The sequence below is a fragment of the Pseudarthrobacter sp. rb genome (assembly GCF_056389225.1).
This window is the reverse complement of the sequence record NZ_JBWJAR010000006.1, coordinates 168123-276840: the sequence shown is the minus strand read 5'-3', so window position 1 is coordinate 276840 and position 108718 is coordinate 168123. Positions and strand designations below refer to the sequence as shown.

Sequence of the window (108718 nt, the reverse complement as noted above, 5' to 3'; positions counted from 1 at the left end):
TGGCAGGTGGTTCAAACACGCAGAAGTCCCCGTCCCACTTGGGACGGGGACTTCTGCGAACAGCCGATAGCTGGCCGCTAAAGTGGATACATCGCATTTGCGAGTCCAACTTTCGGGGACCAGTTCAGTGGGGCGGCCTTTTCTGTATGGTCCTAGCGGGAGCGCTGGCGGAGGCGCTGCATGTCCAGGATCACCACGGCGCGGGCCTCGAGCCGGAGCCAGCCACGCTGGACAAACTCGGCCAGGGCCTTGTTGACGGTTTCGCGGGAGGCGCCCACCAGCTGCGCCAGTTCTTCCTGCGTGAGCTCGTGCGCCACCAGGACGCCGTCGGTGGCCGGCCGGCCGAAGCGGTCGGCAAGGTCCAGCAGGGCCTTGGCCACGCGGCCCGGGACGTCCGAGAAGACGAGGTCCGAGAGGGAGTCGTTGGTGCGGCGCAGGCGGCGGGCCAGGGCCTGCAGCAGCTGGGCCGAGACCTCGGGGCGGGTGCGCAGCAGGGCGTTCAGGCTCTCGTTCTTGAGCCCGGCCAGCCGGGTTTCGGACACCGCGGTGGCTGTGGCGGTGCGGGGGCTGGGATCAAACAGTGCCATCTCGCCGAAGAGCTCGCCGGGGCCGAGGATGGCCAAGAGCGACTCGCGGCCGTCCGGGGACGTGCGGCCGAGCTTCACCTTGCCGGAGACGATGAAGTACAGCTGGTCACCCTGGTCACCTTCACGGAACACTGATGCGCCGCGGGAAAGGTCCACCTCGGTGAGTTCGTCCGTCAGCAGCCGGAATGCGTCGTCGTCGAGCGTGGCGAAAAGGGGTGCTCGGCGCAGTACCTCGATGTCCATGAAATCTCCTGAGTAAAAGTATCGGCTGTGGGCGCTTTTGCCATTGTTTCAGAATTTTCAAGGTTCTGTGACGAACTTGGCATGGGAAACGCCCGCAGGCGGCCCGCTGACGGTCCGCCGGAGGCCGCTGCACCCCACAGAAGATTGTCAGCGTCCGCCACTAGAATGGGGGTTCAACTGTAAATAAGGAGCCTTTGTGGTCGGCCTGACTGTCCTGGACGTTGTCCTGATCCTGGCGTTGCTGTCATACCTCGTCTACGGCCTCCGCAATGGGTTCCTGGTCACTGTCGGTGGCCTCGCAGGCTTTGCCGCCGGTGCCATCGCCGCTTTCTTTGCCGTCCCGCTGGTCAGCACCTTCGTTGAGGACTCCGGGTGGAGGCTCACCGCCATCATCGCTGCCGCCGTCGTCCTGATGGCACTGGGGCACGGCCTGGGAACCATGGTGGGGCGCCAACTCCGCGGCGTGGTGCGGATCAGGCCGCTCCGGGCGGTGGACCGGCTGGTGGGCGGGGCGCTGAACCTTGTAGTCTCCGCCCTGGTGATGTCCATGCTGGCATTCAGCGTCAGCTCCCTCGGCGTGCCCGTGGTGTCCCAGCAGCTGGCTGAATCCAAGGTGATCCGCTTCATCGACGGGCTGACGCCTACCCCGGTCAAGGCCACCATGGCGGAGCTGCGGTCCACGGTGATCGGCAACGGCATCCCGACGCTGCTCGAAGGGCTGGACCAGGGCCAGGCCGTCCAGGTGCCCAACACCAGCACCAATACACCCGCACTCAACAGGGCTGCCCAGTCCGTCCTGAGGATCGCGGGCACGGCCTATGAATGCGGCCAGAACCAGACCGGCAGTGGCTTCGTGGTCTCGGAAGACCGCGTGGTAACCAACGCGCACGTGGTTGCGGGTGTGTCGCAGCCGGTGGTGGAAATGCCCGACGGCGGCGCTATGCCCGGACGGGTGGTCTACTTCGATACCCGGCGCGACCTTGCAGTCCTGGCCGTGGACAACCTGCCGTCCCAGCCGCTGCAACTGAGCCGCGACCTGCCCGGGGGCAGCCAGGCTGCGTTCGCCGGGTACCCGCACGGCGGCCCGTTCCAGTCCAAGCCCGCCACCGTCCAGGACATCGCCACCGTCCTGGTCCCGGACATCTACGGCAACAATCCCGCGCCGGAGGACATCTACCGCCTTGCCGGGGACGTCCAGCCGGGCAATTCCGGCGGCCCGCTGCTCACCACCGACGGCCAGGTGGCAGGCGTAATCTTCGCCAAGGCAACCTCGGACGCCGAGGTGGGGTTCGCCATCACCATGAATGACCTGGACCCCGTCGCGGAGCAGGCGACGTCGCTGTCCTCGCCCGTCTCCTCCGGGCAGTGCATCCAAAAATAGGGCACTGCATCCAGACGTGAGGGCACCGCGTCGCTCCGGCTACAGGACCTCGGCCAGGTAGTCGATGGCGAGCTTGTAGCCGAATACTCCAGCGCCCACGATTACTGCCGCGCAGACCGGCGACAGGTAGGAGTGGTGCCGGAATTCCTCCCGCTGGTGCACGTTGGTGATGTGAACCTCGACGGCGGGAAGCTGCACGGCTGCCAGGGCGTCCCGAAGTGCCACGGAGGTGTGCGTGAAGGCGCCCGCGTTGAGGACGATTCCCACGGCGGCGCCCCGGGCTGCGTGGATGGCGTCCAGCAGGACGCCTTCATGGTTGGACTGGACGCACTCCACGGCGAATCCGTGGTTCTTCCCGGCGGCCGCAGCCAGCTGTTCGACGTCGGCAAGGGTGGAGGTGCCGTACTTTTCCGGCTCCCGCGTACCCAGCATGTTCAGATTGGGGCCATTGATGACGAGGATGGTGCCGCGGCCGGCTTCGACAGTGGAGGAGGCTTCAGTCATGCTTGCAAATCTATCGGTTGGCCCTCCCCGCCGCGCATTCTTACGAAGAATGCGCGGCGGGAACCGGCTGGAGCGCCGTGACCTTCAGCAGTACTGCGTGCTCCGGGTTGAGGATGGGCATGGGCAGCCCCACTTCTGCCAGGAACCTGCCGCTGGCTTCTGCGCCGCCGGCCACCCAGGCCGGCGGCTCCGCCTGCGTGTACGTGTGGGCGTAGTCGGCGTCATCCTGGGTGGGGAAGAGCACTTCCACCCGGTAGCTGCGGCCGGCGTCGAGCCCCGGGATGCCGATCCTGCCGGGGGCCTCGGCGGCCGAGGTGCGCGTGCTGACCAGGGCGAACAGCGCCGCCGTCGTTCCTTTCTGCACTTCAATGCCGTCCCCGGCAGGGCCGGCCGCCACGCCGTGCAGGAGCAATGCGTCGTCGGCGAGGTCGGCGTGGACCCGGCGGCCGCTGTGGATCAGGTCCCGGTGCTCCTTGTACAGCCCCACGATGCGCCGCAGCTCTTCGCGATCCTTGCCCTGGACGCCCCGGATGTCCCATTCCATGCCGAAATGTCCGAACAGTGCCGTGATGGCCCGGAAGGACAGGTCGTGGGTGCGGGCCGTGGTGTGCGAGGTGGTGGGGCCGATGTGGCTGCCCACCAGTTCGGGCGGAACCACCGCACCGGTCCAGCGCTGGATGGTCTGCCGCTCCAGCGCGTCGTTGCAGTCGGAAGCCCAGACGCGGTCCGTCCGCTCCAGGATGCCCAGGTCGACACGTCCGCCGCCGGAAGAGCAGCTCTCAATTTCGACGCCGGGGTGGGCCTTCCGGAGTTCGTCAAACAACCGGTACGCGGCCAGGGTCTGTGCGTGGACCGACGGCCGGCCGGCGTGGCCGTGTTCGGCCAGGTCACGGTTCTGGTCCCACTTCAGGTAGCTGATGTTGTTCCCGGCCAGGAGCGCATCGATCCGGTCGAAGACGTACTGCCACGCCTCCGGGTTCACCAGGTCGATGACGTGCTGGTTGCGCCACTCCAGGGGCAGCCGGCCGCCGTCCCTGTGCGCGGCGGGGGAGGGGCCCACGATCCAGTCCGGGTGCGCCCTGGCGACGTCCGAGTCCAGGTTCACCATTTCCGGCTCGACCCACAGCCCGAACTCCATGCCACGCGAGGTGACCGCGTTGATCAGCGGGGCCAGCCCGTCCGGCCAGACGGTCCCGTCGACATACCAGTCTCCCAGGCCGGCGTGGTCGTCACGGCGGCCACGGAACCAGCCGTCATCAAGCACGAAACGCTCCACGCCGAGGTCGGCCGCGGACTCCGCCAGTTCAATCAGCGTGTCCAGGTTGTGGTCGAAGTACACGGCCTCCCACGTGTTGAGCACCACGGGGCGCGGTTTGCCTGCGGGCAGGCCGGTGGACGCGGCGGGCAGCACGTGGTGGGGGCGGGAACGGAACCAGCTGTAGAAGGCTTCGGTGATGCCGTCCAGGCCGCGGTCCGAGTAGGCGGCGAACAGTGTCGGGGTGGTGTAGCTGCCACCCGGTTCCAGGGTGGCTTCCGACGGGCCCAGCAGTTCCGAGCCGCCGATCATGGTCCGGCCGTCGCCGATGGTGTCCGCGAACTGTTCGTGGTTGCCGCTCCAGGCCAGGTGCGTCGCCCAGACTTTGCCATGCCGGTTGCCGAAGCCCTGGGTGCCGGCGGCGAACAGCAGGGAGGAATCGTGGCCGGTGCGGCCGTGCCGCCCGGTCCGGACCCAGGTGCCTTGCTGGATCCGGTGCCGCTGCGGGTGGCGTTCCCGGCACCAGCGCCCGGTCAGGTCCAGGAGCTCGACGGCGTCCGGTGCCACCGGGAGGACGGTGGCCAGCTCGTCCACCTGGAACGGGGTGGTTCCATCATTGGTGACGGTGTGGCGCAGTTCCAGCAGGCCGCCGTCGTGAAGCTTAAGGGAGGACGAGACGCTGAGCCCGGCGTCGGCGTCGGCCTGGACGATGGTGGCGGCGGCACCCTCAGTGTTCACGGACGTAACGCGGAGGCGGGACGAGAAATCGAAGCCGGCGGCGTCGGCGGTGATCCGATGGCCGCGCAGGGCCGGCCGGCCCCGCCAGGCGGAAGCGGCCGAAGGGAGGAGGCCGGCGGGGACGTGGGCGTCAATGGAGGAATGCCCCACGGGAGCGCCCAGGATGCCGAGGTCCGGCACGTGTGCTCCCAGGTCGGCGCCCCAGTGGATGACCTCGGCCTCCCCGCTGTCGAAGATGACCAGCAGGCTGGTGCCGGCGGAACGGAGGTACAGGGGGTCCATCACTTCTCCTACTGGGATGTCGAATGTGCCGGCGGTTTACCGGAACAAGGCCACCATCCCCGCCGGCGGCGGGGATGGTGACCTTTACTGTGAGGGAATCTTCCCTCATGGAGAGCCTTGCAGTTACTCCTTGACGGGGATGGACTGCGACTTCAGGGCTTCGATGGTTTTCGCCTGACCGTTCTTGAGGGCATCCAGAAGGGTACCGTTGCCGCCCGTTGCCTTGCCGAAACCGTCGGAAACGTCAGTGTACGTCTTGGTCATGGTGGGCCCCCAGGTGAAGTTGGGGTTCACGTTGGAGGACGCTTCGGCGAAGACGTCGTAGATCTTCTGGCCGCCGAAGTAGTCCACGCCGCCGGAGAAGGCGCCGAGTTCCTTGGCAGACTTCGCGGCGGGGTAGAGGCCGCCGAGCTTATTGGCCAGCGCCAGCGCTTCAGGATCGGTGTTCAACCACAGGGCGACCTTGGAGGCTTCATAGGGGTGCTTTGAGCCCTTCAGGACTGCGGTGGAGGAACCTCCCCAGTTGCCTGCGGCCTTTCCGCCGGCTTCCCACTGCGGCATGGGGGCAACCGCCCACTTCCCGGCCGTATCCGGCGCTCCGCTCTGCAGGGTTGAGGCACCCCATACGGCAGAAACCCAGGTCCACTGCTGGCCCTTGTTGAAGGAGGCATTCCACTCGTCGGAGAAGGAGGGCAGGGTGGATACTTCGCCCTTCTCCAGGAGCTTCTGCCAGTAGTTGGCCACCTTCTCGGACTCCTTGCCGGTCAGGTTGACCTCCCACTTGTCGTTGGCGTTGGAGAACCACTGCCCGCCTGCCTGCCACACATTGCCGGCGAACCAGTTGACGTCGCTGCGGGGGAAGTTGGTGATGTAGGAGCCGCGGGCCTTGATCTGCTCAGCTGCTGCAGCGTATTCGTCCCATGTGGTGGGGACCTTGATGCCCGCCTCCTTGAAGAGGTCGGCCCGGTAGAACATCGCCATCGGACCGCTGTCCTGCGGGATCGCGTAGACGGCCTTGTCCTCCCCGAACGTGACCTGGCCCCAGGTCCAGTCGACGAACTTGTCCTTTGCGCCTGCGACTCCCTCACAGGCCGCGATGTTCTCCAGCCCGTCCTGGACCCGGAAGTTGGGCAGCGCATCGTATTCGATCTGGCCCAGGTCCGGGGCGTTGCCGGCCTGCAGTTGGTTGAAGAAGTTCTGGTATGTGCCCGAGTTGCCGTTGGGGCCTGTCTGGACCTTTACCTTGATGTCCGGGTGGTCCTTGTTCCAGAGGTCCACCACCTTGTCCATGCCGGGTACCCAGGTGGTGAATGACAGTTCGACCGGTCCGGAGGAGGGCTTGCAGGACGTGTCCTGGGACGCGGAGGTGCTTCCGCCGCTGGAGCAGCCCGCAAGGGACAGCGCCGAGACTATGGCAAAGGCGGCAGTGGCTTTTCCGTAACGCACGCGCATTTCTATTCCTTATTAGTGGGGTGGGGTGTACCGGGGCGGGGCGCCGCGGGACGTGTAGTGGGGAGAATCTACAGGGGTTATTTGACGCTTCCGGCGCCCAGGCCGCTGCTCCAGAAGCGCTGCAGCGCCAGGAACGTCGCGATGAGCGGAAGGATCGACACCAGGGCGCCGACGATGACCAGGACCCGCAGCTCCGGAATCTGGCTGATTTGGCTGTTCCATGCGTAGAGTCCCAGCGTGACCGGGAACAGGGCCTGGTCCCGCAGCATGATCAGGGGCAGGAAGAAGTTGTTCCAGATGGCGACGAACTGGAACAGGAAGATGGTGACCAGGGCGGGCGCCATCAGGCGGGTGGACACGGTAAAGAACGTCCTGGCTTCCGAGGAACCGTCGAGGCGTGCAGCCTCCAGCAGTTCCGTGGGAACACTGGCAGCGGCATAGATCCGCGCGAGATAGACGCCGAACGGGCTGACGAGGCTGGGCAGGAAGACGGCCCAGAGGGTGTTGGTCAGTTTCACCTGGCTGAAGATCAGGAACAGGGGGAGGGCCAGGGCTGTGGCGGGAACCAGCACGCCGCTGAGTACGACATTGAAGATGGCTTCCCGGCCGCGGAATTCGTACTTGGCCAAGGCATAGCCGCACATGGCGGCGATGACGGTACCCAGCAGGGCGCCGAGGCCGGCGTAGAGCGCACTGTTCAAAAGCCACCGGCCAAAGACCCCGTCGCTGTAGGTGAAGAGGTTGCCAAGGTTGGCAAAGAACGTGGAGATGGAGTCCGCGGTGAACCAGAGCGGCGCCGTTCCGGTGATGTCACCTCCCGTTTTCGAAGAGGAGACCAGCAGCCACCAGATGGGGGTCAGGAAGTAGAGCGTGAAGACACCCATGATGAGCATCGCCGCACCGCGGGACATGATGCTGTGCCGTGGGCCCCGGGGGCTGCCGGATACGGGGGCCGTCTTCTTGGTTGTGGTCACGGCTGTTGCTGCGCTCACTGGGAAACCTTCCGCTGGGTCGCCTTGAGGAAGACGAAGGAAAGAACGAATGTGGCCAGCGCCAGCACCACGGAGAACGCTGCTGCCAGGCTGTAGTTCGGCACCGACGCTGTTGTGTAGACGGCGAGGTTCGGAGTGAACGTGCTGCTGATGGCGGAACTGAAGCTGCGAAGGGTCTGCGGCTCGGCAAGGAGCTGGAGGGTTCCGATGATGGAAAACACTCCGGTAAGGATGATGGCCGGGACTACGAGCGGTATCTTGATCCGCCAGGCGATCTGCAGGTTGCTTGCGCCGTCCAGTTTTGCTGCCTCGTAGATCTCCGTGGGGATGGCCAGCAGCGACGAGTAGATGATCAGCATGTTGTAGCCGACGTAGACCCAGGTCACGATGTTTGCGATGGCCCAGAGGACCAGGTCTGCCGAGAGGAAGTTCACCTGTGACGTAACGGCGCCAAAGGGGGAAAGCGAGGGCGAGTAGAGGAAGCCCCACATGATCGCGGCGATAACGCCCGGTACTGCGTAGGGGGCGAAAAACGCCAGCCGGAAGAACTTCTTGCCCTTCAGCAGGGGTGAATCGAGCAGCAAGGCAAACAGGAGGGCAAGACCCAGCATGATGGGCACCTGGACCACTCCGAAGAGCAGGACGCGGCCCACGGATTCCCAGAATTCAGTGTTCTGGAACACCTGCTGGTATTGGACGAGTCCGCCGAAGACCTGTTGGGGAGGACCGAAGGTGCCCTTGCGTTCCACTGTGAGGAGGGATTGCACCACGGCGAAGACGATCGGCACCGCATAGAAGGCCAGGAAGAGCAGGCCGAACGGCGCAACGAACAGGAGGACGGCGCGGCGCTGGGCGGCCGATGTCCTGGGTTTCCGGGCTGGCGGTGCCCCCGCGGCCATTGCCGGAGCAGTTTGGTGTCTAGTCACTTTCATCATCCTTAAGGCCGGTGATGCGGCCAGTGGTTGGGGGTGCTGAGCTGTTGCTGCGGACGACGCGTACGGTGCCGGCAGGAATGACGACGGCGGTGGAGACTTCTTCCCCCGCGATCAGTTCGTATCCGTGTGCGGGGTATTTGTGCTCATCGTCCGAGTGGTTGATAAGGAAGGTGTACGTGTGTTCCGCGTCTGACCTGGCAATGACTTCCAGGCCTGCCGCGGTTGCCTGCACAGCGACACCGGCTTCGGCGGCGGCTCCGGCCACAACCTCGCGGAGGGCTTGGGAGTCGAGCACTGTGCCGATGTACCAGGCGTTCCCGGCGCCGTACCGGTTGCGGGTCACTGCCGGGGTGCCGGCGAGGTGGCCCTCGGTGAAGGATGCTTTTGCTTCCGCGCCCTCCAGGCGCAGGGCCTCGGCCCACAGGGCGGCCGTGGCTCCGGTATCCAGCGGCAGGAGCTGTCCGGGCGGCATGGGCAGGAATTCCTCCGAGCGGACGCCGAGGAGGTCCCGGAACGCGCCCGGGTAGCCGCCCGTCAGTACTGTGTCGTTTTCGTCGACAATGCCGCTGAAGTAGGTGACCACAGCGTGGCCTCCGTTGTTGACGAAGTCTGCCAGGGCCGCCGATTCCTGTTCCCGGACGAGGTAGAGCCCGGGAACCAGTGCCAGCTTGTAGCCTGAGAGATCGGAGCCGGGGGCCACGATGTCCACCGTGATGCCGTTTTCCCAGAGCGCTTTGTAGAGGGAGTGCACCTGGTCCAGGTAGCGTACGTCCGAAGAAGGGTGCGACTCCTGGTCGTAGGCCCACCACGCTTCCCAGCTGAACACCATTGCAGCTTCGGCCTTCACCGTGGTGTCGGCCACCCCGGCGAGCCTTTCGAGGATGTGGCCGAGCTCTTTGACTTCCCGCCAGACCCGCGAGTCTGTTCCGGCGTGGGGGAGCATGGCCGAATGGAATTTCTCGCTGCCCTGGACGGAGGCCCGCCATTGGAAGAAGCAGAGTCCGTCCGCTCCGCGCGCCAGGTGGGTGAGCGAGTTGCGGAGCATTTGGCCGGGGGCCTTGGCGATGTTGCGGGGCTGCCAGTTCACAGCAGAGGTTGAATGTTCCATCAACAGCCAGGGCTGGCCCTGGGCAAGTCCGCGGGTGGCGTCTGCGGCGAAGGCGAGCTCCACCGTGGGGTCCTCGAGCCGGTGGTCGAGGTAATGGTCGTTGGCGATGATGTCCATGTGGGGCGCCCACGCCCAGTAGTCCTGGTTGCGGATGTGCGCGGCAACCATGAAGTTGGTGGAGACCGGGATGCTGCTGTTCTTCCTCAGCACGTCCGCCTCCGCCCGGTAGTAGCCAAGCAGTTCGTCGGAGCTGAAGCGGTGGAAGTCGAGCAGCTGGGTGGGGTTGTTGGTGGAGACCGTGATTCGCGGGGGCAGGATTTGCTCCCAGGCCGAGTAGCGCTGGGACCAGAACGTGGTGCCCCAGGCGCTGTTGAGTGCCTCCAGGGTGCCGTAACGCGCGGCAAGCCAGGTGCGGAAAGCGGCGGCGGAGACATCGCAGTAGCAGAGGGCGTTGTGGCATCCCAGCTCGTTTGAAACATGCCACAGCCGCACTCCAGGGTGCGTGCCGTACCGTCGTGCTACTTCGTCCACCAGCCGAAGGGCATACTCCCGGTAGCGCGGGGAACTCGGGCACCATGCCTGACGGCCGCCCGGCCATGCCCGGACCCCTGCTGCGGACTCCGGGAGGATTTCCGGATGCAGGGTTGTCAGCCATGCAGGGGTGGATGAGGTCCCGGTGCCGAGGTTTGCCCCGATACCGTTGGCGTGCAGCAAATCCAACACCTGGTCAAGACGTTCAAAGGAGTAGGTCCCCGGGGAGGACTCCAGTTCGGCCCAGCCAAAAATGTTGACCGCGACGAGATTGACCCCCGCCTCTTTCATGAGCCGGACGTCTTCCTGCCAGACGGCGGGATCCCACTGCTCCGGGTTGTAGTCGCAGCCGTAAACGAGCTGTCCGTTCCCGGAAAGCTCGGCAACTGACGTTTTGGTGGGGCTCAACCCTGCTCCTTCGGCTTGCGGCAACGTGCAAGACGGGGAAGCCCCTACTCTTGGACGCTGTTGTCTCAACGATCTCTGTGAACGTTCCCAGAGACGCGTCGAGATGGTGATGCAGATCATCTGGGAACGTTCACAGAGTACGGTGGCGGTGAGGGCCGTGTCAATGCCTGCGGGAAGACGTACCCCGTCCAGACTCCGCTACAGTACAAATATGTCGCTGACACGCACCCGTGCCCGCCGCGCCACCATCAACGATGTCGCGGACGCTGCCGGGCTTTCCAGGGGGACCGTTTCACGCGTCATGAACGGGGAAAAATACGTCTCCGACGAGGCCAAGCAAGCCGTGGAAGAAGCCATCGCCCGGGTGGGATACGTCCGCAACAACGCTGCCCGCAACCTGGTCACCCAGGAATCCCGGGCCATCGGGCTGATCATTCACGAACCCCACTCGCTGTTGTTCGAAGACCCCAATATTGGCTCCATCCTGCTGGGCGCCAACGAGGTGCTGTCGAAGGCTGACTACCAACTGGTTTCGCTGATCATTGATTCGGACCGCGACAGCCGCAGGGTGGCGGACTACCTCCGGGGCGGCCTGGTTGACGGCGCCGTCATCATCTCAGCGCGCGCCTCCGACCCCATCGCGGCAGCCATAGCGGACATTGGCTTGCCCGCGGCCTTTGTAGGCCACCCGGAAGGGACCCCCGCGCTGCCGTATGCCGCCATTGACAATGTTGAGGCCGCCCGCAGCATCACCAAAAGGCTGCTGGAAACAGGGCGGGAACAGGTAGGCATGATCGCCAGTGCCTTGGACCGCGACTCGGGAAAGGACCGGCTTGCCGGCTTCCGGGCCGCGATGGGCGACCGCTTTGACCCGAACCTGGTGGTGGAGTACCCCTTGTACACCTACGCTGCCGGGCTGGAGGGAATGCAGGAACTGCTCCGGCGCGCTCCCCACCTGGACGGAGTTTTCGCGGCCTCGGATGCTGTGGCGGCCGGGGCCATGACGGCATTGCAGGAGGCCGGCCGTCGGGTCCCGGAGGATGTGGGAATTGTGGGTTTCGACGACAGCAGCTGGGCCCTTCGCTGCAGGCCCCAGCTGTCCACCGTCCGCCAGCCGGCTGACCTTTTGGGGAGCACCGCCGCTGAACTCGTCCTGGCGCAGCTTCAGGGGCTTCCGGGTACGCCGCGGGTCCTCGAGACCACCATCATGTGGCGCGGGTCAGCCTGACCGCGCTTACACGGGCACTACGCGCAGCTTGGCGCGTTCGCCAAGGACGCGCTGGGCCTCGGCGCTGAGCCCGGCATCACTGATGACCTCATCCACGTCATCGAGTGCTGCGATGGAGCTGATGCCCAACATGCCCCACTTGGTGTGGTCGGCAAGGACCACGGTCTTCCGTGCGGCTGCCACGAACGCACGGTCCGTCTCGGCTTCGAGCAGGTTTGGAGTGGTGAACCCGGCGTCTGCATCCATTCCGTGGACGCCCAGGAACAGGACGTCCAGGTGCAGTTGCTTGAGGGCTCCGGTGGCGATCGGGCCAACCAGGGCGTCCGACGGCGTGCGTTCGCCGCCTATCAGGATCACGGTGGACCCGCCGGGGTGGAAGAGATCGGCAATCCGCATCGAATTGGTCACCACGGTGATGCGCGGGCCGCCGGTTAATTCCCGGGCCAGCGCCCACGTGGTGGTGCCTGCGCTCAAGCCGACCGCCATGCCTTCCTGCACCAGCCCCGCAGCGGCCACGGCAATGGCACGCTTCTCCGCCGTCAGCTGTGTGGATTTCAGCTCGAAACCGGGCTCATGGGCACTGGCATCCCCGGGAAGTTTCGCCCCGCCGTGGATGCGCTCCAGTTTCCCGCCCTCTTCAAGCTGCTCAATGTCCCGCCGCACCGTCATCAGCGACACACCCAGCTGCGCGGCCAGGTCCGACACCCGCACCACCCGCTCCCGCTGGACAGCATCCACAATGGCCTGGTGGCGGGCAGCTGCAAGCATGTGAGCGGATTCCTTCATCGAGGGTTGCGGGGTTTGCTCCCAGCATACGGCGACGGCGCCACCCAGGCCGGGCGGCGCCGTCGTCAAACCATGCCTACTTCCGCAGGGACGCTGCGATCTGCTGCATGATGGTGGGGTCCGAGAGCGTGGTGGCGTCGCCCGGATCGCGGCCCTCGGCCACGTCCTTGAGGAGCCGGCGCATGATCTTGCCGGAACGGGTCTTGGGCAGTTCGGGCACCACCAGGATGTTCTTGGGCTTGGCGATGGGCCCGATTTCCTTGCCCACGTGGTTGCGCAGTTCCTGGACAGTGGCGTCACCGTTGTTCGCGGCGTCGCCGCGCAGGATGACGAACGCCACCACGGCCTGGCCGGTGGTTTCGTCCGTGGCACCCACGACGGCGGCCTCCGCCACGGCCGGATGGCTCACCAGGGCGGACTCGATCTCGGTGGTGGAGAGCCGGTGCCCCGAGACGTTCATGACGTCATCCACCCGGCCCAGCAGCCAGATGTCGCCGTCCTCGTCCCTCTTGGCCCCGTCCCCGGCGAAGTACATGTTCTCGAAGCGCGACCAGTAGGTGTCCTTGAACCGCTCGGGATCGCCCCAGATGCCGCGCAGCATGGACGGCCAGGGCTCGCGGATGACCAGGAACCCGCCGTGGCCGTTGGGGACCGATTCGCCCATTTCGTCCACCACGTCCACGGCGATCCCGGGCAGCGGGACCTGGGCGGAGCCGGGCTTCGTGGCGGTGACCCCGGGCAGCGGGGCGATCATCTGCGCGCCGGTCTCGGTCTGCCACCAGGTGTCGACGATGGGTGCCTTGTCGCCGCCGATGACCTTCCGGTACCACATCCAGGCTTCGGGGTTGATGGGTTCACCGACTGAGCCCAGGACGCGGAGCGACGAGAGGTCGTACTTCGCCGGGATCTCCGAACCCCACTTCATGAAGGTCCGGATGGCGGTGGGCGCGGTGTAGAGGATGGAGACCTTGTACTTTTCCACGATCTCCCACCAGCGGCCCTGGTGCGGGGAGTCCGGGGTGCCTTCGTACATCACCTGGGTGGCGCCGTTGATGAGCGGCGCGTAGGCGACGTAGGAGTGTCCGGTGACCCAGCCGACGTCGGCCGTGCACCAGTAGACGTCCGTTTCCGGATGGAGGTCGAAGACCGCCCGGTGCGTGTAGGCCGTCTGGGTGAGGTAGCCGCCGGTGGTGTGCAGGATGCCTTTCGGCTTTCCGGTGGTGCCCGAGGTGTAGAGGATGTACAGCGGGTGTTCCGAATCGTGGCCCACGGCGGTGTGCTCGGCGGAGGCGGCTTCCACCGTGTCCGCCCACCAGTGGTCTCGGCCTTCCTGCCAGTCCACGTCCTGGCCGTTGCGCTTGACCACCACCACGTTCTGCACGGTGTGGCCGTCTCCATCTCCCTTGTGCGCCAGCGCGTCGTCGACGGCCGGCTTCAGGGGGCTTGGCTTGCCGCGGCGGTAGGTGCCGTCGGCAGTGACCACCAGCTTGGCCTCCGCATCATCGATGCGGGAACGCAGGGCTTCGGCGGAGAAGCCGCCGAACACCACGGAGTGGATGGCCCCGATCCGCGCACAGGCCAGCATGGTGATGACGGCCTCCGGGATCATGGGCAGGTACACGGCCACGCGGTCACCCTTGGCCACGCCCAGGGACTCGAAGGCGTTGGCCGCCTTTTTCACCTCTTCGGTCAGCTGTGCGTAGGTGTAGGTACGGGTGTCGCCGGGTTCGCCCTCAAAGTAGATGGCAACGCGGTCCCCGTTGCCGGCCTCGACGTGCCGGTCCAGGGCGTTATAGGCGGCGTTGAGTTCACCGCCCACAAACCACTTGGCGAAGGGCGGATTGGACCAGTCCAGCGCCTGGGTGAAGTCCTTGCTCCAGGTCAGCAGTTCCCGGGCCTTCTTGGCCCAGAACGCCGGCCGGTCGGCATCCGCTTCCCCGTACTCGGCGGCGGTGACAACGGCGTCGGCCGCAAATTCCGGGGAAGGCGGGAAGGCCCGGGTCTCATGCAGCAGGTTCGCAAAGGCATCGCCCTGGTGGCCTTGCTGACCTGCCGGCTGGGCGGAAGCGGAGGGAACGGTGGCCGTGGAGCTGGGAGTGTCCTGGGACATGTGAACCTCATCATTCATCGATCTTTGCCGCGCGGGACACCCGCACCGCAGGGCCCTCCGTTTGGCACGGCATTGGGCTCCAGCCGGGCGGGCGTACCGCAAAGAGCTGTTCCGCAACCTAGCCTAATGCTTGCCGCGCATCCTCTGTGCTCCCCGTCACACGTGCGACCATGAGCGGCATTTTTTAAGCGGTGAATGGTGTCTTCATTACTCCTCCCAGGGCCACGGAGGCCTGCTCCAGCTAGTGATCAGCCAGGCTGTTGACTAGGCTGAGATGGAATTGTGACTTCATTTCGGACCGCTCCGGCCAGGTGCAAACATTGCCTGGACGGGCGCGGTCCGCATGTCAAGACGGCACGGTTTTCGGGTCCGGACCGGGCCCGGTGCCGCCACGCTAAGGAGAGCAGAATGAACCAGCAGAGCTTCGGCCAGCGAACGGCCCCGGACACCGAGGCGGGGTCCGGAGGCTCAGGATCCGCCGCTGTGGGACCAGGACACCCGACGGCCGCCGGCGACGCCGCCAAGGGACAGGCTGCAGGGCGTAACGCTGCCTCCGGAAAGATCGACCCCAACGCCAACCATGCGGTCCTCGGTCCGTTCACTGTGCGGGACCTGGCCGTTTTCGCCGGTACGTTGATTCTGTTCGTCGCGTCCCTGCTTCCCCTTTTCGGTGCCCGGTACAACCTGTGGAACCTGAACAACCTGTTCTTCCTGGGACTGGGAATCATCCTGCCGCTGATCGCCAGTGCCTTGTTAGCCGCCCGCCGGCTGGCCCCTGCCACCCGGATCCGGGTGGGCTCGCTCTCCATCGACCAGTTCGCCTCAGTGGTGGCTTCCTTTGCCGTCGCCTTTTTCTTCCTGTCAGTGGCCTCCGGATACGGGACCACACTGCTGGTGGGCCTGATCGGCTCGCTGGTCCTGTTCGCTGCCACGGTGCTGGGCCGTTTCCTGCCCTATCTGTCCGGTGACTTCAAGGACCGGCCCGAGATGCCGGCGCATGTCGTGGCCCGCGAAGCCGCGGTCCCGGCCCGGAAGCCGCGGGCCCCTAAAGCGCCCAAACCGGAGAGCAGCGCCAACCAGTCAAAGGGCGGCTTCAAGGGCGCCGGCATCTTCGGGGGTGCCGGTGCCGGCTCCTCCGCCGTCCAGCCGGGATCTGCCGGCCACAGCCCTGAGTCAGTCCGTTCCGCGCAGCCGCCCGCTACCGCTGCTGTACCCGTTGCCCCTGCAGGGGCTTCGAACGCAGGGGCCGCAAGCCCGGCAGCTGCGACTGCAGGAACCGGCAGTGCGGCAGCCGCCACCCCAGGAGCCGCCACCGCAGGATCCGGCGACACCCAAGGATCCGCGGGTGCCGCAGCTGCCGGTGCCGGGACCGGTGCTGCCGGGCCGGCGGCGTCCGCGCCCGTGTCGACCGCGCCCGAAGCTTCCGACCGTACCCCCGCCGCCGTCGACGCCGGCCCGCCCACCCAGGCAGCCGACGTCGTCCGCCCTGCCTCTGCTCCCGTTGCGGAGGAGACCCAGTACGGGGATGTCCCCGCAGCTCACGCCCCCCAGGCGGCGTGGGAGCCGCCGGCTGCCACCGCCGTTCACCAGCAGGTCCGCGCCGACCAGCCCATCGGGGCAACGGTGGACCCGGCAAGCCGCCACGACGAGATGGACGGGCAGCCGATCCACGAGGCCTTTTGGTTTGCCGTTGCCCAGCACCGCACCGCCTTCGACCCCCGCACCGGTGCCCCCGCGTTCGTGATCGAACCCGGCGGATGGGTGCTGGCACTTGAGGACCGCGGCCACGAATTCCTGGTCCAGCACACCGATGGACGGCTGGGCGTGCTGCGCGACCTCAGCAACATCGAGCGCGGCTGACGCCGGTGGCCGGGGCCCGCACCAAGACCGGCCAGGCCGCAGGGATGCCCGTGGTCTCGTCCGAATCCGTCCTGGCGTTGAAGCGGAGGGCGCGGCGCATCCACAAGGCCCTGGCCGAGAAGTACCCGTACGCCCATGCGGAACTGGATTTCCGCAACCCGTTCGAACTGCTCGTGGCCACCGTCCTGTCCGCCCAGACCACCGACGTGACGGTCAACCAGGTCACCAAAGTGCTGTTCGCGCGGTGGCCCAATGCCCGGGCCCTGGCCGAGGCGGACCCCACGGAGCTCGAGGCCATCCTCAAGCCCACCGGGTTCTTCCGCGCCAAGTCGAAGAACGTCCTCGCCCTGTGCACCCGCCTCGTGGACGACTTTGATGGCGAGGTTCCGGGCCGGATGGAGGAACTGGTCACGTTGCCCGGCGTGGGCCGCAAAACAGCCAACGTGGTGCTCGCCAACGCTTTCGGCATTCCGGGCATCTCCGTTGACACGCACTTCGCCCGGCTGGCCAAGCGGTTCGGCTGGACGCAGTCAGAGGATCCCGTCCAGATTGAGCAGGACGTGGCGGAGCTGTTCGAGCGCAGGGACTGGACCATGCTGTCCCACCGGGTGATCTTCCATGGCCGCCGGGTCTGCCACGCCAGGAAACCCGCCTGCGGCGCCTGTCCGGTGGCCAACTGGTGCCCCAGCTACGGGCTGGGCGAGACCGACCCCGTCAAGGCGGCCAAGCTCCTCAAATACGAACTTGCCCCCGGCAGCGAGGCATTGCTGGAGCAGTACCTGGCAGAACAGCACCGGGCCGCAGAGATCCGGATGGCTTCCCAGAAGAGGACCCCGTGAGCGCACGCGAAGACCTCGCCGGGCTGGTCCGGCGGGCCAAATCCGGAACGGCCGGCCCTCCTGATCCGCGCTGGGCCGCCCTGACCGTCGATGCGGCACGCGCCCGCAGGGCCGCAGTGCTGATGCTCTTTGGCATCCTTGACGACGTCCCGGCCGCGTCCGGCAAGCCACTTGCGCCGGCCGACCTCGACGTCCTGCTCCTGGAACGCGCCCACACCCTGGGCTCCCATCCGGGCCAGGTGGCCTTTCCCGGCGGCGGCATCGACAGGGACGAAACCCCGGTGGCGGCCGCGCTCCGGGAAGCCGAAGAGGAAACTGGACTGGATTCCAGCGGAGTGGAAGTGCTGGGCACGCTCCAGGAGCTGGGGTTGGCGCACAGCAACTTCCTGGTGACGCCGGTGCTCGGGTGGTGGCAGGCACCCTCACCGATCCGGGTGGTGGACTATGGTGAATCCGCCCAAGTGTTCCGCGTCCCGGTGCGGGACCTGCTCGACCCGGACAACCGGGTGATGGCCACCGTACATCGGGCAGGGCGGACCTTCGACAGCCCCGCGTTCACGGTGAACGGCGTGGTGGTGTGGGGCTTCACCGGCATTGTGCTCAGTGGCCTCTTCGACCAGCTCGGCTGGTCGGTTCCGTGGGACCGGAACCGGCTGCATCCAATCGGAGTCTAGGCTTCAGGCCTGCTGGCGCAAATCCACCACGATGCCGGTGGCCGCGTTCTCGCGCATGGCCTTGATGCCGTCACGGAGCATGGTCAGGGACTTGAAGGTTGGCGAAACCGCAACGGTGTTGCCCTCGGAGTCGGTGAGCCGCAGCCGGTATGACTCGTCGCCTGTGCGGTGTATTTCAAATCTTCCCGCCATGGACGGGGACCTCCCTGGTATGCGTCGTTGCATCAGCGTGTGGACCGGTCTGTTTCAGTCACCGCCTCCGACTGTAACCTCCGCCACCGTACCCGTCGAGCTACTGCCGGGTAGGTTACCTTGCATCTCAAGGGCAGTTATCCGGCGCCCGCCAGCACCGCTATTTGGCGAGGTTGTAGGAGTCGACAACGGCGAGGCTGACCGGGAACTCCACCGGGATCCGCCCGAACAACAGCTCCTTTGCCGCCAAGGCCGATTCCTCGATGGCGGCGATGCAGGCGTCAACCCCGTCCGCGGGCGCATGCACCATCACCTCATCGTGCAGGAAGAAGACCAACTCGGCCCGGACCGCGCCGCCGCTGCCTCCGGTGCCCGCTGTCCGCAGGGTGCGCAGCCGCCGTCGTAATTCCGCGAGCCAGCATGCTGCCCAGTCCGCCGCGGAGCCCTGGACCACGAAGTTCCGGGTGAAACGCCCCCGGGACCGGGCTATGGACTCTGCCCGCCGCTGCTCTTCGGCGGTGGTGGAGCGCTGGCTCAGGAACCACCGCTCCGAGGGCGGCGGGCTGCTGCGGCCCAGCCGGGTGGTCACCGTACCGCCGGCTTCACCCGCCCGCGCCGCACGCTCCACAAAGTCGACGGCGCGCGGATAGGTACGCGCCAACTGCGGCATCAGTCTCCCTGCTTCGCCGGAGGTGGCGCCGTACATCGCGCCCAGCAACGCCATCTTCGCTTTGGCCCGGTCCCCGCCGAAACCCTTGGCGGCGATGCCCGCATACAGGTCCTGGTCCCGGGCGGCCTCAGCCATGGAGGAGTCCTGTGCGAGGGCCACCAGGACACGCGGTTCCAGCTGCGAGGCATCGGCCACGATCAGTTTGTGGCCCGGGTCTGCATGCACCGCTCCGCGGACCTGGCGCGGGATCTGCAGTGCGCCACCGCCCCGGGACGCCCAGCGCCCGGAAACCACTCCACCCACCACATACTCGGGGCGGAACCTGCCACCGTCCACCCAGGCGTCGAGCCATGACCAGCCGTTGGCGGTGTGGAGGCGGGAGAGCTTCTTGTATTCCAGCAGCGGCTCGATGACGGGATGGCTGGACTCCCTGAGCTCCCACTTCCGGGTGCTCTTCACCTCGATGCCGCTGCGGTGCAGGGCCCGCATCAGGTCCTGCGGCGAGTCCGGGTTTAGCCCTGGGGTGTTGAGCAGGGTGCGCAGTTCCGCAGCAAGCGCCTCGAGTTTTTGCGGACGGTGTCCGACGGGAGGGCGGGGCCCCAGGTGGTCAACCAGGATTTGTTCGTGCAGGTCCTCCCGCCACGGAACGCCCGCGTGCTGCATCTCGGCAGCCACCATGGCGGCTGCCGACTCCGCCGCGAGCAGCAGCTGGAGGCGGTGCCGGCGGTTTTCCTCCATCTCCACGCCGGCCAGGGCGGCCTGCTGGGCGGCGTACTCGGCGCGGAGGTCCTCAAGGCCCCACCCCGGGGCCGGTCCGGCACCCAGATCGTCGAACAGTGCTCCCTGGTCTGCCGGGGGACGGGGCGGCAGCAGAGCCTTCGGCGGAAGCATCGGATCCTCCACCGGGACCCTGTCGGTATTCCTGGCGTAGTCGGTATGGGCGCTGAACTGCGAAAAGGCCAGGATGTTGCCGCAGAGAGTGACGTCGTAGCAGCGCTCCACCTCCACGCCGGAGGCGAGCAGCGCAGGGTACCAGTCCTGCGTCCGGTGCCAGATCCACCGGGGCGGCTGCCCTCCGGGGCGCCGGGCTTCCAGTTCACCGACGACGGCGGCAAGCTCGCCGGGTGCCACCAGCCGGGGCCCGGGGTTGGCCGGGTGGGGGTCGCCTGCCTGTGTCAGTTCCTGCAGTGCAGCACCGCGGGGGTGGGCGGCAAGCAGCAGGTACATGTTCCCATTGTGCCCTGTCGGGGGTGGTGGTCTGGTTGTGCACATGGGGCCTGGTTGTCCACCTGCGGCCTGTTTGTCCACATAGGGAAAGTGCCCCCTTATTTGTGTCTTACTGCCGCAGCAGAGTGGCCCCATGAGCAGGCACCAGCTGAATGCACCGCACCCCGCGCCGGGGCAGGCCACGGATTCCTTCCGGCGGCCACCAGACCGGAGGTCACCCTCCCGTGCTGCGTTGCCGGACAACCCGGCGTCCGGCGGCGCCTGGCTGCCGGACGGTTTACCGGCGGGCGGTTCAGTGCCGGACAGTTCAGCGCCGGACGGTTCGGGCGGGGTGCTGCTGGTTACCTCCTCGGGGGTCCTCCGCGCCGAAGTGGAGCGCATCGTGGCAGCCGCCGGAGCCCAGCTGCGCGTCGTTCCGGATGCAGTGGAGGGCGGACGGTACTGGGACGCCGCATCGGCCGTCCTGGTGGGCAGCGATGTGCGGGAGCTGCCACCGCGGCGGCGCACCCCTGCCGTCATGGTGGGCCTCGACGGCGAAGGGGACAGCCTCTGGCACCTCGCAGCCGCCCTGGGCGCCGAACGTGTTGCCGTGCTGCCCGATGCCGCTGCCTGGCTGGCGGACCATCTGAGCCGGTCACGCTCGCCGGGCCCCGGCGGCCTGGTCCTTGGAATCACGGGCGGTTGCGGCGGGGCGGGTGCAACCACCGCCGCCATATGGATAGCCCAGGCCGCGGCAGGGCTGGGGGCACGCGTCCTGCTGGTTGACGGGGACCCTTGGGGTGGTGGCCTGGAGCTGGCGCTCGCTGCCGAGGACAACCCCGGACTGCGCTGGCCGGACCTCGCGGAGGCAAGGGGCAGCATTGATCCCCTGCAGCTCTCCGACTCCCTGCCCGTGGCCGGAGGTTTTTCCTTCCTGTCCTGGCCTGCTACCCGGGAGCAGCCGGTCCCTGTCCCTGCTGCCGCTGCAACGGGTGTGCTCGATGCTGCCCGCCGTGGTTTTGAGCTTGTCATTGTGGATGTGGGAAGGGGTGCGGAGCCCCTGCACACTGTGGCCTGGGACTGTGACCGGATCATGGTGGTGGTGCCGGCGCAGCTGAAAGCAGCGGTCGCGGCGGTGCGCCTGCTGCAGGAACTTCCGCCCGTGGAGGCTGCCTTGCTGGTGCGGGGCCGGCCAGGTGCTGCGCTGGAGAGTTCCCTGATCGCTGACGCCGTAGGGCTGCCCGTGCAGGGCCGCATCCCCGAACTGCGGGCCGTCCCAGTGGCCATGGAAGCGGGCCGCCTGCTGGACTTTGGGAAGCGGCGGACCATCCGGCATTTCGGCGCCACGGTGCTCGATTGGCTTGGAGAGGACCTGCAGGCGGGGGATATCGCATGAGGCGGCCGTCCGGTACACCCGCTGCTCTGCCTCCAGCTCCGGATACGGCCAGCACAGCAGGGTCCGGGGGCTTGGGTGCACGGCGCAGTGCCCGGATCCTCGAAGCTGGCCAGGCCGTCCGCCGGGCGCGGGCCAGCGAGGCCGCCGGTACTGGCCGGACCGTTGATTCCGGGCTGCTGGAATCCGTCCGTGAGTCGATGATGGCCGAGGCTGGAGCGGTAACACCTTCCCGCGTCGCTGCAGCCGTACAGGCCACGGGCAAGCTGTTGGGCACCGCCGGGGCGCTTGCCGCGGTGGAACGGATCAGTGCCGAACTCAATGGACTGGGACCGCTGCAGGAGCTCACCAGGGATCCTGCCGTCACAGACATTTTCGTCAACGCCCCCGATTCCGTGTGGGTGGACCGTGGCCGGGGCATCGAGCGCGTACCCGTCGTGTTTGATGGCGAGGCCCAACTGCGCGCGCTGGCCTGCCGGCTGGTGGCCGCAGGCGGGCGGCGCCTGGACGACGGGTCACCCTGTGTCGATGTCAGGCTAGCCGGCGGCTACCGTGTCCACGCCGTGTTGCCGCCGGTTTCCACGTCCGGGACGCTGCTGAGCGTCCGGATCCGCAGGGAGAGGGTCTTCAGCATGGCGGAGCTGCGCACGGGCGGCATGTTCGACCATCGGGTGCAAACGGTGCTGGAGAGGATAGTGGACAGGAGGTTGAGTTTCCTGGTCAGCGGTGCCACGGGTTCCGGGAAGACAACGCTGCTGTCCACCCTGCTGGGCCTTTGTTCCGCGGAAGAGCGGCTGGTCCTGATCGAGGATGCAGCCGAACTCAACCCCGTCCACCCCCATGTGGTGGCCCTCGAATCACGCCACGGGAACCTTGAAGGTGGCGGCGCTGTGGACTTGGGGGAGCTGGTCCGCCAGGCGCTGCGCATGCGGCCGGACAGGCTGGTGGTGGGGGAGTGCCGGGGTGCTGAAGTCCGTGAGCTCCTGACCGCGATGAATACCGGGCACAGCGGCGGTGGCGGAACCATCCACGCGAACACGGCAGCCGCGGTCCCGGCCAGGCTCAATGCCCTCGGCGCGCTCGCCGGGCTCGGCCCGGAGGCCGTGCGGCTTCAGGCCGCCAGCGCCCTCGACGTTGTCATCCATGTCGGCAGGACCCCGAAGGGCCGGGAAGTCCTGTGCGTTGGACTCATCGCCGATGGTCCCGCAGGGTTGACCGTGGTGCCGGCCATTGAGGAGCCAGGTGTCCCGGGTCCGGCGTGGCCGGCGCTCGCGGCCCGGTTGGGGATGGATCCCGGGGCAACCCTGTGACGGTCCTTTTCACCGTGCTTCTATGCAGCGCCATGCTGCTGCTCCTCAAACCGCCCCTGGACGCCGCTTCCCGGCTGCGCACGGCAACCGGCAAGAGGAAGAACGCGCCGGGTGTCAGGCGAGGCCTGGTACTGCCGTGGGGCAAGGCGGCCGGCAGGAGCGCGGCACTGACGCGGGGACCGGGCCTGACCCTGGTGGTGCAGCAACTTGCGGCACTGCTTCGGGGCGGACGGACTCCGGGGCGGTTGTGGGACGAGCTGTGGACGGTTTACGGGGATGGCGGAAACGGGCGGTTTCAAGAGCGTGCACCCGTGTCCGGGGCGATGCTGTCAGAGGGGTCAGCTGCAGTCCTGTCATCCGCGCGTGCCGCCGCCGCGACCGGAGCTCCCGTTTCGGAATCCATCCGGCGCGCGGTTTCCACAGCGTTCCAGCCCCGGGACAGGGAGGCCAGGACCTGGCTGGAGCTGGCCGCCTGCTTTGACATTGCGGAAGCCAGCGGGTGTCCGCTCGCCGACGTGCTGACCCGGTTCGCGGCCCAGCTGGAAGCGGAGGATGACGCAGACGCGGCCCGGCAGACGGCTCTCGCAGGCCCCAAAGCCACCGTCCGGCTCCTCACCTGGCTTCCCTTGATGGGTCTTGGACTCGGTGCCGCCCTCGGCGTGGATCCCCTCGCTACCCTCTTGGGAACACCCTTGGGACTGGCCGCCTTGTTCGGCGGGGTGGTCCTCACTGTGACGGGAAGGGCATGGTCTGCCCGGCTGGTTTCGGCGGCGGCAGGGGCATGAGTGCCATGACCCAGGGTTTGGCTCCCGGCCTGACATTGTTCCTGCTGCTCGCGGCCAGCACCTGGCTTGCCTGTTCCAGCCACGCTAGGCCGCGCCAACGGCTGCGCCACCTGCTGGCTCCCGCTGCAGGGGCACAACCGACGGCAGCCACCAAAGGGGCGTCAGCGAGTTCCGGCAGCGGGCTGAAGGATCCGGCGATGATGCTGGAACTGGTGGGGGCCATGCTGGATGCCGGCGCCGGCATTGGCCGGGCGCTTGACCTGGTGGCTGCTTCGGCTGCGCCACAGTACCGGGACTCCCTGCGGCCCGTGGTCTCGGCGCTGGCCATCGGCGCCGATTGGGAAACAGCATGGCGGAGCTCCGCTATACGGCTGCCCGAAGTCCTGGAGCTGCGGGACGCGCTGGGTTTCGCCGCACTCACAGGCGCGCCGTCATCAGCGATCCTGTACGCCCAGGCTGCAAGGCTCCGCCGGGAGCGGTTTCGGGCTGCGGAGAAGCGGGCCGCTTCGCTCGGCGTGAAGCTTGTGGTTCCCCTGGGCCTGTGCTCACTCCCGGCCTTCATCTGCCTTGGCGTCGTCCCGGTGCTGTTGGCCCTGGTGCCATCCGGTTCCTAGCAATCCGGCGGCCAGCTTGTCCCGGCGCCCCGGCACTCCCGGTTGCCAGCTTGGCCCGGCGTTTCCGGCTCCCGGTTGTCAGCTTGTCCCGGCGTTTCCGGCTCCCGGTTGCCAGCCTGTCGCGCTCCGCGGGCCCCGCCGTCCGTCCCCTCCTCCACAGCGCTGGAGCGGCGCAGCTTTTCCACTTAGCCCACACTCTCCCTTACCGGCAACAACTCCGCCGGGAAGAGTCAAGACAGCCGGGAAAACCACCGGCACCCATGGAAAGGAAATCAGATGTCCACCAACCACTACCGCCGCAATCACTCCGCCGGGATGTCCGCGCCCGCTGCTTCCAGGCAGATGGCAACCGCTTCCAGGCAGATGGTCACCGCGTCCCGGCCGATGGCCATGGGGCCAGCCGGCAGCCGTGGCAACGCGGGCGGGACGCAGTACACATCCCCTGCCGTCGCCGCGAACACACCAGTCAACCGCGCATTCGTTCCGCAGACACCGGCCTCAGGTGCGTCCTTTCCAGGGGCATCCTTCCCGCCGCCCGGCAACGTGGTGGAGCTGTATCCGGCTGCGGTCCGCACCCACAGGACCCGGCGCAGCGTAGGTTTGCTGGGGTCGGAAGCCGGCATGGCAACGGCCGAATACGCCATTGCCACCCTGGCCTCGGTGGGTTTTGCCGGCCTGCTCGTGTTCATCCTCCGCAGCGATGAAGTGCGTGGTTTCCTGCTGAACCTCATCCGCACCGCCCTGGCGCTGCCGTGACGCGTCCGGCAGGACTGCTGACGTTCTGGAAACCTCTTGAATCGGTGACCGGCGGTGTGGCCTCCAGCTACGGTCACCCGGAACCGGCGGGCAAGACTGCGGATGCCCGTGGCACCGTAACGGCAGAGTTCGCCGTGGCATTGCCGGCCGTGCTGGCACTGCTGGCCATGTTGCTCGCCGGAGCCGCCGCCGGCATGACGCAGCTGCGTATTGAAGAGGGAGCCCGGGCTGGCGCCAGGGCCCTGGCCAGGGGCGATGACCCCGCAGCCGTGAAACGGACCGTCAGGATGCTCGCCGGCACGTCGGCGTCCGCGTCCGTTACCGTCGACGGCGGCTGGTTCAGGGTCACGGTCACTGACCGGGTGCCCGGACCCCTGGGCAGCTCCATCCCCTGGACTCTCACCGCCCGCGCCTCAACGCGCAGCGAGACTGCGGGATCCGGCGCCGGCAGCGGCGACGGATCGGGCGATGCCGGGGGCGTCAGGTGATGGGTGATCACGGGCGCTGGCACCCCACAATTGGGAGCGGCCATCCCGGTGCTGGGCCCGGGCGTGCTGCCGCGGGGCGCCGGCACCCCACAAGACGCTGGCACTCAACGATTGGGAGCGGCCGTTCGGGTGCTGGGTCCGGTCATGCTGCCGCCGGGCGCTGGCACGCCCGGGGAGGGCGGCGTAATCCTGGTCCCGGTCAGGGTCCACAAGGCGCCGCAGATGGCCGCGAACGCGGGTCGGGAACGGTCCTTGCCGCGGGGCTGGCGCTGGCGGTCATGACGGCCATGGCCGTCATGCTGCTGCTGGCCCAGTCAGCAGTGCTCGCGAGCAGGGCGGCGGCAGCAGCGGACCTGGCAGCTCTCGCCGCGGCGGATGCCCTCCGCGGCATCACCACGGGGGAGCCCTGCGCGGTGGCCGCTGAAGTGGCGGCGCGGCATGCGGCCACGGTCCTTAGCTGCTCAGCGGGCCCGGGACAGACGATTGAGGTGCGCACTGAGCTCGGTGAGCGCGCACTGCTGGGTGCCGCGACGGGACGCGCCCGGGCAGGTCCTCCACCGTAGGGCCAGGGCATCGGGGGAGAGGGGCCATCGAAGGGCGCGGCTCCGCGCGGGGTATCAGCTCCTGGCTTCCAGATCCACCGGCGTGGCTTCCGTGGCGTCCTTGAGCAGCATGTCCAGGAGGGTTACGGCGGCGCCCTTGTCCAGCGGGTTGTTCTTGTTCCCGCATTTGGGGGACTGCACGCAGGACGGGCAGCCGGCATCGCATTCGCAGGCCTTGATGGCATCGCGGGTCGCTGCCAGCCAGACCATGGCTTTGTCGAATCCGCGTTCGGCAAAGCCGGCTCCGCCGGGGTGCCCGTCGTACACGAAAATGGTGGGCATCCCGGTATCGGCATGCAGGGCAGTGGAGACACCGCCGATGTCCCACCGGTCGCTGGAAGCCACCAGCGGCAGAAGTCCTATCGCGGCGTGCTCCGCGGCATGCAGGGCGCCGGGGAACTGCGCTTCGATGAGGCCGGCCCCGGTCAACGAACGGTTATCCACCACGAACCACACCGCCTTGGTGAAGAGCTCCCGTGCACCGAGTTCCAGCGGCTCCTCGCCCAGGACCTCATTGGAGATCAGGGCCTTGCGCTGGAAGGAGACAACCTGGGTGGTGACCTTCACGTCGCCGAAGTGGACGGTAACGTCGCCCCACTGCATGGTCCGCAGGGTATCCAGGACCTCGATCTGGGTTACGTCGCGTGCTGTCGTGTAGTAGTCGGGGTTGGCCCGGCGGACCATGACGCAGTGGTCGTCTTCATTCAGGTCCTCCACCACATAGGTGTCACCCTGATGGACATATACGGCTCCGGTGTGTGCCTGGTAGTGCGTCTGCGGCGAGTCCATGGTCCCCAGGAGGGAACCCGTCTCGGCGTCGACGATGCTGACCGGGCCCCCACCGTCTGCCCGCAGGTTGACCATCGCCGCCGCGCTTTGCGAGTGGGTCCAGAACCAGCCCGCGGGCCGCCGCCGGAGGTAGCCCTGGGCAACCAGCCGGTCCAGGAGCATTTCGGCGGTGGGCCCAAAGAGGTCCAGCTCGGCCGGCCCCAGGGGAAGCTCAGCCGCTGCCGCACACAGGTGCGGTCCCAGAACGTAGGGGTTTGAAGGGTCGAAGACCGTCGCTTCCACCGACACGTCGAAGATGGCCTCGGGATGGTTTACCAGGAAAGTGTCCAGCGGGTCATCGCTGGCCACAAAGGCCGCGATGGCATCCTGGCCCGCCCGGCCGGCCCTGCCGATCTGCTGGAACAGCGATGCCCGCGTACCGGGCCAGCCGGCCACCAGGACGGCATCCAGGCCAGAGATGTCGATCCCGAGTTCCAACGCAGACGTGCTGGAAACCCCCAGCAGCTGGCCCGAACGCAGGGATTTCTCCACCGCCCGGCGTTCCTCCGGCAGGTACCCCGACCGGTAGGCGGCCACCCGCTGCGGGAGGCTGGGATCCACCTCGTCGAGGAGCCGCTTGGTAATTGCGGAGATGGTTTCGGCACCGCGGCGGGATTTGATGAAGGCGATGGTGCGGACCCGGGCGGATACCAGGTTGGCCAGCAGGTCGGAGGTTTCGGCCACGGCGGTCCGCCGCTCCTTCGCGCCGTTCTCACCCCTGACCTCGGTCAGCGCCGGTTCCCACAGTGCCACGGTGGTGGCCCCGTGCGGCGAGCAGTCACGGGACACCGCCTTGACGGGCGCCCCGATGAGGCGGGAGAACGAGACATCGGGCTCGGACGCGGTGGCGGAGGCAGCGATGAACACGGGCTCGGGGAACGCGGTTCCCGCACCGTAATAGGCGCAGATCCGGCGCAGCCGCCGCATCAAGTTGGCCACGTGTGATCCAAATACGCCCCGGTAGCTGTGCGCTTCGTCCACGATGACGTAGCGGAGCCGGCGGAAGAAACCGGCCCACCACGCGTGGTTGGGAAGGATGCCAAAGTGCAGCATGTCGGGATTGGCCAGGATGAAGTTGGCATGGTCCCTGATCCACCGGCGGGCGGAGGGGTCGGTGTCGCCGTCGTAGGTTTCCGCCCGCACCGTGGGCAGCTTCAGGGCGCGGATGGCGTTCAGCTGGTCCGCCGCCAACGCCTTGGTGGGGGAGAGGTAAAGGGTGACGGCGCCGTCGTCGTGAATCTTGCCCGGGTCCGCGAGCACGCGGAGCTCGGACCGGTGGATCGCATCCAGCGCCGGCAACTGGTACGCCAGGGACTTTCCGGACGCAGTGCCGGTGGCCACCACAACGTGCTGGCCCGAGTGCGCTGCATCGGCCGCGTCAACCTGGTGCCGGTACGGCTCGCGGATGCCCAGCATCCCGTACGCCGCCGCAATGTCCGGGTGAACCCATTCAGGCCAGGGCGCGTGGACTGCCTCCCGCGCCGGTATGGTGCGGACATGACGCAGCTGTTCCGGCTCCGGGCCGCGGCCCAGCAAAGGAATCAGGGAGTCATGGGGGTTCACCCCACCATTCTTCCACCCGTAACTGTGCCGCCCGCCCGAGGTTCGCCACAGGGAAAACAAACGGCAGGCCCAGCTGGGATTCGTTCAGCTCAGGGAGAGGTCCGCGCCGTCATGGGACGCCGAGAGCATCAGGACCCGGGCTACCGTGGTCCAGCCAAGATGGGAGTAGAGCTTCTGCCCGTCCAGGGAAGCCAGCAGCAAACCGGCGCGGACATCGTGCCCGAAGGCCTGGGCCGCCAGCGCACGCATGATGAAACTGCCCAGGCCCCTGCGCTGGAACGCCGGCTCGGTGATGATCTTGTCGAACACTGCGGTATCACCCACCACGAACACCCTGCCACTGGCCGCGAGGGCGTCTCCGGAGCGGACCTCCGCATAGTGCACGCCGTCCTGCTCGTATGTGGACAGGCTCAGCTCGTCGTCGGACAGCCAAGGGTCCTCCGCGTCCTGCGTCTCCATGTCCACAATCATCATCGTCTGCGAATCAGACGTGACGTTCAGCCCCTGACGGGCTGCCAGGGCGGCGTACCGTGAGGGGTCGTTGGTGAGAATGGTCAGTACCCGCGCCGGGGATTCCGCAGTCCTGGCCGCGAGGGCGGCGAACTCGTCATCGGTGGGTTCGGATGCGAAAACTTCCCACTCACCGCTGGTGTCAGAGCGGAGAGCAGCGGGAAAACGGCCCTCCGTGGAGGTCCGGTAGCCGCGACATCCGGCCCAGCCGGCAACCCACACTTCGAGCAGGCCAGTGATGTCTTCAACCAGGGTTTCCGGGCTCATGGCAAGAACACTATTCCAGCCCGATCGTAAGCAACAGGGGGTGCGGAAGTGCTTATGCAATTGTGATACGCCCCGCCCTGGCCTGCCGTGCGGACCCGCGCCTGCCGCTGTGGACCGGGGCCGGGCTGCCGCACGCGGACCGGGCCGGCCCGGCAGCGCAGCCGCTGCCCTTAAAGCAGCCGGTACCCTTAAATACGTGGCTTTGAACAAGATTGTGCTCTTTTACGGCTTTACCCCCATCGCTGACCCGGACGCCGTCCGCCTCTGGCAGCGTGCCCTGTGCGAAAAGCTGGGACTGACCGGCCGCATCCTCATTTCCAAGGACGGGATCAATGCCACGGTGGGCGGGGAAATCGGCGCCGTCAAACAGTACGTTAAGACCACCCGCGAGTACTCCGGGTTCCGGGGAATTGACGTCAAGTGGTCCGACGGCGGCGCGGAGGACTTCCCGCGGCTCAGCGTGAAGGTCCGGGACGAGATTGTTTCCTTCGGCGCGCCCGGAGAACTCAAGGTTGACGCCGGTGGTGTGGTTGGCGGCGGGAAGCACCTCAAGCCGGAGGAGCTCCATGAGCTCGTGGAGGCCAGGAAGCAGGAGGGCGGGGACGTGGTTTTCTTCGACGGCCGGAACGCCTTCGAAGCGCAGATTGGCCGGTTCAAGGACGCGGTGGTGCCGGATGTCGCCACGACCCATGACTTCATCAAGGAGCTGGAGTCCGGCAAGTACGACTCTTTGAAGGACAAGCCGGTGGTGACCTACTGCACCGGAGGCATCCGCTGCGAGGTGCTCTCCAGCCTGATGGTGAACCGTGGCTTCAAGGAGGTGTACCAGCTCGACGGCGGGATCGTCCGGTACGGCGAAGCCTTCAAGGACCAGGGGCTCTGGGAGGGATCGCTGTACGTCTTTGACAAGCGCATGCACCTGGAGTTCAGCGAGGACGCCAAGACCATCGGCCAGTGCGCCCGCTGCTCGGCGCCCACCAGTAAATTCGAGAACTGCTCCAACCCGAGCTGCCGCACCCTCACGTTGTACTGCGCCGATTGCGCCGCCAGTCCGGAGACGCTCCGCTGCCCGGAAGGCTGCGCGGCGGCCTGAGCCCCATCGCAAGGCAACCAGGCAGAGGAGAGTGATGCCCGCCCGTCATCCTGGTTTAGAGCCTGTGCACCCGGAACGCGTAGTTCGCCGCGGTCCTGGCTTCCACCCGGACCGTGAGGACGCTGTCCGTTGACATGTAGATGACGTTCTCGCGGTTGATGCCGCACCGGAGGGCCAGGTCCACCAGGGTGAGGGTCTCGGTGCGGACAGTGAAGGTCACCCGGCGCTGGCTGCGGCAGGCGATGGACAAGATATAGGTCCCGGTGTCCAGCACCGGCGACGAGACCAGCCGGTCCTCCCCGGCAGCCAGAAGCCCGGCGTCGGCCTGGACCACGGGGCCGGTGGTGCCCGGAAGGGCCCGGGACACCCAGTCACCCAGCTCAGCCTCGCTCACCGGATCCTGTTGCAGCGGGTCGCGGGTGAATGCCGGCGCCGGCGCAACGGTCCCGGTGCCCTGCGCGCTGCCGGCCCTGCCGTCGTCGTACGTATATTCACAGCCAGCCAGTGCACCTGCCGCAAGCACCAGTCCAAGGGCGACGAAGGCTCCCGGCTTCGGTGCCAGGGGCGCCCGTGCTGTCCCTTCGGGAGGGGGCGCGGAGATTTCCCGCACGCTGGGCATAGTCAGACTCTAAGCCCGCGGCGGGCGGCGGGCCAGAGCCGGAAGAGGGCTTATTTCGCCGGCGCCAGCTGGTAGGCGTAGAGCAGCGGTGCGTCCACGCTGGAGCTGCTGATTTCGACCCGCCCGGTGGCGGGCAGCGTGATTTTGGTGGTTTCCTGCCGTCCGTTGCAGGCTGCTCCTGCTTCCGTAACGGCTTTGCCGTCCAGGGAAACGGCGAAGAAGGCCTTGCCGGTCCCTTCGCACACCGCCGTGAGCACATAGCTGCCGGCCGGCACCCTGGCGGCCTCCTGCACAATGCGGTCCCGGTTGAGGATCTTCCCCGAATCCTGGAGCACAACACCCGCCGGCTTCGAGGGCAGGGCGGTGGCCCGCCACTTGGGAACATCCGCGTTCTCCACTGAGTTCACAGGTGAACACCCCGCCACGGCCAGGCAGAGAGCCGCGGCCACTACCGTCCCCGGCAGCGAACGGCGGACCACAGCGGCTGCCGTGCGGGCGCGCGGAAGGAGGGGAAGGCGGGAAGGCATGTGACCACCGTACCCCGCAGCCACGCCGGACTAAACTTGAGCGATGCCTGGATCCCCTTATGAGTTCACCGCCGGAAATACCCCCGACGCTCCCCGCAGCGATGTCCCCGCCCTGCTATCAACCCTCGCCGCGGACCTGCGCGGGCTGGACTACACGCTTGACGGCGTGGCGCGGCTGCTGGGCCCGGCGGCCTCGGCCGCGCTGAACCGGGACCAGATCATCCCCGCGCTGCTCGCCGTCGAGCATGCTGTGCAGGCCGACAACGGCACGGCGCCGCTCGCCGCCGTCGTCCGCTTGTGGCTGCTCGCCGAGCCGCAGGAACGCCAAACCCTCGACGCCGCACTGCCGGGCACCGGCGCCGACGGACTCCTTGAACTGGGGCTGGTGCAGCCTGTCCCCGGCTCCGGGCTCCTTACGGCGAAGGCTGACCTGCGGCCGTACGGCTGGGACGAGAATGAGGACGGCAGCGGCGGCGCGGAGCTGTGGGTGGCCAGCGACCTCGCCGCCCACCAGCAGGCTGGGGTGCTCCGGCACGACCACGTCCTGGGCATCGGGCAGGCATCCACCACCCTGGTGCAGACCACCATCCGCCGCCACACCGAGCGCGCGCTGGACCTGGGGACAGGGTGCGGCATCCAGGCCTTCCACCTGCTGCACCACTGCCAGCACGTGACCGCCACCGACATCTCCGAACGTGCGCTGGCCTACGCGCGGTTCAACATCCTGCTCAATGCGGAGGCGCTGTCCGTCGACCCGGACCGCCTCGAAGACCGGGTCAGCCTCCGTCTGGGGTCGCTCCTGGAGCCGGTGGCCGGGGAAGAGTTCGGCCTGGTGGTGTCCAACCCGCCGTTCGTCATCACCCCGCGCAGTCCCGGCGAGGACGCGGCGGACCAGTTCACCTACCGCGACGGCGGCCTCCCGGGCGACGGGATCGTGGCGTCCCTGGTGGCAGGCCTGCCCGGCGTTTTGGACCCCGGCGGTTGGGCCCAGATGCTGGGCAACTGGGAGGTCGCCGCCTGCAGCAGCTGGGATGAGCGGCCAAAGTCCTGGGTGCGGCAGGGCACGGACGCCTGGTTCATCCAGCGTGAAGAGGTCAGCCCGGAACAATACGCCGAAACCTGGCTTCGTGACGCCTCGGAGTCCCGGGACCGGCAGCACTACCGGGAGGCGTATGCCCAGTACCTCGCCGATTTCGGGTCGCGGGATGTGGCCGGCATCGGCTTCGGCATGGTCTGGCTGCGCCGTCCCGCTGACGGCCGCGCTGCCGCCATCAGCCGCTTCGAGGAAATCACGTACCCCATCGAGCAGCCCATCGGCCCCCACCTGGGTGCCGCCGTCGAACGCGCCGAGTGGCTTGCTGGGCATGACCTTGCGGCCACGCACCTGCTCGTGGCGGAGGACGTCACCGAGGAGCGCCACCAGCGCCCGGGCGCCGAACACCCCGGCGTGATCCTGCTCCGGCAGGGTGCCGGGCTGCGCCGTACCAATTTGATGAGCACGGAGCTGGCCGGCTTCGTGTCCGCGTGCGACGGCGACCTCACCGCCGGGCAGATCGCCGGGGCTTTGGAGGCCCTCCTCGGCGGCGGGGAGGGGTTCGACGCCGGGACTTTCCAGGGTGCGCTGCTCGCCGACGTGGCCAACCTGGTCCGTGACGGCTTCCTGGTCCCGGCCGGAAATCCCGCCGTCGAGTAAGCCCCCTCAAGCCCTCAACAGAGCCCCGTCTTTTCCACATGAATGCGCACGATTCCCCAAAATATGGTGAACTAGGCGAACATGGGCTCATCTGCCCCAGCAACCTTTTTCTGTAGGAGCACCGTGCCAAGCAAGGCCAAAACCGGCAAGAAACTCGTGATTGTGGAGTCTCCGGCCAAGAGCAAGACCATCGCCAAGTACCTCGGCGAGGGCTTCATCGTAGAGGCCTCCATTGGTCACATCCGGGACCTGCCGCAGCCGTCCGAACTCCCTGCCGAGCTGAAGAAAACCTCAGTCGGCAAGTTCGCCGTCGACATTGAACACGACTTCAAGCCCTACTACGTGGTGTCTCCGGACAAGAAGAAAAAGGTCACCGAGCTCAAAGCCGCGCTGAAGGACGCCGACGAACTCTATCTCGCAACCGATGGGGACCGCGAGGGCGAGGCCATCGCGTGGCACCTGCTGGAAGTACTCAAGCCCAAGGTCCCGGTGTACCGGATGACGTTCGGCGAAATCACCAAGGAAGCCATCCAGCGCGCCATGGGCAACCTGCGCGACGTGGACCAGGACCTGGTGGACGCCCAGGAAACCCGCCGCGTCCTGGACCGCCTCTACGGCTACGAAATCTCACCCGTGCTGTGGCGCAAGGTAGCCCGCGGCCTGTCCGCCGGACGCGTGCAGTCCGTGGTCACCCGCATGGTGGTGGACCGCGAACGCGAACGCATGGCCTTCAAGGCTGCCTCCTACTGGGACCTGACCGGCCAGTTCGGCGCCGAATCAGGCTCGTTCAAGGCCAAGCTGGCCGCCGTCGACGGCGCCAAGGTAGCCACGGGCCGCGACTTCAACGACAACGGCGAGCTCACGTCCCGGAACGTGGCCCACCTCAACGAGGAACTGGCAACGTCCCTGGCGGCCGGCCTGCAGAACGCTGACTTCCGCGTCCGCTCGGTGGACACCAAGCCGTACACCCGCCGTCCCGCCGCGCCGTTCACCACCTCCACGCTGCAGCAGGAGGCCGGCCGCAAGCTGCGCTTCTCCTCCAAGAGCACCATGCAGATCGCCCAGCGGCTGTACGAAAACGGCTACATCACCTATATGCGTACGGACTCCTCCGCGTTGAGCGATGAGGCCATCACGGCAGCCCGCCGCCAGGCCTCCGAACTGTACGGCCCCGAATACATTCCGCAGTCGCCGCGCGTCTACTCCAACAAGGCCGCCAACGCCCAGGAAGCACACGAGGCCATCCGCCCCGCCGGTGACTCCTTCCGCACGCCTGCCCAGGTCGCCAAGCAGCTCTCCGGCGACGAGTTCCGCCTGTACGAACTCATCTGGAAGCGCACGGTCGCCTCCCAGATGGGCGACGCCAAGGGGTCAACGGCCACCATCCGCCTGGGTGCGGTTTCCAGCGACGGGCGCGACGCCGAGTTCTCCGCCTCCGGCACCGTGATCACCTTCCCCGGCTTCCTTGCCGCCTACGAGGAAGGCAAGGACGAGACCCGCGGCGACGACGACTCCGACGAAGCACGCCGGCTGCCCAATGTGGCCAAGGATGACTCCCTGACGGCTGCGGACATCCAGGCTGTGGGCCACGAGACCTCCCCGCCGCCGCGCTACACGGAAGCCTCGCTGACCGCGGAGCTGGAGAAGAAGGGCATCGGCCGTCCGTCCACGTACGCCTCCACCATCTCCACCATCCAGGACCGCGGCTACGTCCGGAAGCAGGGCTCGGCCCTGGTGCCCAGCTGGATCGCCTTCTCCGTCATCCGGCTCCTGGAGCAGCATTTCTCCGACTACGTGGACTACGAGTTCACCGCCGACATGGAAGGCGACCTGGACAAGATCGCCAACGGCCAGGAAGCCGGTGCCTCGTGGCTGCGGCACTTCTACTTCGGCGAGGATTCCGATCCGGGCCTGCTGAGCATCGTCAACAACCTGGGCGAGATCGATGCCCGGGAAATCAACTCGATCCCGATCACCGACGAGATCACGCTCCGGGTGGGCAAGTTCGGCCCCTACCTGGAAAGCTCCGCCGCCGTGGTGGACCCGAAGACGGGCGAGATCGTGGAATCGGCGCGCGCCAACGTGCCCGAGGACCTGGCTCCCGATGAGCTGACCGCGGCCAAGGCCATCGAACTGATGGAGACGGCGGCCCCGGAGGAACGCGTGCTCGGCGCCGATCCGCACACGGGACACACCGTGGTGGCCAAGAACGGCCGTTACGGCGCCTACGTCACCGAGATCATTCCTGAGATGACCGACGAGGAACTGGCCAACCAGCCGGTGGAGTACTACAAGAACGGCAAGCCCAAGCCGCCGAAGAAGCCCGTCAAGGCAAAGCCGCGCACGGGATCGCTCTTCAAGTCGATGACCGTTGAGTCCGTCACCCTGGACGAGGCACTCCAGCTCATGAGCCTGCCCCGGGCACTGGGGGAGGACGCCGAAGGCAACCTCATCACGGTGCAGAACGGCCGGTTCGGGCCCTACCTGAAGAAGGGGACTGACTCCCGCTCCATCGGTTCCGAAGAGGAAATCTTCACCATCACCCTGGAGCAGGCCCTGGAGATCTACTCGCAGCCCAAGCAGCGCGGGGCCCGTTCCGCGGTGCCCCCGCTGGCGGAGTTCGGCCCGGACCCGGTATCCGAGAAGAACATCGTGGTGAAGGAGGGCCGGTTTGGGCCCTACATCACCGACGGCATCACCAACATCACGGTCCCCCGTGCCACCTCGCTGGAGGAACTCACCCGGGAACAGGCCGTGGAGTTGCTGGCGGAGAAGCGCGCCAAGGGCCCGGTCAAGCGGACCGCCACCCGCAAGGCGCCCGCCAAGAAGAAGGCAACGGCCAAGAAGTAGGCGCGTGGCCGGCGCGTTTGCGCCGGCCACCGTATCGTGATCGGCTAGGGGAATGACTGAACAGCCCGCGCACAAGGATCTCCAGCCGCTCAACGACCTCGAGGAGAAGCTCGCCACCGGCGGGCAGCCTGACGCCGACCCGGTGGACGTCATCCTGTCCTTCCTCAACAGCGAGGTTTACATCATCAGCTCGGACACGGTTGAGGGCATCGACTCCCAGGTGGAGCCCCTGGTCCTTGCCAACGCCGACGGCGACCCCGTCCTTGCCGTCTTTTCGCACCCCAGCAGGGTGGACCAGCAGTACCTGGAAGCCGCGCCCAATGTGCTGGGCACGCAGGGCGCTGCCATCATCGCCAACATCGGCGATGAGCTGGGCATGGTGATCAACCCCGGTGCAGCCTACGGTTTCGAGATCAATCCCGAGGGCGTTGCCAACATCAGGCGCGACTTCAAGCGCGCCGACGAGCAATAATGTCCCCATGCGTCTAGGCGTCCTCGACATTGGTTCCAATACTGTCCATCTGCTCCTGGTGGATGCCCACCCGGGCGCGCAGCCGGTCCCGTTCGCGTCCCATAAACGGCCGCTGTCCCTGGTGCAGTACCTTGAACCGGATGGCAGCATCAGCGACGAGGGCCAGCACGAGCTGACCGAGTTTGTGCTGGAAGCCTGGGAGTTCGCGGCGCGGCACAAGGCCGAGGACCTGCTGGCGTTCTGTACCTCGGCCATCCGCGAGGCCACCAACGGCCCAGCCGTCCTGGCCCGGGTCAAGCACGAAACCACAGTGACCCTCCAGGAACTCACCGGCAGCGAAGAGGCGTCCATGACCTTCTTCGCTGTACGGCGCTGGCATGGATGGGGAGCGGGTCCCATCCTGAACCTGGACATTGGCGGCGGCTCCTTTGAAATGGCCTTCGGCCAGGATGAACTTCCGGAAGTAGCCACCTCGGTGCCCCTGGGCGCCAGCCGGCTCACCAGGGACTGGCTCGCCGAGGATCCGCCGTCGGCCAAAAGCGTCAAGGAACTGCGGCGGTACATCAGGGCCACGCTCAAACCTGCCGTCCGCGAATTCGACGGCCTGGGCCGGGCAAACGTGGTCGCCGGAACCTCCAAGACCTTCCGCTCCCTGGCCCGCATCGCCGGTGCTGCCCCCAGCGCGGAAGGGCCGTACGTCAAGAGGGAGCTGCACGCCTCGGACCTGGGCATTTGGACCCAGCGGATCTCGGCCATGAGTTCGGAGGACAGGCTGCACCTTCCCGGTGTCTCCGAGGCGCGCGCCCATCAGCTCCTCGCCGGCGCTTTGGTGGCCGAGGCAGCCCTGGAGATGTTCAAGTTCAAGAAGCTTCGTATCTGCCCCTGGGCGCTCCGTGAAGGTCTCATCCTGCGGCGCCTGGACCAGCTGGTGTTTGCCGGGCCCCTGGAGCCAGCCCCCCATGTTGCGGCCGCCCGGCCGGTGGACGCGGCGGTCTAGTCACAGGCGCCTTGCCTGCTTCGCAGCGGGTTCTTTAAATGCGGAAGCACCGGGGCCGGCAACAGGAAAATGGGGGAAAACCTGCTGCCGTGCCACCGGTGCCCTTGGCAGGCATCCCCATGCCTGCCGCATCACTCGCACCCTCAATGAGGTAATAACTACGTTAGGACCCGAAGTTGTGTGCTGCCTGCGCTGAAGATGGGAGTTGCCTGTGAATGCCTCCCAACTGCAATGATGGAGGCATGAGCAACCGAATCGCATTCCTTGGCTGTGGATCCATGAACGAAGCCATTCTTGGCGGCCTGCTGGAGGCCGGGAAGGACCCGGGGGATGTGGTGGCCACCGTCCGGCGCGCTGGGCGCGCCGCGGAACTGGCCGAGCGGTACCACGGGATCACCGCCATCGCCGGCGAGGAAGAGCCTGACAACAACAGGCAGGCCGCCAAGGGATCCGCCGTGGTCATCCTCGGCGTCAAGCCGGTGGGTATCGCGGACCTGGCAAGGGAAATAAGCCCGGCCCTTTCGCCCGACACCGTGGTGGTCAGTGTGGCTGCGGCCGTGTCCATCGCCCAGCTGGAGGCTGCACTCCCCGCGGGGCAGCCGGTAATCCGGACCATGCCCAACACCCCCGCAAAGCTGGGCCGAGGCGTCGTCTCGGTCTCGCCCGGCACGCACTGCACCCCGAAGCAGCTCCAGATGGTCAAAGACATGCTGCAGGGCGCAGGAACTGTGGTTGAGGTCCCCGAGGAGAAGGTGGATGCGCTCTCGGCCATCAGCGGCTCCGGCCCCGCCTACGCGTTCTACCTTGCCGAGGCCATGGCATCGGCAGGGGAAGAGCTGGGCCTGGACCGGGAGCTGTCCCTGCTGCTGGCGCGCGAAACCGTGGCCGGCGCCGGCCTCATGCTGGCCGAGCCCGGGGCAGATCCCGCAGCCCTGCGCAAGGCCGTCACCAGCCCCAACGGCACCACCGAACGCGCCATTGCCACCTTTGACGAACAGGGCATCCCCGCCATCATCGCCGCCGGCGCCCGCGCGGCCGCTGACCGGGCAGCGGAGATCACCAGGCAGCTCGGCTGATCGGCGCCGCATTCTGCCCTCGCAGGCCCGGGCAGGGGCCTGCGAGGCGTCGCCCCGCGGGCGTGGCTCCGGCTACGGCCGGGCCGCGAACCTCTCCAGCAGGTCCACGTGGCCGGAGACTATGAGCATGTCCCGGGATGACACCTTGGTCTCGGGCCGGGCGTAGGTAAAGTCCTCACCCGGGGACTTCACGCCCACGATGGTCACGCCGTACTTGGAGCGGACCTTTGACTCGTCCAGGGTGAAGCCCACGGTTTCGCGCGGCGGGTACATCTTCACGATGGCAAAGTCGTCGTCGAACTCGATGAAGTCCAGCATGCGCCCGGAGACCAGGTGTGCGGCGCGGACACCGGCGTCGGCCTCGGGGTAGATGACGTGGTTCGCGCCGATACGGGTCAGGATCTTGCCGTGCGACGGGGTGATGGCCTTGACCCAGAGGTGCTCGATGCCCAGGTCCACCAGGTTCACGGTGATCAGTACCGAGGACTCAATGGAGGTGCCCACGCCCACGACGGCGGAGCTGAACTCCTGGGCACCCAGCTGGCGGAGTGCGTCAATATTGGTGGCGTCGGCCTCCACGACGTGGGTCAGGAGGGGCGCCCATTTCTGCACCAGGTTCCGGTCCCGTTCAATGGCGAGTACTTCCCGGCCCTGCTTGACCAGCTGCTCGGCGGTGGATGATCCGAAGCGGCCCAGCCCGATCACCAGTACCGGAGCATTGTGGGCGGGGCGCCGGGGGGCATCTGTGGAACTAGCCAATGATCGGCCTCTCTTCGGGGTAGTGGTACAGCTGGCTGCGCTGGCGCAGGGCCAGTGCAGCGGCGAGGGTCACGGTGCCCACACGGCCGGCGAACATGAGGGCTGTCAGTACGTAGACGCCCTCGGGCGGAACCTCCGCGCTGAGGCCGGTGCTCAGGCCCACCGTGGCGAAGGCCGAAATCGTCTCAAACAGTACCCGGTCCAGTGATGCGCCGCTGAACTGCAGGAGCAGGAAGGCGGAGACGGAAACAAGCGTGGCGCCGGCAACGATGACGGAAATGGCCACCCGCATGGTGCCCTGCGGGATGGTCCGGCCGTACACCTTCACGTCGGCATCGCCGCGGGCTTCGGCAACGATGGCCAGGAACATCACGGCGATGGTGGTCACCTTGATGCCGCCCGCCGTCGACGCCGACCCGCCGCCTGCGAACATCAGCGCGTCAGTCAGCAGCTTGGTGGTGGATTCCATGTGATTCTGGTCCACCAGGTTGAATCCACCCGAACGCGTCATGACCGAGGCAAAAAGGGAATGGGTGATCTTGTCGCCGATGGCCATCGGCCCGATTGTCCGGGCGTTGTCCCACTCCATCAGGGCCCACAGGAACGTGCCCGCGGCGAGCAGGATGAGCGACACCTGGATGGTGAGCTTGGTGTGGAGGTTCCATTTCTTCCAGTTCAGGCCGTTCTGCTGCAGGACCATCACCACCGGGAACCCCAGGCTGCCCAGGAAGACCCCCACCATGAGTGGGATCAGAATCCACAGGTCCGTCTCGTAGGGCACGATGCCGTCCGAGTGCGGCGTGAAGCCAGCGTTGTTGAACGACGAAATGGAATAGAAGACGCCGTGCCAGACAGACTGCCAGAACGGTTCGCCCAGGGTGAGGAACCTCGGGACCAGGGCGAGCGCCAGGATGCCCTCGATGACCACGGAAGTGGTGATGACGATCCGCAGCAGCGTGCCCACTTCGCCCAGGCGGCCGGCGTTGTTCATGGACTCCGCAGCAATGATCTTGCCCCGGACACCCAGCCGCTTGCTCACCATGAGCGCCAGCAGCGACGCCAGCGTCAACGTGCCCAAACCGCCGATGAAGATGCCCACCAGGATCACCAACTGGCCAAAGAAGGACCAGTGGACCGCCGTCGAAACCACCGTGAGTCCCGTGACGCACACCGCGGAGACAGCCGTGAACAGGGCCTGGTGGACGGGGGTGGGTGTTCCGTCAGCCGATGATACGGGCAGGGACAGCAGGAAGGTGAATACCGTGCACACGGCGGCGAACGCGGTCAGCGCCAGCCGTGCGGGGGAGGTGTTGGCGATGTCGTCGATGAAGTCGCGCAGCCGCGTGAAGATCCAGAGGCCCTCCCGCTCCTGCGCCGGGGGGTGCCAGGGGGCCGGAGTCCGGGGCCTCGACTGGCTTTGCGTCATGTGTGGGTTTTCCTCGGTTGAAACGGCTTCCTTCAGTAGTAAACCACTAAAGCCCGCGTCATGGCCGGGCCGGCGGCAGCGTGGGCTCGGGTAGCCTGTGATTGATGACATACCTGCCCGGACTCAGCCAGCCCGCGCCGCCAACGATGGTGGCGTGGAGTCCTGACATGACAGCTTACAACTTTGGGCCGGGCCACCCCATGGCGCCGGAGCGTATGGACCTGACCGCGCGCCTGTCCCGCAGCCTGGGGCTCTTCGACCTGGACCACGTTGACCTGGCGGCCCCGGAGGTCGCGTCGGACGCGGAACTGGAGTCCGTCCACTCTGCTGATTATGTTGCAGCAGTCCGCCGGGTCAGTGCGGACCCTTCCCGGCCGGACGAGTCGCGCGGGCTGGGAACCGAGGATGATCCGGCATTCGCGGGCATGCACGAGGCCGCGGCGCGCCTGGCCGGCGGCTCGCTGCTGGCGGCCCAGCGCGTGCTGGATGGTTCGGCCGTCCACGCGGTGAACTTCGGCGGCGGCATGCACCACGCCGCCCGGGAACGCGCCAGCGGATTCTGCATCTACAACGACGCCGCCCTTGCCGTGCAGAAACTGCTCGACGGCGGCGTGGGCAAGGTGGCCTATATCGACGTCGACGCGCACCACGGCGACGGCACGCAGAACATCTTCTGGGACGATCCCCGGGTCCTCACGCTCTCGCTGCACGAGACGGGGCTGACTCTCTTTCCCGGCACGGGCTTCGCCAACGAGGTGGGTGGCCCCGCGGCGGAGGGGACGGCCGTGAACGTCGCCCTGCCTGCGGGCACTTCCGACGCCGGCTGGCTGCGCGCCTTCTACGCCGTGGTGCCGCAACTGGTGGGTGCCTTCGAACCCGGGGTGATCGTGAGCCAGCACGGCTGTGACTCGCACCGCAGCGACCCCCTCACGCACCTCAACCTCAGCGTGGACGGACAGCGCGAGGCAGCGAACGCCGTCGGGCACCTTGCCGAAAGGTATTGCGGCGGCCGCTGGATTGCCACCGGCGGCGGAGGCTACAACGTGCTGGATGTGGTGCCACGGGCCTGGAGCCACTTGGTGGCCATCGCCGCGGGACGCCCGGTACCGCTGCGGGCACCCGTGCCGGCGGACTGGCGGCAGTACGTAATGGAGAAGTTCGGCAGGGAGGCGCCCGCCCTCATGGGGGACGACGTGGAGCTCTGGTGGCGCTCCTGGGAAGTGGGCTTCGACCCCAATGACGCCGTGGACCGCACCGTCATGGCCACCCGCAAGGCAGTATTCCCGCTGCACGGGCTGGATCCCTGGTTCGACTAGTCCAGCCGGAACTTCGCGCCGCCGAAATAGTTGATGCCTTTAGACGTATATGTCGCTAGGGTGGGAGGCATGGTGACAGACGACGTATTTGCCGTCATAGCGGAATCCACCCGGCGGGACATCCTGGTGGCCCTTCGGGCAGGAGACAAAGCCGTGGGGGAACTGGTGGAGGAACTGGCGGCGAGCCAGCCCACCATTTCCAAGCACCTGAAAGTCCTCCGTGAAGCGCAGCTGGTCAGCATGCGGGCGCAGGGCCAGAAGCGCTACTACGCCTTGAACCGGGGCCCGCTGGAAGGCATCGCCAGCTGGCTGGAAACGTTCGACGTCGGCACCGGCGGCAATGCCGCCGCCGCACCTGCCGGCGCGGATCAGTCAGCAGCGGCCCAGTCAGCAGCAGCTCAGTCAGCACCGGCCCAGGCAGCGACCGCCCCGGACGTCCCAGCCCACCTGCAGGAGGGCGTTGCCGCTGCGGCCGCTTCGCTGCCGCCGGCCCCCAGGACGGTGCAACCGGCGGCGTCGCAGAAACCCCGGGAAGAGGTCCCGGCGCCCCTGCTGGTGCGGGAAGGCGCCGAGCTAAGCCCCGCCGTCGTGATTCCCGGCGGGACGGCCGCCCCGCTGAGCGACGATACCGTTCCGCAGCAGATCGGACGCACCGTTGGCCGGGCGGCCACGAGGGCGGCCGACCTGCTGGCCAGCCTCCCCAACCTGCCCAAGTTCGGACGCAAGAAGTAGGGTTCGGCCGGAAGAGGCAGGACCTATTTGGCCAGCAGCCGCACGTGGTCCGGGGTGAGCTCGGAAACGCGGCTGACACCCAGCAGGGCCATGGTGCGGGCCATGTCCTTTTCCAGGATCTGCAGGGTCCGGTCCACGCCTGCGCGGCCTCCGGCCATCAGTCCGTAGAGGTAGGCGCGGCCGATCAGCGTGAAGTCGGCGCCCAGGGCCAGTGCCGCCACGATGTCCGCGCCGCTCATGATGCCGGTGTCCAGCATGATGGCGGCCTTGCTGTTGTCAGCGGTGAAGGCCTGCTTGACCTCGGGGAGCAGGTGGAACGGGATAGGGGCCCGGTCCAGCTGGCGGCCGCCGTGGTTGGACAGGACCACGCCGTCGGCCCCGTGGTCCACCACGCGGCGGGCGTCCTCCACGGTCTGGATGCCCTTGACCACGAGCTTGCCCTTCCAGGTTTCCCGCAGCCAATCCAGGTCCCCGAACGTCAGGGTGGGATCGAACATTGAGTTGATCAGGTCCGCCACGGTGCCGGTGTAGCGGGAGAGCGAGGCGAACGTCAGGGGCTCATGGGTGAGGAAGTTGAACCACCAGGCCGGCCGGTAGGAGGCATCCAGGACGGTCTTGAGCGTCAGCGCCGGCGGGATGGTCATGCCGTTGCGGACGTCCCGGAGCCGGGCGCCGGCCACGGCGGTGTCAACCGTGACCATGAGGGTGTCGTTGCCTGCCCTGGCGGCGCGTTCGATCAGTTCCAGGGAGCGGTCCCGGTCCGTCCACAGGTACAGCTGGAACCAGTTGCGCCCGTTCGGGGCGGCGGCGGCCACGTCCTCGATGGAGGCGGTGCCCATGGTGGACAGCGTGTAGGGGATACCGGCGGCTTCCGCGGCCTGGGAGCCGGCGTACTCGCCCTCGGACTGCATCATCCGGGTGAAGCCGGTGGGGGCGATGCCGACCGGCAGCCGCGACGGCTTGCCGAGGATCCCGGTGCTGAGGTCGATGCTGGAGACGTTCCGCAGGATGCCCGGACGGAACTCGATGTCCAGGAAAGCCTGGCGGGCGCGCCGGAGGGTGATTTCCTCTTCGGCGGCGCCGTCCGTGTAGTCGAAGGGCGCCTTCGGGGTGCGGCGTTTGGCGATGTCGCGGAGTTCCCAAATGGTGCTGGCCCGCTGCAGTCGGGCAGCCTTGCTGAACCCAGGCTTCTTGAACTGCATCAGGGGTGCCAGGTCTGAGTACTTGGGGACGCGGCGCTTCAGGGCTGCGGGAAGGGCGGCCGACGACGGAGCCTTGGCAGGTGCCGGGGCTGCGGGGACGTCCGTGGCGTCCGGAGCCGGGGTAGCCTCCGGGTTGTTGGGCTGGATGGTGTGGGTCATGGCTCCTCCTATGGTCCAGCCACACTCTAGGTGATGTGGTCCAACCACATCAACTACTATTTTGCTATGCGCACCCACCAGCTGGTTCTGCACTGGATCGAGGATCGTCTGTCAGCCGGCGACCTGGCCGTAGGCGGCAGGCTCCCGGCGGAGCGCGCGCTGGCAGAACAGCTCCAGGTTTCCCGGACCTCCGTGCGCGAGGCCATCCGGATTCTTGAAGCCATGGGCGTGGTGCGGTCCGGCGTTGGCTCCGGCCCGGATGCCGGGACAGTGGTGATTTCGGATCCCACCGCCGCCCTCGGCTCAGCCCTTCGGTTGCACGTGGCCACCCAGCACCTGCCCGTGGCGGACATTGTGGAAACCCGGGTCCTGCTGGAGTCCTGGGCCGCTGCGAGGGCCCGCCGGGACGCGCCGCAGCTTGACGATGCGGCCACGCTCCTGGCGGCGATGGATGCTCCGGAAGGCCTGCCCGTGGGGGAATTCCTGGCCCTCGATGTCCAGTTCCATCTGGCCCTGGCCAACGCCGCAGGCAATGCAGTGGTCAGCGCCATGATGGGCTCGCTCCGCGAATCCATCCAGGGGTACGCCGCGGAACTGACGGGGAACCTGCCGGACTGGAAGGCAACTGCCTCGCGCCTGCATGCCGAGCACCACGCCATCCTGGCTGCGGTCAGGAACGGCGACGGCGGCCGGGCGGCGGAGCTGGTGGCAGGCCATATCAAAGGGTTCTACAAAGAAGCCGGGCTGGGCAGGGATAACCCCGCCCAGCCCGGCGCAGTGGGCTAGCGGACCTCGATTTCCAGTTCCTGGAAGTCGTCCTCCGCGTGACGGCCCACGAGGATCCGGAAGGTGCCGCGCTCAAACTGCCAGCCGCCGTCGTAATGCGCGAAGGAGCGGGCCGGAATCCGGACCTCGACGCTCTCGGTGCCGCCGGGCGCCAGGTGCGTGCCCGCGTAGCCCGCCAGCCAGCGGACGGGCCGTTCCACAGCGGATTCGGTCCGGTCCAGGTACACCTGCACTACTTCACGGCCGGACCGGCTGCCGGTGTTGCGGACCGGAACGTGGACGACGACGTCGGAGCCGGCCGGGACTGACTCCCGTGCATGCGGGGCGCCGAGCTCGAACGTGGTGTAGCCCAGGCCGTAGCCGAAGGGAAGAGCCGGTGCGGCACCCCCGGCAGCCTGTTGCCTGAGCCACGCACGGTAGCCGATGTGAATGCCCTCGGAGTACACCACCTTGCCGTCCACCGGGGTGGTGTCCAGGACCGGGACGTCAGCCAGGGCTGCAGGCCAGGTGGTGGGAAGGCGGCCGCCCGGTTCTTCTGCACCCAGCAGGATGTCGGCGATGGCACGGCCGAATTCCTGGCCGCCAAACCAGCCCAGCAGGACGGCGCCCACCTTGTCCAGCCAGGGCATGAGGACGGGTGAGCCGGAGTTCACCACCACCACGGTGCGCGGGTTCACCGCCGCCACCGCTTCCACCAGCTGGTTCTGCCGGCCCGGAAGGTCCAGGTCCTTGCGGTCAAAGCCCTCGGATTCGATGGCCGCGCTGGTTCCCACCACCACCACCGCCACATCGGCGGTCCGGGCGGCCTCGACTGCGGCGTCGATCTCTGCCTGCGGGTCATCCACCACCGTTTCCTCGCCCAGGAGGATGGCCGTGAAGGGGATGGCCTGGTCCGCAGGGAGGTCGTACACGGCCTCGACGCGGACCGTGTCCCCGGCGGCGGTGGTGATGGGGTGGACGGTCTTGGGCGGGTCGAACAGGGCCGCGCCGAGCACGTCGGTGTCGTCCTCAAGCCCGCCATTGAACACCTCGTCACCATTCAGGGACAGCCGGACCCGGCCCACGGTGCCGATGCCCAGGTGGTGGATGCCGGCCGACGGCGCGGTCCACTCCGTTTCCATCCGGATGGCCGCTGCGCCCTCGGGGATGCCGATGCCAAACCAGATCAGGTGCGACGCCAGCCGGTCCTCCCCCGAGATGACGGACCCGTCGCCGGCCAGGAAGGTCACCCGCAGGCCGGGCACACCGGACACCGGATTATGCAGCGAGGTGCGGGGGAAAGCCTGCAGGCCCTCCGCCACCTTGGCGCCGCGCGCATAACTGACGCGGACACCTTCCGGAAGCGCCGCACGCAGGCCCTCAAGCGGTGAGATGTTCTGCTTGGGCATGACGGTGGCGCTGCCGCCGCCCTGGGTGCGGGCCTCCTCCGCGTTGTGGCCACTGATGGCGACGCTTGCCAGTGCCTGCGGATCCAGCGGCAGCAGGCCGTCCCTGTTGCGCACCAGGACAGCACCACGCACTGCCACTTCGCGGGCGACGGCGGCGGCATTCAAAGGTGCTGGCTGTTCCGTGGCGGCGGGGGAGACTCCGTCGAGCGACCCGACGCGGGCGGCGAGCCGCAGGATGCGGACCACCTTTTCAAGGATGGCGGACCTGCTCACGCGGCCGACATTCACGGCCGCCAGCAGCTTGGGGCCCCAGTGGCCTGCCGGTCCCGGCATCTCCAGGTCCTGGTTGGCGTTGGCGGCTTCCACCGAGCGGACGCCGGTCCAGTCGGAGACGACGACGCCGTCAAAGCCCCATTCGGTGGACAGCGGCGTCTTCAGGAGCTCGTTTTCGCTGGCCGTGGTGCCATTAATGGAGTTGTAGGAGCTCATCACCAGCCAGGCGCGCGCCTCGGTGATGGCGTCCTCGAAGGCTGCAAGGTAGAGCTCGCGCAGGGGGCGCTCGTCCACCACAGAGTTGGACGTGAAACGCTCGGTTTCAGCCTCATTGGCAATGTAGTGCTTGGGTGTTGCCCCTACGCCCATGGACTGGACGCCGGCAACGTACCCGGCCGCCATCGTGGCGGTCAGGCGCGGGTCCTCGCTCATGCATTCGAAGTGCCGGCCGCCCAACGGCGAACGGTGCAGATTAATGGTGGGGCCCAGGACTGCGTGGACGCCCTTGCGGCGGGCCTCCTGGCCCAGGACCTGGCCATAGCGGCGCGCTGTTTCCACGCTCCAGGTTGCGGACAGTGCGGACGACGACGGCAGGGAAACAGAGTCGTGGCGCTCGTCGAAGTCCTCACCCCGGACGCCGGAGGGGCCGTCGGACATGACAACACGGGACAGGCCGATGGAGGGCAGGGCGTGGGTTGCCCAGACATCAGCGCCGGTCAGCAGCTGGATCTGTTCTTCGAGGGAGAGGCTTTCGGCCAGTTCAAGGATGCGTGCTTCTGCATCCGGCGAATCGGCGGCGGGAGCCGTGACGGCGGGGGAGAGTGTGGGATTCATTTACTTGACTCCTTTGATGCGGGTGACGAGGACGGCGCCGATGATGCCGACGACGGCTCCGCCGATGAAGAGGGCGGGGTAGCCGCCAAGGGTGATGACGGGGAAGGCGATGGCGGGTACCAGGGACTGGGGCAGGGCCTGGGCGATGTTGAAGACGCCGAAGGTCTTGGCGTTCTCGCTTTGGCTCCCGGGCAGGAGGTCCGCGATGAGGGCCACATCGACCGCTCCGAAGCAGCCAAGGCCCAGGCCCGCCAGGGCCTGTCCCACCAGGACCTGGTCCGTGGTGCTGCTGGTGGCGATGACAATCAGGCCGGCCATCATGATGATGGCGGAGGCGATGACCATGGCCTTGCGCTTGCCGATCCGGTCGCTGATCCAACCGCCGGCGAGGCTGGTGACCACGGTGCCCGCGGAACTGACCAGGGTCGCCTGGAAAACGAGCCCTGGAACTGCGGTTTCTGCAACGTGGAGGTGGTCGGCGAAAAAGTACGGCAGGTACAGCAGCCCGGCGCAGTAGCCGACGTACACCAGGAACTTGGTGAACCAGGCCCAACCGAGGCCGGGGTAGGTGCGCGGGTTGAAGTAGAAGGAACCGGCAATCTCCTTCAGGTTGAGCGGGGCGGGCTTCTCCGTCAGCACGCGGTCCTTGAAGGTGAAGGCGAAGGCGAGGGTCACGGCGGTCCCTACCACGCCGGGGACTACCGCCATCTGGAAGGCGTTGTCGAACAGTTGGGCGAAGTACGCGGCGGCGACCAGGCCCACCGGCAGGGTCATCCCGATCAGTCCTGAGAGGCGGCCGCGCTCGGCGGGTGCCGTCTGGTCCGGAAGGGTGGCCACCAGGGCCGCCAGCGCTGCGTTGAAGCTGAGCTGCGCGATGACCCAGGCAACCATGACGCCGGTGACGTTGGTGGCGGACCCCAGCAGGACCAGGGATGCCAAGCCGATCAGGGAGCCGCCCACGATCCATGGCTTGCGCATGCCGAAGCGGGACGTTGTGCGGTCACTCAACCGGCCGAAGAAGGGGTTGGCCAGGAGCGCAATGAGGGCTCCGACGCCGGCCACCAGGCTGAGCGCACCTGCACGCGTTTCCGGCGTGGTGATTTCTGAAACTTTGATGGCCAGCACCACCAGGGCCGGGGCCAGGACGGCCATCCAAAGCCCGGCGCTGGCGATCGGCATGCCGATGACGTAGGCGCGGGGTGTGCGGGTCGGCGCTCCAGCAGGAGCGGTTGTAACAGTGCTGGATGAGGTTCCGCCGGCAGGCAGTCCTGCGGAATCCTCGGTGATGGTCTTGATGGCCACGGTGCCTCCTGACAAAAAGCGACCCTCCGTTGGGCCGTGGGATTGATCGTAGCGATAAAAACCGAGTCTGACTAGATTTTCTGGAAAGTTGGTGAAATACACTGGCCTGATGCCTTCATCAAAGCCGCGCGGCCAGTACGCCAAGGGAGCGGAACGCCGCGAACAGATCATCCAGACGGCCACGGACGTTTTTGCTACTGAAGGTTTTGAAGGAACCGCCCTGAAGCGCGTGGCAGAGCTGGTGGGGGTCAGGGAAGCGACCCTCTTCCACTACTTCCGCGGCAAGCAGGAACTGCTGACGGCGGTCCTGGCCGAGCGGGACCGCCGTAGCCTCGCGGCAATGGATGCCGAGGAGGCGGGGCTGGCGCTGATGGTGCGCTCCGCGGAGCGGAACCGCCGTGAGCCCGGGCTTACCACCTTGTATGCCGTGGCATCAGCCACCGCCAATGACCCCGGGCACGATTCGCATGCCTACTTCAAGGAGCGCTACGCCGAGGTGGTTGACGTGCTGGCGGCAGACATTGAACGCCGCCAGTCTGCCGGGCAGGCGCGCTCGGACCTGCCCGCCGGCGACCTGGCCAAGCTGGTGGTGGCAGTCTCCGACGGCCTGCAGCTGCAGTGGCTCTACGACAAGGATGTGGATGTGGCCGACGGGCTGCGCGAGTTCATCGATGTGCTCCTGAAGCCGCCGCCTGCCTAGGTATCAGCCGTGGACCGTGCTGCGCGGCGCCTTTGCCGGGCCCGTGCTGGCCCGGACTTCCAGGCGCGGCTGGTAGCGGCCGCCGGGGGTGTCGTTCCCTTCCTTGCGGATCAGCGCCCGGAGCTGGTGCCATGCCTGCTCGCCCAGCTCGGTGATGGGGACGGCGCCGGTGGTCAGTGCCGGCGTCGTATATCTGGCAAAGGGGATGTCATCGAAGCCCGTCACCGAAATATCGCCGGGGACGTCCAGGCCCCGCTCATGGAGGCCGCTCATCAGGCCCATGGCCACCAGGTCATTAAACGCCAGGATTCCGGTGGCCCCGCTGGCCAGCACGGCATCCACGGCCCCATGCCCGGTGTCGAAGTCCGATCCGCCCTCCAGCATGGTGACGTCCACTTCGGGATGGGCTGCCTTGAATTTCTCCAGGCCTTTGAGCCGCATCTCATTGGAGGCGCTGCGGGGCGGCCCGGCCAGGAAGGCCAGACGGGTGTGGCCGAGTTCCACCAGGTGTTCGGCGATGTCCTGGACGCCCTGGCCGTAGTCCACCACCAGGCTGGGGACGTCCGGTGCCGTGGTGGTGCGGTTGATCAGCACCAGCGGGTGGAGCGAGGGTGCAATCTCTTCGAGTTCCGCGTCAGTCATGCGCGGGGCGCAGAGGACCAGTCCGTCGCAGCGCCGCCGCGCTTCACCCGCCAGGATGGATTCCTCGCTGGACACTTCGAATGAGTCCGCAATGAGGACCCGGTAGCCGTCCTGCGCCGCGGCCCGGCTCAGGCCGCGGAGGATCGCCTGGAAGGTGGGGTTGGCCAGGTCGGGGACCACGATGCCGATGGTGTCCGTCTTGCCCAGTGCCAGGCTGCGGCCCACCGGGTTGGGCTGGTACTTCAGCTCTGCGGCTGCCGCCCGGACCCTGGCCGCGATGTCCGGGTCCACGGTGAAGTTGCCGTTCATGACACGCGAAACGGTGGCGTGGGAAACTCCCGCCTTGACGGCGACATCCGCGATGCCGATCCGGCCGCTTGCCGATTTCCTGGCCATAGGGAACCCTTCATTTGCGCCGTCGGCCGGCGCCCCCGGGAACGCTTGGCGTCCGATGGGCCCGGCCTTCATGGCAGGTGCTTTGAAAGACAGCATATACGGGAGTGGGAAACCGATTTCTATCCTTTTCCCGACCGTTTTCCCGGCGGAGGCGCCGGAGCCGCAGGCGGCAGGCCTGGAAACCGCTTTCTTCCTTTTCTGGAAGTGGTTGACGGATCTGCCGACAGGTTGATAAAACTCTAATAGAGCAATGAGAAAACGCTTTCTCAGCCCTCCGCCACGGTGCAGCACAGTACCGCCGCCGGAACACCGCCGCCCCACCGCGGGACATGAGCTTTTTCGAAAGGGACCCCAATGGTCAACACAGCCGAGACCACGCCGGCCGCCGCTGCTTCAGAGGCCGGCAGTGCCGCCGGCGCTGAGACCGCTACCGCTGCAGGCACCGCCACCCGGAAAGGCGGGAAAGCCCGGATTGCCCTGATCGGCACCGGCGGCCGTTCCGAGATGTACATCCGTGCCATCTACGGCAAGCACGCTGACACCGCTGAGCTGGTGGCCTTCTCGGACGTGAACCCGGGACGCGTGGAGTTCTACCAGAAGCTCATCCAGGAACTGGGCGCGCCCGGGCCAGTGGCGTCGTTCGATCCCGCCCAGCTCACCGGTTTCGTCCAGGCGAACAACATCGACCGCATCATCGTCACCACGCCGGACTACACGCACGCCGACTACATCGTGGAGGGGCTCCGGGCCGGCGCGGACGTCGTCGTCGAAAAGCCCCTGACCATCGACGCCGAAAGCTGCCGCCGCATCGTCCAGGCCGTCCACGAGACCGGCCGCAACGTGGTGGTCACCTTCAACTACCGCTACTCGCCACGCAACAGCGCGCTCAAGGAAATCATCCAGAGCGGCGTGATCGGCAAGATCACCTCCATCGACTTCAGCTGGGTCCTGGACACCGTGCACGGCGCGGACTACTTCCGCCGCTGGCACCGCGAAAAGAAGAACTCCGGCGGCCTCCTCATCCACAAGGCGTCCCACCACTTCGACCTGGTCAACTGGTGGATCGACGACGTGCCCGAGCGGGTCTTCGCCTCCGGCGGCCTTAAGTTTTACGGCGACAAGAACGCCGCCGAGCGCGGCCTTGGCCCACGCCCGGAACGTGGAACGCCCGACGCCGATGCCCCCGCCGGCGCCAAGGACCCCTTCGCGCTTGACCTGAGGGAGGACGAGCGGCTCAAGGCCCTGTTCCTGGATAACGAACACTACGACGGCTACCGCCGCGACCAGGATGTCTTCACCGGCGGCATCACCATCGAGGACAACCTGGCCCTGGTGGTGGAATACCAGGGCGGACCGCGCCTGAGCTACTCACTGAATGCCCACAGCCCGTGGGAAGGCTACCGGGTGGCGGTCAACGGCACCGAAGGCCGCGCAGAACTTGAAGTGGTGGAACGTGCCGCCGTCCTGCACAGCACGGACAAGAAAACCGTGGTGGACCCGTCCGCAACCCCGGTTGAGGAAGAGGACGCCGTCCGCCGCAACGGCGAGCGCCTGGTGGTCCAGCGCCACTGGGAGGCCGCTTACGAGGTCCCGATCATCAACGGTGAGGGCGGCCATGGCGGCGGTGACGAGCTGCTCCTGTCGGATCTCTTCAACGGACCGGGCGAGGACCCCCTGGGCCGTCCGTCCGGCTACCTGGACGGGCTGCGTTCGGTGTCGGTGGGGATCGCCGGCAACCGCTCGCTTGAAACGTCCCTGCCCGTCCGGGTCGAGGACCTGGACCTCGGCGTCGACCTCCGCCGCGGCAAGTAAGGGAAAGACCATGAGGATTTTAGTCACCGGCGGTTCCGGCCGCCTGGGCCGCAGCGTGGTGGCCGGGCTGGCCCAGGCCGGCCATCACGTCATCTCGGTGGACCGCGAGGCCGTGCCCGCGGAACTGCTGCCGTCCGGCGTCGTGCAGGAAACCGCCGACCTGCTTGCCCCGGGTGAGGCGTTGCGGCTGATAGGGGCCTCAACGCCCGACGCCGTCATCCACCTTGCGGCGATCGCCGTACCGTTCAGTGCGCCCGAGGACGTCATCTTCGCCACCAACACCCGGCTAGCCTTCGCCGTCATCAGTGCGGCGACGGAGCTGGGCGTCCCCAAGGTGGTTACCGCCAGCAGCCCCACCGTCCTTGGTTACGGCTGCCCGGCCGGTTGGCTGCCGCCGTCACTCCCGCTGGACGAGCGCACGCCGCCAAAGCCCTGGAACGCGTACGCGCTGTCCAAGCACATTGCCGAACAAACCGTGCAGATGTTCGCCGCCGCCCAGGGGGAGAAGATCCGCTATGCAGCGTTCCGGCCCTGCTTTGTGATCTCGCCGGAAGAATGGGAAGGGGCCCCGACGCAGCAGGGGCACACCCTGGCCGAACGCCTCGCCGACCCCGCCCTCTCCGCGCCGGCCCTGTTCAACTATGTGGATGCGCGGGACGTGGCGGACTTCCTGGACGTGCTGCTGCAGAAGATGGAAGACATTCCCAACGGGGAAACCTTCTTCGTGGGGGCAGCCGACGCGCTCGCAACGGCGCCGCTCGCGGAGCTGATGCCCACCTTCCTCCCGGGAAGTGAGGCGTTGAGCTCCGGCCTGACCGGCACCAGCCCCGCTTTTTCCATAGCCAAGGCCCAGGAACTGCTGGGCTGGCAACCCAGGCGCAGCTGGCGCACCGAACTGAAGTCCACCCTCAACGACGAGGCCACTGCCCTGGTTACCGCCGGCGGCGGAGGCAAGGAGACACCATGAAATTCGACGGCGTACTGTTCTTCCCTGTCACCCCGTTCACGGCCGAAGGCGCCGTTGACGTGGAACCGCTCAAGGACCACATCGGCTCCCGGCTGCCCTTCGGCCCCGGCGGCGTGTTCCCCGCCTGCGGAACTGGCGAATTCCATGCCCTCAGCATCGAAGAGCTCCGCACCGTGGTGGCGGCCGCCGTGGAGGTTGTCGCCGGAAAAGTTCCCGTAGTGGCCGGTGCCGGCGGACCCTTGGGCCACGCGCTCGCCGCTGCCCGCGCCGCCGAGGAGGCCGGCGCGGACGCCCTCCTGGTACTCCCGCCGTACCTGGTGACCGGACCCACTGACGGGCTGGTGGCCTACATCGAGGCCGTGGCCAATGCCAGCAGCCTCCCGGTCATCGTCTACCACCGCGGCAACGCCAAATTCACGGCCGCATCCATGGCCAAGCTCGCTGCCAATCCGAAGGTCATCGGCTTCAAGGACGGCCTGGGCGATGTGGGCCTGGCCCAGGAGATCGTCTCCGCGGTAAGGGCCTCCGGTCGGGAAGACTTCGCGTTCTTCAACGGCCTGCTCACCGCCGAGCTGACGCAGGGCGCCTACCGGGGACTGGGCATCCCGCTCTACTCCTCGGCAGCGTTCGCCATGGCCCCGGAAATCGCCAAGGCCTACTACGACGCCTACGTATCCGGGGACGAGGACCGCCGCAACGCCCTGCTCGAGGGCTTTTACGCACCCCTCGTACGCCTCCGCGACCAGACCCCCGGGTTCGGCGTTTCCCTGATCAAGGCCGGCCTGCGCCTGGCCGGACTGCCGGTTGGATCCGTCCGGCCGCCGCTGGTGGATCCCAGCGAGGAGCAACTGGTTGAACTGAAAGCTATCCTCGCCAGGGGCCACGAGCTGGCCGGCCGCTGATGAGCGCCCCGGCGGCGGAAACCGTCCGCACCGTTCCCCGCATCACCGGGCTGACCACCCGGCTCCTCACCGTTCCGCTGCGCCGCAGCTGGGGCGTCGAGGCGCCGGAAAACCACGTGATCGCCACCGAGCTTTACACGGACGACGGCGGCACGGGCTTTGGCTTCTCCTGGACACCTACCATCGGCCCCCAGGCGGTCAAGGCGCTGCTGGACTGCGACATCGCCCCCTTTGTAACCGGCCTTCCGGCGAATCCGGAGACGGTGTGGGACGCGTTGTGGAAGCGGCTGCACGAGGCCGGCGGGGGCGGTCTCACCACGATCGCCATGGCGGGCGTGGATCTTGCCCTCTGGGATGTGCAGGCCCGCAGTGCCGGCACCTCGGTGACCGGCTTCATCGGCCAGCGGCAGGACTCGGTGGAGGTGTACGGCTCCGGGGTGAACCTGCACTACACCCTGGAGGAGCTCGTGGCGCAGACCGAACGCTGGGTCGCCGCAGGCCACCGCGCCGTGAAAATCAAGGTGGGCAAGCCGGACCTCCGCGAGGACGCAGAACGGGTCGCCGCCGTCCGCACCGTGCTGGGCCCTGACCGCCGGCTCATGATAGATGCGAACCAGAGGTGGGACCTGCCCACCACGCTCCGCGCCCTGGAGGTCCTCGCCGGGTACGGGCTGGACTGGCTGGAGGAACCCCTCCGCGCGGACGACCTCTGGGCCTACCGGAGGCTGCGGAAACACTCGCCGGTGCCCATAGCCTTGGGCGAAAACCTGCACACCATTTACCGGTTCCGCGATTTCATTGAGGCCGAGGCGGTGGACATTATCCAGCCCAACATCATCAGGGTGGGTGGCATCACCCCGTTCCGGCGGATCGTGGAGCTGGCACGGACCCACAGCATCAAGGTCATGCCGCACCTGCTGCCGGAACTGTCCGGGCAGCTGGCCCTGACCCTGGCGGAGCCCACCATGGTGGAGGACGTCGAGGAGGCATCCTTCGAGCAGCTTGGCCTCCTGGCTGGCCCGTCACCGGTCCGGTTCACCAACAGCAGGCTGGCGACGGTGGACCGGCAGGGGCTGGGGCTCCGCTTCCGGGACGCTCTGTAACCACTATTTTCCGTACGACGACGAACAGGTACCTGACGTGACAACTGCAACCCTTTCCCTGTCCGAGCTCACCGCTGCCGCCACGGAAGCCGCCAGGACCTCCGCCGCGGCGACCGACGCCGAACGCGCCGGCTGGCTGAAGGCGGTAGCGGACGCCCTGGATGCCAACGCCGCCGAGCTGGTGGACATCGCTGACGCCGAGACCAGCCTGGGGGCGCCGCGCCTCACGGGGGAGGTGGCCCGGACCACGGGGCAGCTGCGCCTGTTCGCCCGCGTGATTACCGAGGGCTCCTACCTGGAGGCCATCATCGACCACGCGGATCCGTCAGCCACCCCGCCAAAGCCGGACCTCCGCCGGATCCTCAAGCCCATCGGCCCGGTTGCCGTCTTCTCTGCATCAAACTTCCCGTTCGCCTTCTCCGTGGCCGGCGGAGACACCGCCTCAGCCCTCGCCGTCGGCTGCTCCGTGATCGTCAAGGCGCACTCCGGCCACCTGCGCCTGTCGGAGCGCACCGCTGAAATCGTGGCCGGGGCCCTGCGCGGCGCGGGCGCACCCGAGGGCCTGTTCGCGCTGGTCAGCGGCCGCGAGGTGGGCAGCGCCCTGGTTCAGGACCCTGCCATCAAGGCCGTGGGCTTCACCGGGTCCATTCCCGGCGGCCGTGCCCTGTTCGACCTTGCCACCTCACGCCCGGACCCCATCCCGTTCTACGGCGAGCTGGGCAGCCTGAACCCCGTGGTCATCACGGCGGCGGCACTTCAGGCGCGCTCCGCGGAACTTGCCGCGGGGCTGGCCGGCTCCTTCACCCTCGGAGCGGGCCAGTTCTGCACCAAGCCCGGCCTCGTGTTCATACCCGCCGGGACGGGGTTCGCGGCACAAGTGGCGGAGGCCGCCAAGGACAAACCGGCGCACGGCATGCTGACCAGCAGGATCGCGGAAGCCTACCCCGAGGGGCTGCGCAGCTTCGCATCGGTGGAGGGCGTGGACGTGGTCAGCGGCAGCGTCGACCAGGACGCGGCCGCAAACGGCGCCGCGCCGGTGGTCTTTGCCACCAATGCTGCCAGGGTCCTGGAACGTCCGGACCAGCTGCTGGAAGAATGCTTCGGACCCACCACCATCCTCATCGAGTACGCGGACCAGGAGGAACTGTCCGCCGTCCTGGCGAAGGTCCCGGGCAGCCTGACGGCCACCCTCCACAGTGAACGGGGCGAGGACATCGCTGCCCTGGTGGAGCAGCTCTCCGGACTCGCCGGACGTGTCCTGTTCGAAGGCTGGCCCACCGGGGTCGCCGTCAACTGGGCCCAGCAGCACGGCGGACCATACCCGGCCACCACCTCGCTGTTCACGTCCGTGGGTGCCACGGCGGTCCGCAGGTTCCAGCGCCCTGTGGCCTACCAGGACGCCCCGGAAGAAGTGCTGCACCCGGCACTGCGCGAGGACAACCCGCTGCGCATCCCGCGCCGGGTGGACGGGGAACTGCAGCTTCCTTAGCTAACGAAGAAAACCCCGGAGCCTTTCGGCTCCGGGGTTTTCTGCTGCCCGGGAAACTCGTTTACTACAGCTGCAGCGTCACCGGCCGCTCCAGCCCGTTGACGGTGCTTACGGGCCAGCGCGGGTCCACCGTCAGGACGCGGAGGCCGGACTCTGTCAGCTGGACGGTGTCTTCGATCTTGACGCCGGGGCCTGACGGGTTCCAGGTGAAGGCCTGGTCCAGCACCACAGTGTCGGTCACCGCAGACGTCACCCTGGGATCACGCCCCGCGTACCCGGCCGGTCCGCCCTGGTGATGCTGCTCCCACTGGTCCGCCCCGAAGCCGTGCCGGGCGTACGCTGCCTGGATTTCGGCAAAGATTCTGTCCAGGCGCGCCCCGGGGACCGTGGCATCGAAGATGTCCGCTTCCACGGCCGCGATACGGGCCTCGGCGTCGCGCTCTTTCGGGGTGCCGGCGTCGAACCTGATCCAGCGGGTGATGTTGGCCACCAGGCCGTCCCGGCGGGCGCACACCACGGCCATGGCACGACGGCCCAGCGGGGCGTGGGTGGCCAAAGGGTGCCGGAAATCGCTGCGGGAGCTGCCGTTGCACAGGAGTACCAGCGGCTCCGCGCCGGCCGCCACCACGCGGGCGGCCAGCGCCGAGACGAGTTCGAACTCGGTGGTCTCCGGGCGCGCTGCGGAAAGAACGTCCGTCATCATGGCAGCCAGCTCGGCGCTGAGCTGGGAGTACCGCGCGCTCTCGGCCGGGAGGAGCTGCTGGCGGGCAGCGCGCAGTTGCGCTGTGACGTCCGCTTCCGCGAGCGGCGGCCGGGAACTGCTTCCGAGGGCCGCGGCGGTCTGGTGCAGGTTGCCGTACCAGGGCACGGTGTGCAGGTTGACCTGGGCTGGAAGCTCTTCGGCCGCGATCCGCCCGGCCTCATTGTTGAACGTCACCAGGTGGTCGCCGTCGCGGTCCACCAGGAGGGCTGCGATGGGGTCGCCGGCCAGGCTGACGTGCACGCGGCTGCCGTCCAGGTACCACGTCAGGGCAGTGTTGGAGGTCAGGAGCAGGGAGTCCCGCCCGGCCGCGTCCAGGATGTCCAGGACGCGGCGGCGCTTGATGGTGCGGTCCGTCCTTGAGCCCGGCGGCCGCCGTGCCTCCTTCGGGGGAGCGGCTGTGGTTGTTGTTTGCGTCATGACGGGTCCCCCTGTTGGTTAATTAGCGCTTCTACGTCGGCGGTGGCCAGGATTCCGTCGGCCACGAAAACGGTGATGTGCCGCCGTACCGGGTTTCCCGGCCGGGCCAAGACGGGACTGTCCCAGGCGAGCGACTGTCCCACGCCGGGGTAGCCCTCCACACGGACAAACCACGGGTCCGTGCAGCCTTCCGGGGCGACGAACACCAAGGTGGCCGGCCCGCCGTCGAACCTTCCGGACCAAGCGAGCCAGCGCGTGACGCTGCCGTGGGTCTTTGACTCGCCGCTGCCGGCCTGCGTCCACACCGCCGCTTCCCCGCACGCCGGGAGGCGCCAGAAGAAGCCGCCGTAGCCGCCCTCGAAGCGGCCGTTGGAGCCCGGGCTGCCCAGGCTGACAGGCATATTGCCGGCAGGGGACAGCGCGAAGTCAAGGGAAAGCCGCCAGATGGAGGGCGCGACGCCGGACCACGCCCAGGAGCGTTCCTCCAGGAGGATGGGGGTGCCGTCCGGCCCGTTCCAGCTCAGGGTTTCCTGGAGCGTGCCCCCGTGCCCGTTGGCGGCATCGGTTTGCTGTACGGCTGTGGCGCTGATGGTGCCGTGGTCCGGGCGCCAGACGTACGCTCCGGCCTCCCGGGTATAGGTGCGGCCGCCCCAGAAGTTGACGCCGTCCACGTCCTGCAGGGCCACGCCGGCACCAAGATGCCATACGTGGTCCAGCGGCTGGTGGTCCGTCACCACGGTGCCGCCCAGGGTCCTGACGGGGTGCAGGTAGGGCCGCGGGGAGGAGACCGCGCGGATGTGGCTGCCGTCCTGGTAGTCCGCCACCGGCCGTCCGTCCACGGTCAGCGCGCGGACGGGCGGAACGGGCCGCGCCCATGGGACACCGAGCTCGGCGAATGTTGCCTGCGCTTTGACGGCCCGTCCGAGGAGGTCGCTGACGCCCCGGACCACCGGATGTGCGTCGTCGCCCGCGCCTTCCCAGACCACGGATGCGGCGTCGATCGGGGCCGGCGCGGGGGAGGTGCGGATGGCTTCGAGGACGGCGGTGAAGGCGCCGGTGTCCTGCAGCGCGGACAGGAGCGGCGCCCCGGTGGCGCGGGCGTCCAGCAGGTTCTCCAGGAGGTCGGCGCGGCCATAGGTTTCGCGGCGTTCGCCATCGGCGGTGGTGATGACCACCTCGTCTTTTGTGTAGGAAAGCGTGATGTCGCCCAGGGTTCCGTGGACAGTCACGGTGGGGTCCTGCTGTTCGGGGGCGCAGAGGGTGAGGGCGCACAGCACCGTGGTTCCGTTGGCCGTGCGGATGCGGAGTACGGACGTGTCGTCGCTTTCGGTCCCGTGGGCCCGGTACAGGTCTGTTTCCACGGATGCCACATCTGCAAGGGTGTGGGCGCCGGCGACATGGAGTGCAGTGGCAACGGCGTGGGCCAGCGCATTGGTTGCCACACCGTCCACCACATCGGTGCCGTCCAGGCTGCGCTTCCCGGCCCAGCGCGAGCGCTTGAAATAGGCCTTGGTCCGCAGCCACTGGCCGGTGGCGCTGATGCCCAGGACAGTGCCGATGTCCCCGGCAGCCACCATCTCCGTGATGGCAGGCAACGCGTGGGACCCCAGGCTCTGGAAGCCCACCTGGACCAGCCGCCCATTCTCCCCGGCGGCGGCAAGGACCTCTTCAAACTGTGCCAGGGACGCCACCGGCGGCTTCTCGACGTAGACATCCATCCCGGCTTCCAGCGCGGCACAAGCCAGCGGGGCGTGGGTCTGGATGGGCGTGGCAATGATGACGACGTCGACACCCGGCTCGGCGGCAAGCAGTCCATCCAGGTCGGGGAACACAGCCACCGGGGCGGCCAGGGTGCCCGCCTGCGGCGGGTTGGGATCGGCGACGGCCGCCAGTTCCAGGGCGCCGGCCTGTTCGAGCCGGGACAGGTTGGCAAGGTGGCGCTCGCCGAAGCCGTGCACGCCCACCAGGGCCACCCGCGGGACGGCTGTGGAAGCGGCCTGCTGGTGCGGCTGGTCCGCGGCGGCGGAGTGCTGTGTGGTCATGAGGGTCCTTGGGATGGGTTGTGGACGGGCCGGACGGCCAGGGTGTGGGCCAGGAAATCGAGTGCTTCGTCCTGCATGGGCCCGGTGAAGACATGCCCTCCGGGCCAGAGGGTGCCCGTGTACTTGTCTGTACCGGCGTGCAGGGATTCCAGCAGGTGGTGCGCCTGGCGCATCCCGTCCTCCGGGAAGAGTTCATCCGCCAGGGCGTATTGCACAAGGAACCGGGCGGCCGCTGATCTGCCGGTGAGTTCCGGCCAGTCACCAAGCTTCCACAGGCCCGGAGTCTGCAGCAGCCAGGAGTGTGCGTCCAGGTAGGCGGGGAAGAGGGACTCGAAGGTGGTCATCATGCAGGTCACCACTGCGGCCCGGATACGGGGACTGAGGGCTGCCAGGGCCAGCGACCTGCCACCTCCGCCGGAGAACCCGATGCAGCCCAGGTTCTCGGGGTCGACCCCGGGCAGGGCTGCCAGGACCTCCAGAGCGGCGAGGTCGTCGTACGCCACCATGCCGGCCAGGCTGGTGCCCAGCAGGCCTGCGGCCTTGGCCACGGTGTCCTCATGGAAGCCGGCGGCGGAATTGTATTGGTCCGCGTCAGTGGGTACGACGCCGTCCTCCCGCCACTGCGCGTGCCTTGCCGCCGCTGCGGAGGCGGTCCGCCACGGCGGCGTTGAGAGGTCAAACCTGCGGCTGCCCCAGGCGAAGGAGTCGTGGGCCAGCACTGCGAAACCGCGGCGGGCGATGTCCGTGGCCAGGGCGCGGCCGTCATAAAGCCCGGCACGGGCGGCGGCCGCAGACGGGTGGCTTTCCGGGAGGTCAACCAGCCGGTCGGCGCCGCCGAACTTGTTGCCGCCATGGCAGTGCAGTGCCAGGACGCCCGGCAGGGGACCGGGACGTCCAGCCGGCCGCACCAGCCAGCCCGTAGTCCGTGGCCCGAAACCCAACTGCCAGCTGAGCTGGGAGGTGGTGGCGCCGTCGTACGTTTCCTCCCAATGCACCCTGACCTCCGGCAGTGCACCCGCACCGGGTACGCCCAGCGCGTCCGAAAGCTCCTGCGCCGCGGCGGTTGAGGCCTGGTGGCGGGGGTTGCTTCTCACGTAGGCCGGCCAGTCGTCGTAGCCGGCGATGGCGCTGGGCCGTGCTGGAGTCATGTGGCCCGGCTCCTTTCGGTAATGGTCCTGCCTGCTGCCGCGCTGGGCGTTACGGTCAGGCGAGGTTCTGGTTTACCTCGGAGATCATGCCCTTGGCCGCGTCGCGCGGAGAGATCTTCCCGAAGAGTACATCCGTGTTGTAACGGTTCAAAACTTCCATGGTTGCCGATGATCCCGCCGGGAACGGCTTGGGGGCCTGGACTTTAAGGGCGGCAATGCGGTCCAGGTAGGCGGCTTCCTTTTGCTGGGTTTCCTTCAGCAGGGGAGTGATGCCGGCCTTGAGTTCGGTGTTGGCCGGCATGCCGCGGTCGCTTTTGATCTTGGACGCTGCGTCCATGTTGTTGACCAGGTAGTTGATGAAGAGGGCGGCTTCCTTGGGCTGCGACGACTTGGACGAGACGGCGTACTCCATGGAGGAGCGGAGCCAGGCACCCGGCCTGCTGCTCTCGCCCGGCAGCTTTGCCATGACCAGGGGCGCGCCGGAGTAGGACGTCATCTGGTTGCTCCAGGAGATTTTCATGCCCTGCTTTCCCTGTCCCATCAGGGTCATCTCCGGCTGCGCGGACCCGTCCTCCACCGTCTGTGATGCGGAAGGGGCGCCGCCGGTATCCATCAGCTTCTTGTTGAGCTCGAACCAGCGGGCAAGAGTGTCCTCGCTGATGCCCATTTTCTTCCCGTCGTCGGTGTAGAGGTCCTCGCCGTTTTGGCGGGCCCAGACCGCAAGGAAAGAGTCGTTCGCCATGGGGGTGGTGCCAAAGGTGCCGGCGGGCGATTTCCGGGTGATCTCGGCGGCGATCCTTGCGTAGTCGTCCCAGGTCCACTTCTCGTCATCGGGCATGGGGACGCCTGCCGCTTCAAACACCTTGGGGTCCAGGACCATTGACATGGAATTGACGCCTGCCGTGATGGTGTACTGCCTGCCATCGATCTTGCCCAGGTCCACGGTGCCTTCCGCGAACTTCGACGTATCGATCTGGCCTTTGACCTTGTCCAGGTCCAGCAGGACGCCGCGGCTGGCGTATTCGCTGGGATAAGCGCCGCTCATGGCGATGACATCCGGCGTAGTTCCACCTGCGATCTGTGTCGCCATTTTGTCCCAATAGGAGCTGTATTCCGTGTTTTCGCCCTGGACCTTGATGGTGGGGTTGGCGGCTTCGAAGGCTTTGATGACCTCCATGGTGGTTTTAGCCCTGGAGTCATTTCCCCACCAAGCGAACCGGATGGTCACCGGATCTTCCGCCGTCCCCACCTTTCCTGCCTGCGGACTGTTGCCGCAGCCGGTCAGGACAATGGCCAGGGCGGCAATGGCGCCGGTGACTCCCACGGCGGATTTTCTGAGACCAAACTTCATTGTTGTGCCCCTCGGCTTCTCATTTAGGGTGGAGTGACGCATCCAGCAGAAAACGGTTTCTGAAAAACTAACAAAGGGCTATGCAGGAGTCAAGAAACCGTTTACTTTGGTACGGAGCCGCATTTTCGAAGGCACCCGCGGCGCCGGAATCCTGCAGCCTTTTGCGGCAGCAGCCGACCGTGCCGGAGGTGCCGCACTCCCATCGCCTGGCGATGACCGCAACGTGGAGGCCACGATGACCAAAGGAGACCACATGGCCGCAAAACACATCCCCGGGACGCTGCGTCCGGCCCTGGTGCCGTACGCAGTGTTCCCGGCGTCCCCGACGGAGCAGCTCCTGTGAGCGCCATCAGCGAGCTCAGCTCCTTTACCCGGCGCAAGGGCAAAGCCACCGCCGAGGAGAAGAAGGCCAACAGGCGGGACAACAAGGCCGCCTACATCTTCCTGCTGCCATGGCTGGTGGGCCTGGTGGCCATCACCATCGGCCCGATGCTGATGTCGCTATACCTGTCCTTCACCGACTACAACCTGCTCCAGCCGCCGGAATGGACTGGGCTGGACAACTTCACCCGGATGCTCAGCGACGCCCGGCTGCACAACTCGCTGCGGGTCACCTTCACCTATGTCTTCGTCGGCGTCCCCCTGCAGCTCGCCGTTGCACTGCTCATTGCCCTCGTGCTGGACAAGGGCCTCCGCGGCCTCCCGTTCTACCGTTCGGTGTTCTACTTGCCATCCCTCCTGGGCGGATCCGTTGCCGTGGCCATCCTGTGGAAGCAGATCTTTGGCACCACGGGCCTGGTCAACCAGGTCCTGGCCATGTTCGGGATCCAGGGGCCGGGCTGGATCTCGGATCCCAGCACCGCTTTGGGATCGATCATCCTGCTGCACGTCTGGACGTTTGGTGCACCCATGATTATCTTCCTGGCGGGCCTGCGGCAGATCCCCGCCATGTACTACGAAGCCGCCAAGGTGGACGGCGCCAGCACGCTCCAGCAGTTCTGGCGGATCACCATGCCGATGCTGAGCCCGATCATCTTCTTCAACCTGGTGCTGCAGATCATCGGTTCCTTCCAGTCCTTCACCCAGGCGTTCATCGTCTCCGGCGGCAACGGCGGGCCCTCAGACTCCACCATGTTCTTCACCCTGTACCTGTACCAAAAGGGCTTCGGCCAGTTCGACATGGGCTACGCGTCCGCCATGGCGTGGGTGCTGCTGCTCATCATCGGCGTCTTTACCGCCATCAACTTCATCGCTTCTAAGTATTGGGTTTTCTATGACGACTAACCTGGAGACGCTGCCCGCCGCGGACAAGAAGACCGCCGGCGCCGGCAAGCCTAACAACCGCAAGCCGCGGGCCCGCGAGTCCCGGGGAACCCTGGCCTTCAGCCGGGCCCAGCGGGGCAAATCCCTCATGAAGCACGGCATCCTGATCCTGGCCGGCGCGCTGATGATCTATCCACTCCTGTGGATGGTGGTGTCGTCGCTGCGGCCGAACGAGATGATCTTCCGGGAGCCGGGCCTCTGGCTCAACAGCCTGGAAATGAGCAACTACACGTCCGGCTGGTCAGCCCTGACCCACCCCTTTGGCCACTACATGCTGAACTCGGCCATCGTGGTGATCGGCTCCATCCTGGGAAACCTCGTTTCCTGCTCCATGGCCGCCTACGCCTTTGCCCGGCTCCAGTTCACGGGGAAGAAACTGTTCTTTGGCATCATGCTTCTCACCATCATGCTGCCGTTCCACGTGGTGATCGTCCCGCAGTACATCCTGTTCTCGCAGATCGGCTGGGTGAACACCTTCTGGCCCCTGCTGGTGCCCAAACTGCTGGCCACGGACGCGTTCTTCGTCTTCCTCATGGTCCAGTTCATCCGCGGTATTCCGCGTGAACTCGATGAAGCTGCACGAATCGACGGTGCCGGCCATCCGCGCATCTTCCTGCGGGTCATCCTGCCGCTGATGGTGCCGGCGCTGGCCACCACCACCATCTTCACCTTCATCTGGACGTGGAACGACTTCTTTGGTGCCCTGATCTACCTCACGGATCCGGACATGTTCACCGTTCCGGTGGCCCTCCGGGCCTTCGTGGATTCCCAGTCGGCCACGAGCTGGGGTTCCCTGTTCGCCATGTCCATTGTGTCGCTGCTGCCGGTCTTCCTGGTCTTCCTCTTTGGCCAGCGGTTCCTCATCAAGGGCATCGCCACCACGGGCATCAAGTAGCCCTCAGAGACAATGCCGGTCCGAACGGCCCGCCCTGGTGGCGGGCCGTTTGCCATTGGCCGCAACATTCCCGGCCTCAGCAAAGAAACATCTTGTATTACAAGTAGCGAACTTATAGTATCTGTAGCAGAAAGCGCTTTCAGGGACTTGCGCACAGCCGGTAGGCCTCTGTCCCGCCGCCGAGTTCCCCTCCTCAACCACACAGCTGAGACCCATCACCCGCACCTGGATCAACGAAGATCGGAGTACACAGTGCCGCTTTTTCCCCGTCCTGCGTCTGCTGCGAAGCAGACAGCAGGGGCACCAGCTTCAGGCCCAAACCCCCAACGCCGCAGTGTCCAAGCCCGCAGTGTCCGGACCCGCAAGGCCGGCGCGATTGCCGCCGTCGTCGCCGCCGTTATGGCCCTCAGTGCCTGCGGTGGAGGAGCCGCCCCGCAGAGTGCGGACGGCACCGTAGAGCTCCGCTTCTCGTGGTGGGGCGGCGATAAGCGCGCGCAGCTGACGCAGGAAGCAATCAAGCAGTTCGAGGCCGAAAACCCCAAGATCAAGATCAAGCCGGAGTTTGGGGACTGGAGCGGCTACTGGGACAAACTGGCCACGCAGGTGGCGGCCAATGATGCCCCCGACATCATCCAGATGGACGAAAAGTACATCACGGAGTACTCAAGCCGGGGTGCCCTTCTGGACCTGTCCAAGTACGACATCGACACGTCCAAGCTGGATGAGGCAGCACTGAACGCAGGCAAGGGCGAAAAGGGGCTGACCGGCATCGCCGCCGGCATCAATGCTGCCACCATCCTGGCCAACCCCGCCGTCTTCCAGGCTGCCGGAGTGCCGCTTCCGGACGACACAAAGTGGACCTGGGAGGACTTTGGCCGCATCGCAGCCGAGATCACTGCAAAGTCGCCGAAGGGTACTTATGGCGCGGCGGCCTACGGAACGGACGAGGCCTCCCTGGGAGTCTGGCTCCGGCAGGACGGCAAGTCGCTGTATACGTCCGACGGCAAGCTGGGCTTCGAGCCCGGTGACATCGCCGAGTGGTGGGCCTTCCTGAAGAAGCTCAGCAGGGACAAGGCAGTGCCGTCCGCATCCGAGGTGGTGGAGGCCGAGGCTGCCCCGCTTGACCAGAGCGGACTGGCAACAGGCAAGAACGGCATGGCCTTCTGGTGGTCCAACCAGGCCCCGGCCCTGGAAAAGGCGAGCGGCGGGGACTTGAAGATCCTGCGGTTCCCCACCAAGACCGGATCGTCCGCGGATACCGAGCTTTGGTACAAGGCCTCACAGTTCTGGTCAGCATCATCGCGCACCAAGCACCCGCAGGAAACCGCCAAGTTCATCAACTTCCTCACCAATAACGTCAAGGCCGGCGAAGCCCTGCTTGCAGACCGCGGCGTCTACCCCAACTCCGAGGTCCGGGCAGCCATCCAGCCGAAACTGACCCCGGCCGACGTCAAGGTGGTCAACTTCATCGACCAGATCAAGGACGAACTCGGCGAGGCTCCGGCGCCCCCGCCGAAGGGTGCGGGCGCCATCCAGGAAATCATCAAGCGCTACACCTCCGAAGTCCTCTTCGAGCGGCTGTCCCCGGAGGATGCCGGCAAGAAGGCGACAGATGAGATGAAGTCCGCCATCAGCAGCTAGTCCTCACGCCGCCACACGGCTCCGGACCGTCTGTATGGTGCCTCCTCATCACAGACGTCCGACGGCGGGTGGCAGCTCTGCCCCGGAAGGAACCCATGGTTCCTTCCGGGGCAGGGCTGTTTAAGCGGATGGTCATGTTAAGCGACTGGTCCAGCAGGGATCCTGCGCGTCATCACCGTGCGGGGCCACGCAGCCAACGCCCGGTCCGCTTCGCGTTCGACAATGCCGCGGAGTTGTACTGACCACTCGGATTCCGGCAGGCGACTGAACCCGAGGCGTTCGTAATAGGGGCCGTTCCAGGGCACATCGCTGAAGGTCGTCAGGGACAGACCGATGTGGCCGTGGTCCCGGGCCCAATCCTCCACGTGGTCGATCAGGGCGGCGCCGACGCCGCGCCGTGAATGTTGGGGATGGACCGTGACCTGTTCGATGTGAGCCCAATCGGCATGACCATCGATGAGGATGTATCCGATCGCTTTGACTGCCGGGTTGGTTGCCACCCAGGCGGTCCCGGCAGCAAAATAGGCGTTCAATTGTTCCGCGGTGGGTGGCGGGTCGTCCGCGACCGCATCCATGCCTATGGTGCGGAAGAGTTCGGCGGCCGCAATCTCGATCTCTTGGATACGCCCTAGGTCTGCTGTAGTTGCCGCTCGAATCACCGGTCCATTATCTGCCGCCCTGCCCTTCGGTCCACAGGCCTGCTTGTCGGGCCGTCCCATCAGGGAGTTCGCCGTCATGTCATACCGGACTGGATGATACGGCCCAACACTTGGACGGTTGGTCGCGGTGGCCCCTCCGGTGGCCGTGCGGAACCTCCGATTGGCCTTCCCCGTAAGGGAGTGCGACGCAGTTGCCTGCTGTCTTTCCTCGACGTGTTGTTTCTGTCCCTGTCCCACGCCAGAGGTGGGGTGCCGGGGGGTGGTGGTGCTGTGGAGTGGTAGGTGTGGCCGGTTGGGGTGGTGGTTGCCACGGTGTGGCGTGGGCCGGGGATGGTTTGTGCGGCCCATCCTGGGGTTTCTTTGGTGTGGTTGCAGGCTTCGCAGAGGCCTTGGCCGTTTCCGGCGGTGGTGGGTCCGCGGTGGTGCCAGGCGGTGACATGGTCGTGGTGCCTGATGGGGGCGTCGCAGTAGGGGGTCCGGCAGGTGTCATCCCGGATTTGAAGGAAGCGTTTCAGTGCTGCCGGGAAGAGCCGGGCTGTGGAGTCCATCGCCACCAGCTCACCGGCGCCGGGGGCGGTGTAGAGCCGGCGCACCCAGAGGTTGAGGTCGTTGTCACCGGGAGCTGTGAGGGCGATGTTTCGTGCCTGTTCGGCGGGGATGGTGCCGTAGCCGGGCAGCCGTGCGGGTTCGGTGTCGGCGTGGAGGAGGGTGCGGTCGGTCATGACGAGCTGGATCTGAACCCCGCTGATTCCGCCGGGGGTGCCGGTGACGCGTTCGACGAGGGTGTCCGCCATGACCTGCCCCCGGGACCGATCATCCCCGCCGCTTCGGGCGGTGTCGGCGTCCCGGCATAATGCGGCGTAGGCGGCGACGCCCTGGGCGGCGGGGAGCAGCGCGGTCAGGTAGGTCATGGTGTCCGGGGCCGGGCGCAGGCTCACGCACCGCTCGGCCACGGCCCGGCTGGTGAGCTTCGCGACCGAGGCGGGGTCCCGCCGGTACGCGGCGGCGCGGACCGCGGCGGTAATGGCCTTGTCTCCCAGGCCGTCCAGGGCTCCGGTGTCGGCGGCGAGTTCTTCATCCACCGCGGCCCGGTCCTGGGCCGACAGGCAGATGGTGTCCTTCACGATCAGGGTGGCCCGCCACTCATTCAAGAGGCCGGCCCGGAACGCCTCGAACGTGTGCGGCATGCCGGTCAGGGCCTTGGCCAGGCCCAGCAGCCGGGAACCCCTCGCCGGTGGTTCACGCCGGGCCAACGCGATCTGCGCCGCGACCCCGGCGCCCTGCCCGTCGGCCGGGACCCCGGCATCGTCCTGCTCCCGCCGCTGGGATAAATCAAACGCAACAGCGGTATCAGCCTGCCGGGAACCCGCCAGCGACTTCAGGTCCTCCAACCCACGGATCTGATCGATCTTCCCGGCGTCATCGCCCGCCATGGGAACAGACTCCAAGAGCCTCAGGACATCAGTGATGGAAGGCACCCGAGGCTCCGCCTCCATTACTGTTGCCGCCCCCACAACCGCTTCCATAGCCAGAGTCTTCCAGCACCCTCCGACAATTCAGGCCGCCCAAAACCGCTATGTGGAAAACGTCACCACTGGCCGCCCTGGGCCCGCCCCCGAAACGGAGGCGGCGGCACCCAAGGGAGGGTGCCGCCGTCGAACGTTCCGGAACGTGCGTATCTAGCCCTCGGCAACCACCGCCACGCCGCCTGCCGGCACTGTGCCCACAAACGACTCACCCGTCAGCAGATTGGTGCCCGTGGCGGAAACCGAGGCAGCCGAACGCGTGTGGTTGATGGCGAACAGGAAGCTTTGTCCGTCGGCGGACATCCGGCGGACCAGCTCCACCCCGGGATCGGCGTCGGCAGCCGGCGTAACCCCTGACTCGGCGAGCAGCCGGTCGAGGACGGCCTCGATGCCATCGGGGTCGGGGAAGGTGGCCAGGTACCAGGCTGCCCCGGAACCCACGGCCCGGCGGGTGAGGGAAGGGACGCCTTCCAGCGGGTACCCGGTAAAGGTCTGCACCGCCTCCGCGCCGGCCAGATGGACATGCTCGCTCCACACCGAGGAGACCGTCCCGTCACTGAGCTTCAGCTGCGACCCGGCAAGCAGGGGGTGGAACTCCTCCACGCGCACCCCCAAAAGGTCGCGGAACGCCCCGGGATAACCGCCCAGCCGCACGTGGTCCTGCATGTCCACGATCCCGCTGAAGTAGCTCGCCAGCACCGTGGCACCGGCAGCGGCGGCAGCAGCGATGTTGGCGGCGTTCCCATCCGAAACCGCATACAGCGTGCACACCAGCACCAGGTCATACCCATCCAGCGAAGCAGACGGATGCACCATGTCCACGGAAATCCCGCGGAGGAACAGGGCGCGGTGGAACGCCCGCAGCAGGTCCAGGTACTTCACGTCGATACTGGGCTTCGAATCGATCTCGCCGGCCCACCACGCCTCGTAGTCGAAAACAATGGCGGCGCGGGCCTGCACCCTGGAACCGCGCACCGGTTCCAGCCGCTTCAGCGCGGCGCCGAGGTCCACCACCTCGCGCCACACGCGGGTGTCCCGTCCGCCGTGCGGCACCATGGCGGAGTGGAACTTCTCCGAGCCCGCGAAGCTTTGGCGCCACTGGAAGAACATCACGGCGTCGGCCCCGCGGGCCACGTGCGCCAGGGAGTTGCGCAGCATCTCACCGGGCATCTTGGGCTGGTTGCGGGGCTGCCAGTTCACGGCCGACGTCGAATGTTCCATCAGGATCCACGGGTCGCCGCCCGCAATGCCGCGGGTAAGGTCCGCGCTGAACGCGAGTTCCACGTGCCGTTCGGGGTCCGCCGCCACCAGGTAGTGGTCATTGGCGATGACGTCCAGGTCCTTGGCCCAGTCGAAGTAGTCCATGGACTTGGTGGCGCTGGAGGCCATTAGGTTGGTGGTGCACGGAATGCCGGGTGTCACTTCCCGCAGCACCGCCACGAGTTCGCGGTAGTAGTCCATCAGCGCCCAGGAATTGAAGCGCTGGAAGTCCAGCTGCTGGCCCGGATTCAGCGTGGACGGCGCCACCGACGGCGGCAGGATTTCATCGAACGAACCGTAGTTCTGGGACCAGAACGCCGTGCCCCAGGAGGCGTTGAGAGCATCGACACTCCCGTACCGGCGCTCCAGCCAGGCACGGAAGGCGGCGGCGTCCTCCTCCCCGTAGAACTCCGAGACGTGGCAGCCCAGTTCGTTGTCCACGTGCCATAAAGCCAGCGCGGGGTGGTCCTTGTACCGTTCGGCCAAAACGCGCGTGATGCCCGCGGCGTAGCGGCGGTACACGGACGACGACGGCGTGTAGTGCCGCCGCGAGCCCGGTCCCAGCACGGTCCCGTCAGCCGTGACGGGCAGGATCTCCGGGTGCTTGCGGACCAGCCAGGCGGGGGGAGCAGCGGTGGCGGTGGCCAGGGCCACCTTCACGCCGATCCCTGCGAGGTTGTCCATCACTTCGTCCAGCCACCCGAAGTCATACCGTCCCTCGGAGGGTTCCAGCAGCGCCCAGGAGAAAATCCCCACGCTGAGGAAGTTCACGCCCGCTTCCCGCATGAGGTCCAGATCTTCCAGCCGGACGCTCACCGGCCACTGCTCGGGGTTGTAATCACCACCGAAGGCCAGGCCCTCAACCCTGTTCCAAACGCTCGAAGGGGAGCTGGTTTCCTGCTGTGTCATGTGACTCCTTTGTCTGCTCGCAAGGCGGAACGGGGCCATTGGTCAGACGTTTGGAAAACGCTTGCCCAATTCCGGGAATGCCGATATTGTATCGTTTCAGAAGCCGTGTAAGCCAGCTCACTACTCGCGTTGTAGGCAGAGCGGAAGGGCAACACACATCGAGCAAGGAGGCTCCCGTGATCAATAGAAGGCATTTCCTCACAACCGTGGCCATCGGCACCGCATCTGCCGCAGCCCTGTCGGCCTGTGGGAACGGATCCAGCTCTTCCGGACAGACCGGATCCGCCGACAAACCCGTCACCATCAACTACACCTGGTGGGGCAACGACGACCGCGCCGAGCGCACCCGCAAGGCCATTGCCCTCTTCGAGTCGAAGAACCCGGACATCAAGGTCAACGGCAACTTCACGGACTTCGCCGGCTACTGGCAGAAGCGCGCCACCGAGGCCGCCGGCGGCGGTCTTCCCGACGTCATGCAGTGGGACCTGTCCTACCTGCGGGACTACGGCCAGCGCAACCAGCTCCTGGACCTGGGCACGGTCAAGATCAACACTGACGCCTTCGAAAAATCGCTCCTGCCTTCGGGCCAGATCAAGGGCAAGACTTACGGTATCCCCACCAGCACCAACGCCTTCGCGGTCTACTACGACCCCGCCAAGCTGGCATCCCTGGGTATTGCCGAGCCGGACGGCAGCTGGACCTGGTCGGAATACCAGGCATTCCTGAAGGAAGTCGGGGACAAGGGCAACGGGACCCTGTTCGGCTCCACGGATTTCACGGGCGTGTGGTGGCAGTTCAACATCTGGCTCCGCCAGAAGAACATCCAGGCCTTCAACGGCGATGGGAAGCTTGGTTTCAGCAAGGACGACCTGAAGACCTGGTGGAACCTCAACTCGAAGCTTCGCGGCACGCAGGCCCTCGTCCCGGAAGACAGGGTAACCCAGCTCAAGCCCAAGTCCCCTTTCGGTTCCAACGTCACAGCCTCTGAGGTTACCTGGGACAATTTCATGGCGGGCTACCTGGCCGACAGCGGGGCCAAATCACTCAAGCTTGTTCCGGTGCCGTCGGACGACCCGAACAACCTGGGCCTGTTCCTGAAGCCCTCCATGCTGATGGTGGCCAGTGCCAAGACCAAGTTCAAGGACGCCGCCGCCCGCTTCATCGACTTCATGGTCAACGACCCCGAAGTAGGCCAGATCTTCAAGACCTCCCGCGGCGTTCCGGCTTCCAAGACCCAGCGGGATGGCACCACGTTCGAAGGCGCCGACAAGCTCGTGGTGGACTACGAGAAATCAATTGCGCAGTACCTCAAGGACGCTCCGGAGCCGCCCATCGTTGGCTTCGGCACGCTGGAAGCGTCGTTCGGCCGGATCGCCTCCGACCTCAACTACGGCAAGGTCACGGTTGACGGGGCCGTCGACGCGTGGTTCAAGGAAGCCGAAGACCTCATCAAGCAGAACGCCTGATCCGGCGCCATGCCCTTCCACCCTGGTTTTACCACTGACGGAATGATCTCGTGACTCAAACCCCAACCCTGAGCAGGCGCCCGGCGTCGTCCGGTTCCCCGCTGCCGCGCAAGTCGCGGCAGCGGGGCTCGGATGCCCGCGCCGGCTATACCTTCCTGCTGCCCTGGCTGCTGGGATTCATTGCCCTCACGGTGGGGCCGATGATTTCCTCGCTGTACCTGTCCTTCACCAATTACAACCTGTTCGAGCCGCCCAAGTGGATCGGACTGGACAACTACACCACCCTGTTCCAGGACGAACGCTTCCTGCAGTCCGTGGGCGTGACCGTGGGCTACGTGGTGTTCGGTACGCCCTTGAAGCTCGCGGCGGCGCTGGCGGTGGCCATGCTGCTGAACAGCAAGCGCCGCGGCCAGGGCTTCTACCGCTCTGCCTTCTACGCCCCGTCCCTGATCGGTGCGTCCGTCTCCATCGCCATCGTCTGGAAGGCCATGTTCGGCGATTCCGGCCCGGTGGACCAGGGCCTGTCCTTCTTCGGGATCAACCTTGGCGGCTGGGTGGGCAACCCCTCGATGACCATGCCGATGTTCATTCTCCTGACCGTGTGGCAGTTCGGCGCCCCGATGGTGATCTTCCTGGCCGGCCTCAAGCAGATCCCCGGTGAGCTGTACGAGGCAGCGTCGATGGACGGTGCCGGCCCGGTGCGCAAGTTCTTCAACATCACCTGGCCCATGCTCTCCCCGGTGATCTTCTTCAACCTCCTCATGGAAACCATCCACGCGTTCCAGATCTTCGCGTCGGCCTACATCATCTCCAACGGTGACGGCGGCCCCGCCGGATCCACCCTCTTCTACACCCTCTACCTGTACCTGCGGGGCTTCAGCGATTTCCGGATGGGCTACGCCTCTGCCATGGCGTGGCTGCTGGTGATCGTGGTGGGCATCATCACGCTGATCTTCTTCCGCACGTCCAAGTCCTGGGTCCACTACAGCGGTGATTCAAAATGACAACCACGGCAACGCCAACACAGTCCACACCGGACGCCGCCGCCCCGGCCTACAATCCGAAATCCGAGTCGATGGGGGCCAAACGGGCCAAGAGCGCCATCTTCCACCTGGTGGCCCTTGTCCTCACTGCCATCGTGCTCTATCCCGGCCTGTGGATGATCGCCTCCTCCTTCAAGCCCAACTCGGAGATCGGCGGCCAGAACACGTCGCTGTGGTCAAACAACTTCAGCTTTGATAACTTCGTGACCGCCATGGAGGGGATCGGCGGGGTGTCCACCCTGCAGTTCTTCACCAACTCGCTGATCCTGGCCCTCGGCGCCGTCGTCGGGACCATCCTGTCCGCGAGCGTGTCGGCGTACGCGTTCGCCCGGATCAACTTCCCCGGCCGCAGCCTGTTCTTCGGCATGATGATCGCCACCCTGCTGCTGCCCTTCCACGTGGTGATCATCCCGCAGTACATCATCTTCCAGCAGCTGGGCCTGGTGGATACCTACGTCCCGCTGCTGATCGGCAAGTTCCTGGCCGGGGACGCGTTCTTCGTCTTCCTGATGGTCCAGTTCATGCGCGGCCTGCCCGCGGAACTGGATGAAGCCGCCAGGATCGACGGTGCGGGGCATGCGCGGATCTTCGGATCCATCATGCTGCCGCTGATGAAGCCGGCCCTCATCTCCACCTCCATCTTCTCCTTCATCTGGAGCTGGAACGATTTCCTGGGCCCGCTGCTGTACCTGAACACCCCGGACAAGTACCCGCTGCCGCTGGCCCTGCGGCTGTTCGTGGACCAGACCCAGTCCTCCGACTACGGCGCCATGATCGCCATGTCCGTCCTGGCCCTGCTGCCCGTGCTGATCTTCTTCCTGATCTTCCAGCGCTACATCGTCGAAGGCGTCTCCACCCAGGGACTGAAGGGCTAGGAAAAGGAAGATGAGCGTCATGGACAGCACCACATCCGCCCCAGGCCACGAGCCAATCCCGGTGAACCGGTTTGCACTGTTCTCCGAAACCCTCCTGACGGGGGTGCTGGTGCTGGTGCTGTCCATACCGCTGGCCACCATCCCGGCCGCCTACGCGGCCGGGACCGCCCACCTTGAACGTCACCTCAATGGCAGGGACGATTCCGTCAGGGGGTTGTGGGGCCTGTTCAGGGCTGCCCTGCCGGGCAGCTGGAAGCTGGGAATCACGACGACGGGAGCCGGCGTCGTGATTGTCCTCAACCTCCTGCTCGCATGGGTGGGGCAGCTGCCGGGCCGCGAAGTGGTCCTCCCGGCCACGCTGATACTCGCCGGCTGCGGCGCCGTCCTGCTGCTGCGCAGCGCGTCCGCCTGGTCCGACGCCACGGCTTCAGGCGCCATGGGCAAGGACACCTGGCACCAGGCCTTCCAGGTGGGCAAGGACATCTCCCTGCGTGATTGGACGGGGTCGCTGCTGCTGGCGGCCGCCCTGTTCTGCGCCGTGGTGTTTGTCTGGATGCTCGCCGCGCTGTTCGTCGTGGTCCCCGGTACCCTGATCCTTGCCGCCGCCGCAGTGAAACTGCGCTCCAGCCGCGCCCGACGCTGACCGTGCCGTCCCGCCGCACCCGTCCCGCACCGTCTGCGCGCCCGGGTATCAGCCAGCCGCGCTGGTACCACCCCCTTAAGCAACACAACTACCGGCTCTTTCTGGGCATGCAGCTCGCCGGCAGCCTTGGCGTCTGGATGCAGCGGCTGGCGCAGGACTGGCTGGTGCTGCAACTGACGGGGAGCCCGGCCGCGGTGGGGGCCGCCGTCGCCCTTCAGTTCCTGCCCATGCTCGTGGTGGGGCCGCTTGCCGGACTGATGGTGGACATCTTCCCCAAGCGCAGGATCATGATGGTGTGCCAGTCCGTCATTGTGCTGCTCGGCCTTGGACTGGCGGCCTGGGCTGCAAGCGGCACCATTACTGTCTGGGTTGTTTACGCCAGCTGCATGGCGCTGGGCATCACCGCGGCGGTGGACCAGCCCACCCGCCAGGTCTTCGTCAATGAAGTAGTGGGCGACGCCGCCCTGCGTCCCGCCATCGGACTGAACAACGCCCTCGCCCAGCTGGGTGCCATGGCCGGCCCCGCGGTGGGCGGCGTGCTGATCGCACAGGCAGGGCCGGCCGCCGCCTTCGCCTCAAACGCACTGATTGGATTGGTGGTGCTGGTCCTGATCGCCGCCATCCGGCCGCACGAACTGCATCCTGGCACACCCGCCGAGCGGGGCCGCGGGCAGGTGCTTGCCGGCTTCCGCTACGTCCGTGAACGCCCGCGCCTGCTGCTACTCATCCTGCTGGCCGGCCTGCTGGGCGCCTTCGGCATGAACGGGCCGGTGGTCCTCGCGGCCTTCGCCCAGGAAGTGTGGCACAACGGCGTGGAGGGCTTTGGCCTCTTCAACATGGTCAGCGCCGGCGGCGCCCTGGCCGGTGCCCTCCTGGCAGCCCGGCTGGGGACCATGGGGCGCAGGGGCATTGTGGCCGCCGCGGGCCTTTTTGGCCTGTCCCAGCTGGTGGCCGCCCTGATGCCCACCCTGGTGTTGTTTGTGGCGATGCTGGCGGTGGTGGGCATCATGACGTTGCTGTTCCTCACCAGCGCAGCCACGGCCGTCCAGCTCGAGGCCGGGCCTGCCATCCGCGGCCGGGTGATGGCCCTGTACCTTCCGCTCCTGCTGGGCGGCCACGCCTGCGGCGGCCTCCTGGCGGGCTGGTTGACCGAACAATTCGGCGTCCGGACCGGGCTGGTGGCCACCGGTGGACTGGGCATGCTCTCCGCGGCCGTGGTGGGCCTGCTCCTGTGGCGCCATGGACGGCGCCGGAGGGTTGCTGCGCGGGAGTGAAAGACCCGGCGGCTGGCTGCGCCGCCGGGTCCTGAAGCGCATCAGGACGCAGGGATGTCGAAGACCACCGGCGCGGCCACAGCCCAGGGGAGCCCAATCTCGCTGAACGTGGCATGCTGCCGGCCCGCGCGCTCCAGGGCTTCCTCGATGCCCACCACCACGGCATGCGCAGCGTCTCCTTCGCCTTCCCAGTGGACGCAGGCGGGATCGATGGGGGCGGGCGGCGGTGCGGTCCGGATGGCTTCCAGCACCAGCATGAAGGCTCCGCTGTCCGCCAGGCTGCTGGTAAGCGGAACGCCGTGGCCGCGGTGGGCCAGGAGATTCTCCGTCAGGTCGTCCCGGGCGAAGGTTTCCTCCGTGCGGCCGGCCGCCGACTCCACCGTCAGGCGGTCCTCGGTGTAGTGGAACACAGCCGTGCCGGCCGAACCCTGCAGGGTGACGTACGGTTCAACGGATTCCGGGGCACAGATGGTCAGGGCGCAGGTGATGGGCAGGCCCGCTGCGGTGCGGATCCGGATCACGGAGGTGTCATCGGACTCGATGTCATTGGCCCGGTAAAGCTCGGTTTCCACGGACGCGAGGTCTGCTGTGGTGCGCGCCCCCGCAATCCGGAGGGCGGTTGCCACCGCGTGCGCCAACGGGTTGGTGGCCACGCCATCCACCACATCCACGCCGTTGATGCTGCGTTTTCCTGCCCAGCGCGAGCGCGTGTAGTAGGCCCTGTCCCGGACCCACCGGCCGGTGGCGGAGATGCCCTCCAGTGTTCCGATGGTCCCGGCGGCGAGCAGTTCTTCGATGGCTCCAAGCGCGTGCGAGCCGAGGCTCTGGAAGCCGATCTGCACCCCGCGGCCTGACCCGGCGGCTGCCGTGCGCAACCGGTTGAAGTCGGCCAGGGAGGCGACAGGTGGCTTTTCAAGGTACAGCTCAGCGTCAGTGGCCAGGGCGGCCAGGGCCAGCGGGGCATGCGTCTGGATGGGGGTGGCCACGATGACCAGGTCCAGGTCCCGGGTAGCGGTGAGGAGCTCCCCGAGCCCCGGGTAGACGGCGGCCGACGGCGGGAGGGTGCCGGGTGCCGGCGGCTGCGGGTCCGCCACGGCGACCAGGCTGACACTGCCTGCAGCCTGCAGGCGCTGGAGGTTCCGCAGATGGTGGGTGCCGAAGCCGTGCACTCCCACCAGTGCAACCCGTGCCGGGGCTGTTGCTGAAGCTGCGGCGGCGCTGCCGGCGGCTTCCGTTGCCGTTTTCATGGATCTCCGTTCTGGCCACTGGCACCTGCCTTGGGGGCGCCGGCATCATGTGCGCGAGCGTCGAGGCAGCAAGCGCTTTCCACCTTTTAGTGTGCGGCAAAGAGGCGGCCCCAGTCCAGCTATGTAACGATTCAAAATTCGGCTTGACCGAGGACGGGCGGCGGGTCTACATTTTCGAGAAACCGATTACCAGCGTGATGCGGGGCACTTTCCGCTTCGCCTCTGCAACGATGGAGAACAGAAGGGAGCCGTGCCATGCTGTCCGGGACCTTCAGTGCGCGCGCCTACTCATTTTTTGACACGGTCGTATGGATTGCCGGCCTGAACCTGCTGTGGATTGCCTTTACCCTGCTGGGTTTTGGCATCTTTGGTGCGGGCCCGGCCACCGCCGCGGCACAGATTGCGGTGCGCAAGCGGGCTGCAGGCAATGCTGTTCCGCTGCTGCGGGAGTTTGCCTCCGCATACTTCCGCAACTTTGTCCGGGCCAACGCCCTGGCCCTCCCGGTCATGGCCATTGCGGCGGCCCTTGTCCTGAACTGGAACTATTTTTCCGGAGGCAGGGGAGTCCTGGCGCAGTTCATGGCCGTCGGCATCCTTGTTGCCGCAGTCTTCCTGGCGGGGGCCGTTTGCTACGTGTTCCCGATGTATGCCCGGTACGAGCTGACCTTGCCCCAGTACCTGCTGATGTCGTCCCGGTTCGCTGTGCGGCACCTGGCGGGAACGGTCATCCTGCTCTTTGTCTCCGCCGCGGTACTTTATGCCAGCAGTTGCCTTCCGGGCCTGGTTCCATTCTTCAGCATCGGGGCCTGGCTCTACCTCACCGGCTGGTTGTGTGACCGCTTCTTCGCGGCCAATGACCAGTCGGTGGCCGCGGCGGGGGGAGCCTGCCGCGCGCACCGCCCTCCAAGGGGCTCCCGCCGCCTGACATCCTTCGCCGCCCTGGTTGCTTCCGGTAGGCGCAACCTTGTGCGGACGCAGGAATGAAACGTATCAAAACCGTGGGCCAGCCAGCCCAACAAACCCCAAAGAAGTGGAAAAGGACGAAATATGATCCATCGCAAACTCTCCCTGGCCGCCGCCGTCGTAACTGCCACGGCGCTGTCCCTCACGGCCTGCAGTGGCGGGGACGCCCCGGCCGCGGACCTCACTTCGGTGTCCATCATGGCCCCGTTCCTGGAGGCCCAGCCGCCCGCAGCGGACGGTGCAGTCCAGAAGAAGCTGGAGGAGCTCACGGGCAAGCAGGTCAAGATCAACTGGGCGCCGAACGCCTCCTACGAGGACAAGACCAACATCACGCTGGCGGGATCCGACATCCCGCAGGTCATGGTGATCCAGGGCAAAACACCCGGCTTCGTCAAGAACGCCCAGGCGGGCGCGTTCTGGGACCTCACCGACAAACTGGACAAGTACCCCAACCTCAAGACCACTTTCCCGGACATCCAGAAGAACGCCAGCGTCAACGGCAAGGTGTACGGCGTTTTCCGGGGCCGCTCCCCGATGCGCGCGGCCGTCATGTTCCGGCAGGACTGGCTGGACAAGCTGGGCCTGCAGCCGCCTAAGACCACGGAGGACCTGTACAAGGTGGCAAAGGCCTTCACCGAGCAGGATCCGGACGGCAACGGCGTCAATGACACCTACGGCATCACCATCCCCAAGTGGGGTGCGCTGGGCACCAACAGCCCTTACGACCTGATCGAGGAATGGTACGGCGCCGGGAACCGCTGGACGGAGCGGGACGGGAAGCTCATTCCCAGCTTCGAGACCGACGAGTTCCTCGAGGCAGACCGGTTCATCAAGAAGATGGTTGACGAAAAGCTCATCAACCCGGACTTCGCCACCTTTGACAGCACGAAGTGGAACGAGCCGTTCTTCAATGGCAAGGGCGGCATCATCGTCGACGTCGATTCCCGCGTGAGCGTGCTCATCAACCTTTTCAAGCAGGCAGACCCCGCCAACTTCCAGGACAAGGTGGGCTTCGTGGGCAACCTCGAAGGCCCGGACGGCAAACTGCGCGCCCACCCCACCGACGGCTACTCAGGCTTCCTTGCCATCCCCAAGGCCAGCGTCAAGAGCGAGGCTGAACTGGACAAGGTCCTGGCCTTCCTCAACACCATGAACGGCAAGGATGTTGCGGTCCTGCTGAACAACGGCATCGAGGGCGTGAACTTCACGGTGGAGGCCGGCAAGGCGGCCACCATCAAGCCGGAGACGCCGGAGGGCAAGGCCGTCACCACCGACATTAAGAGCTACGCCCAGCTGGGCATGAACGTTGCCGGCAACCAGTTCTACCCCGTGAAGCAGGCCTCCGACTACGAACAGCGGGTCTTCGACAAGCGCACCGACGTCATGGCCGAAGACCTCAAGAGCGCCGTCTACAACCCGGCAGCGCCCTACGTTTCAGCCACCTACGTGGCCAAGGGTGCCCAGTTGGACAACATCGTGGCCGACGCGCGGATCAAGTACCTGGCCGGACAGATCGACGAACAGGGCCTCAAGGATGCCATCAAGCTGTGGGACACCAGCGGCGGCAACAAGGTCAAGGAAGAAATCAACAAGCTCTGGCAGGACAACAAGTAAATGGCAGCCCCTGTCATCGACACCCTCGCCGGGGAGCGGACGCGCAGGACCGCGCCCGCTCCCCGGAACGGGGGCAGGTTCTCCGTCCATTTCGCCCACTACAAATGGCTGTACCTGTTGCTGCTGCCCGGCGTGGTGTACTTCGCGGTGTTCCGCTACGCCCCCATGTACGGGGTCACCATCGCCTTCAAGGACTACGTGCCGTTCCTGGGCGTGAACGGCAGCCCTTGGGTGGGGTTCCGCAACTTTGAAGACTTCTTCGCCAACCCGGACTTCCCCCGGCTGCTGGGCAACACCCTGATCCTTGCCTTCCTGAACCTCGGGGTGGCCTTCCCGCTGACCATCATCCTGGCGCTGCTGCTGAACGAGGTCCGGCTGTCCATCCTCAAGCGCACGGTCCAGACGCTGGTGTACATCCCGCACTTCCTGTCCTGGACCATCGTGGCGTCGCTGAGCTTCCTGCTGTTTGCCCTGGACATCGGGCCGCTGTTCCAGTTCCTGAACAACGCCATGGGCACGCACATCGACTTCCTGTCAGATCCTGCCTGGTTCCGGCCATTGATCGTGCTGCAGGAGATCTGGAAGAACACCGGGTGGGGCACCATCATCTTCCTGGCCGCCCTTTCAACCGTGGACCAGGACCAGTACGAGGCCGCGATCATCGACGGCGCCGGCCGGTTCCGGCGCGTCTGGCACATCACGCTTCCGGCGATCCGTTCCACGATCATCGTGATGCTGATCCTGGCCATCGGGCAGATGCTCAACACCGGGTTCGAACAGATCTACCTGATGACCAACGCGCTCAACCGTGAGGTGGCGGACGTCTTTGACACGTACGTCTACTTCGTGGGCATCACCCAGGGCGCCTACAGCTACTCCACCGCCGTGGGCCTGTTCAAATCCCTGGTGGGCATTGTGCTGATCTTCGGCACCAACTGGCTGGCCAAGCGATTCAACCAGAGCGGACTGTTCTAGCCATGAAAATCCACAACACCCGCAGCGGCCGGATCTTTGACGCCGCCAACTACGTCTTCCTGTCCCTGATCGGCCTCATCACCCTGTTGCCCTTCGTGTACGTCTTCGCCGGATCGTTTGCCACCGAAGCAGAAATCACGCGCCGGGCATTCTTCGTCTGGCCCGAACAGTTCACCCTGGGCTCCTACGAATACATCTTCGCCACCCCGGCGTTCGTGCGCGCCCTGGTGACCACCATCCTGGTCACCGCGGTGGGCACGCTGGTCCAGTTGGCCTTCACCGTGACCATGGCCTACCCGCTGGCCAAGAAAACCCTGCGGGGCAGGAACGCCATCCTGTCCCTGGTGGTCTTTGCCATGGTCTTCTCCGGCGGCATGATCCCCACCTTCCTGCTGGTCAAGGACCTGGGCCTGCTCAACTCCTACTGGGCCCTGATCCTGCCCGCGGCCATCAACCCGTTCAGCCTGATCATCATCAAGAACTTCTTCCAGGAACTCCCTGCCGAACTGGAGGAATCGGCCAAGATGGACGGCGCCACCGAGATCGGGATCCTGTGGCGGATCCTGCTGCCCCTGTCCAAGCCGGTCCTGGCCACTTTCGCGCTGTTCTACGCCGTGGGAATCTGGAACGACTTCATGTCGCCCCTGCTCTACCTGAGCGACAACTCCAAGTGGACCCTCCAGATGTACCTGCGCCAGGTCACAGCGGCCTCGGACCTGCTGGGCACGGGCAACGTTGACCCCAACTACATCCCGCCGGAACAGGGGATCAAGTTCGCGGTGATCGTGGTGGCCACCCTGCCCATCCTCATCTTTTACCCGTTCCTGCAGAAGCACTTCGCCAAGGGCATGCTCATCGGCTCCGTCAAAGGATGACCCTGCCCGCGGGCATCAAAGGAAAAGAACCACTATGAAAATCCTGCTGGCCGGAGACTCCACCGTTGCCAACTGTCCCACGCACGAGTTCCCCATGAGCGGTTGGGGAGCGCAGCTGGCACCCCTCATCTTCACGTGGGGAACGGTACACAACTTCGCCAAGGGCGGCGCCGACACCGAATCGTTCCGCACGGAGGGGCTCTGGGCGGAGCTGCTCACCGCAGCAGGCCCGGGCGACGCCGTGCTCATCCAGTTCGGCCACAACGACCAGAAGAAGCCGCACCTGGCCGCCCGCACCGGTTACGCGGCCAACCTGCGAACCATGGTGGGGGAGGTGGGCGCCCGGGGCGCGGCGGCGGTGCTGTGCACCTCCGTGGAGCGCCGGCACTTCCTGGGCGGCGGGCACCCGGGCGAGGGACCGTCGTCGGACGTCCTTGCAGAGAGCCTGGAGGACTATCCGGAGGTGGTCCGTGAACTGGGCCAGGAGCTCGGGGTCCCCGTGGTGGACCTCAACGCGTGGACCCGGCACCTTTATCTCCGGCTGGGCCGGGAAGGATCCAGGGAGCTCTTCTGCCACTTTGCGCCGGGCGAGCACGCGCATTGGCCCGGTGGCCTGGCCGACAATACGCATTTCTCCCGGCACGGTGCTTCGCTGGTGGCCGGGGAGGTGGCCCGGCAGCTGCGCGGGCAGGGGTACGGGCCGGCTGGCATCGCGGAGCCGGCCAGTACCAAGGCAATGAGGACGACGGCGGGACGCGCCTAATGGGGGCCGCAGCGGTTAAGGAGCGGGTCCTCTACAGCAACCCGCTGGCTGGGCCCGGGGATGTGACTGGATGGGTAGCGGAAGGACCGTTGCGCCACGACAGCCACGAGGGTGCCCTGGAGCTGTCCGGCGCGCTGGACGACCAGGAGTTCGGCGACCACGCGCACTGGACGTTGTGGTGCCCGGTGGAATTTCCGGACGGCATCCGCATCAGCTGGGAGTTCCGGCCGCTGGCCGAGCCAGGCCTGGCCATGCTGTTCTTCGCGGCCACCGGACGCCGCGGGCAGGACCTCTTCAGTCCGGCCCTCGCGCCCAGGACGGGCCACTACCCGCAGTACCATTCGGGCGACATTGACGCCCTGCACGTCTCCTATTTCCGGCACAAATACCCGTCTGAGCGGGCGTTCCGCACCTGCAACCTGCGCAAGAGCGCGGGTTTCGAACTGGTGGCGCAGGGCGCGGACCCGTTGCCGCCCGCGGAGGACGCCACGGACTTCTACCGCCTGGAACTGGTGAAGGACGGGCCCCTGGCAGCGTTTTCCATCAACGGGCTGCTGCTCTTCGAATGGCAGGATCCGTCGTCGAAGGTGCTCGGCGGCGGCCGGATTGGTTTCCGGCAGATGGCCCCGTTCCGGGCAGCCTACCGCAACCTCGTGGTCACAAAGCTGTAGCACCAAAGAGAAGATGGGCGGCCCCGGAGGGCCGCCCATCGTGTCGCTGCAATAGCCGCTTGTTGAACTACCGTAAAACTAGAGTCCCAGCAGCCGGTTGAGCAGGTTCGCCAGGCCGCTGAGGCCATTGCCGCCGTCAAGGAGCCCGGTGACCGCGCACAGAAGGTTGCCGACGAGTTTGCCCGCCCCCGACTGCGCAACAATGTCCAGGACAACCTGGTTCAGGTCGACATTGAGCCCCAGGACGTCCAGGTGCAGCGGCCCGAGGACCAGGTTCACGATGTCGCAACCGCCTCCTGCGGCCGTCGCGGCGTTGGTGGTGGGGGCCGCAGCAGCCGTGGTGGTCACGGTCTGGCTCACCGGAGTGGCCACGCCGGCAAGATCGGTGAGGGTGCCCTGCACCAAGCCGGTGACGGTCAGCCGGCCGTCCTGGACGCTGAAATTGGACGGCGTAAACGAGCCGACGAAGGTACCCACACCGTCAATGGTCTGGTTGATGCTTCCAGTGACGTTGGCTGCTTGTGATGACTGGGACGCGGCAGAAGGAGCCGCGGGTGCTGCTGCCGTCGCCGGGCCTGCCATGCCGAAGAGCATGGCGCCGGAGAGGGCAATGGCGGTGACAGAGGCTGAGACCTTGGTTCGCATTTTCGGTAAATCCTTTCAGCGCCGGGTTGCGGCGCAATGAATCCCCCGGCATTCCGCCCCCATGGAGAACCCCGGCGGAACTGTTTATTTCAAATGCAGTGCATTTCAGATGCAGCCCTCGCGGGCCGCGACGCGCGGCGTAGGAACGTGATCCAGGCCACGGGCACATCGACCAACGTATTAGTAAGTATGCTGATGAGTTAAGCTGGCCGTGGGCAGCACGTGAGGTGGGAGAGCGGCCGGCCGGCGGCTGGGCGCTCCGGTGCTGGTGCAAGATAGAGGGGTTGAGGAACTGCCCACTGGAGGGAGGCGGGGTATGGAGCCCGTAATGGTCGACGGCGGCAAGGGAACCGTGGAACTGAGCGCGGACGGCGTCATCCACCTCATGTGGGAGCCCAAAGTCCGGATAGAAGTCGAGGATGCGCAGGCGGCGATGGCTGCGGTGAACCGCATAGCAGGGGACGGCAACTATCCGATGCTCGTGGACATGGCCACCACGGAAAACGTCAGCATCCAGGCGCGCTCAGTGTTCTCCATCCCGTGCGCCGCCAACCGCATTGCCCTGCTTGGGTCGAGCCCTGTGGACCGGATCATCGCCAACTTCTTCCTCGGCGTCCACAATCCGCCCTGCCCCACCCGCTTCTTCACGTCCCGGGACGAATCCATGAAGTGGCTGCAGCAGACGGGAAAGTAGAGCGCCCGGCTGATCAGCCGGCGCCCGGCGCGGCCGTGCTCTGCCGGACCACCAGCTCCGGCGTGAACACCACAGACCGGTGGACGGGATTCTGGGACTCCACCTCTTCGGACAGCAGTTCGATGGCCGTCCGGCCCAGCAGCTGGGTGGGCTGGCGGATGGAGGACAGGGGAACCACCGCGGAGACGGCAAAGTCGATGTCGTCATAGCCAATCAACGCCACGTCCTCGGGGATCCGGAACGTGTGCGTCATGGTGAGCGACTGCATGACGCCCAGGGCCAGGAGGTCGTTGGCGCAGAAAATCCCCTCGGGCAGTTCAGTCCGCCCACGCTCCACCAGCATGTCGCCCACGCTGCGCCCAGCCAGGACGGTCTGCCCTTCCGCATCCAGCACCTCGAGGCTGGCGTCCGGCTCCTCCTTCACGGCCCGCTGGGCTCCCTGGAGCCGGTCCGCGACCTGCCGGATGGACGTGGGACCGCCAACAAAAGCCAGCCGACGGCGGCCGGTGTCCAGCAGGTGCCGGGCAGCCAAGTACCCGCCGGCGTCGTCATCCACGGCAACCGAGCTGAACTTGGACTCGTCAGCCAGCCGGTCCACCAGGACCGTTGGCACGCCGCGCTCGCGGAGGAGGTCCAGCCTTTCCGTTACATCACCCACCGGGGAGATGAGCAGGCCCTGCACGCGCTGCTCCTGGAAGAGGTCAATGTAGTTCCCCTCCCGGCCGGCGTTGTGGCCGCTGTCGCCCAGCAGGACGGCGCTTCCCTGCAGCGCCGCGGCGTCCTCCGCCGCGCGGACCACCGAGGTGAAGAACGGGTTGCCGACGTCCAGGACAATGAGTCCGATCGTGCGGCTGTGGCCAACACGGAGTTGGCGGGCGGCATCGTTGCGGACAAACCCCAGTTCGTCGATGGAGCGCAGGACCCGTTCCTTCGTCCGGTCGGACACCCGGTCGGGATAGTTGAGGACATTGGACACCGTCCCCACGGCCACGCCCGCGTGGGTGGCCACGTCCTTGATACTGGCTGTGCGGTTCATCGATTCTCCGTGCCGACATTCCCACTGCGGGAGCTACCGCGCGGGAAATCAAAAGTTTCTGCCATTGCTTGACACCTGCTCAAATCCAAGAGTACTTTGAATCGTACCAATGAAACGATTCAAAACTTTATGAAGTTTGAGGGGTGTCCGCATGAGGGTGTGTTTCCGTTCCTCGGTCCAGCCGGCGCTGATCGATGAATACCGGCGCAGGCACGCCGCAGTGTGGCCGGAAATGCTTGACGCCCTCAAGGAGGCAGGCTGGCACAACTACTCCCTGTTCCTGGGTGGGGACGGGCTCCTGGTGGGGTACGTGGAGTGCGACGACTTTGACGCCGTCCGTGCCCGCATGGCCCTGACGGACGTGAACGCCCGCTGGCAGGCTGAGATGGCAACCCTTTTCGAGGACTCCGGCCAGGCTCCCGACGAAGGGTTCCAGGTGCTGGAGGAAGTCTTCAACCTGGACAGCCAGCTGGCGGCACAGCACCCCGCAGGCTGACGGGCAGGACCGGACGCAGGACGCAGGACCACCGGGGCACCGGAACAGCAGGCAACTGCCGGCACGCAGGCTCCAGCAGCGGGGCACCAACCAAACGCATCAGACAGACGCTCAACACCGGAAAGAACCATCATGAATGACGTAGCAACGGCGCTGGGCAGGCTCGGGGAGCTTGCCATCGAGGTCCCTTCGTGGGCCTATGGAAATTCGGGTACGCGGTTCAAGGTTTTCGGCACGCCCGGCACGCCGCGCACGGTCCAGGAGAAGCTGGCGGACGCCGCCAAGGTCCACGAGCTGACCGGCCTGGCCCCCACCGTGGCACTGCACATCCCGTGGGACAAGGTGGACGACTACTCGGCCCTGAAGGAGTATGCGGCCGGCCTGGGCGTGGGGCTGGGCACCATCAACTCCAACACCTTCCAGGACGACGAGTACAAGTTCGGGTCCCTCACCTCTTCCAACCCGGCCGTCCGGCGCCGGGCCATCGACCACCATCTCGAGTGCATCGACATCATGCACGCCACGGGTTCGCAGGACCTCAAGATCTGGCTGGCGGACGGCACCAACTACCCGGGCCAGGATGACATGCGCGGCCGCCAGGACCGGCTGGCCGAGTCGCTGCAGGAGATCTATGCGGCCCTGGGAGATGGGCAGCGCCTGGTGCTGGAGTACAAGTTCTTTGAGCCGGCGTTCTATCACACCGATGTGCCGGACTGGGGTAGCTCCTATGCCCAGACCCTGGCCCTGGGGGAGAAGGCGTTCGTTTGCCTGGACACCGGCCACCACGCGCCGGGCACCAACATCGAGTTCATCGTGATGCAGCTGCTGCGCCTGGGCAAGCTGGGTTCCTTCGACTTCAACTCCCGCTTCTACGCCGACGACGACCTGATCGTGGGTGCCGCCGACCCGTTCCAGCTGTTCCGCATCATGCACGAAGTGATCCGGGGCGGAGGATACGGCAAGGATTCGGGCGTGGCGCTGATGCTGGACCAGTGCCACAACCTGGAAGAGAAGATCCCAGGCCAGATCCGTTCGGTGCTGAACGTGCAGGAAATGACGGCCCGTGCCCTGCTGGTGGACACCGCAGCCCTGGCCGAAGCACAGCGCGCCGGGGATGTCCTGGCCGCCAACGGCATCTTCAACGATGCCTTCTACACCGACGTCCGGCCCATCCTGGCCGAGTGGCGTGAATCCCGCGGCCTGCCCGCGGACCCGCTGGCCGCCTTCAAGGCCAGCGGTTACCAGAAGAAGATCAATGAGGACCGCGTGGGCGGCCAGCAAGCCGGATGGGGCGCCTGATTCAGCTATGACGAACAAGACTGTTGAAGACCTGATTTCCCGTTCCAACCGCCTGGGTGCGGACAAGCGGAACACCAACTTCGCCGGCGGCAACACCTCCGCAAAGGGCACCGACAAGGATCCCGTGACGGGCGAGGACGTCCAGCTGCTGTGGGTCAAGGGCTCCGGCGGTGACCTGGGCACGCTGAAGGCCGGGAACCTTGCGGTGCTGCGGCTGGACCGGCTCAACGCGCTCAAGAACGTCTACCCGGGTGTTGAGCGTGAAGACGAGATGGTGGCCGCGTTCGATTACTGCCTGCACGGCAAAGGCGGAGCCGCCCCATCGATCGATACCGCCATGCACGGCCTCGTGGACGCCGCCCACGTGGACCACCTGCACCCGGACTCCGGCATCGCCATTGCCACGGCCGTGGACGGCGAGGCGCTGACCACCAAGATTTTCGGCAACAAGGTGGTGTGGGTGCCTTGGCGCCGGCCCGGGTTCCAGCTGGGCCTGGACATCGCCGCGATCAAGGACGCCAACCCCCAGGCCATCGGGACCATCCTGGGCGGCCACGGCATCACCGCCTGGGGCGCCACCAGCGAAGAAGCCGAGCAGAACTCGCTGTGGATCATTGAGCAGGCCGAGAAGTACATCCGGGACAACGGCAAGGCCGAGCCCTTCGGGCCCAAGCTGCCCGGCTACGGCGCCCTGCCCGAGGCAGAGCGGAAAGCCAAGGCCGCAGCCCTGGCACCCGTGATCCGCGGCCTGGCCTCCACGGACAAGCCGCAGCTGGGGCACTTCAGCGATGACGCCGTCGTCCTGGACTTCCTGGAGTCCGCGGAGCACCCGCGCCTGGGCGGCCTGGGGACCTCCTGCCCGGACCACTTCCTGCGCACCAAGGTCAAGCCGCTGATCCTGGACCTGTCCGCGGACGCCTCCATCGAGGACTCGATCTCACGGCTCACAGAACTCCACACTGCCTACCGCGAGGACTACCAGGCGTACTACGACCGGCACGCGGACGAAAACAGCCCGGCCCTGCGCGGCGCGGACCCGGCCATCGTGCTGGTGCCAGGCGTGGGCATGTTCTCCTTCGGCGCCAGCAAGCAGACCGCCCGCGTGGCTGGCGAGTTCTACCTCAACGCCATCAACGTGATGCGCGGCGCCGAGGCCGTCTCCACCTACGCCCCGATCGAGGAATCCGAGAAGTTCCGCATCGAGTACTGGGCGCTGGAGGAAGCCAAGCTGGCCCGGATGCCCAAGCCCAAGTCCCACGCCACCCGCATCGCGCTGGTCACCGGTGCGGCGTCGGGCATCGGCAAGGCCATCGCCACCCGGTTGGCGTCCGACGGCGCGTGTGTCGTCATTGCCGACCTCAACCTTGAGAACGCACAAAAGGTCGCCGAGGAACTTGGCGGTGCCGACGTCGCGATTGGTGTCCAGGCCGACGTGACGGACGAAGCCCAGGTTTCCGCCGCGATCGACGCCGCGGTCCTGGCCTTCGGCGGGGTGGACCTGGTGGTCAACAACGCCGGCCTGTCCATCTCCAAGCCGCTGCTGGAAACCACCGAAAAGGACTGGGACCTGCAGCACAACGTCATGGCCAAGGGCTCGTTCCTGGTGGCCAAGGCCGCGGCGAAAGTCATGATCGCCCAGGGCATGGGCGGGGACATCATCTACATCTCCTCCAAGAACTCCGTGTTCGCCGGCCCGAACAACATCGCCTACTCCGCCACCAAAGCAGACCAGGCCCACCAGGTGCGCCTGCTCGCGGCCGAACTGGGCGAGCACGGCATCCGGGTCAACGGCATCAACCCCGACGGCGTGGTCCGCGGCTCCGGAATCTTCGCCGGCGGCTGGGGCGCCAAGCGCGCCGCGGTCTACGGCGTGGACGAGGAAAAGCTGGGCGAGTACTACGCCCAGCGCACCCTGCTCAAGCGCGAGGTCCTGCCCGAACACGTGGCTAACGCAGCCGCCGTGCTCACCAGCAACGAACTGTCCCACACCACCGGCCTGCACATCCCCGTGGACGCCGGGGTGGCGGCAGCCTTCCTGCGGTGAGTACGTTGCCAGGCGATGCCGACGGCGGGGTGTTTGCCGCGGTCGACATCGGCGCCTCCTCCGGGCGCGTGATCCTGGGCCGCGTGTCCCGGGACGGGGTGGCGCTGGAAACCGTCCACCGCTTCCCCAACGGCGTGGTGGAGCGCGACGGAGGCCTCCGCTGGGACTTCGACGCCTTGTTCGCGGAGGTGCTCGCGGGACTGCGGGCGGCCGCTGCGGCGGCGGCAGCCCGTGGCGAAAAGATCGGCAGCATTGGCATCGACACCTGGGCGGTGGACTACGGGCTGGTGGACAGCGCGGGCAAACTCGTGGCGCAGCCGTACAGCTACCGCGACGACCGCAGCAGGACCGCCGTCGCGCCCGTCCACGCCAAGCTGGACCCGGCGCGGCTGTACCAAACCACGGGGCTGCAGTTCCTGCAGTTCAACACGATCTACCAACTGGCCACCGAGAAGAACCTGGTCGGGCTGCAGGCCCTCCTGATCCCGGACCTGATCGCGTTCCTGCTCACCGGAGTGCGGCGGACCGAGGCCACCAACGCCTCCACCACGGGCCTGTTTGACGCCGTGGCCGGGGAATGGGCCACCGAATTCTTCGCGGCGCTGGGACTGCGGAAGGACCTGTTCCCGCCGCTCATCCAGCCTGGGGAAACCTACGGAAACCTCCTGCCGGACATAGCCGCGGCCGTGGGCCTGCCCCGTGAAACCACAGTGGTGGCGGTGGGCTCGCACGACACTGCCTCCGCCGTCGTGGCCGTTCCTGCCCGGGATGGCGCTTTTGCCTACATCTCCTCCGGCACGTGGTCCCTCGTGGGGCTGGAATTGAAGCACCCCGTCCTGACCCAGGCCAGCCGGGAAGCGAACTTCACGAATGAACGCGGCGTGGACGGCACCATCCGCTACCTGCGGAACGTGGGCGGCCTGTGGCTGCTGAGCGAATGCCAGCGCACCTGGGCCGGTGAAGGCTACCAGCCCGACCTGGCCTCCCTGCTCGCCGCCGCCGCGGCATTGCCTGCCGGCGGTCCCCAGGTCAACGCGGATGATCCCTTCTTCATTGCCCCGGGCAATATGCCGGAGCGGATCCGGGCGGCGGCACGGCGCACCGGTGACGTGCTGCCAAATGATCCCGCGGCCATCACCCGCTGCATCATGGACAGCCTCGCCGCCGGATACGCCAGGACCATCACCGCAGCGGAACGCCTCGCCAACCGTGAAGTGGACGTGGTGCACGTGGTGGGAGGGGGTTCCCAGAACACCCTGCTGTGCCAGCTCACCGCCAACGCCACCGGGCGCCCGGTGGTGGCCGGACCCGTCGAAGCCACCGCCCTGGGCAACGTCCTGGTCCAGGCCCGTGCTGCCGGGGCCGCCACCGGCGGGCTGCCGCACCTGCGCGGAATCATCGCCGCCGGAACTAGGCTTCGGCGCTTTGAACCACTCATCAGCGTGCGCCACCGATCCATGCAGTAGAAATAGAGAACTCCACCGCGGGCCTGCGGACCAACCGACACAGAACAGGACAACGATGCCCCTCTTCGATCTGCCCCTGGCCGCGCTCCGCAGCTACACCTCCGATGTCACACCGCCCGGGGACCTGGCTGCCTTCTGGGACGCCACCCTGGACGAAGCGCGGACCTTTCCACTCGACGCGACCTTCGAACCGGTGGATAACTACCTCACGGTGATCGATACCTTCGACGTCACCTTCTCCGGCTTTGGCGGCGCGCCCGTCAAAGGTTGGCTGCACCTTCCCGCCAACCGGGAGGCAGGCGTCCGGCTGCCGGTGGTGGTGAACTACATTGGCTATTCCGGCGGCCGCGGCCTGGCCAACCAGGACACCCGGTGGGCGCAGGCCGGGTACGCACACTTCATCATGGACACCCGGGGCCAGGGGTACGGCGGCGCGCTGGGGGACACCGCGGATCCCCACCCGTCCGCCGGGGATGTGGCGCACGCAGGCCTCATGACCAGGGGCATCACCAGCCGGGAGGACTACTACTACCGCCGCGTCTATGTGGACGCCTTCCGCGCGGTGGAGGCCGCCCAGGCCCACCCCGCCGTCGATCCTGCCAAAGTGGTGCTGGCCGGTGTCAGCCAGGGCGGCGGGCTGGTGGTGGCCACGGCGGGGCTCACTGCGGGACGGCTCGACGGCGTCATCGCCGCGCTGCCCGACGTCCCCTTCCTGCAGGACTTTCCCCGCGCCATCGACATCACTCCCCGCGGGCCCTACCCGGAGATCGCCCAGTTCCTGGCGCGGCACCGGGACCGCTACGACGCCGCACTTAGCGTCCTGAACTATTTCGACGGCGTCAACCTGGCCCGCTGGGCCACGGTGCCGGCGCTGTACTCGGCTGCGCAAATGGACGACATTTGCCCGCCGTCCACGGTGTTCGCCAGCTACAACGCCTACGCGACCGGCACCGACGCCTCATCGGCCACCGGTGCCGTGAAGGACATTGAGGTATACAGGTTCAACAACCATGAGGGCGGCCAGGAACACCACTGGATCCGCCAGCTGCAGTTCCTGCGCAAGCTCCTGGGGTAGGCGGCGGCAAACCCGGGGTTGTTCGCGGATCCTTGCCTTGTGCGTTCGGAGCCGCGAACAGGCCTGGGACGGAATGTGACGCAACCGATTTTGCGGCCGCCATATGCCGGGTTTATGGTCTCTTCCATGACTAACCGTTGGTATGCGTATTTTTCGTTGGCTCTGGAGGGGCCCGCGTCTAACTGACACGCATCCAACTTCCTTCAGAGCCAACAGGGCAGAGATCATTCTCTGCCCTTCGCCGTTTCTCCGGCGGGTTCTGAAATCCGGGCCCGCTTCCCATCTGGAACAGGACCCCGAACATGAGCACCGCAACAGCAGCCGCCCCCGCCACCAAGTCAACATCCAACCTGCGCGTCAGCGAATTCACTGCGCTGCCGGCACCTTCGGCGCTTCTCACCAAACTGCCGCTGGGCGACCGGGAGGCCGCCGTCGTCGAACGCGGACGCGACGAGGTGCGCGCCATCATGGACGGCGTGGACGACCGCCTGCTGGTCATCGTGGGACCCTGCTCCATCCACGACCCCAAGGCAGGGCTGGAGTACGCCCGCCGGCTGGTCAGCCAGGCCGAGAAGCACAAGGAAGACCTGCTGATCGTCATGCGGACCTACTTCGAGAAGCCGCGCACCACGGTGGGCTGGAAGGGCCTGATCAACGATCCCCGGCTGGACGGCAGCCACGACATGGTCACCGGCCTGCGCACCGCAAGGCAGTTCCTGCAGCAGGTCACCGCGCTGGGCCTGCCCACCGCCACTGAATTCCTGGAGCCGATCAGCCCCCAGTACATGGCGGACCTGATCTCCTGGGGAGCCATCGGTGCCCGCACCACCGAGAGCCAGATCCACCGCCAGCTGGCTTCCGGGCTCTCCATGCCCATTGGCTTCAAGAACGGGACCGACGGCGGCCTGCAGGTTGCCATCGATGCCTGCGGTGCCGCCGCGGCAGCCCAGGCCTTCCTGGGGATCGACGGCGAAGGCCGGGCCGCGCTGGTGGCAACGGCCGGAAACCCCGACACCCACGTGATCCTCCGCGGCGGCCGGAAGGGCCCCAACTACTCAGCGGCCGACGTCGAACGCGCCTCCACCGAACTGGCGGGCAAGGGGCTCAACCCCCGCCTGATCGTTGACGCGAGCCACGCCAACAGTGGCAAGAGCCATCACCGGCAGGCTGAGGTGGCGCTGGAAATCGGTGCCCAGCTTGAGGAAGGCGGCGCGGCGGCCCGGGCCGTGGCCGGTGTGATGCTGGAAAGCTTCCTGGTGGGCGGCGCCCAGAACCTTGACGTTGATCAGTACGCCGCGGGACGGGCGGAACTGGTCTACGGCCAGAGCGTCACCGACGCGTGCATGGACTGGGATGTCTCCGCTTCTGTCCTGGAGCAACTGGCGGCATCGGCGCGGAAGCGGCGGCAGCAGAATTAGGGGGTGAAATAGGGGAGGCCACTACTTTCACATCTGCCACATGAACATCTACAGTATCTATTTAAGGTGGTTGGTGGATGGCTCAGCATCGGAACACCGCATTGGCACGTACCTGGGGTCACTGTTGTCCATCCGTCAGCAAAGGAAAATAGGGAAATGTCGGCAGAACAGAACTTCTCCAACGCGAAGTTCCTGACCGTGGCTGAAGTAGCTGAGGTCATGCGCGTCTCCAAAATGACTGTTTACCGCCTGGTTCACTCCGGCGAAATGCCCGCGGTGCGCTTCGGCCGCTCCTACCGGGTCCCCGAAAACGCCGTCGAACAGTACCTCAAGGGTGCTGTTGTGGACGGCCACACCGAGACCGCCTGAGGGGCCTGTCCTGAGCCGCTCCCGATAAGCGGTACCCTGTTAAGGAACGTTTTACGTCATTGTAAGAATCTGTCAGTTGTTCAGTTCGTAGCTTTGTCCGCGGACATTCCCCATCAGGCAGGTACTGCATCTAGTTTGTAAGGAACTTTCGTGGGTTCAGTTATCAAGAAGCGTCGCAAGCGTATGGCCAAGAAGAAGCACCGCAAGTTGCTTCGCAAGACCCGTCACCAGCGCCGCAACAAGAAGTAGAGATACTTCGAACAGCGTGGAAATGCCCGCCGCCTTCCAAAGGCGGCGGGCATTTTTTTGTCTCAGGGTAGTGGCTGGAGGCTTTTGCCTGCACGCTCTTGCCTGCGGTGGGGTGGGTTATGCCCGTGGGCCGCGGATGCGGGCGAAGCCCTTCCAGAGGCCGTAGACAGCGCCGCCGAAGGTTGCCGCCTTCAGGCCCAGGGTGGCGGCGCGGCGGCCCGCGCGGAAATCATAAACGGGCCAGTTCCGGTCACGGGCGTGGCGGCGGAGCTTGGCGTCCGGGTTGATGGTCACGGGGTGTCCCACCAGTGACAGCAGCGGCACGTCGTTGTAGGAGTCGCTGTACGCCCAGCAGCGCTTGAGGTCCAGGCCCTCCTGGTCCGCGATGCCCTGGACCGCTACGGCTTTGGCCGAGCCGTGCAGGATGTCCCCCACCAGGCGGCCGGTGTACATCCCGTCCGACACCTCACCCACTGTCCCGAGCGCTCCGGTCAGCCCCAGGCGGGTAGAGATGACTGTTGCCACTTCAATAGGGGTTGCCGTCACCAGCCAGACGCGCCGGCCCACCCGGAGGTGCTGTTCCGCCAAGGCCTTGGCACCCGGCCAGATCCGGGACGCGATCATCTCGTCGTAGACCTCTTCGCCGAGGGCCTTGATGTCGTCAACCGTGATGCCGGCGGCGAGCGTCAGGGCCGAATCACGTACCGCATGGACGTCGTCGATATTCTCACCGCGCGCCACGAACTTGAACTGCTTCCACGCGAATCCGGCCGCCTGGGCAAGGGTGAACGCGCCGCGCTGGTGCATCTTCCGCGCCACGTGGAAGAGGCTGGCCCCGCGCATCAGGGTATTGTCCACATCGAAAAACGCCGCTTCACCGGGCTGCGGCGCAGCAACCGGCCGCGTGACGACGGCGACGTATTTCTCCTGGGGCATGGACTTGAGTCTAGTCAATCCACTCGCTGGGCGCCGTCGGCGTCACCCGCACGGCGCGAACGGCGATACCGTTAAGCCATGGCTACCCCCCGCGTCGTCCTGGTCACCAAAGCTGACTGCCACCTTTGCGAGGAGGCGCGCGACGCCGTCGGCCGGGTCACTGCCTCGTTGGGCCTCACCTGGAGCGAAGAGCTGGTGGACAACCAGCCCGAACTGCGGGAGCGTTACGCCGAAGAGATCCCCGTGGTCCTGGTTGACGGGGTGCAGCGCGACTTCTGGAAGATCGACGAAGCCCGGCTGGAACGCGTCCTGCAGCGCGCCATGGCCAATTAGGGGGATGCGAGTGACGTCCTTGGATTCAACGTCCCAGCCTGTCCCGGGCATCCCTGATGCCGCGGGTGCACCGGCAAAGCAGATTCCCCCTGCTGCCGTGGCGCGGTTGACCCTGTACCTCCGGGCCCTGAACACCCTGCTGGCCGAGGGTGTTGAGCGCGTCTCCTCCGACTCTTTGGCGGAAGCCTCCGGCGTCAGTTCCTCAACGCTGCGCAAGGACCTGTCCCACGTGGGGTCCTACGGCACCAGGGGAGTGGGGTACGAGGTCCAGTACCTCAGCCGCCACATTGCCGCGGCACTGGGGCTGACGCATGACTGGAAAGTTGCGATCGTCGGAGCCGGAAACCTGGGCAAGGCGCTGGCGCGCTACGGCGGCTTCGAATCGCGAGGCTTCGATGTGGTGGCCATCTTCGACGCGGACCAGATGGTGGTGGGCAACGAGGTGGGATGGCTGCGGGTCAGCGACGTGGCGGACCTTGAGACCGTCCTTCACCGCACCGGGGCCAACATGGTGGTACTGGCGCTTCCTGCGGCGGTGGCGCAGGGCATCTGCGACCGGGTCGTGGCGGCGGGCGTGCACAGCGTGCTCAGCTTCGCACCGGTGATGCTCCAGGTTCCGGAAGGGGTCAACCTCCGCAAGGTGGACATGGCCACGGAGCTGCAAATCCTCGCTTACCACGCCCAGCGGGCGCAGGCGCCGGGGCAGACAGCCTAGGGGCACGGTTTAAACGCGGCGGGCCCGGGGGGGGGGCCACCCCGGGCGCCCCCGGGGGGGGGGGGGGGGGGGCGGCGGCCGGGCCGCGGCGGCGGGCGCCCCCCCCCCCCCCCCCCCCCCCGCTGCGTTCTGTGGTTGGTGGTCAGCGCCCGTAAGGGTTGCCGAAGCCGCCCGAATACGGGTTGGCGAAGGGCTGCTGCTTCCGGAAGTAGGGGGCAGCGGCAGGGAGGTAGAGCAGGACGATGGCGGCGATTCCCAGGACAGTCCCGATCGTTGCGAGGGAGGGGATTCCGAACAGGCCAAGGACGGACAGCGCTGCGAACACGGTTCCGAGGATGCGTGCCCAGTTCTTGCCCTTGCGGATGAAGAAGGCCACCAGCAGGTAGAGGGCGGCACCGATGATGCCGAAGACCACCAGGGAGCCGGCGATGAAGGGCTTGATGTCGTCGTAGGTGATGCCCGCCCCGCTGGCCCGGACCTGCTGTTCAAACTCCTGCCGGAACTGCGGGGCATCCAGCTGGGTGAGGTTGATGAGGATGGAGACGACATAGATCGCGGTGGCCGCGATCAGCAGCCAGAACGCGATGTTCACCAGCTGGGGGATGCCGTTGCTGCCGGCCGGCTGCGGCTGCTCAGAGGGATACTGGCCGTAAGGGGACTGGCCATACGGCGACTGGCCGTACTGGGGTGCATTCTGGCCGTAGCCCGGGGACTGCGGAGCATTCTGCCCGTACGGGGAACCGTACTGCGGCGCGTTCTGCCCGTACTGCGGCGCTGCCGGCGGCTGGGAACCGTACTGGGGCTGGTTCTGCCCGTACTGGGGAGCGTTCTGGCCATACTGCGGCGCGTTCTGGCCGTAGCGGGGCTGCTGCGGTCCGGGCTGCTGGCTGCCGGACTGGCCGTTCCCTGGCTGGCCATTGCCGGAGTGGGGGTCTTGGGGCGCGGGAGGCGGGACGGGAGGAGTACTCATGGCGTTCCTTCTGCAGGTCGGGATCCAGGTAGGCTGCCGGGAATCGGTCCTCAGCCTTCCCCCCAGCGTGGCTTAAGTCCACCGTACCCCCGGCGGGTGGAGTTGTGGGTGATTCATGTGGGATCCACGCCCGCGGCCGGCAGGTGAACCCGTGGGCAAGGGCCGTTGTTAAACACGGCACCCCGGTGCCGGGCCGGGATGGCCTGGTACCGGGGTGCCGTGAACGCGAAACTTATGCTGCGGGGGCGATGAAGGCCAGTTCCAGGTTGATGGCAACCTTGTCGCTGACCAGCACGCCGCCGGCCTCGAGGACGGCGTTCCAGGTCAGGCCGAAGTCCTTGCGGCTGATGGTGGTCTCGGCGGTGAGGCCGGCGCGGGTGTTGCCGAACGGATCGACGGCCACACCGTGGAGCTCGGTCTCGAGGGCCACGGGACGGGTGACGCCCTTGATGGTGAGGTCGCCCTGGAGCTCGTAGGCGTCGCCCTTGGGGACGATCGCGTTGGAAACGAAGGAGATTTCCGGGAACTTCTCGACGTCGAAGAAGTCTTCGCCGCGGACGTGGCCGTCGCGGTTGACGTCGCCGGAGTCGAAGCTGGCGGTCTTGATGGTGGCGTTGACCTTGGAGTCGGCCACGTTTTCGGCGAGGTCCAGGGTGGCCTCGGCTTCCCTGAACTGGCCGCGGACCTTGCTGATGCCCGCGTGGCGGACGGTGAAGCCGATCTCGCTGTGGGAGTTGTCCAGGGTCCAGGTGCCGGTGGTGACGTCTGCGGGAAGTGCCATGATGTTGCTCCTTGGGGTGAATGCTGCTGTGGTCGTGAGGTTGAAACTTCATCGGTTGAAATCTCAACTAACTTGCTGCATCCAGTATAAACATGCGTTTGCATCTTTTGTTCCCGGTTGCGGAACATTTCTTCAGAAACTTGAGTTCTACTCTTTGTAGAAAGCACGGCCGGAAGATTTCGGATCGCACGCCATCTTTGAGAAACTGGTAAACATGCCCCAAGCCACTGTCCATCTGCTCCGCCACGGCGAGGTCCACAATCCCGACGGCGTTCTCTACGGACGGCTCCCGGAATTCCACCTCTCCGAACTGGGGCAGGAGATGGCCCGGATGCTTGCCGAACACTTCCGCGAGCGCGCCGAGCGCGGCGCCCGGATCACCTACCTGGCCGCCTCGCCGCTGGACCGTGCGCAGGAAACCGCGCGGCCGACGTCGGAAGCGCTGCACCTGCAGATCCACACCGACGGGCGCATCATCGAAGCGGAAAACTACTTCGAAGGCATGAAGGTCACCAAAGCCGAACTCCGCCGGCCGCGGCACTGGCCCCGCCTGGTCAACCCGTTGCGCCCGTCATGGGGCGAGCCGTACAAGCAGCAGGCCGCGAGGGTGGCGGCTGCCGTCCAGGACGCCCGGCTGAAGGCCATCGAACTGGCTGCCGGCGACTTCGGCGCCGCAGGGCCCGAGGCCATCCTGGTCAGCCACCAGCTGCCCATCTGGGCCGCACGGCTGAGCGCGGAGGGCCGGCCGCTGTGGCATGACCCGCGCAAGCGCGAGTGCACCCTGACATCCGTCACGTCCCTGGTGTTCGACGACGACGGCTCGCTGGTGCGGGTCGGGTACAGCGAACCTGCGGCGTCCCTTCTTCCCGGTGCCGCCAGCACCCCTGGAGCCTAGCAGTGAGCAACAGCAACCTTCCCTCGCGCCGCAGCATGCTTGCAGCAGGCGGCATGGCCTTGACCGCGCTGACCCTTGGCCTCTCCGGTTGTGCCCAGGAGGATGCGCTGGCCAAGCAGGCCAAGGCGGGAGACAACAAGAACTACGTTGCTGGCGACGGCTCCGTGACCGAGTTCGCCGCCGGGGACCGCAAGGAAGCCGTACAGATCCAGGGTGCGCTCTTCAGCGGCGCCGCCGTCACCCCGGCCGACTTCCAGGGCAAGGTCAGCGTCCTGAACTTCTGGTTTGCCGCCTGCGCCCCCTGCCGCGTGGAAGCGCCGCTCCTTGAGGAACTGCACCAGGAGTTCAAGGACCAGGGCGTGCAGTTCTTCGGCGTCAACCTCCGGGACGAGAAGCCCACGGCAGAGGCTTTCGAGAAAACCTTCAACCTGACCTACCCCAGCTTCGACGACAAGGACGGCGGCGTCCTGCTGTCCGTGTCCGGCCTGGTGCCGCCCGGTGCCGTGCCCACCACCCTGGTGCTGGACAAGCAGGGGCGGGTGGCCTCCCGCGTCCTCGGCGAAATCGAGAAGGGCACCCTGAAAGCCCTCATCACCGCCGCCGTGGCGGAATAGGGACAGGCCGGGACCGTGAACAGCCCCTTCGCCGAAGCCATCCTCAGTGGCTCCCTCCTGCTGGCCATTCCGGTGGCCCTGCTCGCCGGACTGGTGTCCTTCCTTTCCCCCTGTGTCCTTCCCCTGGTGCCCGGTTACCTGGGATATGTCACCGGCCTGAGCGGCGTGGACCTGCAAAAGCAGAAACGCGGCCGGATGCTGGCAGGCATCGGGCTGTTCGTCCTGGGCTTTTCCGTGATCTTCGTCCTGCTGGGCGGCGCGTTCGGCCAGCTGGGTACCCTGATCACGGGCAGCCAGAACGCCTGGATCACCCAGCTCCTGGGGATCCTGGTCATCATCATGGGCGTCGTCTTCATGGGCGGCTTCAGCTGGCTGCAGCGCGACGCGAAGATCCATGCCAAGCCGCCCGCCGGGCTCTGGGGAGCGCCCCTGCTGGGCCTGACCTTCGGCCTGGGCTGGGCCCCGTGCATCGGCCCCACGTACTCCGCCGTGCAGCTGTTAAGCCTTTCCGGCGGATCCTCGGCCGCCAAGGGCGCCTTCCTTGCCTTTGTGTACAGCCTGGGACTGGGCATCCCGTTCCTGCTGATCGCGCTGGCCCTGCGCCGGGGCATGGGCGTCATGGCGTTCTTCCGCAAACACCGCCTGGCCATCCAGCGGACCGGCGGCGGGATCCTGGTGGTGCTCGGGCTGCTGATGGCCACCGGCGTGTGGGGTGCCTGGGTGACCGGGCTGCAGTACTGGTTCCAAACCGATGTGAAGTTGCCGATCTGATGAGCGAGCGTGTGAACGTAAAGAAGAAGCAATCCGCCCCTGTCGCAGAGGCGAAGGCGCAGGCCGCCCTCCCGGCCCTGGGCCCCAAGGGCATGCTCCGGTGGGCCTGGACCCAGCTGACCAGCATGCGCACCGCGCTGTTCCTGCTGCTGCTCCTCGCCGTCGCCGCCGTCCCCGGATCACTGTTCCCGCAGCGGCCCGCCAACCCGGCCGTGGTGACCCAGTACATCAAGGACCACCCGGACTACGGCAAGCTGCTGGACTCCCTGCAGCTCTACGACGTCTACTCCTCGGCGTGGTTCTCGGCGATCTACCTTCTGCTGTTCATCTCCCTGATCGGTTGCGTGGTGCCGCGCGCCATCGCCCATTACAAGGCCATGCGCTCACAGCCGCCACGGACCCCGCAGCGTCTGTCCCGGCTGCCCGAATACGGCACCCTGGTGATCCCCGCCAGTGGCGCCGTCCCGGCGTCGGACGCCATCAACGGTGCGGCCGGACTGCTGCGGAAGCGCGGCTACCGGGTGGAGGTCAGGGATGCCGACGGCGCCCTTCCGTCCCTGGGTGCCGAACGCGGCTTCATGAAGGAAGTGGGCAACCTGGTCTTCCACACGTCGCTTATCGGCGTGCTGGTGTCCGTGGCTGCCGGTGGCCTGTTCGGATACAGCGGCCAGCGCATCCTGGTGGAAGGCGACACATTTGTGAACACCCTGGTGGGCTATGACCAGTTCAACCCGGGCACCAACTTCCAGTCCAGCCAGCTCCAGCCGTACTCGCTCCAGCTGGACAAGTTCAACATCACCTTCGACCGCGAATCCCGGGGCAAGTTCGGCCAGCCCATCGATTTCGCCGCCACTGTGACCACCAAGGAAAACCCGGACGCTCCGCCCAAGCAGGAGATCCTGAAGGTCAACGACCCCGTGAGCCTGGGCGGCACCAGCATCTACCTCACCGGCAACGGCTACGCGCCGGTGGTGACAATCCGGGACGGGGCGGGCAACGTGGCCATGCAGGGCCCGGTGGTGGCCAAGCTGCAGGGCGAGAACTACTACTCCTCCGTGGTGATCAAGGTCCCCGACGCGCAGCCGGACCAGCTGGGCTTCGTGGGCTTCTTCCTCCCCACCGCGTTCGTGACGGACAAGAACGTCTCCTTCAGCGCCGACCCTGAGCTGTTCAACCCGCAGCTGACCCTGAACTCCTACTACGGCGACCTGGGCCTGAACAAGGGTGCTCCGCAGAACGTCTTCGAACTCGACGTCAAGAACCTGACCCCGCTCAACGCCAGGAACCTGGCGGCCGGGGGCATCACCCTGGCACCCGGCTCCACCTACACCCTGCCGGACGGCAAGGGCAGCATCAGCTTCGACGGCGTGAAGCGGTACATCGGCGTGGACATCCACCACAACCCCGGGCAGCTGTACGCCCTGATCTTCGCCTTGCTGGCCGTGGCCGGCCTGATCCTTTCGCTCTACGTCAACCGCCGGCGCGTCTGGGTACGCACCGGCACCGCTGACGACGGCCGCACCATGGTGGAATACGGGCTGCTTGCCCGCGGCGAGGACCACCGGCTGGCGGGTGAGGCGGCCGCGCTGCGGAAACTGTTCGCCGCCGAGTGGCAGCTGCCCGACGAGGCTGCGCCTGAAGCTGCTGCCCCCGAAAATACTGCCCCGTCCCAGCAAACTCCCAGCCGGACAGGCGATAATGTCGCAGGCTCCGCCGAAAAGGCCGAAGGCTCCGTCACCACCCCAGCAGGCCCCACAGGGCCCGAAAAGGACCAGTAATGCCATTTGGAATCAACGAAACCATGGGCCAGTACAGCGAACTCTTCATGCTGCTGGCGGCGGGCACCTACACAGTGGCCTTCATTGCCTTCGCCTGGGACCTGGCCAAGAGCAGCAAGGCCCTGCGCGCAGTTGACCTCAAGGCCGCGCAGGCCGGGGCTGCCACCAAGGTTCCGGTTGCGGCCGGTGTCGGCGCCGCCTCCGCAGGGGCGCGCCTGGACGGGCCCGCTGACCGGGCCGAGCGTCCGTCGTCGTCCGCTGCCAAGGCCCGCGGCGCAGGGGCCGGCGGTGTCGTCACGGCCGACGGCGACATGAAGTACGCCACGGAGCGCCGGGTTCCGGCGCGGGTCGCCGTGGCCCTGACCACCCTCGCCGTCCTCATCCACGGCGCCGGCGTGGTCACCAGAGCCTTGGGCGCGGGCCGCGTGCCGTGGGGCAACATGTACGAGTTCCTCACCACCGGCGCGTTCCTGGTGGCGGCCGTCTTCCTGCTCTCCCTGATCCGGCGCGACCTGCGCTTCCTGGGCACCTTCGTGGTGGGCCTGGTAATCATCATGCTGGTGGCTGCCTCCGTGGCCTTCTGGACCCCTGTGGGCCACCTGGTCCCCGCCCTCCAGAGCTACTGGCTGGTCATTCACGTATCCATTGCCGTGCTTTCCTCGGCCCTGTTCACCCTGACGTTCGCGATGTCCGCCCTGCAGCTGGTGCAGTCCCACCGGCAGAAGACCGTTGCAGCCGGCGGCGCCGACAAGCTCGGTTTCATGCGCCTGGTGCCCTCCGCGCTGAGCCTGGAGAACCTCTCCTACCGGATCAACGCCATCGCCTTCATCGGCTGGACCTTCACCCTCATGTTCGGTGCCATCTGGGCGGAAAAAGCATGGGGCCGGTTCTGGGGCTGGGACACCAAAGAGGTGTGGACGTTCGTGATCTGGGTTGTCTACGCCGGATACCTGCACGCCCGTGCCACCCGCGGCTGGACCGGGACACGCGCCGCGTGGCTGTCGATCGTGGGCTACCTGTGCGTGATCTTCAACTTCACCATCGTGAACCAGTTCTTCAACGGGCTCCACTCCTACTCCGGCCTCTAGAAAAGGGTCCGTTCGGGTCTTGGGCGGGGAATCCACCCGCAACGCGGCAACTGGCCGCTAAATAACCATTCGATGTAGCAACAGGGCTGTCCGATGGTCCGTCGGAAATGCTACGTTGGTGACGTTCACTGTGATGAAGCTTGCATGTGGACCGCCAGCCTTCCGAGGTAACCATGAGCTACGCTCTCGCCGTAGACGTCGGGACCAGTTTCACGGCAGCAGCCGTTGTTCGTTTTCACCATGGTCCCTCCGCTGTGCCTGAGTGCCTGCCTTTGGGCGCGCGTGGAGCATCGGTTCCCTCCGTGGTGTACTTCCCGGAGGAAGGCACTGTCCTGGTGGGCGAGGTCGCGGAACGCCGCGGTCTGGACTCGCCGGAACGCGTGGTGCGGGAATTCAAACGCCGCATCGGCGACGACGTTCCCATCATCCTGGGCACCCTGGCGCTGCAGCCGGAGGACGTCTTCGCCACCATGGCCCGTTGGGTGGCAGACCGCGCGGCCGAACGCGAGGGGGGCCCACCGTCGGCCGTCTACCTCACCCACCCCGCTGCGTGGGGCATCCACCGCCTGTCCGTCATCCGCGCCGCCCTCGCCGCCCACGGTCTGGAAAACGTCACCCTCCTTCCCGAACCCGAAGCCGCGGCACTGCACTACGCATCGCAGGTACGGGTGGAGGAGGGCAGCACCATCGCGGTGTACGACCTCGGCGGCGGCACCTTCGATACCGCGGTCCTGCGGAAGTCCGGCAGCAGCCGCTTCGAACTGCTGGGCCGTCCGGAGGGCATCGAAGACCTGGGCGGGGCCGACTTCGACGCAGCGGTGTTCAGCTATGTTGCCGGGCACACCGGCACCGCCCTGGCAGACCTCGACCCCACCGACCCCGCGGCCATCGGGGCGCTGGCCCGCCTCCGGCGCGAATGCGTGGAAGCCAAGGAAGCCCTGTCCTCGGACAGTGAGGCAAGCATTCCCGTGCTCCTGCCCGGTGTCCAGCAGCAAATCCGCCTGGTCCGCTCCGAGTTCGAGGCCCTGATTGAAGAGCCCGTGCGGGAGACCGTGGACGCGCTGGAGCGCTCCCTGGCCCAGCTCCACCTGGAACCGGCAGACCTGTCCGCGGTGCTGCTGATCGGCGGCTCGTCCCGGATCCCCCTGGTAGCGCAGGTGGTGTCGGAAGAGCTGGACCGGCCCATTGCCGTGGACGCGGATCCCAAGTCCTCCATTTGCCTCGGCGCGGCCGTGGCCGCGCTCCTCGCCCACGCTACAGCCCACGCAGAAACGGCAGCGCTCAAAACTGAAGCGGCAGGAATTGAAACGTCCGCCGCTGGGGCACCGCCCGCCGTCGTGCCCTCCGCGGTGCCACCCGCACCCTCCGGACCAGGCCTGCCCAGCTGGTCACGCAAATATGCGACGACGGCTGGAGCCGGCGCGGGGAACGGCACCGTCCAGACTGCACGGCGGGGGGAAAGGGGAGCACACGCCCCGAAACCCACGGTCCGCGTCACGGCTGTTGCCGCTGCCGCGGCCCTCCTGACGGTCCTCACCGCCACTGCCGCACAGAGTCCCGACGGCTTCGGAAGCCTGACAGCCATGTTCGTGCCGCAGGCCGGGGCGAGCACCGGCGGCGCATCCGCAGGCGCCGGCGGGGCGGAAGCACCAGGTGGAGGGGGAGCAGCAGCCGTTGCGGCGCCCCAGCCCCTCGCGGGCGTCGAGGCCAGCGCCAAGAAGCCAAACGCCCAGCAGCCCGGACTCGATGCGTCCGCCTCACCCACCGGCAGCCAATCCCCGGCCGGCGGCCCCACTGCGGGTGCCCCTGTAGCCGCCGGCGAAGCCCCTGCAGCGAATCCGCCCTCAGTAACCGGGGGCAACACGCCGGGGACAGCCATCGTTCCCGATTCAGCCACCCTGGGCCCCGCAACGCCGACGGCCACCACGCAGCCGGTCCCCACCGGGCCTGCCCCCACCGGCACCCCGGCCCCAACAACCGTCCCTCCAACGACCACCGCCCCACCAACGACCACTGCCCCGCCAACACCCACGCCGCCGGGCACGTCGTCGCCCGGAACGACGATTGACCCGACGCTTGGCTCCGGAACCGCTCCCGCTGACCCCGGGACGTCTTCCCCCACCACCGGGGGAGCGACCCCCACCATCCTGCCCACCACCATGGCGGCTCCGGCCCCCACGGGTGCCCCGCTCGTGTCCCCCACGGCCGACCTAACCCCCACCCCGGCCGTTGCAGCTTCACCCACACCCGAGGAGTCCACCGTCACTTCCCCTGAAACTGCCGTAGCAACGGCCCCGTCCACGTCTCCGGGGGTCTGACATGGACGGACACCTTCAGCGGTCGGAACGGCCCGTATCCCTGCACACCGCGCCTGACCACCAGGGACGTCCGCCCCACTCCGCGGAGCTGATGGCCGGGCAGTTGAAGGGTGCAAACGCTGCCGTCCGGGAGCTCCTGCTGGCGCTTTCAGTGGGCTTCGCCCTGCCGGGACCGCTGCCGGCCGACCTTCAGCACAAGTTCACCAGTGGAGCGGTGGAGGGCCTGGACGCCCTGGTGGACCGTGCCGAAGCCGCAGGGCTGCTGAGGCCGGACGGCACGGTGGTGGGGACCGCCCAACACGCGCTGCTGACCGCCACGCCCACAGCCAAGGTGCACGCGCTCCAGCGCGAGCTCGTGACCGTTTTCGCATCCGCAGGGCAGCCGCTGGGCAACCTCGCCCGCGAACTGGCCAGGGGCGGCCTTGCTGATCCCCGTGTGGCTGCCGAGCTGGAGCAAGCTGCGAATGCCGCGCTGGAGAATGACCCGCGGTTGGCGTCCCAACTTTACGAGGAAGCACTCCTGGCCGGAGCCGACCCGCTGGCCACGGCAGCCAGGCGCGCGCAGGCCGCAGCCGGGGACGGGGAGCTGGACGCCGCGGCCCGCATCATCGACGCACTCCTGGTCAGCCCGGACCCGCCGGACGTGCGCCGCGGAGCCGATGTTGCCGCCTCCGTCTGGGCGCAGAGGGGAATGCTGGCCCGGGGAGCCGACGTGTACAGCTGGCTTGGTCCGGGCCGGGTGGGCCCTTCCGCGCCGCTTGCCGCGGTCGCCATGATCGGTGCCGGTGACCGGGCGGCTGCGGAGGCCTTCTTCCGACCCGATGCTCCGGCGGCCTCGCCAACGCTGCTTGGGGCCGGACTGGTCCAGACCGGGCAGGGAATCCTGGCGTCCCTGGGGGACAATCCGCAACAGGGCATCTCCATCCTGATCCATGCCTCGGACATGCTGAACTCGGCGGGCACGGCCCTTCCGCTGCCGGAAACGCCGGCTGCGCTGGCAGCCCTGCTGGCCCTGCACAGTGGTGACCCGCACCTGGCGGAAACGGTCTGCAAGGTAGCGGCCGCAGCCGGGCAGGGCGGCAACGCAGCCCAACCAAGGCTCCTGCTGCTCCAGGCCTGGGCGGCGATGATGCAGGACAAACTTGAGGACGCCCGCCTGGCAGCCACGGAAGCGGCCAAAGCGAACCATTGGCCGCTGGTCCCGCGCGATGAGTTCATGTGCGCGGCCCTTGAGGTGGGGCTGGCGCGCCGGAACGGCGATGTGCCGGAGCTGCTCAGGGCATGGGAACGGGCACGCGAAGCGATGCTCCATACCTCGGTGGACCTGTACAACCTGCTGCCGTGGGGGGAATTGCTGATCGCCGCGGCGCGGCTGCGGGAGACGCGCCGTGTAACGCAGTACCTGGAGGACGTCTGGAAGCTGCTGGGCCGCCTGGGTGGTCCTGCGCTGTGGGCCGTGCCCCTGCACTGGTCCGCCGTCCAGGCTGCATTGCTGAATGAAAGTCCCGCTGATCTTGCTCCCCACGCAACGGCACTGGCGCGGGCCTCTGTCCACAGCCAGTTTGCCGCGGTGCTCGCCACGGCGGGCAAGGCCTGGGTCTCCGTGCTGGCCGGCCGGTTCCGAACCGCCGATGTGGAGGGCGCTGCCCGCCTCTTGGGTGCGGTGGGAATGCCCTGGGAGGGTGCACGGCTGGCCGGGCACGCGGCTGCGCGCGCTGACGAGCGCCGGGACATGATGCGCCTGCTCTCCTGTGCGCGGGACCTTCATCCTCAAGGCAGTCCGGCAGCCGGAGCATCAAGGGCTGCGGAGGCCCAGTCAGGAACCGGTACCGACGCCGGTGGCAAAGGGGCGCAGCCCGACGCTTCCGGCTTGAGCGAGCGCGAAAAGGAAGTGGCCAGGCTGGTGCTCGAGGGAAAGACCTACCGGGAGATCGGCGAGGCAATCTACATTTCGCCCAGGACCGCAGAGCACCACATTGCCAGGATCCGGCGGCGTTTGGGAGCGGAAAACCGCTCGGACCTGCTGGCCCGTTTGAGGCTGGCTCTCGGCGTGGAACATTCCCAGCAGCTGAATCCGCAGCAGGAATAACCCCTAATCCCCCTAGGCGCGGGGGTGCCGGTGCCCCGGAACGGCGCCCGGGGGAAGGGGGAAAGCGCCCGATGCACCGTCCCCGGCGGCGAATCTAGGTTTGAGGCAACCGGGTACGTGCACCGGATGATCCACAACTCAAAGAAGATGTGAGGACCACGCATATGCCAACACTCGCAAACGACCTCGTTCAGTTCCTGATGCAGCTCTTCGGCAACCGGGAGGCAATCCAGGAGTTCCTGGCTGACCCGGAGAGGACGCTGCAGGAACACGGCCTGGCCAACGTGTGCTCGGCTGACGTTGATGCCGCCATGCCGGTTGTCCTTGACTACGCGCCCATTACCGTCAATGCCACGTCCCTGGCCCGGGAGCACAACACCGGCGGCAATAGTGTGTGGGCCGGGCAAGCGGGCACGCTGGGCGGCCACGCGGGAAGCGTCTCCACCATCCATGCCGGAGGGGCCGCTGCGGGGCAGGGTGGCGCCAACTACGGTCATGACGACCACGCCTATGCGGTCCAACAGCTCCACCATGTGGTGAACCACTTCTCCTACACCACCAACACCAGCATGCTGGACAACCGCGCCACCATCACCGACCAGTCCGTCAACCAAAACGTCTGGGCGCACGGGGACGTGGAGCAGTGGTTCGACAACGATGCCGTGGTGGCCTCTGGCGACCGGGCGGTGGCCGCAGGTGACGGCGCCGCTGTCCATGACTCCAACAACATCAGGGACTCCTACAACAGGGTCCACTCCACCGATAACTCCACGGACAACTCCATCCATGCCGGCAGCAACGTCGGCATCGGCAACGAGGAGACGGACATCTCCGACTCCTTCAACACAGATCTCGGACTGGACGTGGACGATTCCTTCAACGACTACTCCGACAATTCCCACCACCTGGACTATTCGGACCACTCCACCAGCACCGATGTGGACCTCGATGTGCAGGACTCGTTCAACGATAATTCCGATAGCTCAACCCACAACTCCGTGGCGGTTGACGACTCCTACAACCAGGACAGCTCCACCCTGGTTGAGGATTCCTTCAACCAGGACCGCTCCACCACTGCCGCGGTGGATGTCCACGTGGACGACTCGTTCCAGGAAAACCCAGCCACCAGCATCGTTGAAGACAACCTGGTGGTGGCGGACAACCAGCTCGATTTCACTGAGGACAACTCCACGCACACGGATGTTGACCTGGACAACCACACCACCATCGACGATTCGGTGGTTGACGACTCCACCGTGCTGTAACACGCTATTCCCGTGAGGCGAACCACCCGGATCCGCCTCACTGGAACAGATCTTTTTGGCACTGGGGCAGGGGGACAGGCTGTGGCAGATGCAGGACCGGCACGGCCGGCGGGGCCCATGACGGCCGGACAGCTGGCCAAGCTCGTGGAGCAGGGCCTGCAGCTGGTGGGTGCCGGGGACCGCGAGGACCTGCGCAGGAGGCTGGGCCAGGCCATGGTCCGGCTGCAGGACCCCAGCATCAGGGTCATTGTGGTGGGGGAGTTCAAACAGGGGAAGAGCAAGCTCATCAACGCCCTGGTGAACGCCCCGGTGTGCCCGGTGGATGACGATATTGCCACCTCGCTGCCCACCATCGTCCGCTACGGCGAACCGGCCTCGGCCGCCGTCCTGGTCCCCACGGCGGACAACCAGTCCGGCAA

At 66.8% G+C, this 108718-nt stretch carries 95 protein-coding genes (1 of these 95 running past the window's edge); 61 read left to right on the top strand and 34 right to left on the bottom strand.

What is annotated here, in order from left to right; all coding sequences use genetic code 11:
- Window positions 1–152: 152 nt before the first annotated feature.
- Window positions 153–830, bottom strand: a complete 678-nt coding sequence (locus tag ACWRN3_RS10915) for a Crp/Fnr family transcriptional regulator (RefSeq protein WP_011775987.1) — start codon at window positions 828–830, stop codon at window positions 153–155.
- A gap of 196 nt (window positions 831–1026) precedes the next feature.
- Between ACWRN3_RS10915 and ACWRN3_RS10910 the strand changes: the two genes are divergently transcribed.
- Window positions 1027–2211 (top strand): MarP family serine protease, encoded by a 1185-nt coding sequence (locus tag ACWRN3_RS10910; protein ID WP_255173262.1) that lies wholly within the window; start codon window positions 1027–1029, stop codon window positions 2209–2211.
- A gap of 39 nt (window positions 2212–2250) precedes the next feature.
- Here ACWRN3_RS10910 and aroQ read toward each other — a convergent pair whose 3' ends face one another.
- The 6 genes from aroQ to ACWRN3_RS10880 all read right to left on the bottom strand — a co-directional run bounded on the left by aroQ (window position 2251) and on the right by ACWRN3_RS10880 (window position 10416).
- On the bottom strand, window positions 2251–2715 hold the full coding sequence (gene aroQ, locus ACWRN3_RS10905; protein ID WP_159630704.1) for a type II 3-dehydroquinate dehydratase: 465 nt from the start codon (window positions 2713–2715) through the stop codon (window positions 2251–2253).
- Window positions 2716–2755: 40 nt separating this feature from the next.
- The gene (locus ACWRN3_RS10900; RefSeq protein ID WP_476740652.1) at window positions 2756–4990 is read right to left on the bottom strand and encodes an alpha-galactosidase; all 2235 of its coding nucleotides are present in this window, start codon (window positions 4988–4990) and stop codon (window positions 2756–2758) included.
- A gap of 123 nt (window positions 4991–5113) precedes the next feature.
- Window positions 5114–6442 (bottom strand): ABC transporter substrate-binding protein, encoded by a 1329-nt coding sequence (locus tag ACWRN3_RS10895; protein ID WP_476740651.1) that lies wholly within the window; start codon window positions 6440–6442, stop codon window positions 5114–5116.
- A gap of 77 nt (window positions 6443–6519) precedes the next feature.
- Complete coding sequence (locus tag ACWRN3_RS10890; protein ID WP_255175659.1) at window positions 6520–7353, bottom strand: carbohydrate ABC transporter permease; 834 nt, start codon at window positions 7351–7353, stop codon at window positions 6520–6522.
- A 77-nt stretch (window positions 7354–7430) separates the two neighbouring features.
- The gene (locus ACWRN3_RS10885) at window positions 7431–8366 is read right to left on the bottom strand and encodes a carbohydrate ABC transporter permease (RefSeq protein ID WP_159630710.1); all 936 of its coding nucleotides are present in this window, start codon (window positions 8364–8366) and stop codon (window positions 7431–7433) included.
- Window positions 8353–10416: a beta-galactosidase gene (locus ACWRN3_RS10880; RefSeq protein ID WP_476740650.1), complete on the bottom strand. Its 2064-nt coding sequence runs from the start codon at window positions 10414–10416 to the stop codon at window positions 8353–8355. The genes ACWRN3_RS10885 and ACWRN3_RS10880 overlap by 14 nt, the downstream gene beginning before the upstream one ends.
- A 211-nt stretch (window positions 10417–10627) precedes the next feature.
- Here ACWRN3_RS10880 and ACWRN3_RS10875 point away from each other — a divergent pair, with 211 nt between their 5' ends.
- A complete protein-coding gene (locus ACWRN3_RS10875) occupies window positions 10628–11644 on the top strand; it encodes a LacI family DNA-binding transcriptional regulator (RefSeq protein ID WP_159630714.1) in 1017 nt (338 codons plus the stop codon).
- Window positions 11645–11650: 6 nt separating this feature from the next.
- Here the strand turns inward: ACWRN3_RS10875 and ACWRN3_RS10870 are convergent, their stop codons facing one another.
- Together ACWRN3_RS10870 and acs are read right to left on the bottom strand one after the other, a co-directional pair.
- Window positions 11651–12412 (bottom strand): DeoR/GlpR family DNA-binding transcription regulator, encoded by a 762-nt coding sequence (locus ACWRN3_RS10870; RefSeq protein WP_476740649.1) that lies wholly within the window; start codon window positions 12410–12412, stop codon window positions 11651–11653.
- A gap of 94 nt (window positions 12413–12506) precedes the next feature.
- Complete coding sequence (gene acs, locus ACWRN3_RS10865; RefSeq protein WP_476740648.1) at window positions 12507–14540, bottom strand: acetate--CoA ligase; 2034 nt, start codon at window positions 14538–14540, stop codon at window positions 12507–12509.
- Window positions 14541–14948: 408 nt separating this feature from the next.
- Here acs and ACWRN3_RS10860 point away from each other — a divergent pair, with 408 nt between their 5' ends.
- Genes ACWRN3_RS10860 through ACWRN3_RS10850 form a run of 3 tightly spaced genes read left to right on the top strand, consistent with a single transcriptional unit; the run spans window position 14949 to window position 17913 of the window.
- The gene (locus ACWRN3_RS10860; RefSeq protein WP_476740647.1) at window positions 14949–16400 is read left to right on the top strand and encodes a hypothetical protein; all 1452 of its coding nucleotides are present in this window, start codon (window positions 14949–14951) and stop codon (window positions 16398–16400) included.
- Between the two features lie 44 nt (window positions 16401–16444).
- Window positions 16445–17239, top strand: coding sequence for an endonuclease III (gene nth, locus ACWRN3_RS10855; RefSeq protein WP_476740660.1), 795 nt, complete (start codon window positions 16445–16447; stop codon window positions 17237–17239).
- The gene (locus ACWRN3_RS10850; protein ID WP_476740646.1) at window positions 17236–17913 is read left to right on the top strand and encodes an NUDIX hydrolase; all 678 of its coding nucleotides are present in this window, start codon (window positions 17236–17238) and stop codon (window positions 17911–17913) included. The genes nth and ACWRN3_RS10850 overlap by 4 nt, the downstream gene beginning before the upstream one ends.
- Window positions 17914–17916: 3 nt before the next feature.
- On the opposite strand, the gene ACWRN3_RS10845 is transcribed toward ACWRN3_RS10850, so the two are convergent.
- Entirely contained in the window at window positions 17917–18105 is a 189-nt protein-coding gene (locus ACWRN3_RS10845; RefSeq protein ID WP_159630724.1) for a YegP family protein, read from the bottom strand.
- 160 nt (window positions 18106–18265) lie between these two features.
- Window positions 18266–20002 (bottom strand): bifunctional 3'-5' exonuclease/DNA polymerase, encoded by a 1737-nt coding sequence (locus ACWRN3_RS10840; RefSeq protein ID WP_476740645.1) that lies wholly within the window; start codon window positions 20000–20002, stop codon window positions 18266–18268.
- Window positions 20003–20336: 334 nt separating this feature from the next.
- On the opposite strand from ACWRN3_RS10840, the gene ssd reads away from it, so the two are divergent.
- The 7 genes from ssd to ACWRN3_RS10805 all read left to right on the top strand — a co-directional run bounded on the left by ssd (window position 20337) and on the right by ACWRN3_RS10805 (window position 25890).
- Window positions 20337–21377, top strand: a complete 1041-nt coding sequence (gene ssd, locus ACWRN3_RS10835; RefSeq protein WP_476740659.1) for a septum site-determining protein Ssd — start codon at window positions 20337–20339, stop codon at window positions 21375–21377.
- On the top strand, window positions 21374–22684 hold the full coding sequence (locus ACWRN3_RS10830; RefSeq protein ID WP_476740644.1) for a TadA family conjugal transfer-associated ATPase: 1311 nt from the start codon (window positions 21374–21376) through the stop codon (window positions 22682–22684). The genes ssd and ACWRN3_RS10830 overlap by 4 nt, the downstream gene beginning before the upstream one ends.
- Entirely contained in the window at window positions 22681–23469 is a 789-nt protein-coding gene (locus tag ACWRN3_RS10825) for a type II secretion system F family protein (protein ID WP_476740643.1), read from the top strand. Before ACWRN3_RS10830 ends, ACWRN3_RS10825 begins: the two co-directional genes overlap by 4 nt.
- Before the next feature lie 5 nt (window positions 23470–23474).
- Window positions 23475–24083, top strand: coding sequence for a type II secretion system F family protein (locus ACWRN3_RS10820; protein WP_476740658.1), 609 nt, complete (start codon window positions 23475–23477; stop codon window positions 24081–24083).
- A 390-nt stretch (window positions 24084–24473) separates the two neighbouring features.
- The gene (locus ACWRN3_RS10815; protein WP_476740657.1) at window positions 24474–24839 is read left to right on the top strand and encodes a DUF4244 domain-containing protein; all 366 of its coding nucleotides are present in this window, start codon (window positions 24474–24476) and stop codon (window positions 24837–24839) included.
- A complete protein-coding gene (locus ACWRN3_RS10810; RefSeq protein ID WP_476740642.1) occupies window positions 24836–25327 on the top strand; it encodes a TadE family type IV pilus minor pilin in 492 nt (163 codons plus the stop codon). Before ACWRN3_RS10815 ends, ACWRN3_RS10810 begins: the two co-directional genes overlap by 4 nt.
- A complete protein-coding gene (locus ACWRN3_RS10805) occupies window positions 25327–25890 on the top strand; it encodes an Rv3654c family TadE-like protein (protein ID WP_476740641.1) in 564 nt (187 codons plus the stop codon). Before ACWRN3_RS10810 ends, ACWRN3_RS10805 begins: the two co-directional genes overlap by 1 nt.
- 54 nt (window positions 25891–25944) lie before the next feature.
- Here ACWRN3_RS10805 and ACWRN3_RS10800 read toward each other — a convergent pair whose 3' ends face one another.
- Window positions 25945–28320 carry a DEAD/DEAH box helicase gene (locus ACWRN3_RS10800; RefSeq protein WP_476740640.1) on the bottom strand — a complete coding sequence of 792 codons (2376 nt, stop codon included), beginning with the start codon at window positions 28318–28320 and terminating at the stop codon, window positions 25945–25947.
- 84 nt (window positions 28321–28404) lie between these two features.
- Entirely contained in the window at window positions 28405–29097 is a 693-nt protein-coding gene (locus ACWRN3_RS10795) for a GNAT family N-acetyltransferase (protein ID WP_255173247.1), read from the bottom strand.
- Window positions 29098–29293: 196 nt separating this feature from the next.
- Here ACWRN3_RS10795 and trhO point away from each other — a divergent pair, with 196 nt between their 5' ends.
- Window positions 29294–30190 carry an oxygen-dependent tRNA uridine(34) hydroxylase TrhO gene (gene trhO / locus ACWRN3_RS10790; protein WP_255173246.1) on the top strand — a complete coding sequence of 299 codons (897 nt, stop codon included), beginning with the start codon at window positions 29294–29296 and terminating at the stop codon, window positions 30188–30190.
- A 55-nt stretch (window positions 30191–30245) separates the two neighbouring features.
- Here trhO and ACWRN3_RS10785 read toward each other — a convergent pair whose 3' ends face one another.
- Together ACWRN3_RS10785 and ACWRN3_RS10780 are read right to left on the bottom strand one after the other, a co-directional pair.
- Window positions 30246–30809, bottom strand: a complete 564-nt coding sequence (locus tag ACWRN3_RS10785) for a hypothetical protein (RefSeq protein ID WP_476740639.1) — start codon at window positions 30807–30809, stop codon at window positions 30246–30248.
- A gap of 50 nt (window positions 30810–30859) precedes the next feature.
- Window positions 30860–31336: a hypothetical protein gene (locus ACWRN3_RS10780; RefSeq protein WP_476740638.1), complete on the bottom strand. Its 477-nt coding sequence runs from the start codon at window positions 31334–31336 to the stop codon at window positions 30860–30862.
- A 43-nt stretch (window positions 31337–31379) separates the two neighbouring features.
- Between ACWRN3_RS10780 and ACWRN3_RS10775 the strand changes: the two genes are divergently transcribed.
- From ACWRN3_RS10775 to proC, 5 genes are all read left to right on the top strand, one after another.
- Entirely contained in the window at window positions 31380–33029 is a 1650-nt protein-coding gene (locus ACWRN3_RS10775; protein WP_476740637.1) for a DUF7059 domain-containing protein, read from the top strand.
- 123 nt (window positions 33030–33152) lie between these two features.
- Window positions 33153–35879, top strand: a complete 2727-nt coding sequence (gene topA, locus ACWRN3_RS10770) for a type I DNA topoisomerase (RefSeq protein ID WP_476740636.1) — start codon at window positions 33153–33155, stop codon at window positions 35877–35879.
- Between the two features lie 52 nt (window positions 35880–35931).
- Window positions 35932–36351, top strand: a complete 420-nt coding sequence (locus tag ACWRN3_RS10765; RefSeq protein ID WP_476740635.1) for an SseB family protein — start codon at window positions 35932–35934, stop codon at window positions 36349–36351.
- Between the two features lie 7 nt (window positions 36352–36358).
- Window positions 36359–37348 (top strand): Ppx/GppA phosphatase family protein, encoded by a 990-nt coding sequence (locus tag ACWRN3_RS10760; protein ID WP_476740634.1) that lies wholly within the window; start codon window positions 36359–36361, stop codon window positions 37346–37348.
- 242 nt (window positions 37349–37590) lie between these two features.
- The gene (proC, locus tag ACWRN3_RS10755) at window positions 37591–38424 is read left to right on the top strand and encodes a pyrroline-5-carboxylate reductase (protein WP_324643082.1); all 834 of its coding nucleotides are present in this window, start codon (window positions 37591–37593) and stop codon (window positions 38422–38424) included.
- Between the two features lie 72 nt (window positions 38425–38496).
- Here the strand turns inward: proC and ACWRN3_RS10750 are convergent, their stop codons facing one another.
- Both ACWRN3_RS10750 and ACWRN3_RS10745 read right to left on the bottom strand, forming a co-directional pair.
- Window positions 38497–39183: a potassium channel family protein gene (locus tag ACWRN3_RS10750; protein WP_026265713.1), complete on the bottom strand. Its 687-nt coding sequence runs from the start codon at window positions 39181–39183 to the stop codon at window positions 38497–38499.
- Window positions 39176–40609, bottom strand: coding sequence for a TrkH family potassium uptake protein (locus tag ACWRN3_RS10745; protein WP_255173239.1), 1434 nt, complete (start codon window positions 40607–40609; stop codon window positions 39176–39178). The genes ACWRN3_RS10750 and ACWRN3_RS10745 overlap by 8 nt, the downstream gene beginning before the upstream one ends.
- Before the next feature lie 104 nt (window positions 40610–40713).
- On the opposite strand from ACWRN3_RS10745, the gene ACWRN3_RS10740 reads away from it, so the two are divergent.
- Window positions 40714–41925: an acetoin utilization protein AcuC gene (locus tag ACWRN3_RS10740; RefSeq protein WP_476740633.1), complete on the top strand. Its 1212-nt coding sequence runs from the start codon at window positions 40714–40716 to the stop codon at window positions 41923–41925.
- A gap of 69 nt (window positions 41926–41994) precedes the next feature.
- Window positions 41995–42657 (top strand): ArsR/SmtB family transcription factor, encoded by a 663-nt coding sequence (locus ACWRN3_RS10735; protein ID WP_476740632.1) that lies wholly within the window; start codon window positions 41995–41997, stop codon window positions 42655–42657.
- Between the two features lie 23 nt (window positions 42658–42680).
- Here the strand turns inward: ACWRN3_RS10735 and ACWRN3_RS10730 are convergent, their stop codons facing one another.
- The gene (locus tag ACWRN3_RS10730; protein ID WP_476740631.1) at window positions 42681–44018 is read right to left on the bottom strand and encodes an alpha-hydroxy acid oxidase; all 1338 of its coding nucleotides are present in this window, start codon (window positions 44016–44018) and stop codon (window positions 42681–42683) included.
- 66 nt (window positions 44019–44084) lie between these two features.
- Here ACWRN3_RS10730 and ACWRN3_RS10725 point away from each other — a divergent pair, with 66 nt between their 5' ends.
- The gene (locus ACWRN3_RS10725) at window positions 44085–44804 is read left to right on the top strand and encodes a FadR/GntR family transcriptional regulator (RefSeq protein WP_255173236.1); all 720 of its coding nucleotides are present in this window, start codon (window positions 44085–44087) and stop codon (window positions 44802–44804) included.
- Here the strand turns inward: ACWRN3_RS10725 and ACWRN3_RS10720 are convergent.
- Both ACWRN3_RS10720 and ACWRN3_RS10715 read right to left on the bottom strand, forming a co-directional pair.
- A complete protein-coding gene (locus tag ACWRN3_RS10720) occupies window positions 44801–47299 on the bottom strand; it encodes a beta-glucosidase (protein ID WP_476740630.1) in 2499 nt (832 codons plus the stop codon). The genes ACWRN3_RS10725 and ACWRN3_RS10720 overlap by 4 nt on opposite strands.
- Window positions 47300–48601: an MFS transporter gene (locus ACWRN3_RS10715; RefSeq protein ID WP_324643074.1), complete on the bottom strand. Its 1302-nt coding sequence runs from the start codon at window positions 48599–48601 to the stop codon at window positions 47300–47302.
- Window positions 48602–48710: 109 nt separating this feature from the next.
- Here ACWRN3_RS10715 and ACWRN3_RS10710 point away from each other — a divergent pair, with 109 nt between their 5' ends.
- Window positions 48711–49301 carry a TetR/AcrR family transcriptional regulator gene (locus tag ACWRN3_RS10710; RefSeq protein WP_476740629.1) on the top strand — a complete coding sequence of 197 codons (591 nt, stop codon included), beginning with the start codon at window positions 48711–48713 and terminating at the stop codon, window positions 49299–49301.
- A gap of 3 nt (window positions 49302–49304) precedes the next feature.
- Here ACWRN3_RS10710 and ACWRN3_RS10705 read toward each other — a convergent pair whose 3' ends face one another.
- Entirely contained in the window at window positions 49305–50339 is a 1035-nt protein-coding gene (locus ACWRN3_RS10705) for a LacI family DNA-binding transcriptional regulator (RefSeq protein ID WP_255173232.1), read from the bottom strand.
- Between the two features lie 354 nt (window positions 50340–50693).
- Between ACWRN3_RS10705 and ACWRN3_RS10700 the strand changes: the two genes are divergently transcribed.
- The 5 genes from ACWRN3_RS10700 to ACWRN3_RS10680 are packed head-to-tail and all read left to right on the top strand — an operon-like array spanning window position 50694 to window position 56612.
- Entirely contained in the window at window positions 50694–52151 is a 1458-nt protein-coding gene (locus ACWRN3_RS10700; protein ID WP_255173231.1) for a Gfo/Idh/MocA family protein, read from the top strand.
- 10 nt (window positions 52152–52161) lie between these two features.
- Window positions 52162–53118 carry an NAD-dependent epimerase/dehydratase family protein gene (locus ACWRN3_RS10695; protein ID WP_255173230.1) on the top strand — a complete coding sequence of 319 codons (957 nt, stop codon included), beginning with the start codon at window positions 52162–52164 and terminating at the stop codon, window positions 53116–53118.
- Window positions 53115–54020 carry a 5-dehydro-4-deoxyglucarate dehydratase gene (locus ACWRN3_RS10690; protein WP_476740628.1) on the top strand — a complete coding sequence of 302 codons (906 nt, stop codon included), beginning with the start codon at window positions 53115–53117 and terminating at the stop codon, window positions 54018–54020. Before ACWRN3_RS10695 ends, ACWRN3_RS10690 begins: the two co-directional genes overlap by 4 nt.
- Complete coding sequence (locus tag ACWRN3_RS10685; protein WP_255173228.1) at window positions 54020–55123, top strand: mandelate racemase/muconate lactonizing enzyme family protein; 1104 nt, start codon at window positions 54020–54022, stop codon at window positions 55121–55123. The genes ACWRN3_RS10690 and ACWRN3_RS10685 overlap by 1 nt, the downstream gene beginning before the upstream one ends.
- 37 nt (window positions 55124–55160) lie before the next feature.
- Window positions 55161–56612 (top strand): aldehyde dehydrogenase (NADP(+)), encoded by a 1452-nt coding sequence (locus ACWRN3_RS10680; protein ID WP_476740627.1) that lies wholly within the window; start codon window positions 55161–55163, stop codon window positions 56610–56612.
- Window positions 56613–56676: 64 nt separating this feature from the next.
- Here ACWRN3_RS10680 and ACWRN3_RS10675 read toward each other — a convergent pair whose 3' ends face one another.
- From ACWRN3_RS10675 to ACWRN3_RS10660, 4 genes are read right to left on the bottom strand one after another with little or no spacing between them, the layout of a single operon-like run.
- Complete coding sequence (locus ACWRN3_RS10675) at window positions 56677–57792, bottom strand: M24 family metallopeptidase (protein WP_476740626.1); 1116 nt, start codon at window positions 57790–57792, stop codon at window positions 56677–56679.
- On the bottom strand, window positions 57789–59834 hold the full coding sequence (locus ACWRN3_RS10670) for a DUF6807 family protein (RefSeq protein WP_476740625.1): 2046 nt from the start codon (window positions 59832–59834) through the stop codon (window positions 57789–57791). The genes ACWRN3_RS10675 and ACWRN3_RS10670 overlap by 4 nt, the downstream gene beginning before the upstream one ends.
- Window positions 59831–60982 carry an acetylxylan esterase gene (locus ACWRN3_RS10665; RefSeq protein ID WP_476740624.1) on the bottom strand — a complete coding sequence of 384 codons (1152 nt, stop codon included), beginning with the start codon at window positions 60980–60982 and terminating at the stop codon, window positions 59831–59833. The genes ACWRN3_RS10670 and ACWRN3_RS10665 overlap by 4 nt, the downstream gene beginning before the upstream one ends.
- Before the next feature lie 55 nt (window positions 60983–61037).
- Window positions 61038–62333, bottom strand: coding sequence for an ABC transporter substrate-binding protein (locus tag ACWRN3_RS10660; RefSeq protein ID WP_476740623.1), 1296 nt, complete (start codon window positions 62331–62333; stop codon window positions 61038–61040).
- Between the two features lie 339 nt (window positions 62334–62672).
- Here ACWRN3_RS10660 and ACWRN3_RS10655 point away from each other — a divergent pair, with 339 nt between their 5' ends.
- From ACWRN3_RS10655 to ACWRN3_RS10645, 3 genes are all read left to right on the top strand, one after another.
- Window positions 62673–63617 (top strand): carbohydrate ABC transporter permease, encoded by a 945-nt coding sequence (locus tag ACWRN3_RS10655; RefSeq protein WP_255173223.1) that lies wholly within the window; start codon window positions 62673–62675, stop codon window positions 63615–63617.
- Window positions 63607–64551, top strand: coding sequence for a carbohydrate ABC transporter permease (locus tag ACWRN3_RS10650; RefSeq protein ID WP_324643062.1), 945 nt, complete (start codon window positions 63607–63609; stop codon window positions 64549–64551). The genes ACWRN3_RS10655 and ACWRN3_RS10650 overlap by 11 nt, the downstream gene beginning before the upstream one ends.
- A gap of 252 nt (window positions 64552–64803) precedes the next feature.
- A complete protein-coding gene (locus ACWRN3_RS10645; protein WP_476740622.1) occupies window positions 64804–66192 on the top strand; it encodes an ABC transporter substrate-binding protein in 1389 nt (462 codons plus the stop codon).
- Window positions 66193–66329: 137 nt separating this feature from the next.
- On the opposite strand, the gene ACWRN3_RS10640 is transcribed toward ACWRN3_RS10645, so the two are convergent.
- From ACWRN3_RS10640 to ACWRN3_RS10630, 3 genes are all read right to left on the bottom strand, one after another.
- On the bottom strand, window positions 66330–66929 hold the full coding sequence (locus ACWRN3_RS10640) for a GNAT family N-acetyltransferase (RefSeq protein WP_476740621.1): 600 nt from the start codon (window positions 66927–66929) through the stop codon (window positions 66330–66332).
- Window positions 66926–68284, bottom strand: coding sequence for an HNH endonuclease (locus ACWRN3_RS10635; RefSeq protein WP_476740656.1), 1359 nt, complete (start codon window positions 68282–68284; stop codon window positions 66926–66928). The genes ACWRN3_RS10640 and ACWRN3_RS10635 overlap by 4 nt, the downstream gene beginning before the upstream one ends.
- Before the next feature lie 246 nt (window positions 68285–68530).
- Window positions 68531–70546 carry a beta-galactosidase gene (locus ACWRN3_RS10630; RefSeq protein WP_476740620.1) on the bottom strand — a complete coding sequence of 672 codons (2016 nt, stop codon included), beginning with the start codon at window positions 70544–70546 and terminating at the stop codon, window positions 68531–68533.
- Between the two features lie 176 nt (window positions 70547–70722).
- On the opposite strand from ACWRN3_RS10630, the gene ACWRN3_RS10625 reads away from it, so the two are divergent.
- From ACWRN3_RS10625 to ACWRN3_RS10605, 5 genes are read left to right on the top strand one after another with little or no spacing between them, the layout of a single operon-like run.
- Window positions 70723–72012 carry an ABC transporter substrate-binding protein gene (locus ACWRN3_RS10625; RefSeq protein ID WP_255173220.1) on the top strand — a complete coding sequence of 430 codons (1290 nt, stop codon included), beginning with the start codon at window positions 70723–70725 and terminating at the stop codon, window positions 72010–72012.
- A gap of 50 nt (window positions 72013–72062) precedes the next feature.
- Window positions 72063–73016 (top strand): carbohydrate ABC transporter permease, encoded by a 954-nt coding sequence (locus ACWRN3_RS10620; RefSeq protein WP_159630789.1) that lies wholly within the window; start codon window positions 72063–72065, stop codon window positions 73014–73016.
- The gene (locus tag ACWRN3_RS10615; RefSeq protein WP_255173219.1) at window positions 73013–73930 is read left to right on the top strand and encodes a carbohydrate ABC transporter permease; all 918 of its coding nucleotides are present in this window, start codon (window positions 73013–73015) and stop codon (window positions 73928–73930) included. Before ACWRN3_RS10620 ends, ACWRN3_RS10615 begins: the two co-directional genes overlap by 4 nt.
- A gap of 10 nt (window positions 73931–73940) precedes the next feature.
- On the top strand, window positions 73941–74573 hold the full coding sequence (locus ACWRN3_RS10610) for a Poxvirus protein I5 (protein ID WP_476740619.1): 633 nt from the start codon (window positions 73941–73943) through the stop codon (window positions 74571–74573).
- Between the two features lie 2 nt (window positions 74574–74575).
- The gene (locus ACWRN3_RS10605) at window positions 74576–75847 is read left to right on the top strand and encodes an MFS transporter (protein WP_476740618.1); all 1272 of its coding nucleotides are present in this window, start codon (window positions 74576–74578) and stop codon (window positions 75845–75847) included.
- Window positions 75848–75888: 41 nt separating this feature from the next.
- Here ACWRN3_RS10605 and ACWRN3_RS10600 read toward each other — a convergent pair whose 3' ends face one another.
- A complete protein-coding gene (locus ACWRN3_RS10600) occupies window positions 75889–77094 on the bottom strand; it encodes a Gfo/Idh/MocA family protein (protein WP_476740617.1) in 1206 nt (401 codons plus the stop codon).
- A 255-nt stretch (window positions 77095–77349) separates the two neighbouring features.
- On the opposite strand from ACWRN3_RS10600, the gene ACWRN3_RS10595 reads away from it, so the two are divergent.
- The 6 genes from ACWRN3_RS10595 (at window position 77350) to ACWRN3_RS10570 (ending at window position 82955) form a co-directional block, all read left to right on the top strand.
- Entirely contained in the window at window positions 77350–78078 is a 729-nt protein-coding gene (locus ACWRN3_RS10595) for a YesL family protein (protein ID WP_476740616.1), read from the top strand.
- A gap of 63 nt (window positions 78079–78141) precedes the next feature.
- Window positions 78142–79671 (top strand): extracellular solute-binding protein, encoded by a 1530-nt coding sequence (locus ACWRN3_RS10590; protein WP_476740615.1) that lies wholly within the window; start codon window positions 78142–78144, stop codon window positions 79669–79671.
- Window positions 79672–80646, top strand: a complete 975-nt coding sequence (locus ACWRN3_RS10585; RefSeq protein WP_324643049.1) for an ABC transporter permease — start codon at window positions 79672–79674, stop codon at window positions 80644–80646.
- A gap of 2 nt (window positions 80647–80648) precedes the next feature.
- The gene (locus tag ACWRN3_RS10580; protein ID WP_324643047.1) at window positions 80649–81521 is read left to right on the top strand and encodes a carbohydrate ABC transporter permease; all 873 of its coding nucleotides are present in this window, start codon (window positions 80649–80651) and stop codon (window positions 81519–81521) included.
- A gap of 34 nt (window positions 81522–81555) precedes the next feature.
- Window positions 81556–82284: a rhamnogalacturonan acetylesterase gene (locus tag ACWRN3_RS10575; protein ID WP_476740614.1), complete on the top strand. Its 729-nt coding sequence runs from the start codon at window positions 81556–81558 to the stop codon at window positions 82282–82284.
- The gene (locus ACWRN3_RS10570; RefSeq protein ID WP_476740613.1) at window positions 82284–82955 is read left to right on the top strand and encodes a DUF1961 family protein; all 672 of its coding nucleotides are present in this window, start codon (window positions 82284–82286) and stop codon (window positions 82953–82955) included. The genes ACWRN3_RS10575 and ACWRN3_RS10570 overlap by 1 nt, the downstream gene beginning before the upstream one ends.
- A gap of 78 nt (window positions 82956–83033) precedes the next feature.
- Here ACWRN3_RS10570 and ACWRN3_RS10565 read toward each other — a convergent pair whose 3' ends face one another.
- Window positions 83034–83600 carry an ABC transporter substrate-binding protein gene (locus tag ACWRN3_RS10565; RefSeq protein ID WP_324643042.1) on the bottom strand — a complete coding sequence of 189 codons (567 nt, stop codon included), beginning with the start codon at window positions 83598–83600 and terminating at the stop codon, window positions 83034–83036.
- A gap of 316 nt (window positions 83601–83916) precedes the next feature.
- Between ACWRN3_RS10565 and ACWRN3_RS10560 the strand changes: the two genes are divergently transcribed.
- Entirely contained in the window at window positions 83917–84294 is a 378-nt protein-coding gene (locus ACWRN3_RS10560) for a DUF7793 family protein (protein WP_159630810.1), read from the top strand.
- 13 nt (window positions 84295–84307) lie between these two features.
- On the opposite strand, the gene ACWRN3_RS10555 is transcribed toward ACWRN3_RS10560, so the two are convergent.
- Complete coding sequence (locus ACWRN3_RS10555) at window positions 84308–85330, bottom strand: LacI family DNA-binding transcriptional regulator (RefSeq protein ID WP_476740612.1); 1023 nt, start codon at window positions 85328–85330, stop codon at window positions 84308–84310.
- 151 nt (window positions 85331–85481) lie between these two features.
- On the opposite strand from ACWRN3_RS10555, the gene ACWRN3_RS10550 reads away from it, so the two are divergent.
- The 8 genes from ACWRN3_RS10550 to ACWRN3_RS10515 all read left to right on the top strand — a co-directional run bounded on the left by ACWRN3_RS10550 (window position 85482) and on the right by ACWRN3_RS10515 (window position 93746).
- Window positions 85482–85826 carry an L-rhamnose mutarotase gene (locus tag ACWRN3_RS10550; protein ID WP_324643039.1) on the top strand — a complete coding sequence of 115 codons (345 nt, stop codon included), beginning with the start codon at window positions 85482–85484 and terminating at the stop codon, window positions 85824–85826.
- Between the two features lie 132 nt (window positions 85827–85958).
- On the top strand, window positions 85959–87125 hold the full coding sequence (gene rhaI / locus ACWRN3_RS10545) for an L-rhamnose isomerase (RefSeq protein WP_476740611.1): 1167 nt from the start codon (window positions 85959–85961) through the stop codon (window positions 87123–87125).
- Window positions 87126–87132: 7 nt separating this feature from the next.
- Window positions 87133–89169, top strand: a complete 2037-nt coding sequence (locus ACWRN3_RS10540) for a bifunctional aldolase/short-chain dehydrogenase (protein ID WP_476740610.1) — start codon at window positions 87133–87135, stop codon at window positions 89167–89169.
- Window positions 89166–90635 (top strand): rhamnulokinase, encoded by a 1470-nt coding sequence (locus ACWRN3_RS10535; RefSeq protein ID WP_476740609.1) that lies wholly within the window; start codon window positions 89166–89168, stop codon window positions 90633–90635. The genes ACWRN3_RS10540 and ACWRN3_RS10535 overlap by 4 nt, the downstream gene beginning before the upstream one ends.
- A 55-nt stretch (window positions 90636–90690) precedes the next feature.
- Entirely contained in the window at window positions 90691–91710 is a 1020-nt protein-coding gene (locus ACWRN3_RS10530; RefSeq protein ID WP_476740608.1) for an acetylxylan esterase, read from the top strand.
- A gap of 302 nt (window positions 91711–92012) precedes the next feature.
- On the top strand, window positions 92013–93128 hold the full coding sequence (locus tag ACWRN3_RS10525; protein ID WP_476740607.1) for a 3-deoxy-7-phosphoheptulonate synthase: 1116 nt from the start codon (window positions 92013–92015) through the stop codon (window positions 93126–93128).
- 156 nt (window positions 93129–93284) lie between these two features.
- Window positions 93285–93497: a helix-turn-helix domain-containing protein gene (locus ACWRN3_RS10520; RefSeq protein ID WP_043452394.1), complete on the top strand. Its 213-nt coding sequence runs from the start codon at window positions 93285–93287 to the stop codon at window positions 93495–93497.
- Between the two features lie 150 nt (window positions 93498–93647).
- Window positions 93648–93746, top strand: coding sequence for a 30S ribosomal protein bS22 (locus tag ACWRN3_RS10515; RefSeq protein ID WP_003792170.1), 99 nt, complete (start codon window positions 93648–93650; stop codon window positions 93744–93746).
- Window positions 93747–93863: 117 nt separating this feature from the next.
- Here the strand turns inward: ACWRN3_RS10515 and ACWRN3_RS10510 are convergent, their stop codons facing one another.
- The gene (locus tag ACWRN3_RS10510; RefSeq protein ID WP_476740606.1) at window positions 93864–94682 is read right to left on the bottom strand and encodes an HAD family hydrolase; all 819 of its coding nucleotides are present in this window, start codon (window positions 94680–94682) and stop codon (window positions 93864–93866) included.
- Between the two features lie 78 nt (window positions 94683–94760).
- Between ACWRN3_RS10510 and ACWRN3_RS10505 the strand changes: the two genes are divergently transcribed.
- Together ACWRN3_RS10505 and ACWRN3_RS10500 are read left to right on the top strand one after the other, a co-directional pair.
- Complete coding sequence (locus tag ACWRN3_RS10505; RefSeq protein ID WP_159630828.1) at window positions 94761–95015, top strand: glutaredoxin family protein; 255 nt, start codon at window positions 94761–94763, stop codon at window positions 95013–95015.
- A gap of 10 nt (window positions 95016–95025) precedes the next feature.
- Window positions 95026–95730, top strand: a complete 705-nt coding sequence (locus ACWRN3_RS10500; RefSeq protein ID WP_159630830.1) for a redox-sensing transcriptional repressor Rex — start codon at window positions 95026–95028, stop codon at window positions 95728–95730.
- 142 nt (window positions 95731–95872) lie between these two features.
- Here ACWRN3_RS10500 and ACWRN3_RS10495 read toward each other — a convergent pair whose 3' ends face one another.
- Window positions 95873–96700 carry a hypothetical protein gene (locus ACWRN3_RS10495; RefSeq protein WP_476740605.1) on the bottom strand — a complete coding sequence of 276 codons (828 nt, stop codon included), beginning with the start codon at window positions 96698–96700 and terminating at the stop codon, window positions 95873–95875.
- Between the two features lie 232 nt (window positions 96701–96932).
- On the bottom strand, window positions 96933–97481 hold the full coding sequence (locus tag ACWRN3_RS10490; protein ID WP_476740604.1) for a YceI family protein: 549 nt from the start codon (window positions 97479–97481) through the stop codon (window positions 96933–96935).
- Window positions 97482–97695: 214 nt separating this feature from the next.
- On the opposite strand from ACWRN3_RS10490, the gene ACWRN3_RS10485 reads away from it, so the two are divergent.
- From ACWRN3_RS10485 to ACWRN3_RS10445, 9 genes are all read left to right on the top strand, one after another.
- Window positions 97696–98376, top strand: coding sequence for a histidine phosphatase family protein (locus tag ACWRN3_RS10485; protein WP_476740603.1), 681 nt, complete (start codon window positions 97696–97698; stop codon window positions 98374–98376).
- A gap of 35 nt (window positions 98377–98411) precedes the next feature.
- Window positions 98412–98990, top strand: a complete 579-nt coding sequence (locus ACWRN3_RS10480) for a TlpA family protein disulfide reductase (RefSeq protein WP_159635196.1) — start codon at window positions 98412–98414, stop codon at window positions 98988–98990.
- A 15-nt stretch (window positions 98991–99005) separates the two neighbouring features.
- Window positions 99006–99761: a cytochrome c biogenesis CcdA family protein gene (locus tag ACWRN3_RS10475; RefSeq protein ID WP_324643022.1), complete on the top strand. Its 756-nt coding sequence runs from the start codon at window positions 99006–99008 to the stop codon at window positions 99759–99761.
- Complete coding sequence (gene resB, locus ACWRN3_RS10470; protein ID WP_255173199.1) at window positions 99761–101539, top strand: cytochrome c biogenesis protein ResB; 1779 nt, start codon at window positions 99761–99763, stop codon at window positions 101537–101539. The genes ACWRN3_RS10475 and resB overlap by 1 nt, the downstream gene beginning before the upstream one ends.
- Window positions 101539–102627, top strand: a complete 1089-nt coding sequence (gene ccsB / locus ACWRN3_RS10465; protein WP_476740602.1) for a c-type cytochrome biogenesis protein CcsB — start codon at window positions 101539–101541, stop codon at window positions 102625–102627. Before resB ends, ccsB begins: the two co-directional genes overlap by 1 nt.
- A 173-nt stretch (window positions 102628–102800) precedes the next feature.
- A complete protein-coding gene (locus ACWRN3_RS10460; protein ID WP_476740601.1) occupies window positions 102801–104945 on the top strand; it encodes an Hsp70 family protein in 2145 nt (714 codons plus the stop codon).
- A gap of 1 nt (window position 104946) precedes the next feature.
- A complete protein-coding gene (locus tag ACWRN3_RS10455) occupies window positions 104947–107034 on the top strand; it encodes a LuxR C-terminal-related transcriptional regulator (RefSeq protein ID WP_476740600.1) in 2088 nt (695 codons plus the stop codon).
- A 164-nt stretch (window positions 107035–107198) separates the two neighbouring features.
- Window positions 107199–108299 carry an IniB N-terminal domain-containing protein gene (locus tag ACWRN3_RS10450; RefSeq protein WP_476740599.1) on the top strand — a complete coding sequence of 367 codons (1101 nt, stop codon included), beginning with the start codon at window positions 107199–107201 and terminating at the stop codon, window positions 108297–108299.
- A 117-nt stretch (window positions 108300–108416) separates the two neighbouring features.
- Window positions 108417–108718, top strand: the 5' end (the start) of a protein-coding gene (locus tag ACWRN3_RS10445; protein WP_255175649.1) for a dynamin family protein. Its footprint extends 1579 nt past the window's final position; 302 of the gene's 1881 nt are visible here — the first part of the coding sequence; its start codon is at window positions 108417–108419; its stop codon lies beyond the right edge, outside the window.

Coding starts and splice junctions, on each gene's coding strand:
- ACWRN3_RS10455 (WP_476740600.1), top strand. CDS start 104,947: ATGGACGGACACCTTCAGCGGTCGGAACGGCCCGTATCCCTGCACACC.
- ACWRN3_RS10650 (WP_324643062.1), top strand. CDS start 63,607: ATGACGACTAACCTGGAGACGCTGCCCGCCGCGGACAAGAAGACCGCC.
- ACWRN3_RS10885 (WP_159630710.1), bottom strand. CDS start 8,366: ATGAAAGTGACTAGACACCAAACTGCTCCGGCAATGGCCGCGGGGGCA.
- ACWRN3_RS10555 (WP_476740612.1), bottom strand. CDS start 85,330: ATGAACCGCACAGCCAGTATCAAGGACGTGGCCACCCACGCGGGCGTG.
- ACWRN3_RS10615 (WP_255173219.1), top strand. CDS start 73,013: ATGACAACCACGGCAACGCCAACACAGTCCACACCGGACGCCGCCGCC.
- ACWRN3_RS10590 (WP_476740615.1), top strand. CDS start 78,142: ATGATCCATCGCAAACTCTCCCTGGCCGCCGCCGTCGTAACTGCCACG.
- ACWRN3_RS10635 (WP_476740656.1), bottom strand. CDS start 68,284: ATGGCGGGCGATGACGCCGGGAAGATCGATCAGATCCGTGGGTTGGAG.
- ACWRN3_RS10520 (WP_043452394.1), top strand. CDS start 93,285: ATGTCGGCAGAACAGAACTTCTCCAACGCGAAGTTCCTGACCGTGGCT.
- ACWRN3_RS10490 (WP_476740604.1), bottom strand. CDS start 97,481: ATGGCACTTCCCGCAGACGTCACCACCGGCACCTGGACCCTGGACAAC.
- ACWRN3_RS10725 (WP_255173236.1), top strand. CDS start 44,085: ATGCGCACCCACCAGCTGGTTCTGCACTGGATCGAGGATCGTCTGTCA.
- ACWRN3_RS10775 (WP_476740637.1), top strand. CDS start 31,380: ATGCCTGGATCCCCTTATGAGTTCACCGCCGGAAATACCCCCGACGCT.
- ACWRN3_RS10840 (WP_476740645.1), bottom strand. CDS start 20,002: ATGTACCTGCTGCTTGCCGCCCACCCCCGCGGTGCTGCACTGCAGGAA.
- ACWRN3_RS10780 (WP_476740638.1), bottom strand. CDS start 31,336: ATGCCTTCCCGCCTTCCCCTCCTTCCGCGCGCCCGCACGGCAGCCGCT.
- ACWRN3_RS10895 (WP_476740651.1), bottom strand. CDS start 6,442: ATGCGCGTGCGTTACGGAAAAGCCACTGCCGCCTTTGCCATAGTCTCG.
- ACWRN3_RS10595 (WP_476740616.1), top strand. CDS start 77,350: ATGCTGTCCGGGACCTTCAGTGCGCGCGCCTACTCATTTTTTGACACG.
- ACWRN3_RS10480 (WP_159635196.1), top strand. CDS start 98,412: ATGCTTGCAGCAGGCGGCATGGCCTTGACCGCGCTGACCCTTGGCCTC.
- ACWRN3_RS10575 (WP_476740614.1), top strand. CDS start 81,556: ATGAAAATCCTGCTGGCCGGAGACTCCACCGTTGCCAACTGTCCCACG.
- ACWRN3_RS10870 (WP_476740649.1), bottom strand. CDS start 12,412: ATGCTTGCAGCTGCCCGCCACCAGGCCATTGTGGATGCTGTCCAGCGG.
- ACWRN3_RS10900 (WP_476740652.1), bottom strand. CDS start 4,990: ATGGACCCCCTGTACCTCCGTTCCGCCGGCACCAGCCTGCTGGTCATC.
- ACWRN3_RS10820 (WP_476740658.1), top strand. CDS start 23,475: ATGACCCAGGGTTTGGCTCCCGGCCTGACATTGTTCCTGCTGCTCGCG.
- ACWRN3_RS10670 (WP_476740625.1), bottom strand. CDS start 59,834: ATGACCACACAGCACTCCGCCGCCGCGGACCAGCCGCACCAGCAGGCC.
- ACWRN3_RS10570 (WP_476740613.1), top strand. CDS start 82,284: ATGGGGGCCGCAGCGGTTAAGGAGCGGGTCCTCTACAGCAACCCGCTG.
- ACWRN3_RS10565 (WP_324643042.1), bottom strand. CDS start 83,600: ATGCGAACCAAGGTCTCAGCCTCTGTCACCGCCATTGCCCTCTCCGGC.
- ACWRN3_RS10785 (WP_476740639.1), bottom strand. CDS start 30,809: ATGCCCAGCGTGCGGGAAATCTCCGCGCCCCCTCCCGAAGGGACAGCA.
- ACWRN3_RS10580 (WP_324643047.1), top strand. CDS start 80,649: ATGAAAATCCACAACACCCGCAGCGGCCGGATCTTTGACGCCGCCAAC.
- ACWRN3_RS10665 (WP_476740624.1), bottom strand. CDS start 60,982: ATGACTCCAGCACGGCCCAGCGCCATCGCCGGCTACGACGACTGGCCG.
- ACWRN3_RS10450 (WP_476740599.1), top strand. CDS start 107,199: ATGCCAACACTCGCAAACGACCTCGTTCAGTTCCTGATGCAGCTCTTC.
- ACWRN3_RS10630 (WP_476740620.1), bottom strand. CDS start 70,546: ATGACACAGCAGGAAACCAGCTCCCCTTCGAGCGTTTGGAACAGGGTT.
- ACWRN3_RS10640 (WP_476740621.1), bottom strand. CDS start 66,929: ATGACGGCGAACTCCCTGATGGGACGGCCCGACAAGCAGGCCTGTGGA.
- ccsB (WP_476740602.1), top strand. CDS start 101,539: ATGCCATTTGGAATCAACGAAACCATGGGCCAGTACAGCGAACTCTTC.
- ACWRN3_RS10690 (WP_476740628.1), top strand. CDS start 53,115: ATGAAATTCGACGGCGTACTGTTCTTCCCTGTCACCCCGTTCACGGCC.
- ACWRN3_RS10915 (WP_011775987.1), bottom strand. CDS start 830: ATGGACATCGAGGTACTGCGCCGAGCACCCCTTTTCGCCACGCTCGAC.
- ACWRN3_RS10815 (WP_476740657.1), top strand. CDS start 24,474: ATGGGGCCAGCCGGCAGCCGTGGCAACGCGGGCGGGACGCAGTACACA.
- ACWRN3_RS10760 (WP_476740634.1), top strand. CDS start 36,359: ATGCGTCTAGGCGTCCTCGACATTGGTTCCAATACTGTCCATCTGCTC.
- ACWRN3_RS10505 (WP_159630828.1), top strand. CDS start 94,761: ATGGCTACCCCCCGCGTCGTCCTGGTCACCAAAGCTGACTGCCACCTT.
- ACWRN3_RS10795 (WP_255173247.1), bottom strand. CDS start 29,097: ATGAGCCCGGAAACCCTGGTTGAAGACATCACTGGCCTGCTCGAAGTG.
- ACWRN3_RS10805 (WP_476740641.1), top strand. CDS start 25,327: ATGGGTGATCACGGGCGCTGGCACCCCACAATTGGGAGCGGCCATCCC.
- ACWRN3_RS10460 (WP_476740601.1), top strand. CDS start 102,801: ATGAGCTACGCTCTCGCCGTAGACGTCGGGACCAGTTTCACGGCAGCA.
- ACWRN3_RS10705 (WP_255173232.1), bottom strand. CDS start 50,339: ATGGCCAGGAAATCGGCAAGCGGCCGGATCGGCATCGCGGATGTCGCC.
- ACWRN3_RS10735 (WP_476740632.1), top strand. CDS start 41,995: ATGGTGACAGACGACGTATTTGCCGTCATAGCGGAATCCACCCGGCGG.
- ACWRN3_RS10600 (WP_476740617.1), bottom strand. CDS start 77,094: ATGAAAACGGCAACGGAAGCCGCCGGCAGCGCCGCCGCAGCTTCAGCA.
- ACWRN3_RS10845 (WP_159630724.1), bottom strand. CDS start 18,105: ATGGCGGGAAGATTTGAAATACACCGCACAGGCGACGAGTCATACCGG.
- ACWRN3_RS10695 (WP_255173230.1), top strand. CDS start 52,162: ATGAGGATTTTAGTCACCGGCGGTTCCGGCCGCCTGGGCCGCAGCGTG.
- ACWRN3_RS10730 (WP_476740631.1), bottom strand. CDS start 44,018: ATGACCCACACCATCCAGCCCAACAACCCGGAGGCTACCCCGGCTCCG.
- ACWRN3_RS10700 (WP_255173231.1), top strand. CDS start 50,694: ATGGTCAACACAGCCGAGACCACGCCGGCCGCCGCTGCTTCAGAGGCC.
- nth (WP_476740660.1), top strand. CDS start 16,445: ATGCCCGTGGTCTCGTCCGAATCCGTCCTGGCGTTGAAGCGGAGGGCG.
- ACWRN3_RS10675 (WP_476740626.1), bottom strand. CDS start 57,792: ATGACGCAAACAACAACCACAGCCGCTCCCCCGAAGGAGGCACGGCGG.
- ACWRN3_RS10875 (WP_159630714.1), top strand. CDS start 10,628: ATGTCGCTGACACGCACCCGTGCCCGCCGCGCCACCATCAACGATGTC.
- rhaI (WP_476740611.1), top strand. CDS start 85,959: ATGAATGACGTAGCAACGGCGCTGGGCAGGCTCGGGGAGCTTGCCATC.
- ACWRN3_RS10610 (WP_476740619.1), top strand. CDS start 73,941: ATGAGCGTCATGGACAGCACCACATCCGCCCCAGGCCACGAGCCAATC.
- ACWRN3_RS10720 (WP_476740630.1), bottom strand. CDS start 47,299: ATGAATCCCACACTCTCCCCCGCCGTCACGGCTCCCGCCGCCGATTCG.
- ACWRN3_RS10540 (WP_476740610.1), top strand. CDS start 87,133: ATGACGAACAAGACTGTTGAAGACCTGATTTCCCGTTCCAACCGCCTG.
- ACWRN3_RS10740 (WP_476740633.1), top strand. CDS start 40,714: ATGACATACCTGCCCGGACTCAGCCAGCCCGCGCCGCCAACGATGGTG.
- ACWRN3_RS10585 (WP_324643049.1), top strand. CDS start 79,672: ATGGCAGCCCCTGTCATCGACACCCTCGCCGGGGAGCGGACGCGCAGG.
- ACWRN3_RS10550 (WP_324643039.1), top strand. CDS start 85,482: ATGAGGGTGTGTTTCCGTTCCTCGGTCCAGCCGGCGCTGATCGATGAA.
- acs (WP_476740648.1), bottom strand. CDS start 14,540: ATGTCCCAGGACACTCCCAGCTCCACGGCCACCGTTCCCTCCGCTTCC.
- ACWRN3_RS10765 (WP_476740635.1), top strand. CDS start 35,932: ATGACTGAACAGCCCGCGCACAAGGATCTCCAGCCGCTCAACGACCTC.
- ACWRN3_RS10510 (WP_476740606.1), bottom strand. CDS start 94,682: ATGCCCCAGGAGAAATACGTCGCCGTCGTCACGCGGCCGGTTGCTGCG.
- ACWRN3_RS10890 (WP_255175659.1), bottom strand. CDS start 7,353: ATGTCCCGCGGTGCGGCGATGCTCATCATGGGTGTCTTCACGCTCTAC.
- aroQ (WP_159630704.1), bottom strand. CDS start 2,715: ATGACTGAAGCCTCCTCCACTGTCGAAGCCGGCCGCGGCACCATCCTC.
- ACWRN3_RS10745 (WP_255173239.1), bottom strand. CDS start 40,609: ATGACGCAAAGCCAGTCGAGGCCCCGGACTCCGGCCCCCTGGCACCCC.
- ACWRN3_RS10685 (WP_255173228.1), top strand. CDS start 54,020: ATGAGCGCCCCGGCGGCGGAAACCGTCCGCACCGTTCCCCGCATCACC.
- proC (WP_324643082.1), top strand. CDS start 37,591: ATGAGCAACCGAATCGCATTCCTTGGCTGTGGATCCATGAACGAAGCC.
- ACWRN3_RS10525 (WP_476740607.1), top strand. CDS start 92,013: ATGAGCACCGCAACAGCAGCCGCCCCCGCCACCAAGTCAACATCCAAC.
- ACWRN3_RS10485 (WP_476740603.1), top strand. CDS start 97,696: ATGCCCCAAGCCACTGTCCATCTGCTCCGCCACGGCGAGGTCCACAAT.
- ACWRN3_RS10830 (WP_476740644.1), top strand. CDS start 21,374: ATGAGGCGGCCGTCCGGTACACCCGCTGCTCTGCCTCCAGCTCCGGAT.
- ACWRN3_RS10710 (WP_476740629.1), top strand. CDS start 48,711: ATGCCTTCATCAAAGCCGCGCGGCCAGTACGCCAAGGGAGCGGAACGC.
- ACWRN3_RS10530 (WP_476740608.1), top strand. CDS start 90,691: ATGCCCCTCTTCGATCTGCCCCTGGCCGCGCTCCGCAGCTACACCTCC.
- resB (WP_255173199.1), top strand. CDS start 99,761: ATGAGCGAGCGTGTGAACGTAAAGAAGAAGCAATCCGCCCCTGTCGCA.
- ACWRN3_RS10660 (WP_476740623.1), bottom strand. CDS start 62,333: ATGAAGTTTGGTCTCAGAAAATCCGCCGTGGGAGTCACCGGCGCCATT.
- ACWRN3_RS10560 (WP_159630810.1), top strand. CDS start 83,917: ATGGAGCCCGTAATGGTCGACGGCGGCAAGGGAACCGTGGAACTGAGC.
- ACWRN3_RS10860 (WP_476740647.1), top strand. CDS start 14,949: ATGAACCAGCAGAGCTTCGGCCAGCGAACGGCCCCGGACACCGAGGCG.
- ACWRN3_RS10495 (WP_476740605.1), bottom strand. CDS start 96,700: ATGAGTACTCCTCCCGTCCCGCCTCCCGCGCCCCAAGACCCCCACTCC.